At 70.2% G+C, this 112,387-nt stretch carries 107 protein-coding genes and 3 pseudogenes (2 of these 110 cut by a window edge); 50 read left to right on the top strand and 60 right to left on the bottom strand.

The genetic code is table 11. The features are described from left to right. Positions 1-1,274, top strand: partial view of an NAD-binding protein gene (locus N5875_RS03930; RefSeq protein ID WP_338491852.1) — the 3' portion only. It extends 619 nt beyond the left edge of the window; only the last 1,274 of its 1,893 coding nucleotides appear in the window; its start codon lies off the left edge, out of view; its stop codon occupies positions 1,272-1,274. A gap of 81 nt (positions 1,275-1,355) precedes the next feature. Here the strand turns inward: N5875_RS03930 and N5875_RS03925 are convergent, their stop codons facing one another. Beyond that, complete coding sequence (locus N5875_RS03925; protein WP_338491849.1) at positions 1,356-2,234, bottom strand: NAD-dependent epimerase/dehydratase family protein; 879 nt, start codon at positions 2,232-2,234, stop codon at positions 1,356-1,358. 388 nt (positions 2,235-2,622) lie between these two features. Between N5875_RS03925 and N5875_RS03920 the strand changes: the two are divergent. Together N5875_RS03920 and N5875_RS03915 are read left to right on the top strand one after the other, a co-directional pair. Then, positions 2,623-2,997 (top strand): annotated as a pseudogene (locus tag N5875_RS03920) (hypothetical protein); the annotation flags it as partial. 604 nt (positions 2,998-3,601) lie between these two features. Continuing rightward, on the top strand, positions 3,602-3,787 hold the full coding sequence (locus tag N5875_RS03915; protein WP_338499082.1) for a tyrosine-type recombinase/integrase: 186 nt from the start codon (positions 3,602-3,604) through the stop codon (positions 3,785-3,787). A 269-nt stretch (positions 3,788-4,056) separates the two neighbouring features. On the opposite strand, the gene N5875_RS03910 is transcribed toward N5875_RS03915, so the two are convergent. From N5875_RS03910 to N5875_RS03900, 3 genes are all read right to left on the bottom strand, one after another. After that, a complete protein-coding gene (locus N5875_RS03910) occupies positions 4,057-4,539 on the bottom strand; it encodes a transposase family protein (RefSeq protein ID WP_338491839.1) in 483 nt (160 codons plus the stop codon). Between the two features lie 962 nt (positions 4,540-5,501). Then, complete coding sequence (locus tag N5875_RS03905) at positions 5,502-5,705, bottom strand: hypothetical protein (protein ID WP_338491847.1); 204 nt, start codon at positions 5,703-5,705, stop codon at positions 5,502-5,504. Beyond that, positions 5,702-5,992, bottom strand: coding sequence for a DUF4265 domain-containing protein (locus tag N5875_RS03900; RefSeq protein ID WP_338491845.1), 291 nt, complete (start codon positions 5,990-5,992; stop codon positions 5,702-5,704). The genes N5875_RS03905 and N5875_RS03900 overlap by 4 nt, the downstream gene beginning before the upstream one ends. A gap of 210 nt (positions 5,993-6,202) precedes the next feature. Here N5875_RS03900 and N5875_RS03895 point away from each other — a divergent pair, with 210 nt between their 5' ends. From N5875_RS03895 to N5875_RS03875, 5 genes are all read left to right on the top strand, one after another. Beyond that, a complete protein-coding gene (locus N5875_RS03895) occupies positions 6,203-6,325 on the top strand; it encodes a hypothetical protein (RefSeq protein WP_338491843.1) in 123 nt (40 codons plus the stop codon). 210 nt (positions 6,326-6,535) lie between these two features. Beyond that, on the top strand, positions 6,536-7,129 hold the full coding sequence (locus tag N5875_RS03890) for a calcium-binding protein (protein WP_338491841.1): 594 nt from the start codon (positions 6,536-6,538) through the stop codon (positions 7,127-7,129). A 61-nt stretch (positions 7,130-7,190) separates the two neighbouring features. Continuing rightward, the gene (locus tag N5875_RS03885) at positions 7,191-7,961 is read left to right on the top strand and encodes a transposase family protein (RefSeq protein WP_338491840.1); all 771 of its coding nucleotides are present in this window, start codon (positions 7,191-7,193) and stop codon (positions 7,959-7,961) included. Between the two features lie 586 nt (positions 7,962-8,547). Beyond that, positions 8,548-9,030, top strand: coding sequence for a transposase family protein (locus N5875_RS03880; RefSeq protein ID WP_338491839.1), 483 nt, complete (start codon positions 8,548-8,550; stop codon positions 9,028-9,030). Between the two features lie 561 nt (positions 9,031-9,591). Beyond that, on the top strand, positions 9,592-10,386 hold the full coding sequence (locus N5875_RS03875) for a hypothetical protein (protein ID WP_338491838.1): 795 nt from the start codon (positions 9,592-9,594) through the stop codon (positions 10,384-10,386). Between the two features lie 53 nt (positions 10,387-10,439). Here the strand turns inward: N5875_RS03875 and N5875_RS03870 are convergent, their stop codons facing one another. After that, positions 10,440-10,607 (bottom strand): hypothetical protein, encoded by a 168-nt coding sequence (locus tag N5875_RS03870; RefSeq protein WP_338491837.1) that lies wholly within the window; start codon positions 10,605-10,607, stop codon positions 10,440-10,442. Beyond that, entirely contained in the window at positions 10,604-11,794 is a 1,191-nt protein-coding gene (locus N5875_RS03865; RefSeq protein WP_338491834.1) for an IS701 family transposase, read from the bottom strand. Before N5875_RS03865 ends, N5875_RS03870 begins: the two co-directional genes overlap by 4 nt. Before the next feature lie 542 nt (positions 11,795-12,336). Between N5875_RS03865 and N5875_RS03860 the strand changes: the two are divergent. Further along, a pseudogene (locus N5875_RS03860) lies at positions 12,337-12,477 on the top strand (pyridine nucleotide-disulfide oxidoreductase); the annotation flags it as partial. 186 nt (positions 12,478-12,663) lie between these two features. On the opposite strand, the gene N5875_RS03855 reads toward N5875_RS03860, so the two are convergent. Together N5875_RS03855 and N5875_RS03850 are read right to left on the bottom strand one after the other, a co-directional pair. After that, positions 12,664-13,194: a MarR family transcriptional regulator gene (locus tag N5875_RS03855; RefSeq protein WP_338491833.1), complete on the bottom strand. Its 531-nt coding sequence runs from the start codon at positions 13,192-13,194 to the stop codon at positions 12,664-12,666. Between the two features lie 35 nt (positions 13,195-13,229). Further along, the gene (locus N5875_RS03850) at positions 13,230-14,228 is read right to left on the bottom strand and encodes a PP2C family protein-serine/threonine phosphatase (RefSeq protein WP_338491831.1); all 999 of its coding nucleotides are present in this window, start codon (positions 14,226-14,228) and stop codon (positions 13,230-13,232) included. Between the two features lie 442 nt (positions 14,229-14,670). Here N5875_RS03850 and N5875_RS03845 point away from each other — a divergent pair, with 442 nt between their 5' ends. From N5875_RS03845 to N5875_RS03835, 3 genes are all read left to right on the top strand, one after another. Continuing rightward, a complete protein-coding gene (locus tag N5875_RS03845; RefSeq protein ID WP_338491828.1) occupies positions 14,671-15,921 on the top strand; it encodes a molybdopterin-dependent oxidoreductase in 1,251 nt (416 codons plus the stop codon). A gap of 5 nt (positions 15,922-15,926) precedes the next feature. Then, a complete protein-coding gene (locus tag N5875_RS03840; RefSeq protein WP_338499080.1) occupies positions 15,927-16,436 on the top strand; it encodes a hypothetical protein in 510 nt (169 codons plus the stop codon). Positions 16,437-16,551: 115 nt separating this feature from the next. Continuing rightward, a complete protein-coding gene (locus N5875_RS03835) occupies positions 16,552-16,881 on the top strand; it encodes a TfoX/Sxy family protein (protein WP_338491826.1) in 330 nt (109 codons plus the stop codon). A gap of 27 nt (positions 16,882-16,908) precedes the next feature. Here the strand turns inward: N5875_RS03835 and N5875_RS03830 are convergent, their stop codons facing one another. Together N5875_RS03830 and N5875_RS03825 are read right to left on the bottom strand one after the other, a co-directional pair. Continuing rightward, on the bottom strand, positions 16,909-17,358 hold the full coding sequence (locus N5875_RS03830; RefSeq protein ID WP_338491824.1) for an SRPBCC family protein: 450 nt from the start codon (positions 17,356-17,358) through the stop codon (positions 16,909-16,911). A gap of 8 nt (positions 17,359-17,366) precedes the next feature. Beyond that, on the bottom strand, positions 17,367-17,786 hold the full coding sequence (locus N5875_RS03825; RefSeq protein WP_338491823.1) for an SRPBCC domain-containing protein: 420 nt from the start codon (positions 17,784-17,786) through the stop codon (positions 17,367-17,369). Positions 17,787-17,890: 104 nt separating this feature from the next. Here N5875_RS03825 and N5875_RS03820 point away from each other — a divergent pair, with 104 nt between their 5' ends. Together N5875_RS03820 and N5875_RS03815 are read left to right on the top strand one after the other, a co-directional pair. Next, positions 17,891-18,202 carry a metalloregulator ArsR/SmtB family transcription factor gene (locus N5875_RS03820; protein WP_338491821.1) on the top strand — a complete coding sequence of 104 codons (312 nt, stop codon included), beginning with the start codon at positions 17,891-17,893 and terminating at the stop codon, positions 18,200-18,202. Next, positions 18,199-18,666 carry an SRPBCC domain-containing protein gene (locus N5875_RS03815; protein WP_338491819.1) on the top strand — a complete coding sequence of 156 codons (468 nt, stop codon included), beginning with the start codon at positions 18,199-18,201 and terminating at the stop codon, positions 18,664-18,666. The genes N5875_RS03820 and N5875_RS03815 overlap by 4 nt, the downstream gene beginning before the upstream one ends. Here the strand turns inward: N5875_RS03815 and N5875_RS03810 are convergent. After that, positions 18,588-20,036, bottom strand: coding sequence for a glycosyltransferase 87 family protein (locus N5875_RS03810; protein ID WP_338491818.1), 1,449 nt, complete (start codon positions 20,034-20,036; stop codon positions 18,588-18,590). The two genes, N5875_RS03815 and N5875_RS03810, sit on opposite strands and share 79 nt — an antisense overlap. A 113-nt stretch (positions 20,037-20,149) precedes the next feature. Here N5875_RS03810 and N5875_RS03805 point away from each other — a divergent pair, with 113 nt between their 5' ends. Both N5875_RS03805 and N5875_RS03800 read left to right on the top strand, forming a co-directional pair. Then, a complete protein-coding gene (locus N5875_RS03805) occupies positions 20,150-21,292 on the top strand; it encodes a molybdopterin-dependent oxidoreductase (RefSeq protein WP_338491817.1) in 1,143 nt (380 codons plus the stop codon). Further along, positions 21,292-21,696, top strand: a complete 405-nt coding sequence (locus tag N5875_RS03800; RefSeq protein ID WP_338491816.1) for a hypothetical protein — start codon at positions 21,292-21,294, stop codon at positions 21,694-21,696. The genes N5875_RS03805 and N5875_RS03800 overlap by 1 nt, the downstream gene beginning before the upstream one ends. A gap of 63 nt (positions 21,697-21,759) precedes the next feature. Here the strand turns inward: N5875_RS03800 and N5875_RS03795 are convergent, their stop codons facing one another. From N5875_RS03795 to N5875_RS03785, 3 genes are read right to left on the bottom strand one after another with little or no spacing between them, the layout of a single operon-like run. Beyond that, positions 21,760-22,416 carry a methyltransferase domain-containing protein gene (locus tag N5875_RS03795; RefSeq protein ID WP_338491815.1) on the bottom strand — a complete coding sequence of 219 codons (657 nt, stop codon included), beginning with the start codon at positions 22,414-22,416 and terminating at the stop codon, positions 21,760-21,762. Continuing rightward, positions 22,413-23,033, bottom strand: coding sequence for a TIGR04282 family arsenosugar biosynthesis glycosyltransferase (locus N5875_RS03790; RefSeq protein ID WP_338491814.1), 621 nt, complete (start codon positions 23,031-23,033; stop codon positions 22,413-22,415). Before N5875_RS03790 ends, N5875_RS03795 begins: the two co-directional genes overlap by 4 nt. After that, positions 23,030-23,746, bottom strand: coding sequence for a glycosyltransferase family 2 protein (locus N5875_RS03785; RefSeq protein ID WP_338491813.1), 717 nt, complete (start codon positions 23,744-23,746; stop codon positions 23,030-23,032). Before N5875_RS03785 ends, N5875_RS03790 begins: the two co-directional genes overlap by 4 nt. Positions 23,747-23,870: 124 nt before the next feature. On the opposite strand from N5875_RS03785, the gene N5875_RS03780 reads away from it, so the two are divergent. Continuing rightward, positions 23,871-24,680 (top strand): response regulator transcription factor, encoded by an 810-nt coding sequence (locus N5875_RS03780; RefSeq protein WP_338491812.1) that lies wholly within the window; start codon positions 23,871-23,873, stop codon positions 24,678-24,680. After that, the gene (locus N5875_RS03775) at positions 24,673-25,785 is read left to right on the top strand and encodes a HAMP domain-containing sensor histidine kinase (protein ID WP_338491811.1); all 1,113 of its coding nucleotides are present in this window, start codon (positions 24,673-24,675) and stop codon (positions 25,783-25,785) included. The genes N5875_RS03780 and N5875_RS03775 overlap by 8 nt, the downstream gene beginning before the upstream one ends. A gap of 30 nt (positions 25,786-25,815) precedes the next feature. Here the strand turns inward: N5875_RS03775 and N5875_RS03770 are convergent, their stop codons facing one another. Then, positions 25,816-26,844: an NAD-dependent epimerase/dehydratase family protein gene (locus N5875_RS03770; protein ID WP_338491809.1), complete on the bottom strand. Its 1,029-nt coding sequence runs from the start codon at positions 26,842-26,844 to the stop codon at positions 25,816-25,818. A 651-nt stretch (positions 26,845-27,495) separates the two neighbouring features. Between N5875_RS03770 and N5875_RS03765 the strand changes: the two genes are divergently transcribed. Further along, entirely contained in the window at positions 27,496-27,975 is a 480-nt protein-coding gene (locus N5875_RS03765; RefSeq protein WP_338491807.1) for a cation:proton antiporter regulatory subunit, read from the top strand. Positions 27,976-27,979: 4 nt separating this feature from the next. Next, positions 27,980-29,155 (top strand): cation:proton antiporter, encoded by a 1,176-nt coding sequence (locus N5875_RS03760; protein ID WP_338491805.1) that lies wholly within the window; start codon positions 27,980-27,982, stop codon positions 29,153-29,155. A 280-nt stretch (positions 29,156-29,435) separates the two neighbouring features. On the opposite strand, the gene N5875_RS03755 is transcribed toward N5875_RS03760, so the two are convergent. After that, positions 29,436-30,686: a cation:proton antiporter gene (locus tag N5875_RS03755; RefSeq protein WP_338491804.1), complete on the bottom strand. Its 1,251-nt coding sequence runs from the start codon at positions 30,684-30,686 to the stop codon at positions 29,436-29,438. Positions 30,687-30,692: 6 nt separating this feature from the next. Next, on the bottom strand, positions 30,693-31,178 hold the full coding sequence (locus N5875_RS03750; RefSeq protein ID WP_338491803.1) for a TrkA C-terminal domain-containing protein: 486 nt from the start codon (positions 31,176-31,178) through the stop codon (positions 30,693-30,695). 189 nt (positions 31,179-31,367) lie between these two features. On the opposite strand from N5875_RS03750, the gene N5875_RS03745 reads away from it, so the two are divergent. Genes N5875_RS03745 through N5875_RS03735 form a run of 3 tightly spaced genes read left to right on the top strand, consistent with a single transcriptional unit; the run spans position 31,368 to position 33,195 of the window. Beyond that, positions 31,368-31,763 carry a hypothetical protein gene (locus N5875_RS03745; protein WP_338491802.1) on the top strand — a complete coding sequence of 132 codons (396 nt, stop codon included), beginning with the start codon at positions 31,368-31,370 and terminating at the stop codon, positions 31,761-31,763. Positions 31,764-31,775: 12 nt separating this feature from the next. Then, positions 31,776-32,258 (top strand): DHHA1 domain-containing protein, encoded by a 483-nt coding sequence (locus N5875_RS03740; protein ID WP_338499078.1) that lies wholly within the window; start codon positions 31,776-31,778, stop codon positions 32,256-32,258. A 52-nt stretch (positions 32,259-32,310) separates the two neighbouring features. Beyond that, on the top strand, positions 32,311-33,195 hold the full coding sequence (locus N5875_RS03735; RefSeq protein ID WP_338491800.1) for a DUF5655 domain-containing protein: 885 nt from the start codon (positions 32,311-32,313) through the stop codon (positions 33,193-33,195). 73 nt (positions 33,196-33,268) lie between these two features. Here N5875_RS03735 and N5875_RS03730 read toward each other — a convergent pair whose 3' ends face one another. The 9 genes from N5875_RS03730 to N5875_RS03690 form a co-directional block, all read right to left on the bottom strand. Beyond that, positions 33,269-33,685 carry a TIGR03618 family F420-dependent PPOX class oxidoreductase gene (locus N5875_RS03730; protein WP_338491799.1) on the bottom strand — a complete coding sequence of 139 codons (417 nt, stop codon included), beginning with the start codon at positions 33,683-33,685 and terminating at the stop codon, positions 33,269-33,271. A gap of 114 nt (positions 33,686-33,799) precedes the next feature. After that, positions 33,800-34,030 carry a hypothetical protein gene (locus N5875_RS03725; RefSeq protein WP_338491798.1) on the bottom strand — a complete coding sequence of 77 codons (231 nt, stop codon included), beginning with the start codon at positions 34,028-34,030 and terminating at the stop codon, positions 33,800-33,802. Next, on the bottom strand, positions 34,027-34,695 hold the full coding sequence (locus tag N5875_RS03720; RefSeq protein ID WP_338491796.1) for a hypothetical protein: 669 nt from the start codon (positions 34,693-34,695) through the stop codon (positions 34,027-34,029). The genes N5875_RS03725 and N5875_RS03720 overlap by 4 nt, the downstream gene beginning before the upstream one ends. An 89-nt stretch (positions 34,696-34,784) precedes the next feature. Beyond that, on the bottom strand, positions 34,785-34,949 hold the full coding sequence (locus N5875_RS03715; protein WP_338491794.1) for a hypothetical protein: 165 nt from the start codon (positions 34,947-34,949) through the stop codon (positions 34,785-34,787). 39 nt (positions 34,950-34,988) lie between these two features. After that, positions 34,989-35,438 carry a hypothetical protein gene (locus N5875_RS03710; RefSeq protein ID WP_338491793.1) on the bottom strand — a complete coding sequence of 150 codons (450 nt, stop codon included), beginning with the start codon at positions 35,436-35,438 and terminating at the stop codon, positions 34,989-34,991. Next, positions 35,425-36,672, bottom strand: coding sequence for a cation:proton antiporter (locus N5875_RS03705; RefSeq protein WP_338491792.1), 1,248 nt, complete (start codon positions 36,670-36,672; stop codon positions 35,425-35,427). The genes N5875_RS03710 and N5875_RS03705 overlap by 14 nt, the downstream gene beginning before the upstream one ends. A gap of 690 nt (positions 36,673-37,362) precedes the next feature. Then, positions 37,363-37,689, bottom strand: a complete 327-nt coding sequence (locus N5875_RS03700; RefSeq protein WP_338491790.1) for a hypothetical protein — start codon at positions 37,687-37,689, stop codon at positions 37,363-37,365. 267 nt (positions 37,690-37,956) lie between these two features. After that, a complete protein-coding gene (gene nhaA, locus N5875_RS03695) occupies positions 37,957-39,255 on the bottom strand; it encodes a Na+/H+ antiporter NhaA (protein WP_338491789.1) in 1,299 nt (432 codons plus the stop codon). Between the two features lie 229 nt (positions 39,256-39,484). Beyond that, positions 39,485-41,020, bottom strand: coding sequence for an alanine/glycine:cation symporter family protein (locus N5875_RS03690; RefSeq protein ID WP_338491787.1), 1,536 nt, complete (start codon positions 41,018-41,020; stop codon positions 39,485-39,487). A 450-nt stretch (positions 41,021-41,470) separates the two neighbouring features. Between N5875_RS03690 and htpX the strand changes: the two genes are divergently transcribed. After that, positions 41,471-42,382 carry a zinc metalloprotease HtpX gene (htpX, locus tag N5875_RS03685; RefSeq protein ID WP_338491785.1) on the top strand — a complete coding sequence of 304 codons (912 nt, stop codon included), beginning with the start codon at positions 41,471-41,473 and terminating at the stop codon, positions 42,380-42,382. 30 nt (positions 42,383-42,412) lie between these two features. Then, positions 42,413-43,012, top strand: a complete 600-nt coding sequence (locus N5875_RS03680; RefSeq protein WP_338491783.1) for a hypothetical protein — start codon at positions 42,413-42,415, stop codon at positions 43,010-43,012. Between the two features lie 34 nt (positions 43,013-43,046). Here the strand turns inward: N5875_RS03680 and N5875_RS03675 are convergent, their stop codons facing one another. The 4 genes from N5875_RS03675 to N5875_RS03660 form a co-directional block, all read right to left on the bottom strand. Then, positions 43,047-43,271, bottom strand: coding sequence for a hypothetical protein (locus tag N5875_RS03675; protein WP_338491782.1), 225 nt, complete (start codon positions 43,269-43,271; stop codon positions 43,047-43,049). Between the two features lie 13 nt (positions 43,272-43,284). Further along, positions 43,285-48,123, bottom strand: a complete 4,839-nt coding sequence (locus N5875_RS03670; protein ID WP_338491780.1) for a DNA repair ATPase — start codon at positions 48,121-48,123, stop codon at positions 43,285-43,287. Between the two features lie 99 nt (positions 48,124-48,222). Then, positions 48,223-50,226, bottom strand: coding sequence for a flotillin family protein (locus N5875_RS03665; RefSeq protein ID WP_338491779.1), 2,004 nt, complete (start codon positions 50,224-50,226; stop codon positions 48,223-48,225). 150 nt (positions 50,227-50,376) lie between these two features. Beyond that, the gene (locus N5875_RS03660; protein WP_338491777.1) at positions 50,377-50,796 is read right to left on the bottom strand and encodes a hypothetical protein; all 420 of its coding nucleotides are present in this window, start codon (positions 50,794-50,796) and stop codon (positions 50,377-50,379) included. A gap of 225 nt (positions 50,797-51,021) precedes the next feature. Between N5875_RS03660 and N5875_RS03655 the strand changes: the two genes are divergently transcribed. After that, positions 51,022-52,083, top strand: a complete 1,062-nt coding sequence (locus tag N5875_RS03655; protein ID WP_338491776.1) for a helix-turn-helix domain-containing protein — start codon at positions 51,022-51,024, stop codon at positions 52,081-52,083. 86 nt (positions 52,084-52,169) lie between these two features. Further along, positions 52,170-52,496 (top strand): DUF3040 domain-containing protein, encoded by a 327-nt coding sequence (locus N5875_RS03650; protein WP_338491774.1) that lies wholly within the window; start codon positions 52,170-52,172, stop codon positions 52,494-52,496. A gap of 482 nt (positions 52,497-52,978) precedes the next feature. Here N5875_RS03650 and N5875_RS03645 read toward each other — a convergent pair whose 3' ends face one another. The 3 genes from N5875_RS03645 to N5875_RS03635 all read right to left on the bottom strand — a co-directional run bounded on the left by N5875_RS03645 (position 52,979) and on the right by N5875_RS03635 (position 53,807). Then, the gene (locus tag N5875_RS03645) at positions 52,979-53,143 is read right to left on the bottom strand and encodes a hypothetical protein (RefSeq protein WP_338491773.1); all 165 of its coding nucleotides are present in this window, start codon (positions 53,141-53,143) and stop codon (positions 52,979-52,981) included. After that, positions 53,140-53,436: a hypothetical protein gene (locus N5875_RS03640; RefSeq protein WP_338491772.1), complete on the bottom strand. Its 297-nt coding sequence runs from the start codon at positions 53,434-53,436 to the stop codon at positions 53,140-53,142. The genes N5875_RS03645 and N5875_RS03640 overlap by 4 nt, the downstream gene beginning before the upstream one ends. 74 nt (positions 53,437-53,510) lie before the next feature. Further along, a complete protein-coding gene (locus tag N5875_RS03635) occupies positions 53,511-53,807 on the bottom strand; it encodes a TrkA C-terminal domain-containing protein (RefSeq protein ID WP_338491771.1) in 297 nt (98 codons plus the stop codon). A gap of 420 nt (positions 53,808-54,227) precedes the next feature. Between N5875_RS03635 and N5875_RS03630 the strand changes: the two genes are divergently transcribed. From N5875_RS03630 to N5875_RS03610, 5 genes and pseudogenes are all read left to right on the top strand, one after another. After that, on the top strand, positions 54,228-54,734 hold the full coding sequence (locus N5875_RS03630; RefSeq protein WP_338491770.1) for a hypothetical protein: 507 nt from the start codon (positions 54,228-54,230) through the stop codon (positions 54,732-54,734). Positions 54,735-54,793: 59 nt separating this feature from the next. Continuing rightward, positions 54,794-56,224, top strand: coding sequence for an SPFH domain-containing protein (locus N5875_RS03625; protein ID WP_338491768.1), 1,431 nt, complete (start codon positions 54,794-54,796; stop codon positions 56,222-56,224). A 52-nt stretch (positions 56,225-56,276) separates the two neighbouring features. Then, complete coding sequence (locus N5875_RS03620) at positions 56,277-56,792, top strand: hypothetical protein (protein WP_338491766.1); 516 nt, start codon at positions 56,277-56,279, stop codon at positions 56,790-56,792. Continuing rightward, positions 56,789-57,520 (top strand): hypothetical protein, encoded by a 732-nt coding sequence (locus tag N5875_RS03615; RefSeq protein WP_338491764.1) that lies wholly within the window; start codon positions 56,789-56,791, stop codon positions 57,518-57,520. Before N5875_RS03620 ends, N5875_RS03615 begins: the two co-directional genes overlap by 4 nt. A 386-nt stretch (positions 57,521-57,906) precedes the next feature. Next, positions 57,907-59,795: pseudogene (locus tag N5875_RS03610) on the top strand (NAD-binding protein). A 672-nt stretch (positions 59,796-60,467) separates the two neighbouring features. On the opposite strand, the gene N5875_RS03605 reads toward N5875_RS03610, so the two are convergent. Further along, entirely contained in the window at positions 60,468-61,115 is a 648-nt protein-coding gene (locus N5875_RS03605) for a peroxiredoxin-like family protein (RefSeq protein ID WP_338491763.1), read from the bottom strand. Between the two features lie 136 nt (positions 61,116-61,251). Between N5875_RS03605 and N5875_RS03600 the strand changes: the two genes are divergently transcribed. The 4 genes from N5875_RS03600 (at position 61,252) to N5875_RS03585 (ending at position 64,347) form a co-directional block, all read left to right on the top strand. Further along, positions 61,252-61,848 (top strand): TetR/AcrR family transcriptional regulator, encoded by a 597-nt coding sequence (locus N5875_RS03600; protein ID WP_338491762.1) that lies wholly within the window; start codon positions 61,252-61,254, stop codon positions 61,846-61,848. A gap of 92 nt (positions 61,849-61,940) precedes the next feature. After that, the gene (locus N5875_RS03595; RefSeq protein WP_338491761.1) at positions 61,941-62,501 is read left to right on the top strand and encodes a DM13 domain-containing protein; all 561 of its coding nucleotides are present in this window, start codon (positions 61,941-61,943) and stop codon (positions 62,499-62,501) included. 269 nt (positions 62,502-62,770) lie between these two features. Beyond that, positions 62,771-63,208: an NfeD family protein gene (locus N5875_RS03590; RefSeq protein ID WP_338491759.1), complete on the top strand. Its 438-nt coding sequence runs from the start codon at positions 62,771-62,773 to the stop codon at positions 63,206-63,208. Positions 63,209-63,237: 29 nt separating this feature from the next. Further along, a complete protein-coding gene (locus tag N5875_RS03585) occupies positions 63,238-64,347 on the top strand; it encodes an SPFH domain-containing protein (RefSeq protein WP_338491757.1) in 1,110 nt (369 codons plus the stop codon). A gap of 288 nt (positions 64,348-64,635) precedes the next feature. Here N5875_RS03585 and N5875_RS03580 read toward each other — a convergent pair whose 3' ends face one another. The 5 genes from N5875_RS03580 to N5875_RS03560 all read right to left on the bottom strand — a co-directional run bounded on the left by N5875_RS03580 (position 64,636) and on the right by N5875_RS03560 (position 67,463). Then, positions 64,636-64,956 (bottom strand): hypothetical protein, encoded by a 321-nt coding sequence (locus tag N5875_RS03580; RefSeq protein WP_338491756.1) that lies wholly within the window; start codon positions 64,954-64,956, stop codon positions 64,636-64,638. 301 nt (positions 64,957-65,257) lie between these two features. After that, the gene (locus tag N5875_RS03575) at positions 65,258-65,863 is read right to left on the bottom strand and encodes a DNA-3-methyladenine glycosylase I (protein ID WP_338491754.1); all 606 of its coding nucleotides are present in this window, start codon (positions 65,861-65,863) and stop codon (positions 65,258-65,260) included. A 24-nt stretch (positions 65,864-65,887) separates the two neighbouring features. Then, positions 65,888-66,175 (bottom strand): hypothetical protein, encoded by a 288-nt coding sequence (locus N5875_RS03570; protein ID WP_338491753.1) that lies wholly within the window; start codon positions 66,173-66,175, stop codon positions 65,888-65,890. A 64-nt stretch (positions 66,176-66,239) separates the two neighbouring features. Continuing rightward, positions 66,240-66,782: a TetR/AcrR family transcriptional regulator gene (locus N5875_RS03565; protein ID WP_338491752.1), complete on the bottom strand. Its 543-nt coding sequence runs from the start codon at positions 66,780-66,782 to the stop codon at positions 66,240-66,242. Between the two features lie 429 nt (positions 66,783-67,211). Continuing rightward, the gene (locus N5875_RS03560) at positions 67,212-67,463 is read right to left on the bottom strand and encodes a helix-turn-helix domain-containing protein (RefSeq protein ID WP_338499077.1); all 252 of its coding nucleotides are present in this window, start codon (positions 67,461-67,463) and stop codon (positions 67,212-67,214) included. 778 nt (positions 67,464-68,241) lie between these two features. Here N5875_RS03560 and N5875_RS03555 point away from each other — a divergent pair. Together N5875_RS03555 and N5875_RS03550 are read left to right on the top strand one after the other, a co-directional pair. Further along, positions 68,242-69,378, top strand: a complete 1,137-nt coding sequence (locus N5875_RS03555) for a tyrosine-type recombinase/integrase (RefSeq protein WP_338491750.1) — start codon at positions 68,242-68,244, stop codon at positions 69,376-69,378. A 301-nt stretch (positions 69,379-69,679) separates the two neighbouring features. Further along, the gene (locus N5875_RS03550; protein WP_338499076.1) at positions 69,680-70,369 is read left to right on the top strand and encodes a DUF1345 domain-containing protein; all 690 of its coding nucleotides are present in this window, start codon (positions 69,680-69,682) and stop codon (positions 70,367-70,369) included. An 85-nt stretch (positions 70,370-70,454) separates the two neighbouring features. Here the strand turns inward: N5875_RS03550 and N5875_RS03545 are convergent, their stop codons facing one another. Next, positions 70,455-71,516: a zinc-binding dehydrogenase gene (locus N5875_RS03545; RefSeq protein WP_338491748.1), complete on the bottom strand. Its 1,062-nt coding sequence runs from the start codon at positions 71,514-71,516 to the stop codon at positions 70,455-70,457. A gap of 252 nt (positions 71,517-71,768) precedes the next feature. On the opposite strand from N5875_RS03545, the gene N5875_RS03540 reads away from it, so the two are divergent. Further along, entirely contained in the window at positions 71,769-74,984 is a 3,216-nt protein-coding gene (locus N5875_RS03540) for a cytochrome P450 (protein WP_338491746.1), read from the top strand. Positions 74,985-75,055: 71 nt separating this feature from the next. Here the strand turns inward: N5875_RS03540 and N5875_RS03535 are convergent, their stop codons facing one another. The 17 genes from N5875_RS03535 to N5875_RS03455 all read right to left on the bottom strand — a co-directional run bounded on the left by N5875_RS03535 (position 75,056) and on the right by N5875_RS03455 (position 96,161). Further along, positions 75,056-75,682, bottom strand: coding sequence for a TetR/AcrR family transcriptional regulator (locus N5875_RS03535; protein ID WP_338491744.1), 627 nt, complete (start codon positions 75,680-75,682; stop codon positions 75,056-75,058). A gap of 51 nt (positions 75,683-75,733) precedes the next feature. Beyond that, complete coding sequence (locus N5875_RS03530; RefSeq protein WP_338491743.1) at positions 75,734-77,923, bottom strand: SpoIIE family protein phosphatase; 2,190 nt, start codon at positions 77,921-77,923, stop codon at positions 75,734-75,736. Between the two features lie 48 nt (positions 77,924-77,971). Continuing rightward, positions 77,972-78,838: a phytanoyl-CoA dioxygenase family protein gene (locus tag N5875_RS03525; RefSeq protein ID WP_318212018.1), complete on the bottom strand. Its 867-nt coding sequence runs from the start codon at positions 78,836-78,838 to the stop codon at positions 77,972-77,974. A 252-nt stretch (positions 78,839-79,090) separates the two neighbouring features. Then, the gene (locus tag N5875_RS03520; RefSeq protein ID WP_318212017.1) at positions 79,091-80,743 is read right to left on the bottom strand and encodes a transporter; all 1,653 of its coding nucleotides are present in this window, start codon (positions 80,741-80,743) and stop codon (positions 79,091-79,093) included. Continuing rightward, positions 80,740-80,973, bottom strand: a complete 234-nt coding sequence (locus tag N5875_RS03515) for a hypothetical protein (protein ID WP_318212016.1) — start codon at positions 80,971-80,973, stop codon at positions 80,740-80,742. The genes N5875_RS03520 and N5875_RS03515 overlap by 4 nt, the downstream gene beginning before the upstream one ends. A 313-nt stretch (positions 80,974-81,286) precedes the next feature. Beyond that, complete coding sequence (locus N5875_RS03510) at positions 81,287-82,387, bottom strand: phosphotransferase family protein (RefSeq protein ID WP_318212040.1); 1,101 nt, start codon at positions 82,385-82,387, stop codon at positions 81,287-81,289. Then, positions 82,387-83,625: an acyl-CoA dehydrogenase family protein gene (locus tag N5875_RS03505; RefSeq protein WP_338491740.1), complete on the bottom strand. Its 1,239-nt coding sequence runs from the start codon at positions 83,623-83,625 to the stop codon at positions 82,387-82,389. The genes N5875_RS03510 and N5875_RS03505 overlap by 1 nt, the downstream gene beginning before the upstream one ends. A 28-nt stretch (positions 83,626-83,653) precedes the next feature. Beyond that, positions 83,654-84,430, bottom strand: a complete 777-nt coding sequence (locus N5875_RS03500) for an SDR family oxidoreductase (protein ID WP_338491739.1) — start codon at positions 84,428-84,430, stop codon at positions 83,654-83,656. 3 nt (positions 84,431-84,433) lie between these two features. After that, the gene (locus N5875_RS03495; protein WP_338491737.1) at positions 84,434-86,113 is read right to left on the bottom strand and encodes an AMP-binding protein; all 1,680 of its coding nucleotides are present in this window, start codon (positions 86,111-86,113) and stop codon (positions 84,434-84,436) included. Between the two features lie 42 nt (positions 86,114-86,155). Continuing rightward, positions 86,156-87,712 (bottom strand): long-chain fatty acid--CoA ligase, encoded by a 1,557-nt coding sequence (locus tag N5875_RS03490; protein WP_338499074.1) that lies wholly within the window; start codon positions 87,710-87,712, stop codon positions 86,156-86,158. 102 nt (positions 87,713-87,814) lie between these two features. Continuing rightward, the gene (locus N5875_RS03485) at positions 87,815-89,071 is read right to left on the bottom strand and encodes an aminotransferase class III-fold pyridoxal phosphate-dependent enzyme (protein ID WP_318212013.1); all 1,257 of its coding nucleotides are present in this window, start codon (positions 89,069-89,071) and stop codon (positions 87,815-87,817) included. A gap of 17 nt (positions 89,072-89,088) precedes the next feature. Next, positions 89,089-90,204, bottom strand: a complete 1,116-nt coding sequence (locus N5875_RS03480) for a Zn-dependent alcohol dehydrogenase (RefSeq protein WP_338491736.1) — start codon at positions 90,202-90,204, stop codon at positions 89,089-89,091. 29 nt (positions 90,205-90,233) lie between these two features. After that, complete coding sequence (locus N5875_RS03475; protein ID WP_338491734.1) at positions 90,234-91,592, bottom strand: NAD-dependent succinate-semialdehyde dehydrogenase; 1,359 nt, start codon at positions 91,590-91,592, stop codon at positions 90,234-90,236. 26 nt (positions 91,593-91,618) lie between these two features. Continuing rightward, positions 91,619-92,323, bottom strand: coding sequence for a transporter (locus tag N5875_RS03470; protein WP_338491732.1), 705 nt, complete (start codon positions 92,321-92,323; stop codon positions 91,619-91,621). After that, complete coding sequence (locus N5875_RS03465; RefSeq protein WP_338491731.1) at positions 92,320-93,714, bottom strand: flavin monoamine oxidase family protein; 1,395 nt, start codon at positions 93,712-93,714, stop codon at positions 92,320-92,322. The genes N5875_RS03470 and N5875_RS03465 overlap by 4 nt, the downstream gene beginning before the upstream one ends. Beyond that, positions 93,698-94,633: an alpha/beta fold hydrolase gene (locus N5875_RS03460; protein WP_338491730.1), complete on the bottom strand. Its 936-nt coding sequence runs from the start codon at positions 94,631-94,633 to the stop codon at positions 93,698-93,700. Before N5875_RS03460 ends, N5875_RS03465 begins: the two co-directional genes overlap by 17 nt. Further along, the gene (locus N5875_RS03455) at positions 94,626-96,161 is read right to left on the bottom strand and encodes an NAD(P)/FAD-dependent oxidoreductase (protein WP_338491728.1); all 1,536 of its coding nucleotides are present in this window, start codon (positions 96,159-96,161) and stop codon (positions 94,626-94,628) included. The genes N5875_RS03460 and N5875_RS03455 overlap by 8 nt, the downstream gene beginning before the upstream one ends. Before the next feature lie 637 nt (positions 96,162-96,798). Between N5875_RS03455 and N5875_RS03450 the strand changes: the two genes are divergently transcribed. From N5875_RS03450 to N5875_RS03440, 3 genes are all read left to right on the top strand, one after another. Next, positions 96,799-98,247, top strand: a complete 1,449-nt coding sequence (locus tag N5875_RS03450; RefSeq protein WP_338491726.1) for an APC family permease — start codon at positions 96,799-96,801, stop codon at positions 98,245-98,247. 206 nt (positions 98,248-98,453) lie between these two features. Further along, a complete protein-coding gene (locus N5875_RS03445) occupies positions 98,454-99,512 on the top strand; it encodes a Gfo/Idh/MocA family oxidoreductase (protein WP_338491725.1) in 1,059 nt (352 codons plus the stop codon). A 178-nt stretch (positions 99,513-99,690) separates the two neighbouring features. Continuing rightward, a complete protein-coding gene (locus N5875_RS03440; protein ID WP_318212004.1) occupies positions 99,691-101,055 on the top strand; it encodes an FAD-dependent oxidoreductase in 1,365 nt (454 codons plus the stop codon). A gap of 134 nt (positions 101,056-101,189) precedes the next feature. Here N5875_RS03440 and N5875_RS03435 read toward each other — a convergent pair whose 3' ends face one another. Further along, the gene (locus N5875_RS03435) at positions 101,190-101,798 is read right to left on the bottom strand and encodes a helix-turn-helix transcriptional regulator (RefSeq protein ID WP_121827826.1); all 609 of its coding nucleotides are present in this window, start codon (positions 101,796-101,798) and stop codon (positions 101,190-101,192) included. A 329-nt stretch (positions 101,799-102,127) separates the two neighbouring features. Between N5875_RS03435 and N5875_RS03430 the strand changes: the two genes are divergently transcribed. The 5 genes from N5875_RS03430 (at position 102,128) to N5875_RS03410 (ending at position 107,074) form a co-directional block, all read left to right on the top strand. Next, a complete protein-coding gene (locus N5875_RS03430; protein WP_338491721.1) occupies positions 102,128-103,363 on the top strand; it encodes a helix-turn-helix domain-containing protein in 1,236 nt (411 codons plus the stop codon). A gap of 345 nt (positions 103,364-103,708) precedes the next feature. Next, positions 103,709-104,152: an aspartate 1-decarboxylase gene (panD, locus tag N5875_RS03425; RefSeq protein ID WP_318212002.1), complete on the top strand. Its 444-nt coding sequence runs from the start codon at positions 103,709-103,711 to the stop codon at positions 104,150-104,152. Between the two features lie 28 nt (positions 104,153-104,180). After that, positions 104,181-104,525 carry a GNAT family N-acetyltransferase gene (locus tag N5875_RS03420; protein WP_318212001.1) on the top strand — a complete coding sequence of 115 codons (345 nt, stop codon included), beginning with the start codon at positions 104,181-104,183 and terminating at the stop codon, positions 104,523-104,525. Then, positions 104,519-105,244 carry a hypothetical protein gene (locus N5875_RS03415; RefSeq protein ID WP_338491718.1) on the top strand — a complete coding sequence of 242 codons (726 nt, stop codon included), beginning with the start codon at positions 104,519-104,521 and terminating at the stop codon, positions 105,242-105,244. Before N5875_RS03420 ends, N5875_RS03415 begins: the two co-directional genes overlap by 7 nt. A 384-nt stretch (positions 105,245-105,628) precedes the next feature. Continuing rightward, on the top strand, positions 105,629-107,074 hold the full coding sequence (locus N5875_RS03410; RefSeq protein WP_318211999.1) for a transglycosylase family protein: 1,446 nt from the start codon (positions 105,629-105,631) through the stop codon (positions 107,072-107,074). On the opposite strand, the gene N5875_RS03405 is transcribed toward N5875_RS03410, so the two are convergent. Further along, positions 106,955-107,962, bottom strand: coding sequence for a DMT family transporter (locus tag N5875_RS03405; RefSeq protein ID WP_318211998.1), 1,008 nt, complete (start codon positions 107,960-107,962; stop codon positions 106,955-106,957). The two genes, N5875_RS03410 and N5875_RS03405, sit on opposite strands and share 120 nt — an antisense overlap. A gap of 246 nt (positions 107,963-108,208) precedes the next feature. Between N5875_RS03405 and N5875_RS03400 the strand changes: the two genes are divergently transcribed. The 3 genes from N5875_RS03400 (at position 108,209) to N5875_RS03390 (ending at position 110,950) form a co-directional block, all read left to right on the top strand. After that, a complete protein-coding gene (locus N5875_RS03400) occupies positions 108,209-108,922 on the top strand; it encodes a (2Fe-2S)-binding protein (RefSeq protein WP_318211997.1) in 714 nt (237 codons plus the stop codon). Between the two features lie 87 nt (positions 108,923-109,009). Continuing rightward, the gene (locus tag N5875_RS03395) at positions 109,010-110,494 is read left to right on the top strand and encodes an SDR family NAD(P)-dependent oxidoreductase (RefSeq protein WP_318211996.1); all 1,485 of its coding nucleotides are present in this window, start codon (positions 109,010-109,012) and stop codon (positions 110,492-110,494) included. A 282-nt stretch (positions 110,495-110,776) separates the two neighbouring features. Beyond that, the gene (locus tag N5875_RS03390; RefSeq protein WP_167346833.1) at positions 110,777-110,950 is read left to right on the top strand and encodes a hypothetical protein; all 174 of its coding nucleotides are present in this window, start codon (positions 110,777-110,779) and stop codon (positions 110,948-110,950) included. A gap of 56 nt (positions 110,951-111,006) precedes the next feature. On the opposite strand, the gene N5875_RS03385 is transcribed toward N5875_RS03390, so the two are convergent. Further along, positions 111,007-112,387: the 3' portion of a lipase maturation factor family protein gene (locus N5875_RS03385; RefSeq protein WP_338491715.1), read on the bottom strand. The gene runs 47 nt beyond the window's last position; only the last 1,381 of its 1,428 coding nucleotides appear in the window; its start codon lies beyond the right edge, outside the window; the stop codon is at positions 111,007-111,009.

Genomic DNA, 112,387 nt, shown 5'->3' with positions numbered 1-112,387 from the left:
CCCTGTGCACCCTGGCCCTGCTGTCGTCCACCACCACCGACCCGGCGGGCGCCGAGGGCTCGGAGGCCAGCGGCCCGCAGGGCCCCCTCCTCCTGCCCGACGACCGGGCCGTGGCGAGCGCCGCCGGTCGCGGGAGCGTCGTCCTGGAGACCGTGCGATACGCCGGTCCCGCCCTGCCCCCACGGCGTTTGGCCCGCCGGGGGGCGCCGCTGCGCGAGCTCTTCTCCAGCCGCCTGCGGTGGGCGCTCGCCGGCATCGTCGCCTCCGTGCTCGCCCTGACCCTCACCACCACCGTGCTCACCGACGCCGACCCCGTGCACGCCGCATACATCACGCTGCTCGACCTGTTCTCCATCAACGACCCCGCGCTCGACGCATCGGTCACCCACCAGATCCTCCAGCTCCTGACCGGCCTCGTCGGCCTCGCCTTGCTGCCCCTCCTCATCGCGGCCGCGCTGGAGGCTCTCGGTACCTTCCGGAGCGCCGGAGCCATACGCCGGCCTCCCCGCGGTCTGTCCGGCCACGTCGTCCTGCTCGGCCTCGGCAAGATCGGCACCCGTGTCCTCGCCCAGCTGCGGGACCTCGACATCCCGGTCGTGTGCGTCGAAGAGGACCCTGACGCCCGCGGTATCCCTCTCGCCCGCAGCCTCGGCATCCCTGTCGTCCTCGGCGACGTCACCGAGGACGGCGTCCTGGAATCCGCCAAGATCCACCGGGCCCACGCCCTGCTCGCCCTCACCAGCTCCGACACCACCAACCTGGAGGGCACGCTCTACGCCCGTACGGTCACACCCGACCTGCGCGTCGCCCTACGCCTGTACGACGACGACTTCGCCACCGCCGTCTACCGCACCCTGCGCACCGCCCACCCCGACGCCCTCACCCGCAGCCGTAGCGTCACCCACCTCGCCGCACCCGCCTTCGCCGGCGCGATGATGGGCCGCCAGATCCTCGGCGCCATCCCCGTCGAACGCAAAGTCCTCCTCTTCGCCGCCCTCCTCGTCGCCGGCCACCCCCAACTCGACGGCCGTACCGTCGCCGACGCCTTCCGACCCGGCGCCTGGCGCGTCCTCGCCCTGGACACGGCCGCCCCCACCACCCGCCGCCCCGACCTCGCCTCCTCACACCACGACGGCGACCAGCCCCAGCTCCTCTGGGATCTCCACCCCGGATACGTACTCCGTCCGGAAGACCGCGTCGTCATCGCCGCCACCCGCCGCGGCCTCGCAGAACTCCTCGGCACCCACTCGCGAGCGCGCACGCCCGGGCTGTGACCGGCTGCCAGGCCCCGTCCCGGATGGGTAGATCTGCCGATGTGTCGCTCCTGCTTGGGAGGGTGAAGGAGCTCGTGGCGTTCATGGCACGGCACGACGTCTCCGGGCATCGGGCCGACGAGCCTTTCGATGTCCGGGGCTCCGGCGGGACACGGATCGCGGTGTGGGAGAGGGGGAGGGGCCGCCGCTCGTGATGGTGCACGGTTCGCTGCAGGACCACTCCAGCGCCACCGCGTTGGCCGAGGCCACGTCCCGTACGTGGACGAAGTCCCGCCGCTGTCCGCCGTCTTCGAAGACGCGCGGCGGTTCGCCGCGCGCGAGCGCGGAACGGAACAGGGCGGCCACGCCCGCGTACGGGGTGTCGCGGGGCATACCCGGCTCGTAGACGTCGTGGTGGCGCAGCGAGATCACGCGTCCGTCGATCGCCCGAGCCCACGAGTACGCGAGGTGCTCCTGCGCGAGCTTGGTGGTGGCGTACACGTTCCGGGGGTCCGTCGGCGCGTCCTCGGCGACCGGACCGGGTGCCAGGTCGGTACCACAGTCAGGACAGCGCGGCTCGAACCGACCGGCCTTCAGATCTGCCTCGGCACGCGGCCCGGGCCGGATCACGCCGTGCGCGGCACACTCGTACCGCCCCTCGCCGTAGACGACCATCGCCCCGGCGAGCAGCAGCCCTCGCACACCCACCTCCGCCATCCGGGCCAGCAGCACCGCCGTACCGAAGCCGTCGACCGACACGTACCCGGATGCGTCCCCGAAGTCCTTGCCCAGGCCCACCTTGGCCGCCTGGTGACAGACCGCGTCGACCGCGGCCAGGGCATTCCGCACGGCGGCGGCATCCCGTACGTCCCTCCCGTCCTCCGTCATGTCGAAGACCACCGGATCGTGCCCGCGTCCGATCAGCTCGGCGACGACGTGCGAGCCGATGAAGCCCGCTCCTCCAGTCACAAGTACGCGCATGTTCCGAAGCCAGGCCGCCTCGGTCCCGGCGAGGTGTTCGACGGGCGGCGCGTCACGGTTCCGTAAGAGGATCCTCACCCTTCCCGTCCAGCCCCATGCTCCGTCAGCAAGTGGTCAGTGTGAGCCCTGAAACACCCGGGGACAGCTGACCGGACAAGCGAATCGTTGTAGTCTCCGAAGACCGCCCTTGACCTGCAATAAGCAGGCAGGGAGCAGACGAATCGGGAGTTTGTCCGTGCTTCGCACCCTGTTCAAGTCCAAGATCTAGCATTTGGACGTCTGTGCAGGTCAGGGGCATGATAGAGGCCCCTCAGGTCAGCAAAAGGTCAGCATGCGTCGCAGCCTTGGCTCCGCTTGCTGACCTTCCGCCTCTGCGCAGCTCCTGTGCATGGTTCCTCGCTCCCGCTCGGAAGGTTCTACACGTGGCTCGACAGCTCGCCCGCGGCATGGGCTCCTTCTTCAAGGAATGCGACTGCGCCAAGCCCACCCGCACCCGTACACGATTCGCTTCAGGGACGCGCTGGGCAAGCAGCGCGAGGAGTCCGGTTTCGGGACGCAGGATGACGGCATCGAGCGTCTGACCGCGATCTACAAAGAGAAGAAGAGCACGGCGCCGTCCGTCGCCGAGGCCCGCCGCGAGCTCGGTCAGCAGACGGTCGAGGAATACGCGAAGCTATGGCGACCCCGGCAGCGCAAGATGACGGAGTATTCCACGGGCGAGCATGTCGACAGCTCGATCAATGTGCACATCGTTCCTCGGCTCGGATCGCGAAAGTTGAACTCCATCACGCCGATCGTCGTCGAGCGCTTCTTGGACGAATTGGAGGCCGACAAGGTCGGTCGCGGAAACCAGGTGAACATATTCCGCACTCTCAAGGCCATCTTGCGAGACGCCTATGGCAAGGGTGCCATGGCGGACGACCCGGTAAAGGGCGTCCAAGAACCAGAATACGTTCGCGAGAAGGTGGTTATCCCGTCCCTCACCTACGTGAAGAAGGCGCTGACTGTCGCCGACGACGATCTCGCGCTTGAGATCATCATGATGGTCGGATGCGGCCTGCGAAACGGTGAGGCCCGGGCGGTGAACGTCAAAAACATCGTGGCGGACGACGTCTACAGGGTGCACGAGCAGATCCACTCCAACACGCACAAGCCGGCGAAGCTGAAGCACCGCAAGGCTGGTGAGTTCAGGGAGGTCCCGCTGCCACGGTCGGTGCGGGAAGGGCTGGAGCGGTACGAGGAACAGCACGGAACCACAGAGGAGGGCTACCTGCTGCGTGGCCCGAGCGGGTACTACACGGAGCCGATGGAACGCCGTCGTGTGCAGAAGCTCTTCAAGGACCTCCCTGCTGAGGCAGGTGTCGGCAATGTACAGCTTCCGGCACTACTTCGCCTCGAACGCGCTCGGGAACGGCATACCCATCACCGACGTGGCGGAATGGATGGGCCACAAGTCCATCGAGGAGACGTATCGAATCTATCGACACTTGATGCCGGGCAGCATCACCAAGGCGGCTCGCATCCTGGATGCCGGCCTTTGGGAAGCGGCTTGATGCATGTGTGGAGGGCAGTGGGTTCTTCGGTGAGGGAGAAGAGATCTTCTTGAAGTTGTCGCCCTCGGGGCGCTGACCTGCGCGAATCGGTCAATGAGGCACGGTAACCTGCGGTGATGCCTGTTTCCGGTGCTTTCATCATGCTGCCCATTTAGGCAGTCGATTCTCCCCGCGCGCTCCCCAACGGAGCTTCATTCTCCCTAAGGGCTGTCCCGTAAATGATCTCCCGATTGCCTTGGGCAGGGGTGGCCGCCGTACGAGCCGCTGATCTATCCGGCGAGGGCGAGGTTGTGCATCCGGGCGATGCCGAGCATGGCGTGGTGCACACCGTCGCCTTTGAGGCGGCAGTCTCGGAGGATCTTCCAGGTCTTCAGGTAGTTCTTCGACCTCTCGGCGATGGCGTGGTCGCGGGTGGGGACCAGGGTGCCGTCCACAATGAGCACGGTGTCCTTGGCGAACCGCTTGCGCGGTTGAAGCGCGAGCATTGGCCCGAGGTGGTCGATGATGCGGTCCGCCGCCGACTTGGACACCCCGAACAGCGGAGCGAGCTGCCGCATCGTCAGGTTCGTGCGCCAGTAGGCCGCCACCAGCAGTGCCCGGTCCTCCAGCGGAAGGCTCCACGGCCGGCCCTCGCGGTCCGCATCCGCACCCTCGCGCCGCAGGACGGTCACGAGCTTGCCGAAGTTGTGCGGGTTCAGCCCGGCGAACGGGGCTATCCAAGACGGCTCCGACGCCGTGATCACACCAGCCACAGCTGGATCATCTCAGTTGCAGACGTCTCTGGTGCCGACCGATCCTTTGCCTATTCGACGATCTGAGGGAGAACGACGTGGGGCTGACTCTGTTCCCGGGAGACGGAGACACCAGCAGACCCGACGTCGGCTGGTCCTACAGCGGCTTCGCCGTGTTCCGGCGGCAGCTGGCGCGAGCCGAGGGGTTCGATCTCGACGGGATGTGGGGCTTCGGTGGGGAACGCCCCTGGAGTGATGTCTCCACCTCGCTCGAACCACTCCTCGATCGCCCCGACGACGGTGGAGGCGAGCTCTCGCCCACCGAATGCGCTGTGCTCCTGCCCCGGCTCGAGGCGATCGTCGAGCAGTGGCGGAATGAGGTCGGCGTCCCTCGGACACACATCGACGCGGCCCAACAGCTGACGGTCGTTCTGCGGCTCTGCGGCTCTGCGGCTCTGCGTCGCGAAGGACGTCGCGCTTCTCTTCCTCTGATGTCCGCGAAACCGGGGCAGGTCCTCACGCTCCCGCAGTTACGGGCAGCCCTTAGCACGGAGATGTCCGGCTCGATGCAGCGCCGCAGCGTGAAAGGAACGGCTCGGACGCAGGCCCCATCCGCTCCTCATCGCGGTTATGCCATGCGACAGCCGCCCGGTGCGCCCGGCCAGGATCCGCCCACGGGACGGGACTCCTCAACCCCGGCACCTGCGCCCAAGTCGCCGTGGTGGACTTGGTCATTGCCCGACCTCCGGCGACAAGGATGCTCCGAAACCGGTCAGCGGCTTTGCAGGATTCCTCCGTCAGGACCTCGACGCCGATACCGCCGGCCTCACCCTCGACTTGAGCTCAGGCGTCGTCGAAGGCCATGTCAACAGGGTTAAAACGCTCAAGAGGGCCATGTACGGCCGTGCCTCGTTCACGCTTCTTCGAACTCGGATCCTCATAAAGTCATGAGAAAGGGAGTGCCCCAGGTCCAGGGCGACGGCTCAGGGTTGGGTGGAGAATGGCATGGCGTCAGCCAACTCCCAGAAGGCGCGGCTCTCGGACACCGCGCGTTGCATGATGTCGAACAGCATCGAAGGATGCGCCTCCGGTGGAATGTCCACGGCGACGTGGCGGTCACCGCTCCACTCGCTCAGCAGGCCCGTGGCATCGGCTGTGGTCCGGATCCGATTTATCGTTTCTGTCAACTGCTTCGGGTCTGGTCGGGCATGAGGAGCATCCGCAGGACACGATGCGAAGAGCGCCCCACGACCTCGCTGACCTGGTCGTTCGCTGACAGTCGTACACGGTCGCCGAGAGCGAGTCCGTACGTTTGGAACGGGATGCAGGCTATGGAGAAAGTGCCGTCGTTGAGGGGCTTCAGCCACAGCTGTTCCACCTGACCGTCCAGCCCGAACGGCGCCAGGTCGGCTTGGGCGATGTAGTTGTTCTGGGCCCGACCAACCGGTTCGTCACGGACGATGTGCTTGGTCATGGCACCCCTCTCGATCACGCTTCGGCGCCATGATGCCGTGGCCGCATGGCCGCATCGTCAGCGGGGTCGCCACAAGCGACCACGGGCCAATTCACGGAACTCCGGTCAGAGCCCGAATTTTCCCAGGGCCGCTCTTCGTTCCCCAGTCGGTTGCTGCGCCACGAACAACAGCGCTCAGCTACGGCTGCGCGCTGCTGGTTTCCCGGGCCCGTGCGCGTGCCCGTGTGGAGCGCGCTGAGCGAGCGCGCCGAGCCGCTCGGCGACCGCCGCTGGCGCGGCCGCTTCTTCTCGGGCGGCCGTGGTCATGGCTTCGACGATCGCAGTCGGTACTGACAGCGTCGCGTCTACCAGGCCACGGCCTCCGAAGACCGCGTCGGGGTTCGCTCGGGCGGCTGGCATGTTCCAGTTGCGTCAGGATGCAGCGCCGTCTGCGCGGTGAGACGCTTTAAGTACAGAAGACTACGGAATAGCCCTGCGCTCGCCGATGAGTTGGTCACATCTGGCGTCCAGCGTATTTTCCCCTTCCGTCGGTGGTGTCTCTCGATGGGTCGATTCTTCATATACACCCGCACCTTTATTGCTGCGTTGGTGATAGCAGCTGTTCCCGGCCTCGCAGCCCAATCCGCATCGGCCAGTCAGCGTGTTCCCACCGGAACGCACGTCGATTGGGACCTGAACTACTACTTGCAGATCAAGGCAGCTCCGGGTAAAGACAACGTCATCTACATCCACGGCATAATATTCGAGGACGGCCACGGAATCGTCCACATCTACGATGATGGCGATGAAGTGACGGGTCCGCTCGGCAATAGGGACATCAACATCCCAGCGGACGCCGATGTCTTCAGGGTCAATGTTGATGCCGGAGACGGGAACGATCGGGTCTACAACTTCACCGAACTTAAGCCGACTCTGCACGGTGGGCCTGGCAACGACTACCTCTACAGCGGCAGCACCGCCGATAAGATGTGGGGTGACGACGGTGACGACAGGCTCGACAGCAGAAGCCATGCTGATCAGCTTTTCGGTGGAAATGGTAACGACACCCTTGATGGCGGCGACGACAACGATTCAGCCGACGGTGGGGCTGGAAATGACACCTGCATCAACGTCGAGGCACCGCTTTTCTGTGAATGACAGATGTCTACAGCACTAAAAGCGTGTTGCAGAAGGTCGCGGTCTGGGCATTTTCCCCTGTATGGGTGGGGCGTTGAGGGCTGAGTCGTTGTGGGTGGAGACGTTCACGGGTCTGCGGATGCGGCAGTTCGAGCGACTGCTGAGGGCGGTCCGTGAGCGGGGTGGGAACGGGCCTGGTGGTGGTCGGCCGTGGTGCCTTCCGCTGGCGGACCGGGTGCTGCTGGTGGCCGTCTACTACCGCACGAACCTCACCATGCGGCAGCTCGCGCCGCTCTTCGGATGCTCGCCGACGACCGTATGCCGGGTCATCCAGAGGCTGCGGCCTCTCCTCGCGATCGAGCAGGACGCCCGCCCGGACGACGCCGTCGAACGGCTGTGGATCGTGGACGGCACGTTGGTGCCGGTGCGTGACCGGAACGTCGGCGCCTCCTCACGGAACTACCGGTTCTCGGCGAACGTGCAGGTCATCATCGACGCCGACACGAAGCTGGTGATCGCCGCGGCCCAGCCGGCGCCCGGCAACACCGCCGACGCGAAGGCGTGGCGGGACTCCGGCCTGGCCCGGCACTGCGAAGGTGTCACCGTGCTGGGCGACGGCGCCTACATCAACACCGGGCTCGTCGTCCCGCACCGCAAACGGCCCGGCCGGGACCTGCTGCCCGGCGAGGAGGAAGACAACGCCGAGCACCGGCGGGTGCGGGCCCGCGTCGAGCACGCCTTCGCCCGGATGAAGCACTACAAGATCCTCCGCGACTGCCGACAGCGCGGCAGCGGTCTTCACCATGCAGTCCAGGCGGTCGCCCACATGCATAACCTCGCCCTCGCCGCATGACCAGACCGGCCACAACCCCGGCCCTGACCTGCCCAGTCACAACCTTCTGCAACACGCTTTAAGAGGGCTGCCCGTAACTGCGGGAGCGTGAGGACCTGCCCCGGTTTCGCGGACATCAGAGGAAGAGAAGCGCGACGTCCTTCGCGACGCAGAGCCGCAGAGCCGCAGAGCCGCAGAACGACCGTCAGCTGTTGGGCCGCGTCGATGTGTGTCCGAGGGACGCCGACCTCATTCCGCCACTGCTCGACGATCGCCTCGAGCCGGGGCAGGAGCACAGCGCATTCGGTGGGCGAGAGCTCGCCTCCACCGTCGTCGGGGCGATCGAGGAGTGGTTCGAGCGAGGTGGAGACATCACTCCAGGGGCGTTCCCCACCGAAGCCCCACATCCCGTCGAGATCGAACCCCTCGGCTCGCGCCAGCTGCCGCCGGAACACGGCGAAGCCGCTGTAGGACCAGCCGACGTCGGGTCTGCTGGTGTCTCCGTCTCCCGGGAACAGAGTCAGCCCCACGTCGTTCTCCCTCAGATCGTCGAATAGGCAAAGGATCGGTCGGCACCAGAGACGTCTGCAACTGAGATGATCCAGCTGTGGCTGGTGTGATCACGGCGTCGGAGCCGTCTTGGATAGCCCCGTTCGCCGGGCTGAACCCGCACAACTTCGGCAAGCTCGTGACCGTCCTGCGGCGCGAGGGTGCGGATGCGGACCGCGAGGGCCGGCCGTGGAGCCTTCCGCTGGAGGACCGGGCACTGCTGGTGGCGGCCTACTGGCGCACGAACCTGACGATGCGGCAGCTCGCTCCGCTGTTCGGGGTGTCCAAGTCGGCGGCGGACCGCATCATCGACCACCTCGGGCCAATGCTCGCGCTTCAACCGCGCAAGCGGTTCGCCAAGGACACCGTGCTCATTGTGGACGGCACCCTGGTCCCCACCCGCGACCACGCCATCGCCGAGAGGTCGAAGAACTACCTGAAGACCTGGAAGATCCTCCGAGACTGCCGCCTCAAAGGCGACGGTGTGCACCACGCCATGCTCGGCATCGCCCGGATGCACAACCTCGCCCTCGCCGGATAGATCAGCGGCTCGTACGGCGGCCACCCCTGCCCAAGGCAATCGGGAGATCATTTACGGGACAGCCCTTAGATTCTCCCCAGCGAGCGCCGCTTCAGAAGGAGTATCACCCCTGGTGAGACGGGTTGCCGTCTAGTGCTACAGCCGGTGGGTTCACGGTGAGTGAGCGCGGGCTGACCTGTCGCAGCGAAGGCTGAGTGGCCTGGGTCACATCTTGTGGTCCAGGGCCGGTCTCCTTGAAGGTTTTCGGGACTCCATCCTTGGCGGTCCCGGAGTGTTCGTGGGCCTCGCAGTGATAGCTGCCACTGGCAGCGGAACTTGTCCACCTGGGCCCGGTTCGAGTGACTCGGCGATCAGGGCCGTCAGGCCGACGTCCCGAGCCGACGGTGGCGTGCGCGGTCGGGGGCGGGCCAGGGCGATTGCCCAGGTGCGGAAGGGACGAGCGACCTCAGACTGCCTGGAGTGCCCCTTGTCTGCCTGCTTCCGGCTGAGCCAAGCTACGGCGACGGGTCTGGAACGCCACTTGGGCGGAGGGACTTTCGTACCGGCCAGGAGAGGCGAGTGATGACAGTGCCGAGCACAAACACCACCCACGGGATGGACGGGCCGTCGCTGCCTTCGCCGGGTGCTGACCAACCTGCACGGCGGTCTCCGGGCCGGACGCGGCTCGTGGGCGCGGCGTTGATCATGTTGTCCCTGATCCCGGCGCTGGGCTGCTATCTCGTGTTCACCGCGTGGCTTCCCTCCGATACCAGGCGGCACCAGGACTACGTGGCGGCCGAGCCGTGCCACGCCGGCGCGACGGCGAAAAAGTGGGAGGACTGCCTGCGTGAGGTCTCTTTCACCGTCGAGAGCACGCGGAATGAGCTGAGCAAATCCGGCAGTTACAAGGCGACCTTGTCCGGCACGTCCTTCTGGAACGGGGTCGTGGCCTTCGGCGATCCTGGGCCGCTCTTGGAGCGACTCCGGCCTGGAGACCAGGTCACCGCGACCGTCTGGCGCGGCGACGTCATGACGGTCCACAACGGAGGCGTTCGGCAGGGGACCTCCGAAGAACCCCGCTCCGAACCACAGATGACAGTCGCCATCGGCACGTTCCTGGGCCTCCTGGCGGCCACGGGGCTCGGGTTGGGTGCGGTGCGGATGGCCAGGCCCCATGGCCACGAGCACTTTACCTGGCGCTCGTACGGCAAACCGCTGCTCATCACCATGACGATCACCTGTGCTGTCGTGGGGTTGTCGGCGGTGTGGCTCGGCCTCCCGTCATGGGTTGTACCCACCGTTGCCGTAACGGTCGTGGCATGCACGGCCGGGCTGCTCCACCAGCACCGGCGGCCGAGTGCAGCCGGTGGTGCGTGACGACAAGCGTGCCTGGTCCCGCCTGTGCGTCACTCAACCTTCGGTGAGAATGCTCAACCTTCGCTGCGAGAGATCACGGGCTGCTCGGGTGCGGTAGTGGCTGGTTCGGGCTCGGTCTGGTGGCGGGTGCGCCAGCGGTGCCAGTGCATGGCGAGCCAGGTTCGGGCGGTGCGGGCGGGGGCGAGGACGATCCGGTCGTACAGGCGGCGGATCTCGTTCACGGTCGGGGGTCGGGTGTCGTCGGCGGGGCCGGTATGAGCCGGCTCCGGACGATGACCAGGAAGACCATGGCGAGCATGCACACGGTGGTGTGCCGGTACCACGAGCACCACTTGCGTACCTCGTGCTCGTCCAGCCCCACCTGTCCCTTGGCGACCTGGAACGACTCCTCCACCATCCAGCGCTGTCCCGCGGCGACGACCATCTCGGCCAGGGGAGTGTCCGGGTGGGTGTGGCACAGGAAGTAGGCGGTCTCCCGGACGAGTTCGCCGGTCTTCTTGTCCTTCTTGTTGGGCACGGTCGAGCGGCGGATCAGCAGGTGACGCTCCAGCCCGGTGGAAAGGGAGGCGAGTTGGACGGCGGCCCAGTCGTACTCGCGCGGACCCTTGGCGCCGTCAGCACAGGACCGGCGCTCGAAGGCATCCCCGGGTACCAGTGCCCACAGCTCGCGGGCCGGCCGGGTGCGCCCGTCGGGCAGCGGCAGCACCTCGTCCTTCGGGATGGCGAAGACGTAGCGGACCTGGTGTTCCTCCAGCCAGGCGCGCAGCGCACGGCACTGCCCGTAGGCCTCATCGGCCAGGAAATAGGTGAACGGCACCGAGGCCGCCGGCGCGCGCTCCAGTATCCGCCGGGCCAGCTCCGGTTTGGTGGCCACCGCGCTCGCGCGGTCGGGCGGGATGCCCTGCTCGGCGCAGCGGCGTTCGTGCTCCGCGGTGGTGCCGGCCCAGTGCTTGCCGAGGTAGAACTCGCTGTCGATCAGGGTGCGGGCCTTACCGGATCTGTAGGACAGGTGCACGCTGACCTGGGCGTTCTCGACCCTGCCCGCGGTGCCGGTGTACTGACGCTGGACACCGGCGGTCTTGGTGCCCTTCTTGATATCGCCGGTCTCGTCCGCGATCAGTACCGCGTCGTCGGCGGCCAGGGCGGCGACCGCGTGGGCGCGGACTCGGTCGCGCAGTTCGTCCGCATCCCATGCGGCCTTGGCCAGGAGACCCTGCAACCGGTCCGGGTTGGGGTGGCCGGCAGCCTCAGCGAGCTGCCACAGGTTCTTGCGCGGCACCTCGCTGAGCAGCCCGCGCACCATCGCCCGCAGGTTCTCCCGGGAGGCCGGGCGCGCGAACACATCGTCCACCGAGGCGCACAGCGCCTCCAACTCCCCCTCCACCACTCGGACTTCGGCCTCGCTCAACTCATCCGTCCGCATCACACCAAGTGGCAATTTCAGTCCCACGAACGGAGCAACGAGACACCGCCGTCACGTCACGTGAACCACCGGCTGTAGTACTAGATGAAACGGCTACGCATCGTATCGGGGCGGCTGGCCGGGAGGGCGTGCGTGTACGCACCCTCCTCGGCTGCGTCGGGCAATGTGGTCGCGCCGGGCGAGGCCACCGGCCATGTCCACTACGAACCGGCTCGCCCTGGCGCCGGATTGCCCGCCGAGGTGCGTATTCGCAGACGGTCATATGGAGAACCCTCCGCCGGCCGCGGAGCCTGGGATCACCACCGTCCACGTCACGGACGAGGACGCGGCCGTGGACGACGTCGCCAAGTGCTTAGAAGGCACTTGGTGGTTCTGCTGGATTGGGTCGCTGACCTGCACGTTTGTGTGGCGACAGGTCGGTGGCCCAAACTTCCGGCCTTTTCGGGACGCCGCGCCTGTGAATCGGGGTTCGCGCGGCCCGTACGGGTCTCCGGAGTCCACCGGGACGGTGAACTCTTCTGCGTCAAGGCCGACTTCGGGACCTGGCTCAGCCGATGTTCGACCGGATCGCCTCCACCGGCGTGGCCTGGGCGGACGGCACCACCGCCGACGCGGACGCCATCGGCTGGTGCACCGGCTTCCGGCCCGCCCTCGCCCACCTCGCCCCGCGGCCACATCCCCACCCACGGCACCCAGGTCCTCGGTGACCGGGCCCGCCTCCGCCACCCGCATCCGGCGGGGAGAGTCGCTCCGCGCGGGATAGAAGGGCCTGGCGCACTGTTGTGGGAACTCGTCAGGACGGTGATGCTGCTTCTTGCGTTCGCTGTGGTTTGCTTCGTCGCCGTCGTGCGGTCCTACTGTGTGCCGCCGTCCGCCCAGTCGGACCACCCGAGGGGATGCGGGCCCATGTCTGCGTCGCCGAACGCCGGTTCCTGACCGGCCGAGTTGAAGGCGTCGAGAGCCTCCACGAGGGCACTGCGCTGAGCGGAGTCGAGGCGACGGAGAATGGCCGTGATCTCCGTACGCCGTCGGGAGGTCACGTCCTGGACGACGCGGTTCCCCTCCTCGGTGAGGCGCAGGACGGTCTCGCGGCGGTTGGCCGGGTTCGGCCGACGGTCCATCAGGCCGGAGCCGATCAGCCGGTCCACCATCCGCATGGCGGTGGAAGGCTTTACGCCGAGGTGGTCGGCCAGCGCGACGAGTTTCGACGGACCGCGGGTGGACAGCACCACGAGCATCCGGAACTGCGGCAGGGTGATGCTCTCCTCGACCGTCGCCAGCGACCGGGCCGAGACCGCCACCAGCAACCGCGACGCTGTCAGCACGGCACGCGTCACGACTCCGATGTCGTCCTGGGCCGGGTCGGTCTCCTCGTGCTCTCGCATACGAACCTTTGTACCGTGCGATGCGAGGGTGGTCGTCATGCGCGGTAGCGCAAGAGCAGCATGGCGGCATCGTCCCCGAGCGGCCCGCCGGCGTGCACGACGATGTCGCTGTGCAGGGCGTCCAAGGCGAGTTCGGGACTGTCGGCGTTCAACAGGTGGAGCCGGGAGTCGAGGGGATAGAACTCTCCCCGGCCGTCGCGGGCTTCGGTGACGCCGTCCGTGTACAGCAGAAGCTGGTCGCCCGGGTGGAACGCCGTACTCAGCGTCTCGGGGGACTGTGCCCCATGTACGCCGAGCCCGAGCGGCATCGCTCGTGTCCTCGGTGCGAGGAAGCGAGCCGTGCCGTCGGCGTGGACGAGCAGCGGGGACGGGTGACCGTAGTTGAGCAGCGCCACGGTCCGGTCCTCCCGGATCTCGGCGATCACCGCCGTGACGAACCGCTCCCCGCACAGGGCTCGGTTCATCGCCCGCTCCAGCCGGGCGCTGACGCCCATGAGGTCGGGCTCGTCGTGAGCGGCTTCCCGGAAGGCGCCGAGCACATCGGCCGCCGTCTCCACGGCGTCGAGCCCCTTGCCCTGGACATCGCCGACGATCACGCGTACGCCACCGGGCGAGGTGACCACCTCGTACAGATCCCCACCGATGCGGGCCTCGGCCACGGCGGCCGTGTACGAGACGGCGGCACTCAACTCGCCGGCGGTGCGGGGCACAGGGCGGAGCAGAACCCGCTGCGCCACCTCGGCGATCGAGCGGACACTGGCCAGCTCTGCCTCGCGGCGACATCGCATCACGGCGGCGACCAGGCCGGCGGCGGTGACCCCGGCCACTGACACCAACGCCGTCGTCCCGCGCCGCCCGGGAAACAAGCCGTCGTACCAGCCGAGCGCAAGGCACAGGGCCAGAGCCAGCCCCCCGATCAGGGCGGTGCGGCGCGGTCCGCCGGTGAGCCCGGCGAACGCGGGCCCCAACGCCACCAGTGGCAGCAGCCCGACGGTCGGCCCGGCGGCGATGTCGGCTATCGCGGTGACCGCCATGACGACGAATGGGAGGAGGGAGAGGGCAGGTGTTCCGGGCGGCTGCTGGTTGGACAAGGTTCTCCCCGATGGCTCCGGCAGTGGCACCCCGCTGCCTGCCGACACCGTCCCTGCGGCATCCGACGAGGGGGCGTCTGGCTACCTTTAGCCTATGCAACGATCCTGCGGGCGCCGGGACGGCTTCGCGAAGGGGTTACCGAATCGATTCCCGCGTCGGAACCAGATGTGTGCCCGCCCATGGGAGGGCAAGGGGAGCCTCGGGTGGGCGTGTCATGGACCCGGCCCGGCCTCCGGTGCGGGATGTTCGTCCCGGCGACTGTGAGTGTGCGGAGGTGTCCCGGTGGAGGCGAGCGACGGCAAGCGGAATCGGCCCGAGCCTCCGTCCCGGGCGCCGTCGGAGCCTGCGAAGCGGCCGGCTGCGCTGACGCGTCTGCGGGCTGCCGTGTCAGGGCCCCCGCCGGGGCCGACGCGGCCGGAGTTCTGGCGCAGCCCGCTGCGGGGGCTGTGGCTGACCGCTGTGCTCGGGCTCGTCCTGCTGGTCGGCATCACGGTGCTGTTCGTGACGGGCCTGGTGTCGTACGCCGCGTACAACCCGGATCTGTCGCCGGTCAACGACCAGACGCCGGACAAGGGGTGGCTCGGCATCTACCTGTTCTCCTGGCCGACCTCGCCGTACTGGCTCTACCGGGTGAACCAGGGCGTACACGTGGTCCTGGGCGTCGTCCTCGTGCCGGTGCTGCTGGCGAAGCTGTGGTCGGTCATCCCCAAGCTGTTCGAATGGCCGCCCGTGCGGTCGGTCGGCCACGGCATCGAGCGACTCTCCCTGCTCCTGCTGGTGGGCGGCGCGCTCTTCGAGTTCGCCACCGGCATCCTCAACGTACAGCTGCACTACATCTTCCCGGGCTCCTTCTACGTCCTCCACTTCTACGGGGCGTGGGTGTTCATCGGCGCCTTCGTCGTCCACGTGGCCTTCCGGCTGCCGCGTGCCCTGCGCGCGGTGAGGTACGGGCGCGAACTGCCGGAAGCCGGCACGGAGGAGGCGGCGGGACTCAAGTCGCCCCGGCCGGCGCCCCCGACCATCTCGCGCCGGGGCGCCCTGGCCATGGTCGGGCTGGGATCCCTGGCGCTGTTCGTGGTGACGGCCGGGCAGAGCGTGGGCGGCTGGTGGCGCCAGACGGCGCTGCTCGCCCCGCACGGCACGGATCCCGGCTCCGGGCCGAACGGCTTCCAGATCAACAAGACCGCGGCATCCGTGGGGATCCGGCCCAGCGACATCGGCCCCGCCTGGCGGCTGACCGTACGCAGCGCGGGCCGCCAGGTCGTGCTGACCCGAGACGAGCTGCTGGCCATGGAGCAGCACGAGGCGGCTCTGCCCATCGCTTGCGTGGAGGGCTGGTCGACCCCCGACCAGCTGTGGAGCGGCGTTCGGCTCACAGACCTGGCCGCACTGGTCGGGCGGGGCACGGACACCCCACGGGCCCTGGTGGAATCGGTACAGAGGGGAGGGGCGTTCAGCTCCGTCGTGCTGAGGGACAGCCAGGTACGCGACCACCGTTCACTCCTGGCCGTACGCGTCAACGGGGCCGTGCTCTCGCGGGACCACGGCTACCCGGCCCGGGTGATCGTCCCGGGCGCTCCTGGCGTCCACAACACCAAATGGGTCAGCCGGATCACCTTCGGAGAGCCGGCATGAGCCACATGGCCACCTTCCGCCGCCGCTACGGAGCTTCCCCGCTCCACCTCCTCCTCGTGCTGGCCTCCTTCACGCTCGCCGCTTACGCTGGCGTACGGCTGCTCAAGGGGGACACTCTGGGCGTGGCCCTGTGGTTCGTCGGTGCGGCACTCCTCCACGACCTCGTCCTGCTCCCCCTCTACGCGGTGACCGACCGGGCCGCGCAGCGCCTGTTCCGGGAAGGGGCAGGTGCGGGCGAGGGACCGCGGCGAGCGAGCGGCAACCACGTACGTGTTCCCCTCTTCGTCTCGGGGGTTCTGCTGCTTGTCTGGTGGCCACTGATCCTGGGCCGGGTCGATCACTACACCGCGTACACAGGGCTTCCGGCCGACGGGTTCCTGGAGCGCTGGCTGCTCATCACGGCTGCGCTCTTCGTCGCCTCGGCCGCGATCCTCGTCGTCCGCAGATGGCATGAATCGGCGCCTCCACGACGCGCGGCACGACGTCAGCGCCGGGCGCGCCGCGCGGCGGAATGACGGCTCTCGACGGCGGTACCGCCATCGGCGCGGCGGCCCTTCGGACCGCGTACGCCCGGCGGCCCGGCTGCTTCCCGCCCGGCGCGCCGCCGGGACGTGCGGGAGAGTGGGGTCCATGACGTACGACGAAGGGCTGGCTCAGCGGATCAGGGAGGGGCTCGATGAGCGGCCGGACCTCACCGAGAAGCGGATGTTCGGCGGGCTGGCCTTCCTGCTGGGCGGGAACATGACCGTGGGCGTGGTCGGCGACGAGCTGATCGCCCGGGTGGGCCCCGATCAGGCTGAGGAGGCCCTGGACCGCCCGGAGGCCCGCCCGATGGACTTCACCGGCAAGCCGATGCGCGGCTGGGTGACCGTCGGCGGCCCCGCGCTCGCGGAGGACCGGGTCCTCGACCACTGGATCACGACGGCCGTGGATTTCGCGAGCACACTTCCGCCCAAGTGACGGAGGATCGCGGCCGGACGGCCTGGCTCATACCGGGCGCTCCAGGAGCGCCTTGAGGCCTGCCAGGTCCTTGCTCTGGGCGCGCCGCATCGCGGCCGCCATCACGGGGGCGGCGAGTGCGGCGAATCCGCTGGGCTCCCCCCGGTTCCGCAGCGTCATGAGGGTGCGGTCGCCGGCTTCCCCGTGCGGTTCCCACGTGTAGGTGGTCTCCATGGGGAAGGGGCCCTCGCTGGTCCGCATCACCAGCCTCCGGCCCGGCTCGTAGGCGGCGATCTCGTAGGTGTAGGCGAGGCGCCGACCGAGGAAGCGGGCGGTGAACGCGATGCGGGAGCCGATCGCGAGGGGCGGCGGGGTCTGCCAGGCGACGGAGTCGATGTTGGCGTACCACTCCGGGGCGTGCGAGGGGTCGGCCGCATAGGCGGCCACCCGGTCGCACGGGACGGCGAACACCGTCTCGGTCAGGACGTCGACCTTCATCGGGGTCCTCAGACGGTGAAGAAGGGATGGGGCGTGCCCGACTCGGCGTAGTCCTTCAGGCGGGTCATCAGGGTGCCCCAGGTCTCGCTGATCATCGGGAGCTCGGCCTCGCCGTCCGGGAAGCCAGAGTGGGAGAAGGCGACGCGGGTGCCGCCGCCGGTGGCGTCGGAGAGGTCCCAGGTGATGGTGGTGCCGGCCCAGTGGGGCGGGAACGCGCCGATGTTCACCCAGACGACGCGGTCCTCGTCGGCCCGCTCACGGCGGAGCTGGAAAGGCTCGGGGATGCCCGGGAAGTTGAAGAAGAGGACCTCGCCCTTGCGGTTCACGTCGTTCGTCCACCAGCCGGTGAGGCCGTCGTGGGTGTTGAGCGCCTCCAGTACGCGGGTCCGGCCGGTGGCGATGTCGGTCTCGTGGGTGATGGCGGTCATGGAGTGCTCCTGGTGGTGCGGGGTTCCCCTGAGGGGTTATTTGAGTCCAGACTAAAATAAGCCCGTCGGGGCAGCAAGCTGAAGCCTCGACTAAAATTCGATGGATGGACGCGGTACAGGTGATAGCCGAGCCCAGGCGGCGCGAGATCTTGCGGCTGATCTGGGACGACGAGCTGTCGGCGGGGGACATCGCGGCCCGCTTCGAGGTCACCTTCGGGGCGGTCTCCCAGCACCTCAAGGTGCTGCGGGACACCGGCCTGGTGACGCTGCGCAAGGACGGGACCAAGCGGTTCTACCGCGCCGACCGGGAGGCGCTGGGCCCGCTCGCCGACTACCTCCAGGCGATGTGGGGCACGAAGCTCGACACCCTGGCCCGGCTCGCCGAAGAGGCCGAACGGAATGAGACCCCCTCATGACGACACCCCCGCCCGCCACGGACACCGTCACCCTGGAACGGCACATCGCCGCCCGCCCCGAGACCGTCTTCGGCTTCTTCACCGACCGCGAGAAGTGGCTGTCCTGGATGGGCGCCGACGGCACCTTCTCCTTCGAGCCCGACGGCGCGTACCGCGCCCGCGTCACCGGCGAGAACATCGCCTCCGGCCGCTTCCTCGCCGTCGAACCGCCCAAGCGGCTCGTCTTCACCTGGGGCTGGGAGACAGGCCCCATGCCCGTTCCGGCCGGATCAAGCACCGTGGAGATCACCCTGGAGCCCACGACCGAGGGCACCTTGCTGCGTCTGGTCCACAGCGGACTTCCCTCGCCGGAGGCATGCGCCGCGCACGCCGAGGGCTGGCGCCACTACGTCGGCCGGCTCGTGATCCGGGCCGAGGGGGGCGACCCCGGCCCCGATGCCTGGATGGAGACGTCCTCGGGCTGACGCGTTCCGGTGCCGCGGCGTCGCCGCACGGCAGTGGCCGCGAGGACGAGGAGGACCGCAAGGCCGTACGCGATCGCGGCCGTCGGCTGCCGGTGGTCGAAGACCCGGCCGAAGACGTAGACGGCTGGGCCCGCGAGGGCGACGCCGAGCCATTCCCAGCGCCCGTCCAGCGCGACGAGGGCGACCAGGAGCAACGCGTACCAGGAATAGCCGGGCGTGAGGAGGGCGAAGGCCCAGCCGGTGACCAGGAGCGCGCCGCTCCACGGGCGGTGCGGGTCACCGCGCCGCATCACGTACAGGGACACCGCCGCCATGACGGCGAGGACCACCGGAAGCGCCCAACTGTCGGGCAGGACCAGCCGGAGCAGCGCGTACCGGGGTCCGGCGGCGGGGTCGTCGTAGCCTTCCTCCTCCACGTAGCCACCGAGATAGCCGAACACGGAACCGTCCGAGAGGAGGACGTAGGGCGTGTAGGCGAGCGCGGTGAACGCGACGGCGGGCAGCAGCACGGCGGCCGCGTCGCGGACGCGGCGGACTCCAGACAGCGCGCCCGACAGGACGACGGCGGGCATGAGCTTGGTGGCGACGGCGGCGCCGAGGACCAGCCCGCCGGCGGAGCGGCGCTGCGGGAGGAGGGCGAGGAGTCCGAGTCCGGTCACGGCCAAGAGTGCCCCGAGGACGTCCACATGTGCGTTGTTGACCGCCTCGATGGGTACGACGGGGCACCACGCCCAGTACGCGGCCGGGCGGGGGTCCGTGCCCCTGCGGCGCAGGATCAGCAGCACCGCACCGGTCACGCCCAGAGAGGTCAGGCCGGAGCCGATCTGGAGGGGCTTGTGCCGGGCCTCCTCCGGGGAGAGCTGGTCGACGGTCAGGAAGTACGCCTCGGCCACGGGCGGGTAGATGGTGTGTACGGCGGGCCGGTTGAGACGCGTGCAGTGCGGTACCGGTCCGGGATGCGGGATGCGGGCACGGTCGGGGCCGGTGCAGGCCGCCCCCGTGGGAAAGAGCCACGGGTCGCGCAGCCGGACCAGCTCCGGGTCCTGCGGAGCGTGGTCGTACGGGGATACGCCGGCCGACTGGACGCGGCCGTCCCAGGCGTAGCGGTACGAGTCCGTGCTGGTCCGGGGTGGCGCCACAAGTCCGGTCACCGTGACGGCGATCGCGCCGGCCACGAGTAGGGGTACGACATGGGAGGACGGAACCCGGCACAGCGCGAGCAGAGCGCCGGCGAACAGCACCCAGCACGCCGCGTACCGCCAGAACAGCCCGCCGGGGTCGGCGAAGTAGCCGTCGTACCGGATGGTGAGGACGAGGACGGTGGTAAGGGTGGCGAGGGCTGTGGCGGTGAGGGCGGTGCGCGGGTTCACGTCCGCAGCGTTCCAGGAACGGTCCTGGAAGTGGGGCCGGGCGCCCCGCGCGTCCGTGTTTCGTAAGGTGTTCCGACCACCCATACGGGTCCGTCCGGGGGTGTCATGGGCTCATGCGCTTCATTCCGCCTCATGGACCGCCGATCACGTTCAAGGCGCGTCTGCATGATGCCCGTACCGCGACCGCGATCGGCCGCTGGCTCGGTCTCGCCATCTTGGTCTGTTTCGCGACCGGCGTGCTCAGCCACTACCTCCAGCGCCCGCCCATCTGGCTCGCCGACCGGCTGCCGAGCCGCCCGTACTGGGGCTACCGGCTCACCCAGGGTCTGCATGTGACCTCCGGCATCGCCGCGATCCCGCTGCTGGCCGCCAAGTTGTGGGCGGTCTACCCCAGGCTCTTCGCGTCGCCTCCGGTCCGGTCGGTCCGGCACGCGCTGGAACGCCTCTCGGTGGCCGTGCTCGTCGCCGCGGGGATCTTCGAGCTGTTCACCGGTCTGCTGAACACCTTCCAGTGGTACCCATGGCCGTTCTCCTTCGTGCCCGTGCACTACGCCGTCGGCTGGCTGCTGCTAGGAGCGCTGCTGCTCCACCTCGCCGTTCAATGGCCGCAGATCCGGGACCACTTCACCAGCCGATCACCCGGAACCCTGGCCCTTCCCCCCGCCGACGGACCGGACCGTCGCCAGCTGCTGGCGGCCGTCGCGGCCGGGGTCGGCGCCGTCACGCTGACGACCATCGGCCAGTCCGTCACCGCACTCGGTCCGCTGGCGCTGTTCGGCCCGCGCAGTCCTGACCACGGGCCGCAGGGCCTGCCGGTCAACCGCACGGCCGCCGCGGCACGCGTCACCGCGGCGTCGCTGACCGACTGGCGGTTGACCGTCGCCGGGCCGCGCCCGTACAGCCTCACCCTGGAGGAACTGCGCGCGATGGCGCAGTACGAAGTGAGCCTGCCCCTCGCATGCGTCGAGGGTTGGAGCAAGTCCGCCCGCTGGACGGGGGTACGGGTGCGTGACCTGCTGCACAGGGCGGGGGCCGGCCCGGAGGCACGGTGCCGGGTGGTGTCACTGGAAGCGGCGGGCGCGTACCGGGTGATGGAGATGGGCCGCACGTATGTCCAGGACCCGCTCACCCTCCTGGCGTCGGGCCTGAACGGCGAAGTCCTGTCGCTGGACCACGGCTACCCGGCGCGGATCATCGCCCCGAACCGGCCCGGAGTGCTCCAGACCAAGTGGGTCGGCCGGCTGGAGGTGCTGTGATGGGGTTCCGGTACGTGCTGGGCGGCTGTGGGATCGTCCTGATGGCCTTCGGCGGTGCCCTGGTGCTGGAGCAACCCGAGCCGTGGCGGGTCGGCGTGTGGCTCGCGGGTGGTGTCCTCGTGCACGACGGCCTGATAGCACCGCTCGTCTTCGCGATCGCCGCGCTCGCCGCGGCGGCGGGTCTGCGTCTGCGTGGAGCTCCGCGCGCCGCGCTGATCGTCGCGGGCTCACTGACGGTCATCGCCCTGCCGCCCCTCCTGCGCCCCGAAGACGTGGCCAACGCGACGGTTCTGCCGCTGAACTACGCGCGGAACTGGCTTCTCGCGATGGCGGCCGTCGCCGTGATCACGGTCGCGTACGTCGGGGTGCGCGCATGCCTGCGACGGGCGGATCGGCGGCGGTGAGCCGGGGGCTACGGAGAAGGGGGCCGACGCGTGTCCGGCGTCGGCCCCCTCCATGTCGCGTCGTCAGCGGCGTAGGCCCACGAAGCTGCGGCCCCCGGCCTGCCAGGTGAGGGCGCGGGTCCAGCCGGCCTCCGGGGCCTCGGCGCACAGGGCCCGGGTGCCGAGCCGGGCCCACCGGAAGGGCGCTCCGTGGCCGCCGCGGCCGTCGTCGACGTGGACCTCGACGCGTTCGTCGACCTCGGTGGTGGCCACCTCGACCAGCAGGGAGCCGGTCGGTGAGGCGAGTCGGGCGGCGCGGCGCAGCAGGGCGGCCGGATCGCCTCCGATGCCGATGTTGCCGTCGATGAGCAGCACGGTGTCCCAGCGGCCCTCACGAGGCAGGGGATCGAAGACCGATCTGCACAGGGCGCTGCCTCCCGCGCGGACCGTGCGGGCCACTGCCTCCGGGGTGACGTCCACCCCGAGAGCCCGGTGTCCGCGTGCGGCGAGGGCGGTGACGAGGCGGCCGGGTCCGCACCCGATGTCCAGGACGGGGCCGTCGCAGCGGTCGAGGACGGTGGCGTCGGCCGCGTCGGGGTCGGCGCACCATCGCTCGACCTCCAGGGGCAGCAGCCAGCCGTCGCTTCGGCGCAGGTAGAGCGGGCCCCGGCCGCAGCGGAGGGCCTCGGTGTACGGGTCGGCACGCCAGGCGAGGGCGGGCTCGGTCAGCTGGGTGGTCATCGCGTCACCGCGCAGAGGCCACCGTGGAGGGTGGCGAAGCGTGTGCCGGGTATGGCGGCCGCGACCTGTGCCGCGTCGGCCGGGGTGTCCACGTCGCACAGCTCGGGCAGGTCCCTTACCGTGCGCCCGGACGCGGTCAGCCGTCGGCGCTGCTCCCGCCCCGTGTGCGCCACCGACATGGGGACGCCGAGGAGCAGCGCCGGGTCGGGCTCGGCCAGGCCGAGCGCCCAGAACCCGCCGTCGTCGGCCGGGCCGAACCAGGCATCGGTCTCGCTGAAGTCGAGGCCCTGGGCGAGGAGGTCGGGGGTGACCTGAGGGGTGTCCATGCCGATGAGCAGGGCGGGTCCTTCGACGTGGGAGAAGGCCGCGGCCAGTCGGGCGTCGAGGCCGCCGGCGGTCTGCGGAACGACTTCGATGCCCTCGGGCACCCAGGACCCTGGTCGCCCGTCGAGCACCAGGACGCGGTGCCCGGTCGGGGTGGCGAGCACGGCTGCAAGGGTGTCCTCGAGTGCGGCACGTGCCAGATCGGCTGCCTGCTGCGGGGTGAAGTGCGGGGTGAGGCGCGTCTTGACCCGACCCGCCACGGGAGCCTTGGCGATGACGAGGAGGGTGCTCATACGGAGACCTCCCCGGCCGAGGCGGACCGTGTGCCGGGTGGCTCCGCCAGGACCCGGCGCATGTCGTGTACGGCGTTCCAGGTGCCCCGCCAGGTCCCGGTGACCTTGGACTTACCCGAGCGGGGCAGGTACGGGACGTCCGTCTCGGCGACCCGCCAGCCCGCGTCCGCGGCGCGCACCACCATTTGGAGCGGGTAGCCGCTGCGCCGGTCGGTCAGCTCCAGCCCGAGCAGGGACTCCCGGCGCGCCACCCGCATCGGTCCGAGGTCGTACAGCCGCAGGCCGGTGCGGCCACGCACCATCCGCGCGAGGGCCAGGTTCCCGGCGCGGGCGTGCGCGGGCCAGGCCCCGAAGCCCTGCGGGCGGCGGCGGCCGAGCAGCAGATCGACCTCACCCGATGCCACCCGTGCGGCCATCGGGGCGAGCAGCCCCGGGTCCATGGAGGCGTCGCAGTCGCAGAAGCAGACCAAGTCGGCCCGCGCCGCGAGCAGCCCGGCGTGGCAGGCCGCACCGAAACCACGTCGGCTCTCGTGCACGACGGTCGCCCCGAGGCTTCGGGCGATCTCCGCGGAGCCGTCGGTCGACCCGTTGTCGACGACGATGGCCCGCCATCCGGCGGGCACGCGCCCCAACACCCAGGGGAGTGCTTCGGCCTCGTCGAGGCACGGCAGTACGAGGTCCGCGCGGGGCGGTGCGCAAGCAGATGAAGTCACCCTCCACACCGTAGGAACCGAGTAGCGGGAAACGGCCCTTCCAGTCCTTACGAAACGCGGACGCCACCCCGGAGGAGGGGAACCCGCGCCACACCCGGGCCCAGCTGGGTGACAACCTGGAGCCATGGGAGTGAGCGATACGGAGAGTGCGTACGAAGGGCACCGGCCCGACGGCACCGACGAGATCGGTGCGCTGGGCGGTGTTCTCGTCGTGGACGATGATCCGACCGTCTCGGAGGTCGTGGCCGGGTATCTGAAGCGGGCCGGTTTCGCGGTTCGCCGGGCGGCGGACGGGCCGGCCGCATTGCGCGCCGCCGAAGAGCTCCGGCCCGACCTCATCGTGCTCGACCTGATGCTGCCCGGTATGGACGGGCTGGAGGTCTGCCGCCGACTGCGCGCACGGGAGAGCGGCACACGGCCCGTCCCGGTCATCATGCTGACCGCGCGTGGCGACGAGGACGACCGGATCCTGGGCCTGGAGGTGGGCGCGGACGACTACGTGACCAAGCCCTTCAGCCCGCGAGAGCTCGTCCTGCGCGTGCAGTCGGTCCTGCGCCGGGCGACGGCCGCCGCTCCGGCCGGTGAGCCACGTCTCGCCGCGGCGGGTCTTTCCTTGGACCCGGCGGCGCGTCGAGTCACCAAGAAGGGCACGGAACTCGCCCTCACCCTGAGGGAGTTCGATCTCCTCGCCTACTTCCTGCGGCACTCGGGGCAGGTCTGCGACCGGGAGCGGCTGATGCGCGAGGTCTGGGGCTGGGACTTCGGAGACCTGTCCACCGTGACCGTCCACGTGCGCCGGCTCCGCGGAAAGGTCGAGGACGACCCGGCGAGCCCGCGACTGATCCAGACCGTCTGGGGCGTCGGCTACCGCTTCGAGGCGAGCCCGGCCACGGAGGCCGCGACGGCTGCCGAGACGGCGGCCGGCCGTGCGTGACCTGTTGCTGATCGCCCTGTACGCCCTCCTCGGCGCAGGCGCCGCGGGGCTTCTGGGAGTCGTGGCGCTGCGCGTCCTCAGACACCGGAGTCTCGCGGTGTCCCTCGCCGTCGTCGCCGCCGTCGCCGTGTCCGCGATGCTCGCCGGGACGCTCGCGGTGGCGTGGGCGATGTTCCTGTCCTCCCACGACCTGGCCGTGGTGACCATGGTCGTCGCGATGGCGGCCGCCGTGTCGCTGGCCACCGCCCTGCTCCTCGGCCGCCAGGTCGTACGACGATGCCGGGAACTCGTCCGCGCGGCCCGCGGCTTCGGGGAGCAGGGCACGTTCACGCCACCGCTAGTCCCCGCCCCCGCCGAGTTCGAGGCCCTGAGCCGCGAACTCGCCCTCACCAGCGAACGGCTGGCCGCCTCCCGCGAACGCGAGCGCGCCCTGGAGACCTCCCGGCGCGAGCTCGTCGCCTGGATCTCGCACGACCTGCGCACCCCACTGGCCGGGCTGCGCGCCATGTCGGAGGCGCTGGAGGACGGCATGGCGGCCGATCCCGCCCGCTACCACCGCCAGATGCGCACCGAGGTCGACCGCCTCAACTCCATGGTCGGCGACCTCTTCGAGCTCTCCCGTATCCACGCCGGCGCGCTGTCCCTCAGCCCCACCCGGATGTCCCTCTACGACCTGGTCGGAGACGCCCTGGCCGGTGCCGACGCCCTCGCCCGGGAACACGGCGTGCGCCTGGCGGGCGAGAACGTCGCACCGCTCCCCGTGGAGGTGGACGGCAAGGAGATGACCCGCGTTCTCTCCAACCTCCTCGTGAACGCCATCCGCCACACCCCCGCCGACGGCACCGTCGCGATCGCCGCCGAACGCCGCGCGGACGCCGTGGTGCTCTCGGTCACCGACGCCTGCGGAGGCATCCCCGAGGAAGACCTCCCGCGCGTCTTCGACACCGGCTGGCGCGGAACCCCGGCACGTACCCCACCCTCGGGGGCGGGCCTCGGCCTGGCGATCGTCCGCGGCATCGTCGAGGCCCACGCGGGCCGGGCCGACGTCCGCAACGTCTCCGGCGGCTGCCGCTTCGAACTGACCCTGCCGGCACCGGCGGGGTAGCCGTTCCCTCCAGGTCATCCCACTGCTGCCCTACGGCTGCCGGGCGAGCCCAGCCTCCCGCAGGGCCGGGCCTTCCGCGCCGCCCGTGAGCTCGGCCATCCCGTCGGCGAACGGCACCGTCGGGCGCCAGCCCAGCTCGCGGCACAGCCGCGCAGAGTCGGCGGTGATGTGCCGGACGTCGCCCAGCCGGTACTCGCCGGTGACGACCGGGTCCGGGCCTCCGCACGCGCCGGCCAGTGCCTGTGCCATGTCGTTGACGGTTCGTGGATCGCCGCTGCCGACGTTGTACGCGGCGAAGGCCGGTCCCTCCGTCAACGCGTCCAGCGCCACCGCGTTGGCCGAGGCCACGTCCCGTACGTGGACGAAGTCCCGCCGCTGCCCGCCGTCCTCGAAGACGCGCGGCGATTCGCCGCGCGCGAGCGCGGATCGGAACAGGGCGGCCACGCCCGCGTACGGGGTGTCGCGAGGCATCCCCGGCCCGTAGACGTTGTGGTAGCGCAGCGAGATCACGCGTCCGTCGATCGCCCGGGCCCATGATGCCGCGAGGTGTTCCTGCGCGAGCTTGGTGGTGGCGTAGACGTTCCGGGGGTCCATCGGCGCGTCCTCCGCGACCAGACCAGGTGCCAGGTCGGCACCGCACTCCGGGCAGCGCGGCTCGAACCGACCGGCCTTCAGGTCGGCCTCGGCACGCGGACCGGGCCGGACCACGCCGTGCACGGCACACGCGTACCGCCCCTCGCCGTAGACGACCATCGATCCGGCGAGCAGCAGCCGCCTCACCCCTGCCTCCGCCATCCCGGCCAGGAGGACCGCCGTACCGAGGTCATTGGTCGACACATATCGCGGTGCGTCCCCGAAGTCCTTGCCCAGGCCCACCTTGGCCGCCTGGTGACAGACCGCGTCGACCCCGGTCAGGGCGTCCCGTACCGCCTGCGGGTCCCGCACGTCCCGCCCGTCCGCCGCCATGTCGAACACCACCGGGTCGTGCCCGCGTCCGATCAGCTCGGCGACGATGTGCGAGCCGATGAAGCCCGCTCCTCCAGTCACAAGTACGCGCATACCCCGAAGCTATGCCGCCCCGGTACCGGCGAGGTGTCCGACGGGCCGCTCGTCACGGATCTGTAAGAGGATCCGCTCAGTTCAGCAGCACAGGCGGGGAAGCGTTGGATGACGTTGTTGCCGAAGCCCCGCGGTCCCAGGGTTGTTCGAGGGTTGGGTGCGACCAGAGAAGTCGGAGGCCCGGCCGGCCAGGGCGTGGCTGCCTGGGGTGGCCGTCCACTCCGTGCGCCAGGCTTGCCAAGCGCAGGGGCCCGGGAGGTGTGAGGGCGGTGTCGGTCCACGTGTGCCCGCCGTCCTGTGCTGAACCGCACCGAACCCGTTCGACCGGCCCGTACCCTGACACTGGGGACGCATCACGTGGAGTGTGTCGCCATCCTCGAACCGGCTGCAAAGGGCTCCTGACCTGCGGTTTGTGTGTGCGTACTATGTGCGGTGTGGGCGTTACGGGCGATATCTTGACGCTGAAATGACGCTCATCTGACGCTCGTTCTGATGGGTCATCAGGCCACTGAGTCGCTGGTCAGGCGATCTGCTGACTACGTGGCTGTGGTAGGGCGCCGGGAGCTTCGTGTCCCGCGCCGTCCGACGTCCTGCTACCCGCACGGACCCTCCGCGGGTGCCGTGGCCGGGGTGTCGCTCGACGATGGGTGGATGGATGTCACCGAGGTGCTGTTGCCCGGCGTGGGCCTGCGTTACGAGTTCACCAGCCGCCGGGGCGAGCGGGTGGGGGTGGTGGCCCGGCGTACCGGCGAGTTCGAGCTGGTCGTCTACGGGGCGGAGGACCCGGACGAGGGCCGGTCGGTGCTCCAGCTCGACAGCGAGGAGGCCGACGCGGTCGCGGAGATTCTCGGTGCCCCTCGGATCGCGGAGCGGTTCGCGGACCTGACCAAGGAAGTGCCCGGCCTGGTGGCCGGGCAGGTCGAGGTGCTGCCGGGCAGTGCGTACGACGGCCGGCCGCTGGGTGACACGCGGGCGCGCAGCCGTACCGGGGCGTCGGTCGTCGCGGTGGTGCGGGGCGAGGAGGTGATCGCCTCTCCCACTCCCCGGGACGTCCTGGCCGGCGGAGACGTCCTGGTGGTGATCGGGACCCACGAGGGCATCGCGGGCGTGGAACAGATCATCCGGGGCTGAGCGCGTGCGTACGCCGGTCGCGCTGCTGCTGGAGCTGGGCGTCATCCTCGCCGCGCTCAGCGTGCTCGGGACCCTCGCGCGGCGCTTCACCCTCTCGCCCATCGCTCTGTACCTGCTGACCGGACTCGCCGTGGGCGAGGGAGGCATCGCTCCCGTCCCGGCCGCCGGTGAGTTCGTCGAGACCGGCGCCGCCATCGGCGTGATCCTGCTTCTCCTGGTCCTCGGCTTGGAGTTCTCGCTGGCCGAGTTCGCGGTCAGCATGCGGCGACACGTGCCCTCCGCGCTGGTCGACGCGGTACTGAACGCCGCTCCCGGGGCGGTGGCCGGCTGGCTGCTCGGCATGGACGGCATCGGCATCCTGGCCCTGGCCGGAGCCACCTACATCTCCTCGTCCGGAATCGTCGCCCGCCTGCTGTCCGACCTGCACCGCCTGGGCAACCGGGAGACGCCCGCGGTCCTGTCCGTCCTGGTCATGGAGGACTGCGCGATGGCCGCCTATCTGCCCGTGCTCGCGGTCCTGGCGTCCGGGGGTGTGTGGTGGCAGGCGATCCTGGGTGTGCTCGCGGCGGTCGGCGCGGTGCTGGCCGCGTTCACCGTGTCGTACCGGTGGGGGCACCATCTCGGTCGGCTGGTCGCCCATCCCGATGACGAGCAGCTGCTGTTGAGGGTCCTCGGGCTCGCTCTGGTCGTCGCCGCGCTGGCCGAGTTCGTTCACGCCTCGGCCGCCGTGGGGGCCTTCCTCGTCGGTCTCACCCTCACCGGCGAGACCGCGACCCGCACTCGTGCCGTGCTCAGCCCGCTGCGTGACCTGTTCGCTGCGGTGTTCTTCCTGGCCATCGGACTGTCCGTCGACCCTGCCGACCTGCTGCCCGTCCTGCCCGCCGCGCTCGCGCTGGCCGCCGTCACCCTCGTCACCAAGGTCCTCACCGGCCGGTACGCCGCCTCCCGCGACGGGGTCGGGCGACGAGGGAAGTGGCGCGCGGGGACCGCGCTGATCGCCCGGGGCGAGTTCTCCCTCGTCATCGTCGGACTGGTCGGCACCCTGCACGACACCCTCGGCCCGTTGGTGACCTCGTACGTGTTCATCCTCGCCATCGCGGGCCCCGTCCTCACCCGCCTGGCTCCCTCCCGGCCCGGTCCGGGAGCCGACGCTCGAGACGGCGGGCCACCGGCGTCCTGATGGGGCGGACGGCTCCGGCTCCAGGCGGTAGGGCCACGTCGCCGGGCCACGATCCGCCACCACACGTACACCAGGTTTGCCGGCCACAGGACGACCAACAGGGTGAGCGTCAGAGCGCTGGAGGCGGGATCCCGTCCGGTGTCCCGCCTCCATTCCGCGTCTTTGAGCATGAGCCGCGGCAGGCTTGCGGCGAAGCCGACGACCCCGCCGAGGTAGACGGTTAGGGCCGCAAGCAGGACCATGGTGTCCCTGCTGGTGATGGCGGCCCAGGTGTCGTCGCTCATGCCCGTCCGGCGGTGCCGTCCTCCACCGGCTCCAGCGACTCCGCCGCCGGCGCCTCGACCCGTGCCGCCCCGACCGCCGGAGCCTTCTGGCGACGGCCGGTGAGATAGGACGCGATCGGTTCCGTGTAGCGGGCGGTCAACGGGCCGACGATGACCAGGACGAGGACGTACGCGGTGGCCAGCGGGCCCAGGGCGGGCTCGATTCCGGCGGTCACGGCCAGGCCCGCGATGACGACGGAGAACTCGCCGCGGGCGACGAGCGTGCCGCCGGCCCGCCAGCGGCCCTTGACGGAGATCCCGGCGCGGCGCGCGGCCCAGTAGCCGGTGGCGATCTTCGTGCCGGCCGTCACGACCGCCAGCGCCAGCGCCGGAAGAATGACGGGCGGGATGCTGGCCGGGTCGGTGTGCAGGCCGAAGAAGACGAAGAACACCGCCGCGAACAGGTCCCGCAGGGGGCTCAGCAGGTTGTGCGCGCCCTCGGCGACCTCTCCCGAGAGGGCGATGCCGACGAGAAACGCGCCGACGGCGGCGGAGACCTGGAGCTGCTGGGCGATGCCGGCGACCAGCAGGGTCAGGCCGAGGACGACGAGCAGGAGCTTCTCGGGGTCGTCGCTGGAGACGAACCGGGAGATGACCCGTCCGAACCGGACCGCGAGGAACAGGACCAGGCCCGCGACGCCGAGGGCGATGGCCAGGGTGAGGCTTCCGGCGGCCAGGCTCACCCCGGCGAGTAGCGCGGTGATGATCGGCAGGTACACGGCCATGGCCAGGTCTTCGAGGACCAGGACGCTCAGGATCACCGGCGTCTCGCGGTTGCCGAGCCGTCCGAGGTCGCCCATGACCTTGGCGATGACGCCGGAGGAGGAGATCCACGTGACGCCTGCGAGCACCACGGAGGCTACCGGGCCCCATCCCAGCAGCAGGGCCATCCCAGCGCCGGGCAGCGCGTTGAGGACGAAGTCGACCAGGCCGGCCGGGTACTGGGTCTTCAGGTTGGAGACCAGGTCGCTGGCCGTGTACTCCAGCCCCAGCATCAGCAGGAGCAGGATGACGCCGATCTCGGCGCCGATCGCGACGAACTCCTCACTGGCGCCAAGCGGGAGCAGCCCGCCCTCGCCGAAGGCGAGGCCGCCGAGGAGGTAGAGGGGTATCGGGGAGAACTGGAAGCGTCCGGCGAGCCGGCCCAGCAGCCCCAGCGCGAGGATGATCGCGCCGAACTCGATCAGGAAGACCGCAGAGGAGTGCACCCGACCTCACTCCCGGCCGAGGATCGCCGCGGCGGCCTCGACGCCCTCGCGCGTGCCGATCACGATGAGGGTGTCCCCGCCCGCGAGCCGGAAGTCCGGGGTCGGCGAAGGTATCGCCCCGGCCCGCCGAAGCACGGCGACGACGGACGCCCCAGTCTCCGTGCGCATCCGGGTCTCGCCCAGGACACGCCCGTTCCAGTACGCATGCGCGGAGAGTTCGATTCGCTCGGCGACCAGCCCCAGATCCGTGGTCGACAGCAGGCTGGAGCTGTGGTGCGCCGGCATCAGGACGTCGATCAGCGCCTCCGCCTCCCCAGCCGTCAGCTTCGCCGACAGGGCGCACTCGTCGGGATCGTCCCTGCGATAGGCGTTCAGCGTCCGGCTGCCGTCGCGATGCGCGATCACCGACAGACGACGGTGATCGCGCGTGGTCAGGTCGTACCGGACCCCGATCCCCGGAAGCGGAGTGCTGCTTGTACGTGGAACCGGCATGGAAAGCCCCAGAGAGTTCGTCGAAACGGACAGTGGCGGGAACGCGGTCCCTGCTCAGCGCAACCCTTCTGGCGGACGAATGCACCCTATTGCCCATGAACTACGCACCCTGCGTGCCCCGTTACAGTGACGGCGGCATCAATTCGGTTCGACCGCAAGGGAGCGGGGACCGTGCGAAGGAGGCTCTGCATGCTCGAATGGAAGCCGATCAGCTCCGGCGTCCGTCCCGTGCCCACCCCGGCCGCGACGTCCATCGTCTGGACCGTCGCAGCCGTCACCGCCTTCACCCTGGTCACCGCCTTCAACCTCCTCGACGGACAGGGCGACCCCACTCTCGACCTGGCGGCTCTCTCCGTCATCGTCGCCCTGCTCAGCACGGGAGCGCGACTCACCGCAGCGCCCGGAACAGCCTTCCTGTGCTGGCTCGTCCTCAACGCCTTCGCCACGGCCCCCATCGGCGTGATCACCTGGGAGGCTCCCTACGACCTCGGTCGACTCGTCTGCCTCCTGTCCGCGGCCGGCGCGGGAACCGCCCTCGCACAGCTCAACCACGCCCGGGCCGCCTACCGTCGGCTGACGCCATAGTCGGCACCCACGATTTGCTATGGGCTTGGCCTGGACGGGCTATGTGGTCGGCGGCGAGGGCGGCCAGCCAGCCGCCTCCGCGAGGCCGAACTGCGAGCCCGCGCCCAGCAGCTCGCCGCCTCCGCCCGCGCTGTCACCGGCGGCCGGATCGTCACCGAGAGGGTGACCGGACTCGGCCCGGACGAACTCCGCACGCTGGCCCGCAACACCGCCGACCTCCTCGACGCCGGCCACGCCGTCGTCGTCCTCGGCACCGAGCACAACGGCAAGGTCCTCCTCGCCTCTGCGGTCATCAGCCGCCTCCACGAGACAGGCACCCAGGCAAGCCAGATCCTCACCTCCGCTGCCCGCGCCGTCGGAGGCGGAGCCGGCGGCAAGGGCCCCGTGGCCAGCGCCGGCAGGCGCCGCACCGAAGCCCTCGACGAGGCCCTCACCATCGCCGCCCAGGTGGGAGGTGGCCCACGGCCGGCAAGTCCTGCGACTTCCTGGAAGTAAGTTCGATACCTCCGTGGTTGACGTCCGCCCACACTGGGTGCGCGGAAGGTCGGTGCCGGAACTGAGGCTCTACAACACGAATGGCGGCGTGACCGAGGTCATGCCGCGGCTTGCCGGGGCGGAGGCTGAGGTACAGCGCCTCGTCGAGGCGAACATGGAGGCGCTGCTCGGGGTCCGGTTCCTGGCGTCCGAGTACAGCACGGGGTCAATCCACGCGGGCCGGATCAACTCTCTGGGCATCGACGAGAACGGCGCACCCGTCGTCGTCGAGTACGAGCGCGGCACAGATCCCGGCGTGATCCACCAGGGCCTGTTCTACCTGAGCTGGCTCTTGGACCACCGGGCCGAGTTCGCGCACCTGGTACGCGACCGGCTCGGGGCGACGGCCGCGGCCCAGGTGCTCTGGAGCGGGCCCCGTCTGATCTGCGTCGCCGGCGACTTCACCCGCTACGACGTCCACGCCATACGCGAGCACCGGCGCAGCATCGACCTGGTCCGCTACCGCTTCTTCGGCAGGGACCTCATCGGCCTTGAGGCCGTGGCGACGGCCACAGGGCGGACGCCGCAGGGCAGACGGGAGCGGCACACCGGGCTGGCACAGCCGATGCGCGCAGGGCGCGAAGGGATCGCGGCGCTGGCGGCAGCTGCAGACGAGGTCCTGCTCGGCCTCGGCGACGGGATCACCAAGGTGCAGCGCAAGACGTACTGCGCCTACCAGCGGCTGCGGAACTTCGCGACGATCTGCCCGCCCCAGCGGACCAAGGTCCTGGTCTACCTCTCGCTCGACCCGGCCGAGGTCGACCTCGTCCCCGACTTCACCAGGAACGTGAAGGGCCTCGGCCACCACGGAACGGGCGACCTGGAGGTACGGCTGCGCACCGAGCGGGACCTGGAGCGCGCCCAGGAGCTGTTCCGCGCCAGCTACGCAGCAGCGTGAAACGCCAGCGGCCTGCGACTGCGCCAACGGCATTGGAAGTCGCTCGCGCAGGTCGGAAAGCGACCGGGAAAGGTCACCAGCCGGAAGGCTTCGCGGTCCCCATCGCCCGAGTGACGGTGATCTCGATGACGACCCGGTTCGGGTTGACCCGCGGAGGCTTGTAGCGCTCGGTGTACCGACGTTCGGCCTCGGCGACGGATTCAGGGTCGTCCTTCACGACCGCTGTGCCCTCCAAGGTGCACCAGCGCCGCCCGTCGACTTGACCCACCGCGGCAAGAGCCCCAGGGCCGGCCGCGCGGATGTTGCGCACCTTCTTGCTGCCGCCGTCGCTGATCACCCGGGCGATCCCGGTCTCCGGGTCATATGTGACGCCGACCGGCACGAGGTGAGGAGTGCCGTCTGGGCGCTGGGTGGTCAGCAAGCACACCCGGCGCTCCTGCCAGAAGGCGTCACCCTCGGCGAGCGGCAGCCCGATGACAAGAGCCCGCACGACCTTGACCTGGGATGAGCTGCGTCAGCCCTGCCAGCACCGGATCGGGTAAGAGAGCTCGGGGTGCCGCTCCCTCGACCGATCGCTCAAACATCGATGACACACACCTGCTGATCACGGCGTACTTGAGGGGAAGGGCCAAGGGGCCTGAGACGCGGGCGGGCTCCACGTGGGAGACGCGGGTGGTGCGAACGGGCCAGCTCGGTTCTCCATGAGGATGATCATGACGATGGCGAAGACGCTGCTGGCGACGATCAGGGCCAGGCCGATCGGGTTGTTCGGGTTGTAGACGTAGCGGCTGGTGCCCCACTTGCTCTTCTTGAAGACGGGTTCGTCGTCGTTCATCGCAACGGGCTCCTTGTCGTGAGGGGGCGTGCGTGGGCACCCCGGTGACGGCCGGACTGCCATTGCAGGTACCAGCGGACGAGCGGGACCATGGCGCACCAGGCCAACACCTCGGCGGCTGGCCCGAGGTCGAGCAGGTCGACGAGAAAGAGGGCCGGCAGTGCGCATAGCGCGGAGCCGAAGGCCCATTTCGCCCGGACCACGAGAACGGCGGGCAGACCGTCCCTGGCCCACGTGCCGGCGCGAGTGAGCGCGGTGCCTCCGGTGTGGAGGAGGAAGGCACCCGCGGAGATCAGGGCAAGGACGATGGTGGTGATGAACACCGCCCCGCCTTCGGGTGTGTCTGCTGTCCCCTGGACGGTTCCGTCGTGGGCCACGGCGACGGTGTAGTCGCGCCACAGGGTGAGGTTGACCTCGTCACCTGGGTTGAGGTGCTTCAGGAGCGGTCCTTCGCTGCCCATGTCGATCTCCTCGGGCAGCCCGGCATCCTCCAGTAGGCGGAGGGTGAACTCCTCATACTTCGCCTCCTCCCTGATGACGACACCGGCGACGCGCGCCGAGCGGCTGTGGATGCAGTTCTCCGTCGGCGCGGGGGCGGCATTCGGGCAGGCCGTCGCCTGGAGATACAAGTGCTCGTCCTCAAGCGTGTCCGATATGACGGCCACGCCGGATGCCACGATCAGGAGGACGACGAGGCCCAGAAGGGCAGCAAGGGCTCCCCAAGTCCTGTGCCAGAGCGTCCGGCGCCGCAGACTCATGACGTGGTCGCCCGACGCTCGGCAAACCAGCCGAAGGCGCAGCTGAAGATGGCGCTCCAGCAGAGGGGGGCTCCGAAGTCCTTGCTGTCGGTGACGGTGCCGACCGTGCCCTGGAGGAGCCCTGGAAGGACGAGGGTGGTGGCGCGGCGCTTGGTGTTCATGGTCCCCCGGGGCGGCGTCTCGTACGGCTGTCGGGCTGGTCAGAGGTAGTGCTGGAGCAGGGTGGCCGCGTCGACGGTGCCGAACAGGTGTGGCTTGTCGTCGTCGTAGTCGACGACCAGGACGACGGTGCTTCCGGTTTGGTCCATGAGTGAGGCCATCTGGATCGGCGACGCGTCAGGACTGACGACGGCGGGACTGGTCAGACGTGTGGGCAGCACGTCGCCGAGCCGGAGCGAGGCTGCCCGCGCCCGTACGTCGTCATCGAGCGAATCGCCCACAACGGCTGCGAGGAGGGAGTCCTTCCGTACGGCCTCGGGCAGGGCCGCGGCCAGTACCCGTGCTGCGGGCACCGCCGTGAGGGGGTGTCCGTCCTCGCTCACGACGACGAGTACCGGGGAGCGTTCGCGGACCAGGAGCTGGGCCGCTTCACGCAGGGTGACATCCAGGCGGACCGGAGTGCAGGGCCAGGTCAGATCACGTGCGCGCATGGGGAAGTGCCTTGTCCCTCGGGGTGTCGTCGGGGTGTGCGTGGGCCGCGGCCCCGGTGTCGACGAGGTCGTCGACGTGGAAGAGGCGGGCGATGGGGACGTCGGTGCTGCTGTGGGCGATGATCGAGAAGGCGATGCAGACGGCGATGAGGGTGTACGCCTCGTGGCCCTGGGGGATGCCGGCCTGGAGGACGAGGAGGCCGTAGACGACGGAGGCGAAGCCCTTGGGGCCGAACCAGGCGGCGACCAGCTTCTCGCGGCGGTCGATGCGGGTTCCCCACAGGGACAGCAGGAGTGATCCGGGCCGGATGAGCACGATGGCGAGGACCACGGCCACGTAGCCACCGATGGAGAGGTCGCCGAAGAGCTGCGGGGTGAGGAGGGCGCCGAACACCAGCAGGGCGGCGAACTTGGCGAGTTCGGCCAGCGACTCGCCCAGCGGCTCGAACGAGTGCTTCGACTCGGGGGAGTTCGCGGCGAGGACCGCGCCGGCGGAGAAGGCGGCGAGGTAGGGGTTGGCGTGGGTGAGGTGGCATGCGGCGTAGAGGATGATCCCGGTGGCCAGGGGAAGGAGCGGCTGGAGTTTGGGCTCGGCGCCCAGGAGCCGGAAGCGTACGAGGCCGTTGACGAGCAGGGGCAGCAGGACGCCGAGGGCGAGTCCGAGGCCCAGTTCCAGGGCGATCGTCGCGAAGGACGCCTCCGAGCCGGCCGCGGTGGGCCCGGCGGCGGCGATGAGGATGAGGACCACGGGCAGGGCGAGGCCGTCGTTGATGCCGCTCTCGACGTTGAGGAGTTCCCTCAGGCGGGCCGGGACTTCCTTGCGGCCCACGATGGCGGAGGCGAACACCGGGTCGGTCGGCGCGAGGACGGCGCCGACGAGGAACGAGGTCGTCCAGTCCAGGCCGACGAGGTAGTGCGTGATCAGCGCCATCCCGACGCACGCGAGCGGCATGCCCATGCCGAGGGCGCGGGCGGGGTTGCGCCAGTTGGTCCGCAGCTTGGCGAAGGACACGTGCATGCCGTCGGTGAACAGCACGGCGAACAGGGCGAGGTCGGCGGTGACCGCCACGATCTCGCTCTCGGGTGTGATGTGGATCAGTCCGAGGAAGCCGTCGCTGACCAGCGCACCGCCCACGAGGAAGAGCAGCGAGGTCGACAGAACGGTGCGGGCGGCGAGCCCGGACAGCAGGACCGCGACAAGCAGTGCGGCTCCGAAGACGGCAACGAGCACCATGGCGGAAATCCCCCGATCGGCAGAAAAGACATGTGTCCCTTGTTCGCCGACCAGGCTTCCCGGCACTCCGTCACGGACCTTACACGTTCCATACGCGGCATTGACAGGTCCTTGACGCGCAACCAAACCCCGCGCATCTTGCCGGAACTCGGCAGCCCTGGCGTGGCCGCTGGCCCTTGGTCGAGGGGCGGGTGCACGCTCCGGCGCGTATCGTCCGCAGCAGGTGCGCCGGGAAGGCTGGTCGGCAACTGCCGACGCCTGCCCTGGAGCGCTCATGCCACCGATGTCACCGGCCGAACGGCTCCGACGCGGCTCGCGCGCACTGCTGCGTCGGTTCCACCCTCGTCGAGAACTCCTCGTCATCCACCTCAAGGGCGACCTCGGTGCCGACACGGCCAGGGACACCAGTCGTGTCCTGCGCGCGGCTCTGCGTGAAGAGCCGAAGGTCCTTGAGGTGGACGTGTCTCGTGTGACGCATCTCAGTCCGGACGGCGCACTGCCTTTGCTCCTCGCAGCCAGGGGAGCCCGTGGCCAGGGGACCCGGTTCAGGGTTACGCACGCCCAGGGGCAGGTGCGGGTGGTGATGCGCAGGCTGGGCCTGGAGCGCTGCCTGTCGGATGTGGACTCGGCCGGATAGCCGTGGGCGGGTGGGCATCGAGGCGCCGCGTCCGCGTCGGGGAGGGGTCGTCGCTACCCGGGCGGTCGACGCGTTGTCTCCTCGTGGCGCCGCGAGCCGGCCAGGGAGGTCCAGACCACGATTCCGACGGCGACGAGCAGGAGCAGTGGCCCGGCCGTGATCCGCAGCGGGAGCAGTTCGTCAGCCGGCACTCTGGCCAGGCCGAGGAGTGCGGGCGTAAGGCTCGCGCCGTAGATCATGGAGGCCGCCAAGCCCCGGGCCTTCGCGACGCGTGTGCTCATGGCGGGTGCCCAGCGCGGCGTCCATCCCCTCAGCGAGGCCACTGCCAGGGGGACGAACACGAGCGTCGACATCACGATCCACAGGACCTGAAACGTCATGTCACCTGCCTCTACCGAAGATTCGAGCTGTCAGGAGACCGGCGAGCACGGCCCACGGGGCGGCTGGCGGTCCGGCTTGCGCCCAGCCCACGGTGCCGAGGACCAGGGCCGTTGCCGCGCCGGTGGCCAGGACCCGCCGTTGCCGGAGGACGGACCACTCGCGTCGAGCGCTCCCCGGTTCCCTTAATTCGCGAACGGCGGTGCGAATGACCAGGATGGCGACCACGACAGCTGTGCCGAGGAGCGCGTGTCCCGCGTCCCCCAGGGTCACCTGTCGCTGCCCGCTGACTCCGTCCGGTAGATGTCGGGGATGCCGTCTGCGTCCTCGTCGCGTTCCTCCTCTTCCCACAGGCGCCGGTAGATGCGGTTGCGGCGGCGTAGCAGTACGGCCGCGAGGACCGCGGCGATCAGTGAGCCGACGAGGACGGCCGCCTTGACGTGCTCGCCTTCGGCTGGGTCAGGGAAGGCGAGTTCGCCGATCAGGAGGGCGACGGTGAAGCCGATGCCGGCCAGGGTGGCGAGGCCCAATACGTCGGCCCAGGCGAGTTCGGGGTTGAGCTGGGCTCGTGTGAAGCGGGCGGCGAGGTAGGTGCCGAGGAAGATGCCGAGGATCTTGCCGGCGACGAGGCCGATGACGACGCCGAGGGGCTCTGGGTCGGTGAAGACGTGGCCGAGGGCGCTGCCGGAGATGGCGACGCCGGCGGCGAACAGTGCGAACAACGGGACCGCGACACCGGCGGAGAAGGGGTGGACGAGGTGCGAGACCCGGGCTGCCGGGGGCTGCTCCTCGCCCTTGTCGCGGGTTGTGCGCAGGATGAGGCCGATGGCGACGCCGGCGACGGTGGCGTGGACACCGGAGTTGTACATCAGCGCCCAGGTCGCGACGCCGAGCGGCACGTACCACCACCAGCCGCGCACCCGGAAGCGCTGGAGTGCGTAGAAGAGTACGAGCCCGGCGAACGCACCGGCCAGGGCCCAGAAGTTCAGGTCCGAGGTGAAGAAGATCGCGATGATCAGGATGGCGCCGAGGTCGTCGACGACAGCGAGGGTCAGCAGGAACGCCCGCAGGGCGGACGGCAGGTGCGTGCTGATGACAGCAAGTACCGCGAGCGCGAAGGCGATGTCCGTGGCCATCGGTACGGCCCAGCCGTCCAGGCTTCCGCCCCCGGCCGCGGCGGTGAGCGCGTAGAGGGCGGCCGGTACGGCCATGCCGCAAACGGCGGCGATGACCGGCAGGGCGGCCGTGGCAGGGGTGCGCAGTTCACCGACGACGAGCTCGCGTTTCAGCTCGATGCCGGCGACCAGGAAGAACACCGCGAGGAGCCCGTCGGCGGTCCAGTGCGCGACCGACAGGTCCAGGCCGAGGGCGGGGATGCCGAAGTGGAAGTCGCGTACGGACTCGTACGCCGCGCTCCACGGGCTGTTGGCCCAGGCGAGCGCGACGACGGCCGCGGCGAGGAGGACCAGGCCGCCGACCGTCTCCGTGCGCAGGGCTTCGGCGACGGCTTGGCGCTCGGGCCAGGGCAGCAGGCCGAAGATCACTTTGCGGGGACGTGACTGCGTCATGGGGCGGGCCTCCGGGGCACGTCGACAAATGGGCACACGGGCCCTCGGACGCCGACCAGACTTCCCGGCACACCAGCGTCATCCCTTGACGCGTTGTTTACACCCTATCGGGCGCGCGGGAGCCTCACCAGGCGTCTCTCACCTGCTGGAACAAGGGTGAAGGGCCCTGTCCCCACCAAGGCGCGAGGTGAGGTCAGGGCCCTTCGGGAGCCGGGCCGCCGGGGGGCGGTCAGACGGTGGTCTTCACCGGCTCCTGGTCGGTGTCCTCGTCCGTGTCGAGGCCGGCGTCGCGCCTCTTCACGAAGGCGAGGAAGGAGTTCAGCTCCCGCTTGACGACCGGGGCGAGGAGGTAGAGGCCGATGATGTTGATGACGGCGAGCATGAAGAGCACCGCGTCGGCCATGTCGATCAGGGTCTGCAGGGTCAGCAGCGAGCCGGCCACCGCGAACAGGGTGTAGAGAACCTTGAAGGTCAGCTCGCTGGTCCGGGAGCGGCCGAACAGGTGCGTCCACGCCTTCATGCAGTAGTAGCCCCAGGTCAGCACCGTGGAGATGGCGAACAGCATGACCGCGATGGTCAGGATGTACGGGAACCAGGGCAGGACCGTCGCGAAGGCGTCGGAGGTGATCGTCACGCCGCCGATGGACTCGCCGGCGCGGGCCTCGGCCCAGCTGGCGGGGTTGGCGATGACGATGGTCAGGGCGGTCATGGTGCAGATGACGACCGTGTCGATGAACGGCTCGAGCAGGGCGACCAGGCCCTCGCTCGCGGGGTGCTTGGTCTTCACGGCCGAGTGGGCGATCGGGGCGGAGCCGAGGCCGGCCTCGTTGGAGAACGCGGCCCGCTTGAAGCCGATGATCAGCGCGCCGAGGACACCGCCGGCGACGCCCTGGGGGTTGAAGGCACCTTCGATGATCGTGGAGATCGCGGTCGGGACGGCGGAGACGTTGACCAGGATGACGACCAGGCAGGCGGCGATGTAGATGCCGGCCATGGCGGGCACGAGCTTGCTGGTGACGGAGGCGATGGAGCGGATGCCGCCGAGGAGCACGATGCCGACGAGGGCGGCGATGAGGATGCCGAAGAACAGGGCGCCCGCGGAGCCGCCCATCAGACCGCTCTCGCCGCCGGTGACGGAGACGAGCTGGGCGTAGGACTGGTTGACCTGGAAGAGGTTGCCGCCGAAGAGGCCGAAGAACAGGACCATGAAGGAGGCGAGGACGGCGAGGACCTTGCCGAGGGTCTTGCCGTTCTTGCCGAAGCGGTCGGCGAGGCCCTTGGGCAGGTAGTGCATGGGGCCGCCGGAGACGGTGCCGTCGGCGTGCACCTCGCGGTACTTCACGCCGAGGGTGACCTCGACGAACTTGGTGGCCATGCCGAGCAGGCCACACAGGATCATCCAGAACGTGGCGCCGGGGCCGCCGATGGAGACGGCGACGGCCACACCGGCGATGTTGCCGAGGCCCACGGTGCCGGAGACGGCGGCGGTCAGCGCCTGGAAGTGGTTGACCTCACCGGCCGACCCCTTCTCGTCGTACTTGCCCCGCACCACGTTCACGGCGAGCTTGAACTTGCGCAGCTGCACGAAGCCGAACCAGCCGGTGAAGACCAGGCCGGCGACGACGAGCCAGGCCACGATCAGCGGAAGGGCCGTACCCCCGACGGGGACGGAGTAGAAGACGATCTCGCCCAGCCATTTGGCTATGGGCTCGAAGAAGCCGCTGACGGCGTCGTCCACGGACTGGGTGAGGGAATCGAGCGACACGGTGGGAAACCTCGATGGCGCAGGACTGGCGCGCGGGAGGCTGCGCCAGTGGATGTGCGGGCTTTGAGCGAACGCCGTTGTCCGATCGGCGACCGGAGGGTCGACGTACGCGGACGCGGAGCGTGATCACCTTGGTCGTGCTGCCGGTGCGTGCCGGCGCTGCGCAGAATTGGCGAGGGGTGGTGCCACCTGCGAAGTTGCGCATTCCTACCACGGCACCGGCCTCATGGCGTGTGGCGCATGTCACATTACGTACGGTGATCTTCCAAAAGGCCAGCATCCGTGACGCGACCGTTATCCGGACAGCGGTGTCTGTTCACAGTGCATTTATGTCCGCAGGCCAGGGGCGTACGGAGCTACGCACATGTTCACCGCCCCAAGGGGCACACCCAAGGGGGCACACTGGCAGCAAGGCACGTGCAGCGGTTCTCTGCCTGGAGGGTGATACGGATGCCCGTCGCCCGGTCACATTCGCACTATGTCCCGGATCGGGGACTCACCACCCGCATGGTCACGACGATGTTCCTGATCGGGCTGCTCTACGTCGTCTTCGTCGGCGTCCTGCTGGTTCTCCTCCGGGGCTCGTGGCCCATCATCCTGCTGATCGCGGGCGGGCTGTTCATCGCGCAGTTCTGGTTCAGCGACCGGATCGCGGCCCTCGGCATGGGGGCCCGTGAGGTCACCCCCGAGCAGGCGCCCGAGCTGCACGGCGCCGTGGACCGTATCTGCGCACTCGCGGACATGCCCAAGCCGCGGGTCGCGATCGCCGACAGCGATGTCCCGAACGCCTTCGCCACCGGCCGCAGCGAGAAGACCGCCCTGGTCTGCGCCACCACCGGGCTGCTGCGGCGCCTGGAACCGGAGGAGCTGGAGGGAGTCCTCGCGCACGAGCTGTCGCACGTCGCGCACCGCGATGTCGCGGTGATGACCATCGCGTCGTTCCTCGGCGTCCTCTCCGGCGTCATGGTGCGCGTCGCGCTCTACAGCGGACTGGGCCGCAGCCGTGACAGCAACACCGCCATCGCCGTGATCCTGGTGCCGGTGGTCAGCGCCGTCGTGTACGTGATCAGCTTCCTGCTCACCCGGCTGCTGTCCCGCTACCGCGAACTGTCCGCCGACCGCGCCGCCGCGATGCTCACCGGCCGCCCGTCCGCGCTCGCCGCCGCACTCACCAAGGTGACCGGCGAGATGGCGCGGATCCCGACCCGGGACCTGCGGAAGGCCGAGCCGTTCAACGCCTTCTGGTTCGCGCCCGCGTTCTCCTCCCGGGAGAGCCTGAGCCGGCTGTTCTCCTCGCACCCGACGCTCGAACAGCGCCTCGACCAGCTGGGCCGCATCTCGGCGCAGCTCGGTCGCCCCTGAGCCGTACGCAAACGGAGCGGAGGTCTCACGGTGGGACTCCTCGACGCGATCCTCGGCCGCAGCAAACCGGTACGCCCCGACCTCGACCAGCTCTTCGGCCTGCCGTCCGCCGCGATCACCCTCCAGGCGGGCGCCGGGTTCGTCCCGACCGGCCGCGGCTCGGTGTGCTTCGCCGGAGTCGAGGGCGGCACCTTCGCCACGCTGCGGGAGGAGGTACGGGACCTGCTCGACGCGGACACCCAGCGGGGCGGCATACCGGTCGAGTTCAGCCGGGACACGTACGGATACACCTGGCTCCTGGCCCGGCACCCCGCGGATGACACGGCCTCCCTGGTCAACGACCTGCACGCCGTCAACACCCTCCTCCAGGACGGCGGCTTCGGACCTCAGCTTCTCTGCTCCCTGATCGGCTTCCGCGAGGCGGCGGGAGAGCGGGTCCTGGCACTGGTCTACCTCTACAAACGAGGCACGTTCTACCCGTTCGCGCCGCTGCCCGACGGCACCGAGAAGCGAGACAACGCGCTCGAACTCCAGATCAGGGCCCTGCTCACCGACGACCTGCGGATCGAACCCGACCTGGCCCGCTGGTTCCCGGTCTGGGGCTCGCCGGGCCTCGGTGGCGCGCAGTGAGGCGGCGAACCCGAATCTCCCTCTGGCCGACGAATCATTTCCGGAGCCGGTAGAGCTGGAGGTCGCGGTTCACGAACAGGTGGACGTATCCGCACGACCAACAGATCAGGCCGGTCGCAGACTCGTTGGCCCATGCCAGGTTGAAGAGCTCCATCCCGGTGCTGTTGAGCTTCACCTCCCGCTCGCGAAACGTGTCGTTGTCGCACATGAGGCAACGGATCTCGACGCCCCCGATCGCTGCGTGCACGGGTTTGGCCATGGCAGGTCCCCTCCTACTCGGATCCTTCGGTCGGCCGGGCCGCGTGCCGTGCCGACGGGCGGGCGAGCAGGTGTCGCGGATCCGCGGCTCGCGTGATCGCCGTCTCGACGGCCGTGATGCGGTCGGCGAGCAGGCCGAGGGCGGCCACCGCCCGGGCCAGCGGGTCGTCACCGGAGCCGCCGAGCGCCTGGGCACGCGTGTACGCGGCGGTCACCTCGCCCCAGCGGACGGCCTGCGCCGCCGTGAAGGTGCCGCGCAGCGCGGCGAGCTTGAGGAGGTTGGCCTCCGCTTCGGCGGTGAGGGTCTGGGCTTCGGCGGTGTAGTGGTCGTCGATGACGGCGGCGAGTTCGGCGTCGTTCATGGCGGGTGAGATGCGGGCCGCGATCTTGTTCATGTTCCGGTACGAGCCCTGGAGCCGGAAGGGTGGTTCGGTGCGGGCGTCGTCGGACTGGGCGGCGGAGGCGATGTACGCCTCGTTGACCGCGAGGACGGTCGCGCGGGCGGTCAGCAGGTGGCGCAGGACGGCGAGGACGCCGTCGAGTTCGGCGGGGGCGTAGGCGTGGGTGAGCCGGTCGCGTCGTGCGGTCGGGTCGCCTGCCGCGAGCCGGGTCAGGATCTCGAGGTCGGCGCGGTCGCGGCCGGCGAGCGAGGCGAGGACCGGGTGGGAGGTGAGGGCGTTCTCGACGAAGCTCAGCGCGAAGGCGTCCTCCTTGCCGGTCAGCACGTCGCCGAGGTTCCACACGTCGGCCCGGTTGGCGAGCATGTCCGGCACGCGGAAGACCTGCCCTGACTCGGTGTAGGGATTGCCGGCCATGCAGACCGCGAACCGCTTGCCACGCAGGTCGTGGCCGTTCAGGGTGCGGGTCGCGTCGCAGAGCGGGATGAACTTCTGCAGGAACTCCGGAGAGGTGTGCTGGATGTCGTCCAGGTACAGCAGGACGTTGTTGCCCGCCGCAAGGGCGAAGGCGATCTTCTCCAGTTCCCGGCGGGCGGCGGCGTCGGGCGCCTCGGCGGGGTCGAGGGAGGTCGTGTCCTGTCCGAGGGCCGGCCCGTCGACTTTGACGAGCAGCAGGCCGAGTCGGTCGGCGACGTACTCGATCAGTGTGGTCTTGCCGTAGCCGGGCGGGGACAGGAGCAGCAGCAGGCCGTGGGAGTCGGTGCGCTTGGTGTCTCCGGCGGCGCCGAGCTGTTTGGCGAGGTTGTCGCCGATCAAAGGAAGGTAGACCTCGTCGACGAGGCGGTTGCGGACGAAGGAGGACATGACGTGGGGCCGGTACTCGTTTACGCGGAGCCGGGCGCGCTCGGTGGCGACGAGCTCCGCCCGCTGTCGCTGGTAGGCGCGGAAGGCGGGCACGTCCTGGTGGGCGAAGGCCCGTGTCCTGGCCAGGAAGTCGTCGAGGCGGAGCTCCAGCGTCCGTCCCTCCACGCGCCGGTGGGTGCCCAGGAGGCCCGTGACCACTGCCGTGGTCGGGGCGCCCACCTCGTAGCGGTCGAGTCCAGGGCACAGCTCGACGGCGACGGCCTCGGCGAGCACGCCGCCGTCGAGCCGCTCGCCGGACGCCGACGCGTAGGCGGTGAGCCAGGCCTCGACGAGCTGCCGCCGTGCGCCCGGCTCCGTGAGGACGGCGAGGGCGTCGTCGTACGCGGCGGTGCCGACGGTGCGGCGGAACTTGTCCAGCAGGGCCCGCGCCGCGTCCGAGAGGGCGAAGCCCGGCGGACCGGACGCGAGTTCGTCGACGAGGTACTCGGCAGCCGTCGCGTCGCCGATCGCGTCCGCCAGCTCCCGCCGGAGTCCGTCGACGGCCGAGGCGGAGCCGAAGATGTCACGGGCCTGGGCCAGTGCGACCGCGCGGTGGTTCCACTGGGCGCGGGCCTCGGCGGTCGTGGAATGGGCCCAGAAGGTCTGGGCGGCCGCGCGCGCGGTCCCTGGGTAGCCCAGCAGTCCGGCATCTTCGCTCAGCCCCAGTACCGCTTCCAGAATCAGCGCCGCGTCGTGGTCGTGAACGCCGCGCTCGTAGCCCTCGTCGTAGGCGGCCTCGGCCGCCCGCCGTGCGAGTTCGGCGAGGTCCGCGCCGGCCAGGCCGTCCGCGCCGTGCTCGGCCAGGAGGCGTGCGGCCAGGTGCTCGGAGCGGTAGACCTCCGGAGACTCGGACGGCAGCGTCCGCTCCCAGTACGGTCGGGTCGCGGCGAATTCGGGGTCGGTGACGGGGGAGCGGTAGTCGGTTCCCGTCAGCGCGAAGGCGAGGGTGTCCTCGTACGGTACGAGCGTCAGCTCGGGGGCCTGCCGGGTGACGGCGAAGTGGTGCCGGCCGAGGCGGATCGTGTCGCCGCCGTCGGAGAAGAGGTCGGTACGGTCCCGCAGTGCGCGGCCGGCCTCCTGGCGGGCTGCTCCGAGCCGGCCGTCGAGTTCCTCCGCCCGGACCTGGTCGCCGAGTTCCCGCAGCTCCGCCGCGGTCCGCCGGACCCTGGCGACCATCGGGTCGGAGGCGAAGTACGTGTGCACCTCGTCGCGGTCGCCGAGGGTCGAGGCGCGCCGGGCGATCGCCTCCAGTACCCGGCTCGCCGACTCGGCGAGGCGCTCCGCGCGGCGGGCGCGGGTGTCCTGGAGGGACTGCTTGCGTGCCGTGAAGGCGTCGTAGATCTCCGTCCGCTTCTCGGCGATGGTGGCCAGGAAGCCGTCGTGCTCGGAGAAGCGGGACTCCAGGTTCTCCAGTTGGAGCAGCAGGCGGCCGAGCTGGTCGTCGCAGCGCTCCGGGGTGTCCGACGCCGCCAGAGCACCGGCGACGGCCTGGCCCAGCAGGGCGATCTCCGCCGCGAACTCGGCCCGGCCCTCTTGGTCGAGGAGTTCGGCACGGCGGGAGGCGAGGACGGCACGGGCGCGGTTGAGCGCGCCCAGGACATCGGCTATCCGCTCCAGGATGGAGGTGCGGACGGTCGCGTCGCCGATGTCGAGGCCGGCGATGATCTCGCTGAGCGTCCGCAGGCCGAGCGTATACGCGTCGATCGCCTCGCCGACTGAGACTGCCTCAGCCACGGTGGTCAGCGCCCCGGCCTCGGAGGCGAGCCGCTCGGCCTCCGTATGGTGGCCGGTGAAGGCGTCCTCGCGTTGGAGGAAGCCGACGGCCCGCTGCGCGGCCGAGGCGATGTCGGCCTCGACCTCCTCGGCGAGGGCGTCGATGCGGTCCATGTCCGCGTAGCGCATCTCCTTCAGGGTCACCAAGTGGCCTTGTGCCTGGCGGAGTTCGGTGATCCGGGAGATCCATTCCTCCGCCGTGGCCGGTGCTTCGCCGCGGATGCGCCGTACCAGCCGGGTGATCTGCTGGGCGGACTCCGCCAGTGCCTCGGCCGCCTGCCGGGTGAGTGTCGTCACGGTCTCGAACTCGCCGAGGACCTGCGCGGCGGTGCCCCGCAGCTCGGCCAGCGGGCCGTGCAGATCTCCGGTCTCCGGGTCGCCCAGCCAGTGGTGGATGTCGGCCGCACGCTCGCAGGCGGCGACCAGCGACGCGTACACCGCACCGGCGGGCGTCAGCTCGGTGGCGCGGCGGGCGATCGACAGGCAGTCGGAGATGCCGCGGACGAGGTCCGCGTTGCCGATGCGGGCCAGCGGCCCCTCGCCCTGGGGAGCCGTGTGGGTGTCGGCCACGTACGGTGTCCGCCAGATCTGCACCGGGTGCACCCGACCGGGTTCCCCGTCGTCCGCACGCAGGACGACCATCGTGCCGTCGTCGAGGAGCGCGTAGCCGCGGCAGGGGACGGGGGTGGCGATCTCCTTGCGGATCAGGTTGTACGGGAGGAGAAGGCTTCGGCGCCCCTCCTGGGTGTGGAAGACGAAGAGGATGTCCTCGCCGTTGGGTGACCGGACCGCCCGCTCGAACGCCAGCCCGGCCGCGTCCGTGTCGAAGGTCTTCACCGTGCCGGAGGCCAGGCAGTACCCGCCGGGGAACACGATCCCCTCGTCGTCGGGCAGCCGCAGGCATGCCTGCCCGATGCCGTCGAGCCTGACCACGGTCCCCGCCAGGGTGTTGAACACGAGATACCGCCGGGTCTCCTCCTTGTACGGGCGGACCCGCATGAGGAGCAGGGCGCCCACGCTCGCGTACGCGACCTCGGCGTCGGCCAGGGACTGCAGGGGCTCGTCGACCGGCTCGGCGTAGACGCCTTCCGCCTTCTCGGTGTCGTTCTTCGTCTTCACCGTCAGCGCCCCGCCGACCGTGGAGACGAAGACGCGGCCGTCGAGCGAGATGTGCGGGTGCCGGCCCAGTACCTGGTCGTCGCGCGTCGTCTCCACCCAGTCGACGTCGTGCGAGGGAGGGAAGACGTGGTCGCGCTCACCTTGGGCGTCGAGGAACCGAGTCTCGCCCGACGGGCCGACGGACCAGCGCAGGACGCGCAGGTCGTCGGCCTGCTCCCCGGTCCGGAAGACCGCGAGCAGCCGGCCCTCCACACGGCGCAGCCGCAGCAGGCGCGTGCCCCGGAAGTAGCGGTGCAGGGCCGTGAACTCCCGCACGAACTCCGGGTCGTCGAGGAGGCCGGGAACCGCGCCCTCGGGCAGCGGGTTCATCTCGCGGTCGTACAGCGTGAAGACATCGGGGACCGAGGTCTCGGCCTGCCGCAGGGAGGTCGTGTGGCGGCCGAGGAGCAGGGCGTCGGCGCCGATGGCGACGATGTCCCGGGGCAGGCCGTTGCGTTCGGTGCGGATGCGGTCGGTGCCCGTGAGGGTCAGCTCGCCCGAACCGAACTCCGCGATCCGGGCCTGGTTGAGGGTCTCGGTGCGTCGAGCCAGCTCGCCGGCCTGCGCCGTGAGGCGGTCGCGCAGCACCGCGTAGGTGTCCCGGTCGATTCCGGCGCTCATCTCGTTCTGCTCCTTGTACCGTGGTGGATGCGAGTCCGGTGCCGGTAACTCCCCCGTTTTCCGGCACCGGACCCTTTTTGACCGCTCCCCCGTGGGCGGTCAGCCCTTGGCGGCGCCGTTCAGCGCCTCGGTGCCGGCCGGGGCCGCCACGTCCAGGACCCCGGACTTCATGACCTTGGCCAGTAGTGCGGACACGCTGAGGTTCTGCACGTCGGCGGTGGACAGCGAGCCGAGCACCTTGGTCAGGTCCTCGGTGAAGGCGCCCGAGCCGTTCAGCCAAGGGCCGGCGAGCGTCTGCGCGGTCCGGCTGTGGTCCATGAACCCGTCGACGGACTTTCCGAGGGCGATCGACTGGACCAGGCGGTCGAGGAAGACCGACTCCCCGCCGACGATGCTGATGTCGGCGTGCTCCAGACCGGTCGCCAGCACGGTGGCCTGCGCCTCGGCGACCTGGCGCTGCACGTCGAGCCCGGCGAGCCGGATCTCCTTCTCCGCCTCCAGGCGCAGCCGGTACTCCTCGTGAGTACGGGACGCCTCGTCGAACGCGGCCACGGCGATCGCCTTCTGGTTGAGCCCCTCGGCCTCCGCCTTCAGCTTCTCGCCGATCGCGGTGGCCTCGGCGAGCGCCTTGGCCCGCAGGCCCTCGGCCTCGGCACGCAGCCGTGCCTCGGTGGCGTCCGCCTCGGCGCGGCCAGTCTTCTCGATCGCGTCGGCTTCCTTCTCCCGTACCTGCGCGGCGGCGAGTCCTTCGGCCGCCGCCTCCGCCTGGACACCCTCCGCAAGGCGGATCTTGGCACGGGCCTCCATGTCGGCCGCCTTGTTCCGGGCCTCCGCGAGGGTCAGCTCCTCCGCCGCCCGGTGGACGGCGGCCTGCTCGGCCGCCTCGGCGGCCTTGATGTCCTTGACCAGCCTCTCCTGCGCCTCGGCCTCGGCGGCGATGACGACGGCCTGCCGGGTCCGCTCGGCCTCCTCGACCGTACGCAGTCGCTTGATGGACTCCTCCTGCTCGGCGACCGTCCTGTCCACCGCGATCCGCTCGCGGATCACCTCGGCGATGTCCCGGCGCTCCGCCTCGACCTCCTTCTCGGCGGAGATTCGGGTCAGCTCGGTCTCCCGGTCCCGGGCGATGACCTCCAGAAGCCGGTCCTTCTCGATCCGCTCGTTCTCCACCGCGATGACCCGTTCGCGGTTCTTCTGCGCGACCGCGACCTCACGGGCCTGGTTCTCGCGCTGGATCCCGAGCTGTTCCTCCGTCTTGAGGAACGCGCTCTGCGCGCGCAGCCGCTCCTCCTCCATGACGCGGGCGGTCTCGGCCTCCTCCCGGGCCCGTACGGTGTCGATCTCGCGCTTCTGCTTGATCTCGGCGTCGGCCTGGCGCCGCTCCAGCTCCAGGATGGCTTCGCGGGCGTCGACGTTCTGCCGGGTGATCTCCTTCTGCTCGTGCTGCCGCAGCTCGTTGGTGCGGACGTTCTCGACCGCCGTCAGCTCGGTGATCTTGCGGATGCCCTGGGCGTCGAGGATGTTGCCGGCGTCGAGCTGGGCGAGAGGCGTCTGCTCCAGGTAGTCGATCGCCGCGTCCTCCAGGCTGTAGCCGTTGAGGTCGATCCCGATGATCTCGATGATCCGGAACCGCAACTCCTCGCGCTTGGTGTATAGATCGGTGAAGTCCAGCTGCTTTCCGACCGTCTTGAGCGCCTCGGAGAACTTGGCGTTGAACAGCTCCTGCAGTGTCTCCTTGTCGCTGGCGCGGGCGGTGCCGATGGCCTGGGCGACCTTGATGACGTCCTCGACCGTCTTGTTGACCCGGACGAAGAACGAGATCCGGATGTCGGCGCGGATGTTGTCCCGGCAGATCAGGCCGTCCCTGCCTGTCCGGGAGATCTCGATGGTCTTCACCGAGATGTCCATGACCTCGGCCTTGTGCAGCACGGGCAGGACGACCTGCCCGGTGAAGGTGACGTCGACCTTCCGCATCTTGGAGACGATCAGCGCCTTGCCCTGCTCCACCTTGCGGAACAGCCGGCTGACCGCGAACAGCAGCGTGACGGTGATGAGCAGGACAACGGCGACGAGCACGCCGATGCCCAGGGTGATGGCATCCATGAGAAACCCCGTGTCGATGGAAGTAGAAGGGGAGCCGCAGGCTCAAGCGGCGGCGTTGGGGGGCGAGCGCCGCATCGGCGGCCCGCCCCGACCGCGCTACTGGCGTCGTCGTACGCGCACGGTGGCGCCGTGCTGCCCTGGGACGGCGGATCAGTGCCGTTCGAGCGGGCCCGGCAGGCCGCCGAAGTCCTGTCCGGACGGCCCGGGTTCGTCGGGGAAGAGCTTCGTCAGCGGCGGGACGAGGCGCCGGGTCACCCACCAGGAGGCGACGGCGGCGAGCGCCAGGACAGCGAGCGAGAGCAGGGAGGACAAGGAACGGGCCGGATCGGCACGGTCTAGGAGCACGGATCCGGTGAGGCTAAGAAGCCAGCCGACCACGGTGAACACGGTGGCTGCCACCGAGACGGGCACTGGGCCGAGGCGCAGCGCCTGTGTGTCCACGTCGGAGTCGAAACTGCGGGGCGCGGCGGCACCGCACGGCACTAGGAGCCAGAACACCGCCACGACGACCAGGGCCACGCTGAACAGCAGCGTGGGGAAGGCGCAGACGGTATTCAGGAACTCCCACATGACTCTCCCCCTGAACCATTGCAGTTTCCGTCTCCCGGCATCGGGTCCCGCCTACGCTCTGCCGCTGAACCATCCTGAAGCAGGAGTGCAACCCTTGGCATTGCCGTAACCAGGCAGTCTTTGACGGCTTCTTGATGCCGGTCGCGAACGCCCTTGACCGGCGTGTCAGTCTTGGTCTCCACGTGTCAAGAACGCGTCAGAGGTGTCAGGAAGCCGGGAGGGGTAGTGACGGAGAGGCAGTCGACCGAGGAGTACCTGGACGGGTACGCCGAGATCCTGGCGGGCGTGTGCACGACCCGCCGCACACTCACCCGCGAAGAACGCGAAGCCCTGCGCTCCCGGGGGGAGCGGGCCGCCGAGGCCGGCATCGGGCTGCGGGCCGTCGTCCGCGCCCACCTTTCCGCCGCACAACGGGTTCGCCCCGGCCTGCCGCAGGCCGCCGCCGACCACCTCCTCGCCGCCGTCGAGCAGGCCGTCGACGCCTTCGCCGAAGGCCACGAGAGAGCTCAGCGCGTGGCCATGCGACAGGAAGAGGCCGCCAGGCGTGAGTTCATCGACGACCTGCTCTACGGCCGGAGCGATCTCGGCCGCCTGGCGGAGCGAGCCGAACGCTTCGGACTGCTGCTGTCCCACGCCCACGCCGTGGCCGTCGCCCAGGGTCCGGAACCGTACAGCGATGGCTACGAGGTCACGCGTACCGTCGAGTCCTCGCTCGCCGCCCGCTTCGGCAACCGCCGCATCCTGCTCACCACCAAGGACGGCCGCCTGATCTGCGTCGCGCCGGCTGACGAGCCCGACGTGCTCGCCCACTTCGCCAAGCAGGCACACGCCGCCACCGACGGCGGCCAGGTCGCCGTCGAGCGACCGCACCCGGGCGCCGGCGGCGTCGTCCACTCCTACGAGGAAGCCCTCAACGCCCTCGACCTCGCCGCCCGCATGAACCTCGACGACCCCGTCCTCTACGCCGCCGACCTCCTCGTCTACCCCGTCCTCACCCGCGACCGGCAGGCCATGGCCGACCTCGTACGCACCGTCCTCGGGCCGCTCCAGCAGGCACGCGGCGGCCCGAAGCCCCTCCTCGACACCCTCACCGCGTACTTCGACACCGGCTGCGTCACCGCCCAGGCGGCCCGCAGCCTGGCCCTCAGCGTGCGGGCCATGACGTACCGCCTGGACCGTATCCACCGCCTGACCGGCGCAAACCCCGGCGATCCCGTCCAGCGCTACACCCTCCAGACAGCCGTCATCGGCGCCCGCCTCCTGGACTGGCCCGACCAGCCCCTGTGATCACGGGGCCGGGCGGGCACACTGAGAGAAGAAGGGCAGCACCTAGGCGCCTGTTCGCCGTCTCCGTCGGCACCAGGGCGGTCACCATGAGTTATTCCACCGATGACCAGCGGATTCTCGGCGAGATCGAGCGTCGTCTTACCCGCGACGACCCAGCCCTCGCCACCCTGATCGACTCGCTCAACGAGCAGTTCCCCCACGCGGCGGACGTGCCTTCGGACGCCCGAGCCTCGCGCCGCAAACCCCGCGCCGTGGCGGCGGTCATCCTGACCGTCATCGCCCTGCTGGGGCTGATCCTTACCGCCATGCTGGGCAGTCGGTCGGCCCCGCCGGCGGGAGTGGACGGGGGACCGGCCGCGCTCTCGTCCCTCTCGGCGGTCACAGGAGCACACGAAGGCCACACTCTCCCGTAGTCCGGTACGACGGCTCGCCGGGTGGGGAGGCACCCGCGCTGGACCCTGCGCGCGCGAGCCCGGTCCTCTATGCTCGCTGTCGACCGAAGGAGGCCGTCGCGTGCCGTGGCCCCCAGGAAACGGACCGTACGCAGGACCGTCCGTCCCGCTCCTGATCAGCGGATCCGTGCTGACGTCCGCAGGAACGCTCATGTACTTGGTGCCGCGGTTCCAGTCGCCGCTGTTCGGCTTCGGGGCGCTGGTGCTCGCGTTCACCGTCGCCGCTGCCGTCTCGGCCCGAGGAGGGCGGTGAGATCACACGTCGGCGCGGGCTTCTCGGGCTGGCGGTGTGCAGGGGCATCGGCGTCGTGACCGGGACGGTCCCGCCAGGAAGTCGTAAACGATCACGAGGGCGATGGAGCACCCGACGAGGCCGAGTGCGGTGTAGGAGCATGCCTTCAGTGCGCCCCTCGATGCCTCGGCAAGCCGTGCCACCTCGTCGGTCAGCACGGCCCCGTACAGCGGACACCGGCGGCACCGAGCAGGCGGATTGGGGCGTCGGCCCGGGCGAGGCGGGTCGGCCGCCAGCCCAGCAGGACCGCGATGCTCGGCGCCAGGAGCACTGCCGCGCCACCGATCAGCAGTGTCCAGCTTGCCCAGGTGCTCACGTGAGGGCCTCGGAATTGTCCAGGCCGGAGGTACGCGTCCGGTGGCGACGCAGCTCGAACAGGCTGATCCCCGCGGTGGCCAGGTAGAGGGGGAAGGCGAGCGTCTCGGCGATCACGGTGGTTCCGGTGACCCGGCTGAGGCTGGCCACGAGCGCGATGCACAGCAGCAGCCCGGGCAGCGCCCGTCGCCAGCGGGGCAGGGTCTTGATCCGCCAGACGCGGACGCTGACCACGGTGTTGAACGTGAGGAAGGCGAGTGCCCACACGGCGAGCACGACAAGAGTGAGGGGCATGGACGTGAGCTCCAGGGCAGGCGGAAGACTGTGCCGACCAGACTTCCCGGCTCACCTGTGCCCGATCCTATGCGTCAGGGACGATCTGTGAAGTCCTCCGCCACCCCGGTCTTGCCGGTGCCGACGATGGTGTCGCCCTTCTCGACCACCGTGTCGGCGGTGGCATACGTGAAGTCCTCACCTGGGCGTTTGATGCCGGCGATGGTGACGCCGTACTCGCTGCGGACCCTGGACCGACCCAGGGGCTGGTCGGTGGCGGCCTTAGGGGCGACGGTCTTGACGAGGGCGTAGTCGTCGTCGAAGTCGATGAAGTCGAGCATCCTGTCGGTGGCGAGGTGGGCGATGCGCTTGGCCATTTCATGCTCGGGCATGACGACGTGGTGCATACCGAGGCGGTCGTCATCACCGGCCGGCGCCGCACGGACTGATACGGGCGGCTCACCGGGATCCTGATACATGTGACGTCCGAACCGGCCGTGGTCGTGGCCCATTCGCTCGGCGGCGCGTTCGCCCTCGCCTCCCGATCCGACCTGCTGGCCGGTCGCGTGCTCGTGCCGGCCGCCGGGCTGGTGCGGCTCCTACCGCAGCAGCCTCACTTCCGCGCCGTTGCCGTCCGCCGTCCTGGCGCGCACCCGGAGCTTGCCGCTCATGGTGGTGGCGGGATCGCGCGTGCGCGAGGGCGGCATTAAGAACGCGTAAATACTGCCGGATTCCGGCAGTGAACATCTGCACTGGTCCGTGACACCATCCCCGGCAACGGGAGAAGCAAGGCACGGGGCGAGGTGGCGTACATGGGCTGGTTTCTAGGTCTCGGCACCCTAGGTCTCGTGCTGCTCGTCCTGTCCCTGGTCTTCGACGGGGTATTGGAGGGGGTCCTCGACTCGGTCGGCGGGGGGCTGGACGGGTTTCTGTCGTTGCCGGTGATCGCCGGGTTCGTGTCGGCCCTCGGTTTCACGGGGGCGATCGTGCTCGGCACCACCGGTACGGGGGCGGGGGTCGCCACCGGTGCGGGCGTGGCCGCGGGGGGCGTCGTGGGGTGGGTGACCTGGCGGTTCAGCCGGGCGCTGCTCCGGGACGGCGACGCGCCCGCGCCGCAGGGCGAGGACCTTACCGGCACCTCGGGGACGGTGGTCACCCCGATCCCGGTCGGGGGCTATGGCGAGGTCCTGCTGTATCTGGCTGGGCAGCCGGTGAAGTACGCGGCGAAAGCCGAGGCTCCGGTCGCCCGCGGCACGGAGGTCTGGGTCGAGGCGGTGCTCACGTCCACTTCGGTGGCCGTCCGGCCCGTCCAGCGCTGACCGGCCGGTGCGTTCTTCTCTCTTTCTTCTTCTCAGTTCCCATTGAAAGGGGGCGCTTCATGAGCCCTGTCCTGTTCGCCGTCGTGGGCATCGTCGTCCTCGTCGTGCTCCTCGGTCTCGTCGTCATCACGCGCTACAAGGTCGCCGGGCCCAGCGAGGCGTTCATCATCACCGGGCGGCGCGGCAAGCAGGCCACCGATCCGGCCACGGGGCGGGTGTTCACCGACAACAGCGGCCAGAAGGTCGTGGTCGGCGGCGGTGTCTTCGTCGTGCCGTTCGTGCAGCAGAAGTTCACGCTCGACCTGTCCAGCCGGCACATCCCCGTCGCCGTCCGCGGCGCGGTGACCCTGCGCGGCGTGAAGGCCAACCTGGAGGGCGTCGCGATCGTCAAGGTCGGCGGCACCGAGGACTCCATCCGGGCCGCCGCCCAGCGGTTCCTGATGCAGCAGGACGGCATCGTCGGCTTCACCCAGGAAGTACTGTCCGGCGCGCTGCGCTCGATCGTCGGCCGGATGTCGGTGGAGGACATCATCCGTGACCGCGCCGCGTTCGCGGGTCAGGTCGCGGAGGAGGCCGAGGCCAGCCTGTCGGGGCAGGGCCTGGTCCTGGACGCCTTCCAGATCCAGGACATCACCACAGAGGGCTCGTACCTCGAAGACCTCGGCCGTCCCGAGGCCGCCCGCGCCAAGCAGGAGGCCGACATCGCGGAGGCCGTGGCCCGCCGCGCAGCCGAGCAGGCCCGGCTGAAGGCGGAGGAGGAGATCGCCATCGCGCAGCGGACCCTCTACCTGAAGCAGGCCGAGATCAAGGCGCAGACCGACGAGGCCGCCGCACAGGCGAACGCGGCGGGACCGCTCGCCGAGGCCGACCGCCAGCAGCAGATCCTCACCGAGCAGGAGAAGGTCGCCGAGCGGCAGGCCGCGCTGACCGACCGTCAGCTCGACACCCAGGTCCGCAAGCCCGCCGACGCCGCCCGCTACCAGGCCGAGCAGGAGGCCGAGGCCCGCCGCATCGCCCTGGTCAAGCAGGCCGAGGCCGACGCCCAGCGCTCCCGCCTCACCGGTGAGGGCGAGAAGGCCCACCGCGCGGCCCTCGCCGACGCCGTACGCATCGAGGGCGAGGCCCAGGCCGCCGCCATCGCCGCCAAGGGCTCCGCCGAGGCCGAGGCCATGCAGAAGAAGGCCGACGCGTTCGCCCAGTACGGCGACGCCGCCGTCCTCCAGATGGTGGTCGAGGTCCTGCCCCAGGTCGTCGCCAAGGCCGCCGAACCCCTCGCCGCCGTCGACAAGATGACCATCATCTCCACCGACGGCGCGAGCCAGTTGACCCGCACCGTGACCGACAACGTCGCTCAGGGCATGGAACTTCTCAGCTCCACCACCGGAGTCGACCTGGCTTCTCTCCTCCAGGGCATCACCCAGAAGAAGACGATGGCTGAGCCCGCGCCCGCTCCGGCCGCCTCGGGCACGCCGGTCGAGATCACCGAGTAGAACGCGACGGGAGGGGGACGCGGTGAGAGCCAGAGTCAAGCTTCACGCGGGCATGCAACCGGCTCTCTCCGGGGTGGGATTGCTCGCCGCAGTTCTGGCTGCCGTGCCGCTCCTGCCTCCCTTCGCCGACGAGTGGCTGCTGCTCGGCATCGGGCTCGCCCTGCTGGTGCCCCTGCACCTGGCGACGCTCTTCCGCAGCGTCGCGGTCGAACTGCGCAACAGGGGCTTCGCCCGCAACAAGGCGAACCAGTGGCGGGCGCTGCGTGCCCTGCCCCGCCGCGTCCGCGCACTGCTCGTGGGCGCGGGCCTCGCCGGGGTGTTCCTCGTCACCGGGGTGTTGTGGGACGACTCGGGCCTCGAGCGAGTCGAGTCCGTCCGCGGGTACTACTCCGCGATCGACACCGCCGACCCCGACCGCGGGCGGGTCGCGATCAGCAGAAGTCAGTACGAGGAGTTGCGCAAGGACGATCAGCGGGTCGCGTTCGCGGCGTTCGGTCTCTTCGCGGCGGGTGGTGGCGGCCTGACGATCCTCTTCGGGAACCTGGATTCCTGGGCCGGCGGGTCATGACCGCAGGCCGCCGCCACGGCAAGCCCTACGGCACCCGTCGGCGCCGAGCACAGGACGTACTCGTCGGCCTCGCCGGAGTCATCGCCTTCCTCGCTGGTAGCGCCCTGCTGGTGGCCTGGCTCCCGCACGCCGTTGCGGAGGAGCGAGCTTTCTGCTCGGCGTCCGCGTGTCGGGGGGCGCCGGCCGAGGACTGCCTTTACGCGGACTGGTTCACCGTCGATTCCGTCCATTTGCGGCGCGGCAAGCAACCGGGCGGCTGGGTGCGACTCTCCGGGCACGAAGAGGGTGCCAGCCGGGTGGAGTTCAGCGGGCTCGGAGAGTTCCTGGAGGGTGTGCGTCCGGGCGATCGCGTCGCGGGCACGATCTGGCGTGGTGAGGTCGTGGTGCTGTCGGACGGCGCGGCCGCACAGCGCACCCTTTCCCACCCGGTCGGAGACCCGCTGTCCGCAGCCGGGTCCGGCATCCTGCTCATCATGGGGGGAGGGGTCGGCGCCTACGTCTCGTGGGGACGGCTCCGCTGCGACGAGCGTTCCGCCCGCCCGCTCCGGAGGGCCGTCCTCACCGCCGACGCCTGCACGCTGGCCGTTCTGGGCGCCTACACCTTCGTACTGATGGTGGTCCTGGACGACAGGGACGAAGACCTCGGCACCTTCCTCGCGCTCTGGACTCCGGCGGCGGTGGGAGTCGGTGCTTTCGTGAGTCGCCGGTACCTGCGGCAACGCACCTGACGATGAGCCGCCACTCAGCACCGCGCCACGACGACCACGAGAGAGTAGAGCGAGGGGCTGGCATGTCATTGCGGAACGCCGGGCGCGACTTCCTGGAGAGCCCCGCCGGGATGGGTTTGTACCTCCTGTGGTCGGGCTGGACTGCGGCAAGCAGCGGCACCCCGACCTGGGTGCGGATCGGCTCCGGCGTCCTCGCCGCCGTATGCCTCGTCCTGCTGGTACGAACCCTGATCTCCCGTCATCGCACTCGGCGTGCGAGGCACACCGGGGCGGGAACGACCGACACTTGATCCGCCCGCGTGATCAGGCGGGTCCATCTCGGCACTGGGGGAATCATGATCGCGCTACCGCACCAGGACGCCGGAGTTCCACGGGACGGCGGTCACATGGTGGTCTGCGGCGACGACGGGCTCGCGCACCGGCTCGCCGACGAGCTGCTGGACGTCTACCGCCAGCGGGTCGTTCTCGTCGCTCCCGGTGACCAGGTCGAGGAGCGGGTGGGCGAGCAGCCCGCCGTGCTGTCCCGTGCTGCGAGGCTGCTGCGCCGGTCCGGCGGACCTGCCGTCGAGGACACGCTCGGCGGCGCGCCTCCGCCGCTGCGTGACGTCGTGTCATCCGCGCCGACCGAGGAGACGCTGCTGCGGGCCGGTGTGGACCGGGCCGCGGCCCTCGCCCTGCTCTACGAGGACGACGAGACCAACCTCCGCGCCGCCCTCGCCGCCCGCCGCCTCAGCCCCGGACTGCGGCTCGTGGTCCGCATGTACAACCGCAAGCTCGGACAGCACCTGGAGGAACTCCTCGACCAGGCCGCCCTCGTCGCCGCGCCGGGCATCGACCGCGCCGTGCTCGATGCCTCCACCACCGTCCTGTCGGACGCGGACACCGCGGCCCCCGCGCTCGCCGCCACCGCCGTCGCCGGCACGAGCAAGGTCGTCCAGGCCGACGGCGTACTCCTGCGCGCCGCCGAACGCACCCCGCCCGGACGCGGCGAGGTACCCGACCCCGGCCTGTGCACCCTGGCCCTGCTGTCGTCCACCACCACCGACCCGGCGGGGTCGGAGGGCTCGGAGGGCAGCGGCCCGCAGGGCCCCTCCTCCTGCCCGACGACCGGACGGTGGCGGGCGCGGCCGGTCGAGGGAGCGTGGTCCTGGAGACCGTCCGGTACGCCGGTCCCGCCCTGTCCGCGCGGCGCCTGGCCCGCCGCGGTGCGCCGCTGCGCGAGCTCTTCTCCAGCCGCCTGCGGTGGGCACTCGCCGGCATCGTCGCCTCCGTCCTCGCGCTGACACTCACCACGATGCTGCTCACCGACGCCGACCCCGCGCACGCCGCCTACATCACGCTGCTGGACCTGTTCTCGATCAACGACCCCGCAATCGGCGCGCCAGTCACCCACCAGATCCTCCAACTCCTGTCCGGCCTCGTCGGCCTCGCCCTGCTCCCACTCCTCGTTGCCGGGGCACTGGAGGCACTCGGCACGTTCCGCGCCGCCGGAGCTCTGCGTCGGCCGCCCCGCGGCCTGTCCGGCCACGTCGTCCTCCTCGGCCTCGGCAAGATCGGCACCCGGGTCCTCGCCCGGCTTCGCGAACTCGACATCCCCGTCGTCTGCGTCGAAGAGGACCCCGACGCCCGCGGCATCCCACTCGCCCGCAGCCTCGGCATCCCCGTCGTCCTCGGCGACGTCACAGAGGACGGAGTCCTGGAGGCCGCCAAGATCCACCGGGCGCACGCCCTGCTCGCCCTCACCAGCTCCGACACCACCAACCTGGAGGGCACGCTGTACGCCCGTACGGTCAACCCCGACCTGCGCGTCGCCCTTCGCCTGTACGACGACGACTTCGCCACCGCCGTCTACCGCACCCTGCGCACCGCCCACCCCGAGGCCCTCACCCGCAGCCGCAGCGTCACCCACCTCGCCGCACCCGCGTTCGCCGGGGCGATGATGGGCCGCCAGATCCTCGGTGCCATCCCCGTCGAACGCAAGGTCCTGGTCTTCGCCGCACTTGTCGTTGCCGGCCACCCGCAGTTCGAAGGCCGCACCGTCGCCGATGCCTTCTGCGCCGGCGCCTGGCGCGTCCTCGCCCTCGACACGGCCTCCCCGGCCGCGCGCCGCCCCGACCTCGCCTCCTCACACCATGCAGGCGACGAACCTCAGCTCCTGTGGGACCTGCACCCCGGCTATGTCCTGCGTCCCCAGGACCGCGTGGTCATCGCCGCCACCCGCCGCGGCCTCGCCGAACTCCTGGGCACCTTGCCCCAGCCTCGGCCACTCCGATGACCCCTTGCCCACAGTCCGATCGCACAGTTACGTTCCCCCGGCCGTCCAGGCTTTCCCGGACCGGCTCCGTCGCCCAGGAGGTGTGCTGCACCTGCGGGGCAGCGCCCAGCAGTCGATCTCGTGTACTGACCTTCACCACCTCCCATCGACGAGCAGGTTCCTGAGCGCATCGGCGACGGATTGGTCCGGGCTCTGCAGTGTGCGGTGTTCTGCCGGCTACCCCCTCCACACGCCGGACCACGAGAACGGTAGCGGTGGAGGTGTCTTCCGCCGTTCAGCTGCGACCGAGGTCGGCGCGGGGCGTCCTCGGTGTCTACCCGCCCGCAGGCCGGCCGAGGTCGCACCGACGAGTGCCCCACGCCCGGCCGCAGATGTCGCTGACGCGGGACGCTACGACCAGAAGACGTCGAACACATGCCCCCGCCGTGGGCACCGGGACGACGCGAGGAGCCGCACCACATGAGCCACGCCGGAGACGACTCCGAGCGGACCTGGGGCAGATCGCGGGCTGATCCGGCCCGCCCGCGGTCGGATCACCGTTGTTGACGCCGACCGCCTCCGCGACGAAGCCGGATGGATCCCGATTCCGCGCGGAGGGGTCGTGATCGGAACGCGGAGGACGTTTGTCGCTCATCACGAGCGTCCCGTGTTCCCGCCGATGTGGGGGCGGTGTCAGCTGATCGCTTCGAGGGCCGCGAGGATGTCCGCGGGTTCGGCGCGCTGGGTGTAGTCGCTGGTGACGAAGGCCCAGCGGATCGTGGAGTCGCGGTCGATGACGTAGGTGGCGGGCAGCGGCAGGGTGCGGGGGTGGCCGCCGTTGGCGTGCTGGAGGTCGATGCCGAAGCCGTCGTAGACGGCGGCGAGGTCGTCGGGCAGGTCGAAGGCGAGGCCGTACTGCTTGGCGGTGTCGGAGCCGAGGTCGCTGAGGACGTCGAAGGCGAGTTCGTGCTTCTCTGTGAGCGAGAGGGACTCGTCGGGGATCTGCGGTGAGACGGCCACGAGGCGCGCGCCGCGCGCGGTGATTTCGTCGTGGTGCTGCTGGAGCGAGCGCAGGGCGATGTTGCAGTAGGGGCACCAGGAGCCGCGGTAGAAGGTCAGCACCACGGGCCCGGCGGCGAGCAGTTCGTCGAGGGCGAGGGTCGTGCCGGTCGCGGTCGGCAGCCGGAATCCGGGTGCGGTGGCGCCGACGGACAGGGCGCGCTCGGCCTGTCCGGAGTCGGCGAGTTCCTGGGCGGCGCGGTTCATGATGGCGCGGACGTCGGCAGGGATCTGCTCCTGGCGGCTGTCGTAGAAGGCGCGGAGTTCGGCGTCGAGGCTCATGGCGGGAGGTTTCTCCTCATGTCGCTGTCAGGTTCTTGGAACGATCGTTTCAAGATAGTGGTTCGCGTGCGCTCGAAGTCAACGCGTGGCGCGATATCTTGGAACTCTCGTTTCAAGATGACGGACAGGGAGTGGCATGGCCGACGTCAAGCACTTCGATCAGGACGCCGCCCTGGAGACGGTCGTGCGGCTGTTCTGGCGGCAGGGCGTGGCCTCCACCGGCATCCAGGACATCGTGACCGCGACCGGGCTCAACCGCTCCAGCCTGTACGCCACCTTCGGCGGCAAGCAGCAGCTCTACATGGCCGCACTGGAGCGCTACGTCACCGACCGCTCGCGCCCCACGCTGGGCCGCCTCGCGGAGGACGAGCGCGGCCTGCCCGCCATCACCGACTTCTTCGCCGGGCTGATCGAGACGCGCTGCACCGGGGAGTACGCCGGGTGGGGCTGCATGGTCTCCAACGCGCACACGGGCGCTGAGAACACCGACCCCGAGGTGCGCGCCCTCCTCGACCGGCAGCATCAGCGGCTGCGCGACGCCCTGCACGCGGCACTGCGGACCGCCGAGACCCACGGCCAGCTGGCCCCCGGCACCGATCCGGCCGCCGGAGCCGAGGTCCTGGCGCTGGTCGCGTACGGGGTGAACCTGCGTTCCCGTGCCGGCACGAGCGCGGACGAGCTGGCCCGGACCGTGGGCGCCGCCCTCGATGCCGTCACCGGCCGGTCGTCGTAAGGGAATCGTCACCAGACGTTCCGGGACAGGCGCGTGTCGGGGCGCGTTGAATGACCGACGTACAAGAATCGAATGGATCAGGGAGCGGGAACATGGTCACGGTGTCGCGTCGCGGGATCACCATGGGAGTCGTGGCCGTGGTGCTGGTGGGGCTCGGCGTCGGCCTGGTCTGGTTCCAGCCCTGGAAACTCTTCGTGGACGAGACCGTCCGTGAAGACCTGCCCACGGCGGCGGCCCCCACGGCGAGCGCTGCCTCGCCCCAGCGTCCCGCCGCCTCCGTCGCCCCCACCCCGGCCGCGCCCCGGACGGTGGCCTCGGGCGAGCTGATCAGCCACGAGCACACCACCTCCGGCACCGTGAAGCTCGTCCGCCTCCCGGACGGCACACACACGCTCCGTCTGGAGAACCTGGACACCAGCAACGGCCCGGACCTCCGGGTCTGGCTGACCGACGCCCCCGTGAAGCAGGGTGAGGCCGGATGGCACGTCTTCGACGACGGCCGCTACCTGAGCCTCGGAAAGCTCAAGGGGAACAAGGGGGACCAGAACTACGCCCTGCCCGAGGGCACCGACCTCACGAAGTACACCAGCGTCAGCATCTGGTGCGACCGCTTCGACGTCTCCTTCGGCGCCGCCGAACTGACCCGCATCTGATCCTTCTCTGGCTGCAGGAGACCGACGGACCGGCACTGTGCCCGAGTGGCGAGGGCCCACTGCCCTGACGGGACGAACCAGCGGCTGTCGTGGTCCTCGTCAGCCTGCTTCCGGTATCAATGTTCGCCGGGCCGAACCGGCACCGAAAGCGGGTAGGGCCCCCTGTCGCCGTCTGGGCGTCCTGATCGCGGCCCGGGCCGGACGGGACCCTTCTGTCAGGGTTCCGGGTGATTTGTTCGTGGGTAGGTCTCCTGGAGGAGGCTGACTCGATGCCTTGGTTCGTATGGATGCTCGCCGCCGGGGTGCTCGGTGCCGCGGAGTTTTTCACCCTGACGCTGGTTTTCGGGCTGCTGGCGGGCGCTGCCCTGGTCGCTGCTGTGGTTGCTGGTGTGGGCATCGGTCTCCTTGGTCAGCTTGTGGCGTTCGGAGTCACAGCGGCAGCTGGTCTCCTCATCGTCCGTCCTGTCGCGCTGCGGCAAATGGCGAAGGCACCCCTCACGCGTGAGGGAAGCGATGCGCTGATCGGCAAGAGGGCCGAGGTGATGCAGGAGGTCACCGCGACCCGCGGCCTGATCAAGATCTCTGGTGAGGAGTGGTCCGCTCGCGCTCTCGACGAAAGCCTTGTGATCCCGGTGGGCGCGCTGGTGGATGTCATGGAGATCGAAGGCGCTACGGCTGTCGTCTACCCCCGCGAACTGCTTCCGTGAACGGCTGAACACGTCCCAACGGAGGAATTGTGGATCCGGTTGTCATCCCGATTCTTGTGGCGGCGATTGTTGTCGCCTTCCTCGTGGCTGCCACGGTGCGGATCGTTCCGCAGGCGCGCCGGTACAACATCGAGCGGTTCGGCCGGTATCGCCGGACGCTGCAACCCGGCCTGAACTTCGTCCTGCCGGTGGCGGACCGTGTCAACACCAAACTCGACGTGCGCGAACAGGTCTATTCGTCCGAGCCCAAGCCGGTGATCACCGAGGACAACCTCGTGGTGAACATCGACACCGTCCTCTACTACCAGATCACCGACCCACGGGCGGCGGCCTACGAGGTCGCTGACTACCTGCATGCCATCGATCAGCTCACCGTGACCACCCTGCGGAACGTCATCGGCTCCATGGACCTGGAGCAGACGCTCACCTCACGCGAGGAGATCAACACCCGGCTCCGCACCGTCCTCGACGACGCCACCGGCAAGTGGGGCATCCGGGTCAACCGCGTCGAGATCAAGGCCATCGACCCACCGCACACCATCAAAGAGGCCATGGAGAAGCAGATGCGGGCCGAGCGTGACAAGCGCGCCGCCATCCTGCACGCCGAAGGCGAGCGGCAAGCCAAGATTCTCACCGCGGAGGGCACGAAGCAGAAGGACATCCTGGAAGCACAGGGCACACAGCAAGCCATGATCTTGCGGGCGGACGGCGAGGCGAAGGCGGTGGAGCGCGTCTTCCAGGCCGTCCATCGCAACAACGCCGACCCGAAGATCCTGGCCTACAAGTACCTCGAGACGCTCCCGCATCTGGCGAAGAGTGACAACAACACGTTCTGGGTGATCCCGGGGGAGCTGACCGAGGCAGTTCGCGCCGTCACCCACGCGTTCGGCGATCAGTCGACGATGGGTCTTCCCGCATCTACGCAACCGGAGGAAGCAACCACTGCCGATGCCGACGGTGCGGCGGACGAAGACGGGGCTCCGGAGCTCGAGGCAGGCTCGCCGCTTCCGCTCGACGCTGCCGCGGCTGCCGATGAGGTCGCGAAGCAGGCCGCCGCCGTAGTGAGCGACGCGAAGGCCGAGGCCGAGGCCGCGAGGGCGCCCGAGGTGCCGGGCCGAGGGCACACGTCCGGCGATTGAGCGCCGCGACGGCGAGGGCCCCGGTCCACCCATGTGGCGATGTGCCTGGCCGAGATCGCTATCCGCGACATCCTCGGTCGGCCAGGTCCCCGCCCGCCGGACCAGCCCGGCCGGGTCCTCGAGCTCGCCCGCGTGGCCATCGGCGTGTCGGTGCTCCCTGGGCTGCTGCCGTTCAGACAGGCAGTTTCGCCTCTTGGCCATGACCAACTGCCTCCTTCCGGCGCGATGCACGCGTATGGACCGCCCGCACCCCACCTCTAACGGTCGCCGGCGCGGTCCGGCAGCTGGTCAGGGCAGGGCCGTGCGCCGTTCGGCCTCCTGCCGGACCGAGGCCAGGGACGCGGCGACGGTCGCCTCCCACCGTGGGGCGACCAGGCCGCCCCACCACTGCCCGGCCCGCCACAGATCGGTGGCGAGCTCACCCTCGTACACCAGCCGCGTACCGACGCCGTGCTCGGTGAGGTTGAACGACTCGGTAACGGCCGGGACGGGACCGCGCACCAGGCGGAAGTCGATCCGCTCCGGGCGGGTGAACCGCACCGTCTCCACGGTGGTCGCCGTCAGCCGTCCGCCGGCGACCGGGGTGCGATGGGCCGAATCCACGGCCACGGCCTGTAGGCCATCAGCCGTCGGGCTGGAATGAGGAACCGGCTCTCACGCCGCCAGGAGTCGATGCAGGCGCTCGGCTGGGGTATCCCAGTCGAGCGTTTTGCGTGGCCGGCTGTATGTCGGCGCATCTTGATGCCCTGGTCCCAGGTCAGCGAACGCCTCAGGTGCGCTGGGAGCGTCCCCGCGGTATCGATCAACGCGTCACGGACCTGCCGCCGACGGTCCGCGGGGCCGGTGGAAGTCGTAGCGGATGTCCGGTACGCCCAGGGCCTGACAAGGGCGCGTTGTGGTGGGGCGCCGATTACCGGGGTGGTGTGAATGTACGGCGACTGGCGGCGGCCAGGGACCGGACAACGCAGCCGGTGGCGTGGTCGTTGACCAGCCCCATGGCCTGCATGAAGGCGAACACGGTCGTCGGTCCGACGAACTTCCACCCGCGCTTCTTAAGTTCCTTCGACAAGGCGACCGAGGCAGGCGAGGTCGAGACTGTCTGAGGCGGGTCGAGCTCCTCCGGGGCCGGTTCGTAGCGCCAGAAGAAACCGGCCAGTGAGTCGGCCTCGTCTTCGAGCTCGACGGCCTTTCGGGCGTTGTTGATGACGGCCTCGATCTTTCCCCGGTGCCGGACGATCCCGCTGTCGCCGAGCAGCCGCTCGACGTCGGCCTCGTCGAAACCAGCCACGGCGTGGAAGTCGAATCCGGTGAACGCGCGTCGGAAGTTCTCCCGCTTGGTCAGGATCGTGCGCCAGCTCAGGCCGGACTGGAATCCTTCCAGGCTGATCTTCTCGAACAGCCGCCGGTCATCTGCTACGGGGAAGCCCCACTCGGTGTCGTGATAGGTGAGGAACTCCGGTGCGGCGCCAGCCCAGCCACAGCGGGGCCGGCCATCGGTGGCGAGGAAGAGGTCCATGTGCCTTCGTGCTTCCCGGTCCGGTCAGTTGGTGAGGAAGGACAGCCGCGGGTCGGTCAGGTTCGGGTCGACTTCGATGACCTCCGCGGTCACGACGTCGTGGGCGACGAACGGATCCTCGGCAACCCGAGCCTGGAGCGCCTCGGGCGTGAGACCCGTGGCGAGCACGGCGCCGCCCTGCCCGGGCCGGATGCTCCCGACCAGGAGGAACACGCCGTCGTCCATGCCGCGGCGGATCCAGTCTTGATGCCCGGCCATGTGCTGGGGCGCCTCGGCCTTGTTGGCAGAGAAGCGAAGCAGGACGACGTACACGTCGGTCTCCTTACGGAAGGTCGAAAAGTGGACGGGCAGGGTTCAGTGCGGAGGGGCAGACCGGTCAGGGGGTGACGAACTGTTCGGTCAACCAGGTGTTGAGTCGATCGACCTCGCGGTGAACGAAGTCGCGGTCGTGGAAGGCGTTCGACAGCGTCGCGACGCCCTGGCTGAAGGTCAGGACATGCAGGGCGAGGTCGTCGGCGTCCGCCGTCCTGCCGAGTTCTTCGAACTGCGTACGCAGCCAGGTGCGGAACACCTCGAACACGCCGACCGCGTGTGCGCGCGAGGGGTGGTCGAGCTTGGCCAGCTCGTTGGTCAGCGTGCCGACCGGACATCCGTAGTTCTCGATGTCGCCCTGGTTGGTGATGACGATCTCGACGAACCGCCGTACCCGCTCCAGTGGGGCAGATGCTCCCTCGCCCCACTCGGCCAGCATCTCTCGTGTGCTTGCCAGGCGAGCCTCGATCACCGCTTCGAGGATCTCGTCCTTGGTCTTGAAGTGGTAGTAGAAGTTCCCTCGGGAGATCCCGACCGTTTCAGCGATCGCGGCGAACGAGGTCCGCTCGAACCCCTGCTCATAGAACAAGCGGTTCGCCGCGTCCACGATCTGCTCCCGCGTACCCACCAGCATCCACCTCGCGGCACTCACCCACGCCTAGGACGGATGTCCTAGACGGATGCCGGAACTCTAGGACATCCGCCCTAGAGAGGTAAAGCCGCCGCCGGCAACGTCACGGCAAGCGCCGCGCGCGTCATGTCCGACAGGTCAGAGCAGCACCCAGCGGGAGATAGATCCCAATGACGGCAGGCGGCCCGAACAGCCGGGTCTTGACAAGCGGTCGGCGGGCGGGAAGGGGTGCCCCGGGATCGACGGTCGTCGGGTGTCGGCGAGTCCGGGGTCGGTCAGGGGGCGCGCTGATCGGGATGCCGGCGAAGTGCCCAGAAGGTCTTCCAGAGATTCGGGGGATCCCCCTTTGGGGAATCACAGGCCGCATGCCGGAAGGGGTGTGTCGGTGAGCATGGCGGCACGCCTCTAATGGATTTTCTGCTGCTCCAGCCACTTGAAGATCTCGGCCTTCTTGTACAGCACCTTGGCGTTCCTGCCTCGGCCGAGCTTGTAGCCCTTCGAGCCCAGTTTCGATGCCTCCTTATAGACCCGGCTCGTGGACATGTTGAGCATCGTGGCGACCTCGGAAGTGTCCATAAGGACGGGCTCGACGCTGCGGCGCCTGTCCGACGAGTTGATGTCGGTGCGGGTCTCGTCGGAGTGCGACTGCGGTTCCACGGTGGGCAAGATGGCTCCTTGAGGCTGGCCTGAGCCTGGTCGCGGCATCGACTCGCGCTCAGCTCTGGCCGAATTCCAAACGTCCTTGACGCCCGCCCTGTGTCACCGTCAGGAGTCACCGGACGAGCTAGAGCCATGGTCATGAGAATGGCCGGTTTGGCTAACCGGCGATTCGCGGCTATGCGGCCCCGCCGCCTCGGCCTCTCGGATTGCTCTTGAACCATTGGGGGCCTCCTTCTTTGAGGGGGATGCGGAGGGGCCCGGGCCGATCGACCCATGTCGGTATGCAGCCCGGATCCCTCGCGACCGCCCTCGCTCCTGGCCTCCCGGACCACCAGAGTGACGGTGATCACGGGCACCCTTCGGAGGCTGCTGCGTAGGCTTGTGCAGTCGTCGCGGTGGGGTTCAGGGGGGGTTGGCGAAGCCCTCCTGCAGTCACCTGACGGTCCGTCAGAAGAGTCGGCAATTGGTCAGCATCAGTCCTCAAAAACCTGGTGAAAGCTGACCGAACATGCGACTCGTTGTAAGGTAGGGAAACCGCCCTTGACCTGCAAAAACGCAGGCAGGGAGCCTAGCTCCAGGAGTACCTCGATGATGCGCACTCTGTTCAAGTCCAAGATCTGACTATTTGGCGTCGCCGCAGGTCAGGGGCATCATGTGCCCCCCTCAGGTCAGCAAACGGTCAGCATGCGTCCGCATGGTGTCCCCGCTTGCTGACCTCCGACCTGCGATGCGGTGCCTGAGCATGATTCTTGGGCTGGAACGGATGGTGCGTGACATGGCCCGACAGCTCGCCCGCGGCATGGGGTCCTTCTTCAAGGACTGCGGCTGCGCGAAGCCCACCCGCTGCCCTCACCCGTACATGATCCGTTTCCGGGACGCGCTGGGTAAGCAGCGTGAGGAGTCCGGTTACGGCACGCAGGACGACGCGATCGAACGTCTCACGCAGCTCTACGCGGAGAAGAAGACCACGGCGCCGTCCGTGGCGGCGGCCCGCCGCGAACTGGGTCAGCAGACGATCGAGGAATACGCGAAGCAGTGGCGGCCGCGGCAGCGCAAGATGACCGACTACTCCACTGGCTGGCACGTCGACAGCTCGATCAACGTGCACATCGTCCCGCGCCTGGGATCGCGGAAGCTGAACTCGGTCACGCCGATGGTGGTCGAGCGGTTCCTGGACGAGATGGAGAGCGACGGAGTCGGCCGGGGAAACCAGGTGAACATATTCCGGGTCCTCAAGACCATCCTGCGGGACGCCTACGCCAAGGGGGCCATGGCGGACGACCCGGTGAAGGGGGTGCAGGAGCCGGAATACGTGCGTGAGCAGGTCGCCATTCCCTCGCTCACCTACGTGAAGCGGGCGTTGGCGGTTGCCGATGCGGACCTTGCGCTGGAGATCGTCATGATGGCGGGATGCGGGCTCCGGAATGGCGAGGCGCGGGCGGTGAACGTCAACAACGTCGTGGCCAAGGACGTGTACCGGGTCGACGAGCAGATCCATTCCAATACGCACAAGCCGGCGAAGCTGAAGCACCGGAAGACGGGGGAGTTCCGCGAGGTGCCTCTGCCCCGATCGGTCCATGAGGCGATCGAGCGCTACGCGGAGAAGTACGGCACAACAGGGGACGGGTATCTGCTGCGGGGTCCCAGTGGCTGCTACACGGAGCCGATGGAGCGGCGGCGTGTGAAGCGCCTCTTCGAGAACCTCCCGCCAGAGCAAGGCGTGGGGATGTACGGCTTCCGGCACTACTTCGCCTCGAACGCCCTCGGCAACGGCATCCCCATCACCGACGTGGCGGAGTGGATGGGCCACAAGTCCATCGAGGAGACGTACCGCACCTACCGTCACCTGATGCCGGGCAGCATCACCAAGGCCGCCCGGATCCTCGACGCCGGGCTCTGGGAGGCGGCCTGATTCCCGGTTTCTTACGAGTCTTAGGGTCGGTCTTTCGTGACCGGAGTGTGGAACCTGCGTTGGCGATGGCCAGCACCCGGTTGTTCCCGGCACCAGCTTACGCAGATGGACGGCGAACGCGTCCGGAGGAGGGGGAAGTACGGCGGGGCGGGAAGCGAGTGCACACCACCAGCGCGTCGTTCGGTGGACGGCGGCCTTGGATGGCCGCCCTTTCGTACGATCACGTTCTGTTCCACATTCCTTTGCGGGGCCGGGCGGTTGTCGTCGCATGCGCGGGGACGTTCGAGAGGAGGCGCGGCCGGTGCATTCATGGCTCTCCGAGCGTCGCCGGTCCGCGGTGAGTACGGTCGTCGGGGCGTGCGTCGCCGCGCTCCTCGGCCTGCTGGGGGTTCTCGCGCCGGGGTCCGTGTCCGCCTCCAGTGCCGATCTGGGCGTGGTGGCACTGTTCGCCTACCTGATCTGCTACCTGGTGGTCACGCTGAGAGCCTTTTCGGCCGCGCCGCCGGAACGGATCCGCTTCTGGGCCAGGAGGGAGGAGCGTGGGACGGTGCTGCAGCGTTACCTTCTGGGGACCGCGCCGGGCCCCGGCGTGTCGGTCCTCATCGCGTCGGCGGCGCTCGTGGTGTCGGCGGTGTGGCGTCCCGGGCATCTGGGTTCCGCCTTCCCGGCGGGCGCGCGGGTTCTGATGGCGCTCGGTCTCGTCGTCGTCGCCTGGATCTGCGTTCTGGTCGCCTTCGCGGTCGCGTTCCATGCCGACAACCTCGTGGAGGACGAGGCGGCGCTGGACTTCCCGGGTGGGGAGACGGCGGCTTGGGCTGACTACGTGTACTTCGCCCTGTCGGTCATGACGACATTCGGGACGACGGACGTCACGGTGATGTCGAGGGAGATGCGCCGGACGGTGGCGGCCAACGCGACCATCGCGTTCGTCTTCAACACGGTGATCGTGGCCGGCATGGTCGCAGCACTGGACAGTGGGCAGGGCGTCTGACAGGTGCCGGCGGTCCTCGGGCGATGGTGGGGCGGTAGCCGGTTCGTCCGCGCGTGCGGAGTGAGCCGGCCACCGCCCTTCGTGCTCAGGGGGTGAGCACGAGGCGGATCGGGTCCCCGTTCTTCTTCTCCAGGCGGGCGACGGCCTCCGCGGCTTCCGCCAGCGGGACGTGGGCGCTGACGGAGGGGCCGAGGTCGATCCGTCCGGCGGCCGCCAGGCCGACGAGCTGTTCCACGTGCTCCGGCTCGGAGCCGTAGTGGCCGCGGACCTGGTTGACGTTGAAGCAGAATCCGATGCTGTCGGCGATCGTGACCGGCTCCGGGGTGAGTCCGGCGAGGACGAGCGAACCGAAGGGACCGAGGACGGACGCGGCCTGGGCGCGGGCGGCGCCCACGCCGGCGAAGTCGAAGGCGACGTCGAGGCCGCGCCCGGCCGTCGCCTCCCGCACCGCCTCCGCGAAGTCCGGGGCGAGGGGGTCGAGGGCGACGTCCGCGCCGAAGAGGAGGGCCCGCTCGCGGGCCGAGGGCAGCGGGTCGATCGCGAGGATCGGGGCCGCGCCGACCATCCGGGCGAGCCGCACGGCGTGGGCGCCGAGGCCGCCCGCGCCCCAGATGCCGACCGACTGGGCGGGGCGGACCGCGCCGGTGCCCACGATCGCGGCGTACGGGGTGGAGACCGCGTCGGGGATGATCGCGGCCTGGTCGAAGGGCAGGTCGTCCGGGATGGGCAGCAACGTGCCCTCGCGGGCGATCGCGTACTGCGCCCAGCCGCCGTCGTAGTCGAGGCCGCGGGTGATCGGCCGGTGGCACGTCATCCGTCGCAGGCAGCCGCCGCAGTCGCCGCAGGCCTCGCCGGCCTGGAGGACCACGCGCTGTCCGGGCGTCCAGTCGCCCTTCACGTCCGGGCCGAGGGTGTGGACGACTCCGGCGACCTCGTGGCCGAGGGTGACGGCGCCCGCCTTCGTGACGGCGTCGGTGGGGAAGAAGGGGCTCAGGCTGCCGTCGATCAGATGGATGTCGGACAGGCAGACGCCGGCGGCCCGCACCTCCACGAGGACCTCGCCCGGGCCGGGGACCGGGATCGGGACCTCTTCGACGGCGAAGGTACGGGTGTCCAGGCGCAGCCGCCCGGCCAGCATGGTGTTCATGCGGAGACCTCGATGTGCTCGATGAAGGAAGCGCGTGCGTAGCTCAGGCGCTCGACATGGTCGACTGACCATGTCGATTAACCGTGTCTACTGACGGTGTCATCTGTCAAGCCGCTCCCGCCAGACGTTTGCGGAGTGCTCCGAGTTCCGTCCTGCGACTGTGTCGTTCAGTACAGTCATCCGACATGTTCACTCGACAAAGTCGCATGTATGTTGGCTGGTGACTGCTGGAGTGCAACGAAAGGCACGCTCATGACTCAGGTGTCCGTAGGCGCGGCGCGGGCGATCCCCGAGCGCCCCCCGCTGCCCCTCGTAGGCCACGCGTTCAACGTTCCGGCGGGCGCGGACTTCCTGGCCTACCTGCTGAAGGAGTTCAGGGAATTCGGGCCCGTGTACCGGCTGCGGCTCTTCGGGAGGGACACCGTCATGGTCGGCGGTCTGGACCTCGTGACCGAGCTGTCGGACGAGACCCGCTTCCGCAAGCACGTGCACGCCGACCTGGTCGAGGTCCGGGCTCTGGCCGGGGACGGTCTGTTCACCGCCTACAACCACGAGCCGAACTGGCGCAAGGCCCACGACATCCTGATGCCCGCGTTCTCACTCGGCTCGATGCGCAGCTACCACGCCCCCATGCTCCAGGTCGCCCGGTCGCTGATCGGCAAGTGGGACCGGCTGGCCGGGGTGCAGTCGGTGGACGTGCCCGACGAGATGACCCGGCTGACCTTCGACACGATCGGCCTGTGCGGCTTCGGCTACGACTTCGAGTCCTTCCGCCGCGACGACCTGCACCCGTTCGTCGAGGCGATGTCCCGGGCTCTCGTCTTCGCCCAGGAGAAGGGCGAGTCCATCCCGGGCTCCGAGCTGTTCAAGAGGAAGAAGGTCGAGCAGTTCCGCGCGGACATCGACCTGATGACGGAGCTCGTCGACGACGTGATCAGGGAGCGCCGCGCCTCCGGCGACACCAGCACGGACGACCTGATGGGGCTGATGCTGCACACGAAGGACCCCGTCACCGGCGAGCCGCTGGACGACGTCAACATCCGGCACCAGGTGATCACCTTCCTGATCGCCGGCCACGAGACCACCAGCAGCGCGCTCTCCTTCGCCCTGTACTACCTGACCAAGCACCCGGAGGTCCTCGCCCGGGCCCAGGCCGAGGTGGACGCCCTGTGGGGCGACACCGAATCCCCGGACCCCCAGTACGGCGACATCGGCAAGCTCACCTACATCCGCCAGGTGCTCAACGAGAGCCTGCGACTGTGGCCGACGGCGCCCGCGTACGCCGTCGAGCCGATCGAGGACACCGTCATCGGCGGCAAGTACCCCGTACGCAAGGGCGAGTCGCTGATGGTGATCGCCTCGGCCCTGCACCGCGACGCGGCCTGGGGGGAGAACGTCGAGCTGTTCGATCCCGAGCGCTTCACGCCCGAGCGGGAGGCGGCCCGTTCGGTGCACGCCTTCAAGCCGTTCGGCAGCGGCGAACGGGCCTGCATCGGGCGGCAGTTCGCGCTGCACGAGGCTACCCTGCTGCTCGGCCTGCTGGTGCACCGCTACCGCCTGATCGACCACACCGACTACCAGATGAAGATCAAGTCGACCCTGACCATCAAGCCTGACGGGTTCAGCCTGAGGCTCGCCCGCCGCACCAGTGACGAACGGCGCCTGCCCGCCGCCGCGGCGGCGGCCCCCACCGCGGGCCGGACCGCGGCCGTGACGCGCCGGGCGAGCGGGACCGCGCTGACGCTGCTCCACGGCTCCAACCTCGGCACCTGCGCCGGCATCGCACGCGACCTCGGCACGGACGGCGAGGAGCACGGCTTCGCCCCGACCGTCACCTCCCTCGACCAGTACACCGAGCGGTTGGCCGGCTCCAAGGGACCCGTCGTCATCGTCGCCGCCTCCTACAACGGCCGCCCGACGGACGACGCCGCCGAGTTCGTCGCCTCCCTGGAGAACCTCGCCCCCGGCTCGCTCACCGGCCTGCGCTACGCCGTCCTCGGTGTCGGCGACCGCAACTGGGCCGCCACCTACCAGCGGATCCCCACCCTGATCGACGAGCGCCTGACCGCCGCCGGCGCCGTCCCGCTCCTGGAGCGCGGCAGCGCCGACGCCTCCGGCGACTTCGGCGGAGCGGTCGACCAGTGGACGGAAGACCTGTGGAAGGCGCTCCTGGAGGAGTACGGCGAGGCGGTCGCCGGTGAAGCGGCCGCCCCCGCACATGAGGTGGAGGGGGAAGGGCTGTACGAGCTGGAGGACACCTCGGAGTCGGTCCTCGGAGGTCTCGCCGAGCGCCACGGCGTCCAGCCGATGGAGGTCCTCGAAGCGTACGAACTCGTCGACACCGACCACGAACTGGGCCGCTCCAAGCGGTTCCTGCGGCTCCGGCTGCCCGAGGGCGTCACCTACCGCACCGCCGACCACCTGGCCGTCCTGCCCAGCAATCCCGAGGATCTCGTCCGGCGCGTCGCCGACCGCTTCGGCCTCGACCTGGACCGCACCGTCCGGCTGCGCGCCCGCCGCCGGAGCCGGGGCGCCCTGCCCGTGGACCGGCCGCTGACCCTGCGCCGCCTGCTCACCGACTTCGTCGAGCTCCAGGACGCGGCCGCCCAGGAGCAGGTCGCCGTGCTCGCCGAGCACACCGACTGCCCGCCCGAGAAGCAGCCGCTCACCGCCCTCGCCACCGCCGATCCCGAGACCTTCCGGGAGCAGGTGACCGTCGCGGGGCTCAGCGTCCTGGACCTCCTGGAGCGCTACCGCGCGTGCGAGCTGCCCTTCGAGCGCTTCCTGGAGCTGCTGCCGGTACTGCGCCCCCGGCACTACTCGATCTCGTCGTCGGCCGCGGCCCGGCCCGGCGAGGCCGACCTGATGGTGTCGCTGCTCGCAGCGCCCCACAGGGCGGGCGAGGGCACCTTCCGGGGCATCGCCTCGCACTTCCTGCAGACCGTGAACGCGGGCGACGTGATCCAGGCCCGGGTCCTGCCGTGCAGCGTGTCCTTCCGCCTCCCCGAGGACACCTCCGTGCCGGTGATCCTGGTCAGCGCGGGCACCGGACTCGCGCCCTTCCGCGGAGCCGTCCTGGACCGCCACCACACGGGCTCGACCGGCACCCTGCTCTGCTACTTCGGCTGCGACCACCCCGACGTGGACTTCCTGCACCGGGAGGAGTTCGAGGCGGCCGAGGCGGACGGCGCCGTCAGCATGCGTCCCACCTTCATGCACGCGCCCGAGAACGGCGCCCGTTTCGTCCAGGAGCGCATCGCCCGCGAGAGCGAGGAGGTGTGGTCGGTCCTGGAAGCCGGTGGCCGCGTCTACATCTGCGGCGACGGCCGTCGCATGGCCCCCGCCGTACGGGAGGCGTTCATGGCGATCTACCGCGAACGGACCGGTGAGAGTGACGAGCGGGCCGTGGCCTGGCTCGCCGCGCTCGTAGGATCCGGCCGCTACGTCGAGGACGTCTGGGCCGGCTGATCCTCGCAGGAAGGAAGAAACGGTTGTGGGCGCGCCTGGAAAGGTGCGCCCACAACCGTTCTCGCGTCGCGTCAGGCCATCGGTACGTCAGGCAGGCCGAGGTCCCCCTTGGCCAGCGCCACGCTCGCGCCCACGAGCGCCCTGAGCCCCGTCCGCTCGGTGTCCTCGTCCGGCAGGCACTGGAGGACCTGCATGGTGAGTCCGTCGAAGCCGGAGAGGAAGAACCGGGCCACCGTCTCCGGAGATTCGGCCAGTTCCTGCCCCGTCCTCTCGGCCGTCTCCGCGATCACCTGCGCGGTCACCTCTATGACCCGCCGGTAGTGGCTCTGCCTGGCCTCGTTGAGGCCGGGCACGCGCAGGGCGAACATGGTCAGCTCGCTGAGCAGCTGGTGGTGCGACGACGGCTCGCGCACCGTGCCCCACAGGGCCTCCGCCAGCGCGCTGAAGGTCTCCTCGAAGCCCGCGTCCTCCGGCGCCGCCCGCCGCACCTGCGTCACCAGCTCGTCGGTGATCTGGTCCATGACGGCTCGGTACAGGTCCTCCTTCGTGCCGAAGGTGTAGTGGACGGTGGCCTGCGCGACACCGAGCTCCGCGGCGATGGCGCGGGTACTCCCCGCGGCGACGCCCTCCCGGGTCATGAGGTCGATGGCCGCCTTGATCAACTGAGGGCGGCGCTCCGCCGCGGAAACATGAGCCATACGCCCACTATATCGACTTAGTCGATCGATCAAGTCGGCCCGGATCAGGCGTTACGTCACCTCGGCAGTCGACGCGCTGTCCGCGGGAAGGGCCTGCTCGGCCCAGATGACCTTGCCCTCGCGACCGTGTCGTGTCCCCCAGCGCTCCGCGCACTGCGCCACGAGGAGCAGGCCGCGGCCGCCTTCGTCGTAGATGCGGGCGCGGCGCAGATGCGGGGCGGTGCTGCTGGCGTCGGAGACCTCGCAGGTGAGCGTCGACTGGAGGATCAGTCGCAGCTGGATGGGGCTCTTGCCGTAGCGGATCGCGTTCGTGACCAGTTCGCTGACGACCAGCTCCGTGGTGAAGGAAAGTTCCTCCACCCCCCAGGCCGTCAGGACGTCGGATGCGAAGCGTCGGGCCCCGGACACGGCCGCCGGATCGGGAGGGAGGTCCATCGTGGCCACGTGGTCCGGGTCGAGGGCATGGGTCCGGGCGACGAGCAGGGCGACGTCGTCGGCGGGGCGGCCGGGCAGCAGTGCGGCCAGGAGTCGGTCGCAGATCTCCTCCAGCGAGTCCGGCGCCGAGGTGAGGACGTCGTGCAGTGTGGCGAGTCCTTGGTCCACGTTACGCGTGCGGCCGGCGATCAGCCCGTCGGTGTGCAGGACCAGCAGGCTGTTCTCCGGCAGCTCGAACTCCGCGGTTTCGAAGGGGAGTCCACCCAGGCCGAGAGGCGGTCCGATCGGTACCTCCGGCAAGGCCTCGCTGATCTTCGAGGGGGTCACCACGGTCGGCGGGACATGGCCTGCACTGGCCAGCGAGCACCTGCGCGAGACGGGGTCGTAGATCGCGTACAGGCAGGTGGCGCTGGTCTCGCCCTCGTCCGGCGACTCCTCGCGCTGCATGCGGATGACCACGTCGTCCAGATGAGTGAGGAGTTCGTCGGGCATGAGGTCGATGTCGGCGAAGGCGCGGACGGCCGTGCGGAGCCGGCCCATGGTGGCGGCGGCGCGCAGGCCGTGACCGACCACGTCGCCGACGACGAGCGCGACGCGGGCCCCCGACAGGGGAATGACGTCGTACCAGTCGCCGCCCACACCGGCTCGGGACCCGGCGGGCAGGTAACGCGCGGCCGTTTCGACGGCCGCGTGCTGCACCGTGTTCCGCGGCAGCAGGGTCCGCTGGAGGGCGAGCGCGGTGGAACGCTCATGGGTGTACCGGCGGGCGTTGTCGATGGACACCGCCGCCCTGGAGACGATCTCCTGCGCCAGCAGGAGGTCGTCGTCGTCGAAGGGGGCCGAGGTGCGATGCCGTACGAACTGCACCAGGCCGAGGATCTCCCCGCGGGCGTGCAGAGGCACGAGGAGTACGGAGTGAAGCCCGAGGTCGCGCAGTACTCGGCCGTGGGACTCCGACGGCGCCACCCACGTGGGCATCTCGGTCCCCGCGATGTGGTGCAGGACGGATCGTCCGGTCATCAGTGCGCGAACCGGTTCCGAGTCGTCGGGATAGGCGTGGGTCTCACCGACGCGGAGCAGGGACTCCGGACAGCCGTCGAGGACGGCGCGCTGGGCGACGCGGCGCTGCGTCATGGCCTCCGGCGGACCGGCGCCGGTTTCGTCGAGTGCGGAGTCGAAGAGGTCGACGGTGACGAGGTCGGCGAAGTCCTCGGTGCAGACCTCCGTCAGCTCCTCCGCGGTGCGGAAGATGTCGAGCGTGGTCCCGATGCGCTTGCTCGCCCTGTCGGTGAGGGCGAGCCGACGCTGCAGCAGGCGGTCGCGTTCCTCCTGGTAGGCGGCGACGACCTCTTCCGATGAACGGTCCACGTAGTCGAAACCGATCGCGACCAGCCTCACCGTGGCCAGGTTGATCATGTGCCAGTCGTCGGTGAGGCGGGGAGCTTCGGCCTGCAGCTGTTCGAGCAGGCTGAGATGGCCGAGCCGGTAGGCACGGAGGAGCCGGCTCACGGGGATCCCCCGCCGGGCGTAGAGGCGGGCGATGTCCAAGGCTGCCGGAGGAGCTTCCGGCGCGCCCGCGCCAGGGCGGGCCTCCAGGACGTCCAGCAGGGCTGTGACGTGCTGGGCCGTCTCCTCCAAGGTCAGGGCCTCGATGTCCTCGTTCTCCCACAGTTCGGGGAACTCGCCGTTCAGACGCTGGAGCAGCAGGCCGGCCAGCTTCTTCACCTCGGGTCTGAGGTGGCGGGCCAGCTGACCAAGGAACGCATCGACCTCGGTTCCCATAGTGCGAATGTACGGGAAAGCCATGGCGTGCGCTCCTCGGACGGCTGTGGCGGCCTCTGATCGACCCGGATCTCAGAGGCCGAGGTGGTCGCCCAGGTCGGCGTAGTCGACCTGCCACAGGCCGGGAGAGCCCGTGGGGTACTGGGAGCGGAAGCCGAGCATGCGCTGGACGCGCGGCGAGAGCGTCTTGGCGAGCTCCCTGTCGACCAGGAAGGGGTACGCCTCCTCACCCGTGAGGAAGCCCGCGTTGAACGTGAAGGCGAGGCCACGCCGGTACTCGTCGCCGGTCCGGTTCGCCCCGCCGCCGTGCGCGGTCTTGCCGCTGATGAGAAGGACGTCTCCGGCGTTCATGACGGCGGGGATCGTCTGCTCGGGGGTCCCGCGGTCCTCGAAGTCGCTCCAGTGGTTGCTTCCGGGGATGACGCGGGTGGCGCCGTTCTCCTCCGTGAAGTCGGTCAGGGCGACCAGGAAGTTGATGGTGACTTCCGGCCCGCCGGGCCCCATGCCGATGAACGGGAACCAGTTCTCCAGGTCACGGTGGAGCATCTGCGCCTTGTTGCCGGGGCCGATCTCGATCACCTGGGCGGTGGTCATCCAGTACGTGCCCGACTCCTGGAGGAAGACCAGGTCGCTGATCTCGTGGACCAGGGGGTGGTCGATGACCTCGCTGCGGAACGTGGCGCTGTGCGTCACCAGGTTCGTGAGGCGCTTGGTGTTGCTGCCGTGGAACGCGGCCACGATCTCGTCCTCGTGGAGGGACCCCGGGGCGAGCGACCGCAGCGGCTGCTCGATCTCGGCGTTGAAGCGGACGATCTGCTCCTGCGTCAGGAAGCCCTTGATGATGACGCCGCCGTCACGGGTCACGACCTTGAGGATCTCCTCCGCCGGCGTGTCGTTCGCCACGGACGTCAGCGCCTGGGCCTTCTTGTGTGTCGTCATGTGCGTTCTCTTCCTCGATCTGAATCGCGGTTGATCGAGCGTTCGATCAGCCGCGGGCGTTCCGTCTTCCGGGGACTCCCGCGCGGCGTCCTCGCGACGATCAGGTGGGTCCGGTGGTCAGGCGTTTCCGCGTTGTTCCTGTGGTGGTCGTCTCACTGTCGCCAGCCGGTACCGCAGGCGAGAACGACAGCGGGCACCTGCTTCGCCCGGGCCCGGTGCACGATGCACAGTCCGGTCGCGGGCACGGCGGAGCTATCCGCTCACGGCGTCCTCGCCTGAGTCGATGCGAGCTGCGGGGGCGCTACGGGCAGAAGCGGATCCCGACACCGCGTGCCGGCGGTGTGTGGTCCGCTCCCAGGGACGCGTGCTGCCGAGCCATCCGAGGAGGAAGGCCGCCGGTACGGAGATCAGGCCGGGGGTGTGGAGCGGGAACAGGTTGAAGTCCTGCTCCGGCAGCAGCGCGTATCTCGTCCCGGACACAGCGGGAGAGGCGAGGGTCAGGAGGGTGCACAGGGACAGCCCTCCGTAGACGAGCCACAGCAGCCCGTGGCGGTTGAAGCCGGTCCAGAAGAAGGAGTAGACGACCGCGGGGAACACACATGTGGCCGCGAGGCTCAGCGAGAAGGCGAGAAGGAACTCGATGGGATAGCGGTGTACGGCGGTGGTGAGGAGAAGGCTCACGACGCAGAGCACGACGACGGACAGCCGCAGGACCGCCGGCTCTCCGATCCCGATCCGGGTACGGCCCTTCCGCCCGAGCAGGTCGCGGGTCACGGAGACGGCGGCGGCGAAGGTCACGCTCGCCACGGCCGTGAGCACGGCGAGGAAGGCGACACAGGCCACGAGGGTGATGAGCACGACCCGGCCGGTGGAGTGGTGGGGGAGGACCTCCGACGCCAGGAGGATCGGGGCTCCCTGCCCCTTCGCGTCGACCGCTCCGATCCGTCCGCTGCCCACCACCGCGGCCGCGGCGAAGCCGGTCGTGATCAGCAGCAGGTAGAAGAGGCCGGTCAGCCCGACGGCGACGCTCAGTGAGCGCCGGGCGGCGGGCACGTCCCGGCTGGCGCTGACGCGCAGGAGCAGGTGGGGCATCATCGCGGTTCCGAGGATGACGACGATGTGGTCACTGAGCGTGCCGAGCGGTCCGCCTCCGGCGGAGTGCTCCCACAGTCCGGGGCTGAGGTATCCGCCCGGTGACACGCTCGTGTCCATGGCCGCCGACAGCAGGGATCCGGGACTCCAGTCGAAAAAGCGGAGCGCCAGCAGGGTCACCGTGGCGAGCGTCACCAGGGCCACGGGCACTTTGGCGACCTGCACGAAACTGGTGCCGCGCAGATCGGCCACCCCTGCGAAGCACGTGACCAGGAAACCCATCAGCACCGTGCACACCACCTGGGCCCGCTCGCTCGGCATGCCGATCAGCAGGGCGGTGGTGATGCCGCCGGCCCGTAGTTGCACCATGAGCAGGGGCACGGCGATGCACAGTGTCACCACGGCGCCGGCGATCCGTACTCCCGGCCCCTCGGCGCGCAGGGAGAACAGCTCGCCCAGGGTGTAGCGGCGGGTCGCGCGAATCCTGGAGGCGAGGAGCAGGAAGACGCCGAGTGCGAGGGCGCTGTCGACGGCGGTCGAGACTCCGTCGTAGCCGAAGAGGGCGATCGCTCCCGGCAGCGAGACCAGGATGATGACCGTGATCTGTTCCCCCGCCATCGCGACGCCGTTGAAGACGGGCGGGAGGGACCGGCCGGCGACGTAGAGGCGTTCCGGGTCGTCGTCCTGCGTGGCGAGCGTGAAGACCCACAGGAGGCAGAGGCCGATGAAGACGAGGAAGGCGCTGATGACCGCGCCCCTCGCGGCGGTGCCGATGAGATCGGGCGAGCCGACGCTCAGGAGGTGCGTCGTCACCACGCGCCCCCGGCCGAACGGGAGGCGGCAGTCGTCGCCGAGGCCGGTTCGAAGGAGGACACGGCCCGGTTCTCGTACCACCAGGTCCCGCCGACGAGGACGACCAGCTGGGTGAATGCCCACGTGATGGCGAGGGTGAGACGGCCGTACACGGAGATCTCTCCGAGAGTCGTGGAGCAGGAGAGCAGGACGCCGACGGCGAGCGGCAGCGCGTTGACGGTGACCAGCATCCGTGTGTCACGGGGGGAATGCCGGGAGGAATCGGAGGGCACGGGACCTCTCTCTGGAAGGACAGGGAAGACGGACTCGGTGCGAGGGGGCGGGGGACGGTCGCAGCCGTCGAGGACGGGCGAGGGAGCCGGGCAGCCGTGTTCCGTACCGGTCGGAAGCCATGCCGGCGACCGCCGAGGTAGACGGTGGCGCGACGTCCGCGGAGGAGGTCGCGCCGGCTCTACGGCGAACGGCGGCCTCGGCGTGACGTCAGAGCACGACGGCCCGGCCGCGGTGAGGCTGGTGAAGCGCCTCGCACCGCGGCCTCGGGCGTCAGCGGCGGCTGGTCGCGGTCAGGCCGGCGTAGTGCCCGGCCCGCTCCAGGAGCCGGGGGACGCCTGTTTCGAGCGACGGTCCGAAGACCGTGTCATGAGGACGTTCGCCCCGCAGCCAGCGGGTGTGGATGGCCTCGCAGAAGATCGCCGCCTTCCAGAGGGCGAGGGCCTGGTACCAGGGGAGCGGGGTGAGATCGAAGTCTGTGCGGCGCTGGTAACGCTCTGCCAGTTGGCGCTGGGTGAGGTAGCCGGGTGAACGGGTCACCTTGGTGAGTTCGAGCGGGGTGGCAGGGCTGCCGGCCTCGGACCAGGTGGCGGTGAGGTACCCCAGGTCCGCGAGCGGGTCGCCGAGCGTGGCCATCTCCCAGTCGAGGATCGCGAGGACCTCGGCCGGGGCCCGCGGGGCGAACATGAGGTTGCCCATGCGGTAGTCGCCGTGCACCACCGACGCCGCCTGGCTCGTCGGCAGGTTCTGGGCGAGCCAGTCCGCGATGCGCTCCACCGAGGGCAGGCTGCGGGTGGTGTTGACCTCCCAGAGGCCGCGGAACCGCTCGACCTGCCGCCGGAGGTACCCCTCGGGCCGGCCCAGGGAGGCGAGCTCCCCCCGGGTGACGTCGATGCCGTGCAGAGTGACAAGGGTGTCGACGACCGCCTCGCTGGTCAGCCGGCGCTGTTCGGCGGGGGAGAGGTGGGGCGGGATCGTGTCGGTGACGATCGTGCCGTCGAGCCGGGACATGAGGTAGAACGGCACGCCCAGAACGTCCTCGTCCTCGCAGACGGCGAGGATCTCCGGCACCGGCACCCCGTGCCCGTGGAGGATCTTCTGGATGCGTGCCTCGCGCACCATGTCGTGCGTCGACTTCGGCAGCGGCGGGCGCGGGCCGCGGCGCAGGACCACGGACTCGCCGCCGCGTTCGATCAGGTAGGTGACGTTGGAGTGGCCGTCGCCGATGCGTTGCCACGCGATCGGCCCGCTGCCGATGCCGTGTGTGTCGAGGAAGCCGGTGACGGCGTCGAGGACCAGGAGGGGAGGGCTGTCGAGATGACGGGCCCGCTCGCGGCTCGCGACGACTTCCACGCCGTCGGGGACGGTGTGCATCACGCGCCCCCGTCCCGGCCGACGACGGCGTCGCCCAGGTATCGCTCACCGGCCTGGACAGTGACCCGCCGACCGGCCGAGGCACGGCGTGCGATGGCCCACCGGTGGGTCTCGTTCGAGCCGTCGTAGATGCGGAACGGACGCACCTCGTTGAGGTACTGGGCGAGGGGGAGCCCGTCGGAGACCCCGTCTCCGCCGCAGATCTGGACGGCGCGGTCGATCACCCGGAAGATCGCCTCCGAGCAGTGGACCTTGGCGACCGAGGACATCGCCGAGCCCGCCTTCGGGTCGCTCTGCAGCAGGGCCGCGGTCTTGGTGATGATGGCGTCGGAGGTCTCGATGTCGATCACGGACTCGGCGATCAGGTGCTGGGCCAGACCGAGGGAGTCGAGCGGACCGCCGAACAGCTCTCTCTTCGCGGCCCGGTCCAACGCGATGTCGTGCGCCCGGCGCGCCAGTCCCAGCCAGCGCATGCAGTGCGTGAGCCGCGCGGGGCCGAGCCGTACCTGCGCGTACCGGAAGCCGAGTCCGACCTCGCCGAGGACCGCGTCGTCGGAGACGAAGCAGTCCTCCAGGTACAGGTGCGGGTGGCCGCCGTCGATGGCGCGGTCGACGGTGTGGATCGCCTCGCCGACCCGGATGCCGGGGTTCGTCAGGTCGACGAGGAACATGGTGGCCCCCTCGGGGGAGCCGTCGACGGCCGGGGTGCGGGCCATGACGATGCAGAACCCGGCACCGACGGCTCCGCTGGTGAACCGCTTGTGACCGTCGATGATCCAACCGCCGTCGGCGCGCACGGCCGTGGTCCGCAGAGCGGCCGGGTCGGACCCCGCTCCGGGGTGGGGCTCGGTCATGCCGAAGCAGGACCGGACGTCCCCCGCCGCCAGAGGCGCGAGATACAGCTTCTTCTGCTCCTCGGTCGCGATGACGTTGAGCATGTGCATGTTTCCCTCGTCGGGGGCCATGCAGTTGAGCGCGCTGGGGCCGATCGGTGAGTACCCGGCCTCCTGGAGGACCGGCGACCAGTGCTCGATGGGCAGTCCCTGCCCGCCGTACTCCTTCGGCACGAGCGGCGCGAAGACACTGGCCTCCTTCGCGGCGGCCTGCAGCCGGTCGCGGGTGGCCCGGTCGAGACGTCCGCCGGGGGCGGGTTCGGCGTCGATGACGATCTCGCGGATGAACCGGCGCGTGCGCTCCGCGAGTTCCGCCACCTCGGGCGGCAGAGGTGTGAACGTCATGGCAATCCTTTCGGGGGTGACGCGGTCGTTACGCGGTGCCGCCGGCGACCGCGAGGCCGCCGTCGACGGTGAGAACGCGCCCGGTGACCCAGGAGGCGTCCTGCGAGGCCAGGAAGGCCACGGCGGAGGCGACGTCCGACGGCTCGCCCAGGCGGCGCAGCGGGTAGTCGGCGGCGACCTCGGCCTCCTTGCCCTCGTACAGGGCTTCGGCGAACCGGGTCTTCACCACGGCGGGGGCAACCGCGTTGACGCGGATCTCCGGGCCGAGTTCGGCGGCCAGGGTCCGCGTCAGATGGGACACCGCCGCCTTGCTCACGCCGTAGAGGCCGATGCCGGGTGACGGGGTGTCACCGGTGACGGAGGAGAGGTTCACGACGGCGCCCCGACGTTCGGTGAAACCGAGCTTCGGGTGGGCCACGGCGTCCTGCACCCAGGCGAGGGTGGCGAGGACGTTGACCTCCAGGACCTTGCGGGCGACATCGAGGTCCAGACCGATGACGGGGCCGTAGGCAGGGTTGATGCCCGCGTTGTTCACGAGGACGTCGAGCCCGCCGAACTCGCGCGCGACGGTGTCCAGGACCTCGCGGCGGTGGTCGGGATCGTCCGCCCTGCCGGCGACGGTGACGACACTGCCCGGAGGGAGGGAGGCCGCCGCCTCTTCGAGGGGACCGGCCTTGCGCGCGGTCAGACACACGCGCGCCCCTTCGGCGACGAGCCGTTCGGCGACGGCGAGACCGATGCCCCGGCTCGCTCCCGTCACGACGGCGGTGCGGCCCGAGAATCGGCCGGTGTGGTTCTTGCTCATGGATCAGTCCTTCGGGAGGCGCACCGTGCCGGTGTCGTCCGTGTCGCGGAGTTCGGCGCGCCGGATCTTGCCGCTCTGGGTCTTGGGCAGGTCGGCGAGGAAATGGATCGTGCGGGGACACTTGTAGGCCGCCAGGCGGTCTCGGGAGAAGGCGATCAGCTCCTCCGCGGATGCGGTCAGACCCGCTTTCAGCGAGACGTAGGCGACGACGGTCTCGCCGCGGTACTCGTCCGGTCGGCCGACGACCGCGGCTTCGAGGACCGAGGGGTGTTCGTACAGGGCGTCCTCGACCTCGCGCGGCCAGACCTTGTACCCGGACACGTTGATCTGGTCCTTGAGCCGGTCCACCAGGTAGACCCAGCCCTCCTCGTCGATCACCGCGACGTCACCGGTACGCAGCCGGCCCTCCGGCATCGTCCGACGAGTGGCCTCGGGCTTGCCCCAGTACCCGGGCACCACCTGCGGCCCGCTCAACTCCAGCTCACCCTGCTCACCGGGGGGTATCGGGTCGCCGTGCAGTCCCACGACGCGGGCGGTGATACGCGGCAGCGGCTTGCCGACGGACAGCGTCCCGCTCGGCAGGTGCACCGGTGCCCGCTCACCCGGCGGTACGGCGATGACGGCGGACGTCGTCTCGGTCATCCCGTAGCCGTTATGGAGGTAGACGCCGAACCGCTCCCGGAACCGCTCGACGGTCGCCGGCGGGATCGGCGCGCCCCCGGAGTACAGGGCCTTCACCGACGCGAAGTGCTCCGGTCCGGCCTGCGGCAGCTGGAAGATCGCGTTGTACGCGGTGATCGAGCCGATCGTGTAGGTCACCCCGTACTCGGCGAAGGCGTCCAGAGCGACCTCGGGGTGGAACCGGCCCGCCAGGACGAGCGTGCTGTCGGTGAGCAGGGAGATCGTCGCGTTGACCACCGCCCCGGTGATGTGGAACAGCGGGGCCATGGCGAACACGACGTCCCCGTCGCCCACACCCATCCACGACGCGCAGGTCCCCACCACGCTCAGGACGTTGCCGTGGGTGTTCATGGCACCCTTCGGCGGGCCCGTCGTCCCCGAGGTGTACGTCAGGAACGCGACGTCGTCGCGGGTCGGCTCCACGGGCGAGGGGCCGCGGCCCGCGAACTCGCCGATCAGGGCCACCAGGTCGCCGTCCGGCGCGGGTGCCAGACGTTCCGTCGTCGCGAAGACCCGCGGATCGTTCCGCGACTGGTAGTCCAGCGCCGACGTGCTGATCAGCCACCGCACCGAACTCCCCGCCAGCGTGCCGAGCGTCTCGTGGACGTCCTCGTCCGCGCAGACGACCCCGACCGCCCCGGAGTCGTCGATGATCCGGCGGAGCTCCTGGCGCCGGTACATCGGATTGAGTCCCAGTGCCGTGGCCCCCAGCTTCCACAGGGCCAGCAGCACCAGCGCGTGCTGCGGAACGTTCTGCAGGTACACCCCGACGCGGTCGCCCCGGCCGGTCCCGCGGGCCTCGAACGCGGCGGCCAGGGCGTCCGACGCCGCGTCCACCTCCCGCGCCGACAGAGCACCGTCGAAGAAGCGGAGCGCGGTGCCCTCCGGGTTCTTCGCCACGCGTGCCCTCCAGGCGGCCACGAGCGAGCCGGGTGTCGTGTCCGGCCCCGTACCGGACCCGTCGGGGGACGTGTCCCGCCGCCCGCCGTCATCCACTGTCATCTGCCGTCCTTCCCATCCGTGCCCACGCGCTCGGCGCGCCGGTCACGTGAGTTCGCGCTTGAGGATCTTTCCGGTGGAGGTCATCGGCAGCGTCCGCACGACCTCGACGATGCGCGGGTACTTGTAGGCGGCCATCTGCTCCTTGCCCCAGGCGACCAGCTCGTCGGGGCGGGCCTCGGCGCCGCGCTCGAGGATGACGAACGCCTTGATCTCCTCGCCGTGACTCTCGTGCGGCACGCCGACGACCGCGGCCAGGCTGATCGCCGGGTGCGTCATCAGGACCTCCTCGATCTCGCGCGGGTACACGTTGAAGCCACCGCGGATGATCAGGTCCTTCGCCCGGTCGACGATGTAGTAGAAGCCGTCCTTGTCCCTGCGGGCCAGGTCGCCGGTGCGGAACCAGCCGCCCCTGACGGCTTCGGCGGTGGCCTCGGGGCGGCCGTGGTAGCCCTTCATCACGTTGTGGCCCTTGACCGCGATCTCGCCGACGGCGCTGCCCGTGCCGTCGTCCTCGACCTCCGACCAGTCCGCGTTGACGAGCTTGACCTCGACGCCCCAGATCGGCACGCCGATCGACCCGGGACGGGGCTCCCGCGCCGGATCGCTGAAGGTCACCACCGGCGAGGTCTCGGAGAGGCCGTAGCCCTCCAGGACCTGGACGCCCAGTCGCTCCCTGACCTGCTTGATGAGTTCCGCGGGGAGCGCGGCGCCGCCGGAGACGCCGACGCGCAGGTTCCTCGCGATCCTCTCGACGTCGACGTCCTCGGTGAGCGCCTGCAACAGGCCCCACCACATGGTGGGGACACCCGCGAAGACGGTGATGTCCTCCCGCTGCATCAGGGACACCGCCTGCCGGGCGTCGAACCGCGGCAGCAGCACCAGCGTGCTCGCCGTCGAGAAGCCGGCGTTCAACTGCACGGTCGCGCCGAAGGAGTGGAACAGTGGCAGCACGATCAGATGGGTGTCCAGGGCCGACCGGTTCTCCAACAGCTGGTTGACCGCGAGGGCGTTGAGCACCAGGTTGGCGTGGCTGAGTTCGGCGCCCTTCGCCTGCCCCGTCGTACCGCTCGTGTAGAGCAGCACGGCCGGGTCGTCCCCCGACGTCCCGATGCTGTCGAACGTCGCCGCGGTGCCCCGCAGCGCGGCGCCCATGGTCTCGACGCCCTCGATCGGGCTCCCCGCCGCGGGATCGGCGGTGATGAGGAAGAAGTGCTCGCAGCCCGGGGTCTCGGTGAACCCGGCGTGCCCCTCCGCCCCCATCGGCAGGCCCTCGCCGCCCTCGAAGCAGAAGTACGCCTTCGCCTCGGAGTCGGCGAGGTGGTAGGCGACCTCCCGGCCCTTGAGCAGGATGTTGAGCGGTACGACGACGGCGCCGGCCTTGAGGATCCCGTAGTAGACGATCGGGAACCAGGGCACGTTCGGACAACTGAGCGCGACCTTGTCGCCGGGCCAGACGCCGCGGTCGACCAGGAGGTTGGCGACCTGATTGGCGGCGGCGTCGATCTGGGCGTAGGTGAGACGCGTCGTGCCGAGGACGACCGCGTCCCGGTCCGGGTGCGTGCGGGCGGAGTCCTCGAGCAGGACCGAGAGGTTCAGCATTGGTGCCATTTCCGGAAAGGTGGACCGGGCCGGGCCGCGGAGGAACAGAACACGCGGCCTGGCTCGGGGCGGGTGGGGGTAACGCGTGACTCGATGCGGGTGTCACAACCTCCGCAGGAGCCGGTCGAGGGCCTCGGCCGTCGCCTCGACGTCGGCGGTGGTGTGCGCCGTGCTGAGGAAGACCTTGCCCGACGGCATGAACAGGAAGCCCTGACGCAGCATCCCTTCGAGGATCACCGCCCAGAGCCCGCTCGTTCCGTGAAGCCCCGTGGCGCCCCCGGCGGGGACGTACTGGAGGAGCGAGCCGACCCGGTTGAAGCTGCCGAAATCGGGCGATGAACCGAGAACGGTGCCGACGAGGGCTTCGAACTCGGACGAGGTCCGTTCGAGTTGCTCGTAGACCGCGGGATCGGCCAGGACGCGCATCGTCGCCGCGACGGCCGCCAGTGCGATCGGGTTGGCGTTGAAGGTTCCGGCGTGAACGACCCCGGACGTCACCTGATCTATCAGATCGGACCGGCCTACGACGGCGCTCTGGGTGAAGCCGCCGGCCATCGCCTTCCCGAAGACGGACAGGTCGGGAAGGACGCCGTACTTCTCGGCCGCCCCGCCCCGGGCGATCCGGAACCCGGCGATCACCTCGTCGAAGACGAGGACGACGCCGTGCCGGTCGCAGAGGATCCGCAGCGTCGACAGGAACTGCGGTGAGGGTGCTTCGACGCCCGCGTTGCTCATCACCGGGTCGACGAGCACGGCCGCGATGTCGCGCTCGACGGCCTCGCTCAGCAAGCGCTCGGCCAGCCGCACGTCGTTGAAGCGCGCCACGACCAGGTCGTCGAGGACGCTGGCCGATTGCCCCGCCCCGCCGGGGGCGGCGGGGCGATCGCAGTCGTCCTCGGACATCCCGGCGTACACGGTGTCGTGCCAGCCGTGGTAGCTCTTGGCGAACTTGAGGACGCGGCGCCGCCCGGTGGCGGCGCGCGCGAGGCGCAGCGCCACCTGCACCGCCTCGGTCCCCGTGTTGCTCCACAGCAGCCGCTCGCCGTGCGGCACGGCCTCGAGGACCGCTTCCGCCGCGAGGTACTCCAGCGGGTGGCCGGTGCCGACGACTTGCATCTTCTCCGCGACCTCGGACACCGCTGACAGCACGCGCGGGTCGCTGTGACCGAGGACGAGCGGACCCCAGGCCATCACGTAGTCGACGTACCGGTCGCCGTCCAAATCCCAGACATGTGCGCCCCGCGCCTCGCGCACGAAGAGCGGATGGGGTGGCATCGCGGCGCGCAGGCCCGACCCCACGCCCCCGCCGACGCTGCGGCGGGCTCGCTCGAAGGCCGAGCGGGATGATTCCAGGGCCATGAGATCGCCCCTGCCTTTCAGTACGTGATCACCGAGCGGATGCCGATGCCGCGCTTCATCTGGTCGAACGCCTCGTTGACGTCCTGCAGACCGATCACGCTCGTCACAAGGGAGTCGAGATCGATGCGGTCGTTCATGTAGTGGTCGATCAGCAGCGGGAAGTCGGAAGCAGGCTTGCTGGAGCCGTAGTTCGAGCCGATGAGCGAGAGCTCCTGATCGGACATGACGAAGGGGTCGATGGAGACCTTCAGGCCGTCCGCCACCTGCCCGGCGACCACCGCCGTGCCGCCCCGGGCCAGGACCTCGTAGGCCGCCTCGATGGTGCGGGGCAGTCCTATGGCCTCGATGGCGATCTCCACACCGCGTCCGTCGGTGAGCTGCCGCACCCGGTCCGCGAAGTCCTCGCGACCGTTGTTGATCAGGTCGGTCGCGCCGAAGACGCGTGCCTGCTCCAGCTTCTCGTCGGAGATGTCCGCGGCGATGATCTTCCGCGCGCCGGCGAGCCGGGCACCCTGGATCGCGTTCAGGCCGACGCCGCCGCAGCCGAGGACCAGTACGGTGTCGCTCGGCCGCACGTTGGCGGTGTTGACGGCCGCGCCGACACCGGTCGTGACGGCGCATCCGACCAGAGCCGCCTGCGGGAACGGGGCGTCGTCCCGGACGGCGATCGCGCCCGACTCGGGCACGAGGGCGTACTCGCCGAACGTTCCGAGGCCCGCGAAGCTGAGGACGTCGTCCCCGCCGGCGGACGTGATCCGGGACCGGCCGTCGAACGACAGGTGGTTCGCCGAGTGCTGGCTGACCATGTCACAGAGGACGGGCCTGCCGCTGATGCAGTAGCGGCAGCGGCGACACGAGGGCGTCCAGGACAGCACGACGTGGTCGCCCTTCTTGAGCGTCGTGACGCCCTCGCCGACGCTCTCGACGATCCCGGCTCCCTCATGGCCGAGGATCATCGGCGTAGGAACCTCCCATTCGCCCAGGAGGACGTGGAGGTCGCTGTGGCACACCCCGCTCGCCCGGAGCCGCACGAGCACCTCGCCGGGCGGAGGCGTTGAGGGGATCGTCACTCGCTCGATGGTCAGTGGTTCGTTCGGCGTCCTGAAGACGGCGGCGTCGAACTCGATCGTCATGAAGGTCTTCCTTCCGTGTGGTGGGGCGGTCACGTCCGAGCGGTTCGGATGAGCTTCTTGTTGGCGAACTCGTCGATTCCCGCCCGTCCGAGCTCGCGGCCGAAGCCGGACAACTTGACCCCACCGAAAGGCAGTTCCGCGCCGTCGAGGCCGACGCCGTTGATGAAGACCATGCCGGCCTCGATCCTGTCGGCGACGCGCAGCGCCTGCTCGGCGTCCGTGGTGAACACGTAGGAGCCCAGCCCGTACGGGGTGTCGTTCGCCAGCTCGACGGCCTCCTCCTCGGAGGCGACCCGGTAGACGGTCGCGACGGGGCCGAAGAGCTCCTCGGCGGCCGACGGCGACGCCGGGGAGAGGCCCGTCAGCACGCCGGGCGGGAAGTACGCCCCCTCGCGCTGCCGTGCGGAGACGAAGGTCGCCCCCTCGGCGACGGCTCGCCCGACCTGCTCCTCGACGTACTCGGCGGCGGCGACCGAGGAGAGCGGCGCCAGGCCGTCGGTCAGCGCGAGCACCTTTTCGGTGAACCTGTCGAGGAAGGCGTCGTAGAGGTCCTCGGCGACGATGAAGCGCTTCCCGGCGTTGCACGCCTGCCCGGCGTTCTCGAACCGCGCCTCGACCGCCGCCTGGACCGTGGCGTCGAGGTCGTCGGTCGACAGCACGATGAACGGGTCCGAGCCGCCCAGTTCGAGCACCACCTTCTTGAGGCTGCGTCCGGCCTTCTCGGCGACCTCCGCGCCGGCCCGTTCCGAACCGGTGAAGGACACGCCCTGCACGCGGGGGTCCGCGATGGCGCGGCCGATCTGCTCCCCGGTGGCGTGGACGTTGACATAGCAGCCCTGGGGGAAGCCGGCGTCCGTGAACAGCTGCTGGAGAGCCGCGGACGACTCCGGACACTGCGACGCGTGCTTGAGCACGATGGCGTTGCCCAGCGCGAGGTTGGGCGCGGCGAACCGGGCCACCTGGTAGTACGGGTAGTTCCAGGGCATGATCCCCAGCAGCACGCCGACCGGCTGGCGACGGACGAAGGCGGTGCCCTCGCCCTCCAGGAGCTCGATCGGCTCGTCGGTGAGGAACTTCTCCGCGTTCTCGGCGTAGTACCGGTAGATGGAGGCGCTGAACTCGACCTCCCCGACGGCCTCGTCCACCGGCTTGCCCATCTCCCGGTGGATGATCTCGGCGAGCTGCCGGCTGCGCTCGTCGTGCAGGGTGGCGACGGCGTGCAGCAGCTGGGCGCGCTGTTCCACGGAGGTCTGCCTCGACCATTGCGCGTAGGCCTCCGCCGCCGCGTCGAGCGCCGCGTCGACGGTCTCGTCCGTCGCGGTGGGGTACTCCTTGACCAGCTTGCCGGTGGCCGGGTCCACCACCGCGTACACGTGCCTTTTCGTCATGCTGACTCCTTGTGGATGTGACGGGTTCATGCGAGGGCCCCGGTCGCGGGGGCCGGGTTCGCGTCCGAGGCCGCGTCGCGGTCGTGCAGGGCGCGGTAGGCGTGGAAGTAGACGAATCCCTGGGTGCCCCAGGTCGCCAGCGCGGCGGTGTAGAAGATCGTGCGGTTCGCGTCGTCGAACGGCAGGGGGAAGAAGTCGTACGTGATCGCGATGGTGGTCCCGGCGGCCGTGACCAGTCCGGTCCATACCGCCGGCCACCTCGCGCCCGCGCTCCAGAGCCGTTTGACGAAGAAGCAGAGGAACGCGGCCGTGAGCAGGTTGACGACGACGTAGAACACGGAGACCCAGAACGCACCACGGTCGGTGTCGAGATCCGCGCCGTGGAAGGGGCGGAGGAACAGGGCGGCCACGATCGCGACCCCGAACACGGCGACGTCGACGCCGCGGCTCGGCTTGTAGCGATGGGTGACCTTCATCAGGCCCAGGACCAGGATGAGCGTGATGCCGACCGACCTGGAGAACGCGTCGAAGAAGTACGCCAGGTCGTACAGCACGCTGTTGCTCTTGGCCCCGAGCAGCGACCAGAGCAGGAAGTTGGTGCCCGACGTCGCGACGACCATCCACTCGAGCCCCAGGAGGTAGTTGCCGTAGCGGCGGATGAATCTCCAGCCGTAGAAGTAGCCGGCGAAGATCATCCACAGGTCGGCCAGCAGGAACAGCGTCTCCTTCATCGGGACGCCCCCTCTCGGACGTCGCGAGTCAGCAGGGTGATGACGCTCTCCGCGGTGCGCTGGCCCGTCAGGACCGCGCCGTTCATGGTTCCGGCCCATTCGCCGGCGGTTTCGGAGCCCGCCCAGTGAACGCGCCCGTGGGACTCGCTCAGCGCCTTGCCGAAGCTAGTGGTCGCGTAGGGGGCGACGGCGGGGTTGGGGCCGCCCGGGGCGAAGGGCTCCGCTCCCCAGCAGTGGTCCACGTAGTCGATCGGGGCGAGCGCCTGCGGACCGTAGAGGTCGGCGAGCTGCCGGACCACCCGGTCGCGCCGGGCCCCGGGGCTGAAGCCGTCGAAGACGCGCGGATCGCAGAAGGCCATCAGGACGCCCGGTCCGCCGGGGGCGGGGGACACGTCGAAGGTGATGAACACGGTTCCGGTGTCGGTCACCGCCTCGCCGGAGAATCCTTCGGTTCGCCAGAACGGCCTCTCGTACGCCACGAGCGCCTTGCTGAGCACGCCCATGCGCCAGGTCCGCGTGAGCCCTTCGCCCCGTTCGGACAGAGCGGGCTCGAATGCGATGGCGGCGCGGTGCGCCGGCGAGGCCGTGACGATCGCGTACCGGGCCCGGATCTCGCCGGAGTCGGTGCGGACGGTGACGCTGTCGTCGTCCTGTGCGACGCGGCGCACCGGTGTCTCCAGGCGCACGCGGTCACCGAGCCGCTCCGCCACCCGCTTGGCGATCTCCTGGGTGGTCTCGACGATCCGGTCCTGCTGCTGACCGCCCTCGACGTCCAGCATGTGGTCGAGCCCGCCCGCCGAACGGATGTAGCGCAGTGCGTGCAGCAGGGAGACGTCTCCCGGGGTGCAGCCCCACTGCACCTTGCTGATGACGGTCATCAGCGCCCGGGTGCCGGGCAGCGCGTTCTTCCGGTCGAGCCACTCGCCGAACGAGACGGCGTCGAGCCGGCCGGCCCCCGGCGTCTCCCACGCCGCGTCCACGTCGACGGTCGCGACCAGCTTGTTCACCGCCGCCTGCATGCGCGCCATGTCCACCAGGGCCGCGGGGGAGACCTTGGGAATGGTGCCGCTGTAGGTGCGGCGCCGGCCCGCCATCCACAGCACGTTGCGGCCCTGGGCGAACTGGTCGGTGGTGGTACACCCCACCCGGCTCGCGAGGTCCCGGACGGCGGTGTGGCGCCGGGCCACCCACGTCGCTCCGAGGTCGACCTTCACGCCTGCCACCTCGCCGGAGAGCGAACGGCCTCCGACCCGGTCGCGGCCTTCCACGAGCAGGACGGATCGCCCAGTGCTCACCAGTCGCTCCGCCGCGCTCAGACCGGCGAAACCGGCGCCGACGACCACGACGTCCACCGTGGTGCTCCCGGAGCGGGGCTCACGAGATCCGGACATGGCTGCCTCCTTCGCCCACGCGGTTCGCGTGCTGCGCGATGTAGGTGGTGACGGGGGCGACGAGGGACTCGGGGAGGTGATGGCCCATGCCGGGAATGACCACGTGCTGTGCCGAGCGGATCGCCTGGACTGTCGCGGCGCCGCCGCTCGGGCTCACCAGTGGGTCTCGGTCGCCGTGGATGACCAGCGTCGGGGCGGTGATCCGGCTCAGCTGGGCCGTCCGGTCCCCGGAGCGCTGGATGGCCTGGATCTGGCGCGCCGTGCCGGCCGCCGGGTCGCCGGCGCTGCGGTCCCAGCCGCGCGCCGCGATGGCCGCCTCGGCTGCGTCGTCGATGGGGTGCCCCGTTCCCGCGATGTGATGGGTGAGCCGCAGGTGGGCACGGACCGCCGCGGTTCTGTTCCTCGCCGGCGGGGCGGCGAGGAGCCGGATCGTCGACAGGGCCGGCTGACCGACCTTGCGCGCCCCGGTCGTGGAGTAGAGGGAGGCCAGCGACAGGACCCGCTCGGGTGCTGTGGCCGCGATCGTCTGCGCGATCATCCCTCCCATCGACCGCCCGACCAGATGCACCCGCGCGATCCCGAGATGGTCGAGTACGCCGACGGCGTCCTGGGCCATGTCGGCCAGCGTGTACGCGTCGCCGCGCGGACGCGCGGCGATCTGACGCCAGATCCCGGGCGGGGGCGCGGCGACGAACGTCGACTGGCCGGCGTCGCGGTTGTCGATCGCGACGACCCTGAAACCGTGGACGGTGAGGGAGCCGACGAACGGGTCGGTCCAGAAGGTGAGGTCTTCGCCCAGTCCCGCGATGAGCAGCATCGCGGGGTCGTCCTTGTCGCCGTGGTCCCGGAAGCAGATCGTCATTCCGGACGGCAGGGTCGCGTACTGGTCGGCGCTCTCGACGGCGCTCGTCTCAGGCACGGGTGGCTCGCCTCCCGCCGGGTGCCGGCGCGGCCGCCCGGCGGGCGCCGAACCGGAGGTTCTCGTCGGCCACCGGGCCGCGCAGCGCCCTGGCGTCCTCGGGGTAGGACATCGCCATCCGCCAGGGCTTCTCGGGGCCCTGCTTGGGCAGGAGCTTCTCGCCGCGCTTGGCGTACCCGGCCTGGAGGTCCATGACGGGCCTGCGGTTCGTTCCCGGCGGCGCGACCGGAACCACCGTGTCGTATCCGCGGGCGTCCATGTGCCTGACCAGGTCGATGAAGTAACGGCACATCAGGCTCACCTTGAGCGTCCAGGACGAGGTGGTGTAGCCGATCGCCATCGCCCAGTTCGGCATCCCGCTCAGCAGCATGCCGCGGTAACAGAGCGCGTCCGCGATGTCGACCTGATGCCCGTCGACCACGATGGGCATGCCGTCGAAGAGCCGAAGGTTCAGCCCCGTCGCCGTGACGATGATGTCGGCTTCCAGTTCCTCACCCGACGCCAGGACGATGCCGCGCTTGCTGAACCTCGCCACGGCGTCGGTGACGACGGAGGCCCTTCCGTCCTTGATCGCGTCGAAGAAGTCGCCGTTCGGTGCCACACACACCCGCTGGTCCCACGGGTCGTACGGTGGGTTGAAGTGCTTGTCGACGTCGAACCCCTTGGGAAGGCGCTTGACGTTCTCGCGCCGGATGAAGGCCCGTCCTGCCTTGGGGAAGGTCCGCAGGCCCTTCACGACGGCGTGTTCGGTCCAGATGTTCTTGAACCGCGTCACGGCGTACCCGCGTTCTTCCCCGAGCAGCTTCGTGAGCGCCAGGGCGACCTTGTCGACGCGGGGGAGCGCCATGACGTAGGTGGGGGTGCGCTGCAGCATCGTCACGTGCCGGGCGGCTCCCGGCCCGGTGGTCATGGCCGGCACCAGAGTGATCGCGGTCGCGCCGCTGCCGATGACGACGACCTTCTTGTCGCTGTAGTCGAGTCCCTCGGGCCAGTGCTGCGGATGGACGATCCGGCCCTCGAACTCGTCCCGTCCCTGGAACTCCGGGGAGAACCCCTCGTCGTACCGGTAGTAGCCGGTGGCGGCGAAGACCCATCCCGCGTGGATCGTCCTGGTCCGGGTCGCTCCCGTGGCGGGGTCCGACGTCTGGACGGTGAGGGTCCACTGTGAGTCCGCCGTGGACCACTCCGCGCGGACGACCCGGTGGCCGAGCCTGAGGACGCGCTCCAGGCCGTTCTCCTCGACGGTCTCGTGGAGGTACTCCTTGATGAGGGGAGCGTCGGCGATCGCGGCTTCGTGGCGCCAGGGCTTGAACGCGTATCCGAACGTGTGAAGGTCGGAGTCCGAACGGATGCCGGGATAGCGGAACAGGTCCCACGTGCCTCCGATGTCGTCGCGCGCTTCCAGTACGGCGAGCGACTTGTCGGGCAGCTCCCGGCTGAAATAGGTGGCCGCGCCGATCCCGGAGATTCCGGCTCCGACGATCACCACGTCGAATTCCTCGACGGCGTCCAACACCTCAGCTGTCATGGCGTTTCCTCGCTGTTCCTGTGGCGGTTGCCTCACTGTCGCCAGCCAGGACCGCCTGCGAGAACGACAGCGGGCACCTCCTTCGCCGGGGCTCGGTGCACGATGCACAGGCGGGCCGGGCCGCTGCGCCCATACGGTGTCCGACGTTCGGGCAGAGGCCCCGGCCGAGCCCGCAGCCCGGCCCTTCCGGGAGGGCGGTCGGAGACGACCGTCCAGCGGCGTCTTGCTGCCGCGGCCATTGCGGGAGCAAGACCGGGGTGGTAGAGGTTTCCCCCTGCTGTTTAGTGGCACTAAACAGCAGGGTCGTGGTCATCCGGGGAGACCGAACCCGCTGTCGTCACGACCTCGCCGCGTGCCGGGACCCACAGGTGTATCGAGCTGCGGGGGATCGCCGCCGTCGCTGCCACGATCGCGGCCGTCACTCCCGCGATCGCGGCCGAGCGGAAGCGGCCGACGACCCGGAACCCGCACGTGGCCGCGTCTTCTCGGGCGGCAGGAGCCGCCTCCTGCCGCTCCGGCTCAGCCACCGCGAGGGAGCCGCACCTGTTCGTTCGCGCAGGCGTACCGCTCCACGCACGCACTCCTTCACCCACCCATGACGAGCCGGTACCGGCCCGTGAGCCGAAAGGTGATCGCGATGACCGACCTCTCCAAGACAGGGCACGCCGAAGCACCCGGCGGTGAAGCGGGATCGGGCAACCCGCTCCACCGTGGGCTCGGCGTGTCGCAGATCGTGTTCATGGTCGTCGCCGCGGCGGCACCGCTCGGCCTCGTGGCCGGCGGGGTGCCGCTCGCCTTCGCCGTGAGCGGCAGCCCGGGGATGCCGCTGTACTTCGTGCTGTCCACCGTGCTGCTGCTGGTCTTCGCGGTCGGCTTCACGCTGATGGCCGGACGGGTACGCGACGCGGGGGCCTTCTACGCCTACGTCCAGGCGGGGCTGGGCCGGATCCCCGGTCTCTCGGCAGCGACCCTCGCGCTCTTCTCCTACACGCTGCTTCTCGTCGGGGTGAACGCCTACGTCGGGGTCGCGACGAGCAACGTCATCGAGCGGTACGCCGACGTCGGCTCCCCGTGGTGGGCCTGGGCGCTCGTCTCGCTGGGCGTCATCGCCTTCCTCGGCTACCGCGACATCGAGCTGAGCGCCAAGGTGCTCGGTGCCGTGCTGGTACTGGAATTCCTGCTGCTCCTGGTCATGGACGTCGGCATCGTGGGCCACGGCGGCGCCCACGGCCTGACGGCCGAGCCGGTGTCGCCCTCGATCGTGGGCACCGGCTCCCTGGGCCTCGGCGTCATGTTCGCCCTCTTCGGCTTCATCGGCTTCGAGGCGACGGCCGTGTTCCGCCACGAGGCGAAGGACCCCGACGTCACGGTCCCGCGGGCGACGTACGTCGCGATCCTGGTGATCGGAGCCTTCTACTCGTTCACCGTGTGGGCGATCGTGGTGGGTTCCGGCATCGACGCCGTGGTCGGAGCCGCGCAGGCCGACCCCGAAGGTCTGGTCCTCACGCTGACGCGGAGCTACGTGGGGTCCGTCTGGGCCGACGCCATGCAACTCCTGCTGATCACAAGCCAGTTCGCTTGCGTACTGGCCTTCCACAACGTCGTGACGCGCTATCAGTTCGCGCTGTCCCGGGCCGGCGCGCTTCCGGCGTCGCTGAGCGTCGTCCACCCCCGGCATCGCGCACCGTCGGCGTCCTCGGCCGTCGCCTCGGCGGTCGCGTTCGTCACCACGCTCGTCGTCGCCTCGCTCGGCCTCGACCCGATCGGGGACCTCTACGCCTGGTTCTCCGGCGCCGCCACGCTCGGCATCGTCCTGCTGATGGCGGCCACCAGCCTCGCCGTCATCGGCTTCTTCCGGCGCGCCGACGGGCGGCCTTCGGTGTGGCGGACGGTCGTGGCCCCGGCCGTCGCCTTCCTCGGCCTGGCCTGCGTGGTCTGCATGATGGTCGCCAACTTCCCGCTTCTTGTCGGCACCACCACGGGTGCCTGGGTGATCGGTGGCCTCGTCGCCCTCTCGGCCGTGGCCGGCGCGGTGCAGGCCCTCGTCCTGCGCGCGCGCCGACCGGCTGTCTACGAGCGCCTCTGAGCGACGTGCCGGTCAGCTCGTGAGCGCAAGGGCGCGGCCGGTCTGTGCACCGTGCACCGCCCCCGGAGGAAGCCGGTGCCCAGTGTCGTTCTCACCACGGCCGTGGCCTGTGACAGTGGGGTACCAGGCAACCGCCACCGGCGAAGTCCCGTCTCGCCGAGCACCGTGTCGTGGGCGGGCCGACCGAGGCGCCCGAGGGAGTGACGTTGAAGAATCGGACTGTCGTGGTGGGGCTCGGTGCCACTGGCCGGGCCATCGCCTCCTCCATGCTGCGACGCGCGGACGTGGAGATCGTGGGAGCGGCGGACCGGGACCCCCGCGTGGTCGGTCAGGACCTCGGAGTGCTCCTCGGCGGCGTCGCGAACGGTGTCGTCGTCGTGAGCGACCCGGCCGAGCTGCCCGCCGCCGACCTCGCGATCGTGGCGACCGTCTCGGATCTGCACAAGGCGGCCGATGTCCTGCTGCCGCTGCTGGAACGTTCGTACAACGTCCTGAGCATCTGCGAAGAGCTGGCCCATCCATGGCGGAGCCACCCCGATCTGGCCCGGCGGCTCGACGACACGGCGAAGGCGCACGGCGTGACCGTCCTGGGCAGCGGGGCGAACCCGGGCGTCCTGATGGACACCCTTCCTCTCCTCCTGACCGCACTGACCCAGCGTGTGGAGAGCGTGCGGATCCGCCGGCGGACGAACATGTCACGCTACGGCGCGATCCTGTCGAAGTTCGGCCTCGGTCTGACCATGCGCGAGTTCGCGACGGCTCGCAGCCGGGGCGAGGTCGTCGGGCACCACGGCTTCGAGCAGGCCATCGGGGCGCTCGCGGCAGGGCTCGGATGGGATCTCGACTTGGTGGACGTGGGAGAGGTCGAACCCGCTGTCGTGACGACTTCGCCGCGGGTCGGGGACCACATGCGTATCGAACCGGGGCAGATCGCGGCGGTCACTCACGCCGCCCGGGGCGTGCTCAAGGGCGAGGTGGTGATCGATCTGGAGATCACGTTCGGGTTCTTCGAGCCGGCCGATGAGGTGGCCGCGGGCGACGACTACCGGATCGTCGGAGAGGAGCAGGTCGTCGACCTCCGTTCCTCCGTGGGCTTCGATTCCTTCCTCAGCACCGTCGCGGCGGCGGTCAACGCATCCACCGCGGTCGTCGAGGCGCGTCCCGGTCTCCTGTCGATGGGGGACCTGCCCGCCCGTTCGGTCGCGGCCAAGGGAGAGCGGCGAGCGGGCCGGGCCTCACTCGGGGCCACGACTTCTCAGGACTGAGACGAGACGCCGAGGACGGAGAACCTCCTGTTCGCCGTCTTCAAGCGTCTCGCCGAAGAGCCGCCCGTCACCGTCGATCCGCCGGCCGGGAACGGGGGCTCGGGCGCGCTGCCGAGCACGCCACGACGCGGAGTACGAAGTGGGGCGGACGCCCCACCTGGAAGGAGATCGGGACAGCATGAGGACCGACAGCACGAAGTACACCAGCTTCACCGGCTGGATCGACCCGCCGGACGACGTGCGGCCCGCGCTGGACGGTGATCTCACCTGCGACATCGCCGTCATCGGCGGCGGGATGGGTGGCATGGCGGCCGCCCTGCGCCTCGCGGAGCGCGACCAGGACGTGGTCCTGCTGGAGGCCGAGTTCTGCGGCTACGGCTCGGCCTCGCGCAACGGCGGTCAGATCGCCGGGGCGCCGGGTGGCGACCTGCGGATGCTCAGCCTCCAGTCCCCGAAGAAGATGCCGGTCATGGCCAAACTGGCGGAGCACGCGGGCCGCTATGTGGAAGACCTCATCACGAGGCACGACATCGACTGCGACTACGTGGCGAACGGCCTGGTGTGGGGTGCGGTCTCACCCCTCATGATGCTCAGGGTGCGTACCCAGGCTGCGATCCTGCGCGCCTTCGGTGGGGGCGGGACCGTCGGCAGCAGAGAGGAGCTCGGCCTCCCCGCCGGCTTCGTGGGCGGGATGCGGGAATCCATCGGCGGGATGCTGAACCCGGGCAAGCTCGCCCGTGGTGTGCGCCGCGCACTGCTCGCGTCCTCGGCCAAGGTCTTCGAGCGGACGCGGGTGAGCGATGTCCGGCGCACGGGCGGCATCGTCGAGATCACGACACCGCACGGCACCGTGCGGGCCAACAAGGTGCTGCTCGCGACCAGCGTCTACGGCGGCGAGTGGGACATCACGCCCAAGAACCTCGCGACGCCGCTGTACGTCATCGAGATCGAGTCGGAACCCATCGCGCCGGAGCGGCTCGCCGCGCTGGACTGGACCAGCCGGTCCGGCATCATCACCCAGCACCAGTTGATGACCCACTACCGGCTCACCGAGCGCAACACCCTCGTCTGCGGGGTCCGCAAAGCGCAGCGAGGCCAGACCTACCCGCTCCCGGACCGGCTCCCGGACCCCGCTGTCGTGCGGGACATGGGGAAGGATCTGGCCAACCGGTTCCCGTCGCTGTCCGACGTGGCCATCGAGCGGGCCTGGGGCGGTTGGATCGGCATCAGCCCGGACTGGCTGTCGGTCGCCGGGCAGGTGGGTGACAACGTCTTCTACGCGATGGCCTGCAACGGCCACGGCCTCTGCCAGGTGCCGTACGTGACCCACCAGCTCGCCGACTACATCGTCGACGGTCAGATGTCGGACGACCTCGCCGGCATCTGGTCGGACGCCCCGAAGTACTCGCCGTCGATGTCGCTGCTGATGCAGCCGTTCGTCCTCCGGGCCATCTGGGGGCTGGACCGGTTCAACGACTTCTTCAACGGCAGCAGGACGCGGGCCCGGCGGGCGCTCGGTCGTGCCAGGCGCGGGGGTTCCTGAGGGTTCGGGCGACGCCTGCTCCGTGACGGCGCGGTGTGAGATCGCCATCCGCTACGACAACACCGCCGGGTCCTGCGAAGTAGCCGTCGCCCTCGCACCACTCCTCATGCGGGCCCGGCATTCGACGCCGGGATCTAGGCGGGTTCTCGCGCGGCGCGCGGCAGGGGAGGCGACAGGACCCAGAGGACCTCGCTCACCGTCGTACCCGGATTGTCGAACTCGTGAAGCGTCTGGCCGGAGAACGAGGTGGACACCCCGGCCGACAGCATCCGGGTCTCGCCTCCGACGATCAGACGGGTGGAGCCGCTCAGCCCCATCGCGAAAATCGTGGCGGTGTCGAGCCGGTAGGGGCCTCCGGTGCCCCCGCCCGGCTCGATCACGGAGCGGAAGACCTGGAACGCCGTGGTGCCGGCGGGCGTGAGCAGGTATTCGGCCACGCCCTCACCGCCCATGTCGATCCGGCTTCCGCCGTCCACGACGTGTTCGTCGGGGCACGCGAACAGCTCCCCGACCCCGATCCGCAGCACCTCGCAGACGCGCAGCAACGTCGGGACGGACACGCTGGTGAGACCACGCTCCAACTGGCTCAGAAAGCCCTTGGTGACCTCAGCCCGGTGCGCGACCTCCGTCAACGACAAGCCGCGGTCGAGCCTGATCTTCCGCAGCTGCGCGCCGGTGGACGCTTCGAGGGCGGCGGCGCCCCGTTCCGCTCCGTCTGCTGTTCCGCCGTCACCGATGGACATGGTGTGCTCACCGCCCGTCCCGAGGCCGAGGTCGTGTGCCTGTCAGGTGACGGGCCGACCCGGACGAGTCCTCTCCGTGGCACGAGGCTAAGGCATGGGTGCCAGGGGCGGTCGGTGCGCCCCTGCGGAGGGGGAGGGGGCGATGGTGTCGAACCCCTTGTGGTGCCGACGAGAGCATGGTAAATCTGCCGCCGTTTAGTGAGAGTAAACAGCGGCCGGGGGCTGGTGACGCCTTCGCCGTCGGACAGGCCGCCGACAAGCCCTTCATCGGTCTGGGACACAGCATGTCGGGAGCCTCGGCTCCCCGGGAGCAGAGGGACACTGAGAACATGGAAGAGCTGTGGCCCCCGCCCTCGCGTGAGGTCGCCGATGCGATCAGGTCCCTGTGTCAGCGCCTGCTGACGGAAACGGACGCCCTGATCGACGCCTTCGCAAGGCCCTCTCTCGTCGCCCAGAACGACCCCGCTCTCCTCGCGGACGCATCGCTGGTCGAGGAGGATCGCGCGCTCAACCGCTCTGAGGTGGTCCAGTGGTTGACCGCAAACGTTCAGCAACCGGGGCGGAGGGTAGAACCCTACGTCAGTCCGAGGACCACGGCGTACATCAACGATCTCGTCTCCCGGGGCATCGCGCCCGACTTCGCCGGTGCCTGGCGTGTGGCCCTGGGGATCGGCTGGCGGCGATGGCTGGAGGAATGCGTGGCGGACTGCGCGGACCCCGATCTTCTCGTGGGGGTCCTGGACGTGACGGCGCAGTCGCTGGTGCAGTACGCCCTCGACTCCGTCGCTGCCCTGCGGCAAGCCGGCCTCGCTGCGGCGATGGGGAACACGGATGCCGAGGGGATCGCGCTGATCCAGCTGATCGCCAGTGGGGCACCGATGGCGGAGGACCTCGCCGAAGGGCGCCTGCGCTACCGGATGGCGCGGTGGCACGTGGGTCTCGTCCTCTGGGTCGATGATCCCCAGCAGGCCGATGCCCTGGACGAGGCGATCGCCGCCGTGCGCTCCTCCGCCGGCGGCCGGAGCGCCCTGGTGGCGCGCGCCAGCGCCACGTCGCGGTGGATCTGGCTCTCGGGGGAAGCCGTCCCGGACCCTTACCACGTGGAGAAGGACCTCGCGGCGGCCGATGAGGTCCGCGCGGCACTGGGAAGGCCGGGACGCGGTCTCGAAGGATTCCGCTCCAGTCACCAGGACGCCCTCGCGGCGCAGGCGTTGGTGATCCGGCTGGAGTCCGGCAGGCGGTTCACCGCCTACGCCGACGTCGAGCTGATCGACGCGCTCACGAAGGACCGGCCCGGCGCACGTCGGTTCGTCATCAACACCCTCGGGCCATTGGCCGAAGCCGACACAGCCCTGCGGCAAGCACTGCTCACCTATGTGCAGTGCGGCTTCAGCACCACCCGGGCGGCCGCCGACCTCTACGCGCACCGCAACACCGTCGAACGGCGCGTCTCACGCGCCAACGAGCTTGCGGCCGTCAAGGTGGAGGACAACCCGACCCACGTGGCGGCGGCGCTCCTGGTGCTGGACATCGCGCCTGACATCGTGACGGTCGTTCCGAGCTGAACTCACGAGGCACGGGCTGCGGTCGGCATCTGCCGCGCAGTGTCAGTACGCGCGCGTAGGTTCCGACTCTGGACGTTTGACAGGTCTGCGCTATGTGGACGCGGTCAGGGGCTCGCTTTTGATGGTTCATCAGGTAAGTCAGCATTCGGTCAGCATGGGCCGCAGAGCGCTCCTGGAGAATTGCCCGAACTGCCGCCGGTGACGGCGTGAAAGCCCAGGTGAGGGCCGTCTAGCCCGACCAGAGCGATGTTTCTCACAAACATCGTTCGGCGTGTGCCGATGTAAAGTCGAGGATGCCCTTGACCTGCAGAAAGCAGGCAGGGAGCCGTCTTCGAGGAGTCCACAGTGCTGCGCACTCTGTTCAAGTCCAAGATCCACCGGGCCACCGTGACCCAGGCCGACCTGCACTACGTCGGTTCCGTCACCGTCGACGCCGACCTGATGGAGGCGGCCGATCTTCTGCCCGGCGAGCTCGTGCACATCGTCGACATCGACAACGGCGCCCGACTCGAGACCTACGTCATCGAGGGCGAGCGGGGTTCCGGCGTCATCGGGATCAACGGCGCCGCCGCCCACCTCGTGCACCCCGGCGACCTCGTGATCCTGATCAGCTACGCGCAGGTCGAGGACGCGGAGGCCCGGACGTTCGTGCCGACCGTCGTGCATGTCGACGGCGACAACCGCATCGTGGAGCTGGGGACCGACGCCTCCGCGCCCGTCCCCGGGAGCGACACGGTGCGCGGCCCGCACGCCGTGCCCGCGTCCGTGTCCGTGCCTGTGCAGATCTGACCGATCCACGTCGAGGGAGCGTCGCCGCATGGCCGAGCTGAGGATTCGTGACGACCGGGCGAAGGGGCGCCTGGAAGCCTTCGAGGGCGACACCTATGTGGGTGTCATCGTCTACTTCGTGCTCACCGCCGAGCCTCACGCCCTCGTCGCCGTGCACACCGTCGTCGAGGACGGCCACGAGGGGAAGGGCATCGCCGGAGCACTCGTGCGCGAGTTCTACGCGATCGCCGCCGGTGAGGGCGTACCCGTCGTGCCGCTCTGCCCGTACGCCGCCGCCTGGGCCGAGCGGCACCCGGACGAGGCCCCGGTCGCCCCGTCCGAGGTGGTCCGCGCGGCGGGGCTCCAGCTGAGGGCCACCCCGGACCTGTGGTGACCTCGACGCGCACCACCTCGACGGGCCCCCTGGCCCTGCTGCACACCTCACCGGTCCACGTCCCCGTCTTCGACGGGCTCCGCGACCGGTACCACCCCGGGCTCGTCCTGCGCCACCTCGTCGACGAGAAGCTGCTGGTACGGGCCCGGGAGGCGGGGCCGGAGGCGGTCGCCGGGGCGGTGGCGGCGGCGCTCGCGGCGGCCGTCGCGGACGGCGCCGAGGCCGTGCTCTGCACCTGTTCCACGATCGGCGGCATCGCCGAGCGGCAGGCGGGCGCCCTCGGCGTGCCCGTGCTCCGGGTGGACCGGCCGATGGCCGCCGAAGCCGCCCGGTACCGCCGGATCGTCGTCGTGGCCGCGCTGCGCTCCACCCTCGAGCCCACCGTCGCCCTCATCGCCGAGGAGTCGGGACCGGAGACCTCGCTCATCGGCACCGTCGTGGTGGAGGGGGCCTGGGAGCTGTTCGAGGCGGGGGACCGGGACGGCTACCTCGACGCCGTGGCGGCGGCCGTGGACGGCGCGCCCCCGGCGGAGGGCGGCGTCGTCGTTCTCGCGCAGGCGTCCATGGCCGACGCCGTCGACCGGATGACCACCTCGCGCCCGGTCCTGGCGAGTCCACGCCTCGGGCTCGCCGCCGCGGCCCGGGTGGTGGCCGCGACGCGGGCCGCCCCGACCGGTGGCCGGGCGGGCGACCGGGCGGGCGACCGGGTGGCGGACTGACCCGAAGGACGGGATCCGACGGGCGCCGTGGCGTCCGCCGGGCCACCCTGGGGAGGGAGGAACCCGTCGACCGAGAGGTCCGTGATGACCCACCCGTACCCCGATCCGCTGCCCCCCTCGCCCATTCCGCCGCCGGTGCCCTCGCCGCCGCCGGTGCCGCCGCCGAACCCGGTCCCGGCCCCTCCGGACCCCGATCCGAGCCCGGCTCCGCAGCCCGGTGGACCGGTGCCGGACCCCGAGCCCCAGCCCCAGCCGGGGCCCGCCGGACGTCGTCCGGCGTCAACGGGAAGGTGACATAGGGGCCTTGGGCTTTGGCGTATCCCTTGTCACGGAGCGTGCGCCACCCCTAACTTGGACGGCTGTCGCTGTGTTCAAGGGGGGCCCATGGCCGTACGCGGACGTCACCGCCGCCACCAGCCGAGCCGGATCAACCGTGCCTCGCTCACCGTCACCGCGGGAGGCGCCGGAATGGCCCTGCCGTTCATCGGCGCGGGCACCGTCCAGGCCGCGTCGCTCGACGTCTGGGAGAAGGTCGCGGCCTGCGAGTCGACCTCCAACTGGCGTATCAACACGGGCAACGGCTACTTCGGCGGTCTGCAGTTCAGCCAGTCCACCTGGGAGGCCTACGGCGGCACGCACTACGCGCCGCGCGCCGACCTCGCCTCCAAGGACCAGCAGATCGCGATCGCCGAGCGGGTCCTGAAGGGCCAGGGGCCCGGCGCCTGGCCGTCCTGCGGCCCCGGCGCGGGCCTCGCCCGGGGCGGAGACGGCCCGGACACCACCCCCGGTACGGCGACCACGAAGGCGTCCGGCGGCGGGAACGCGCCCAGCACCGCCTCCCTGCCCGGGCAGCGCGCCTTATCCGAGCGGCCTGCCAGGAACGTCGGTCCGACCGCCGTCCCCACCGTCCGTGAGATGTACACGGTGACGCCCGGCGACTCCCTGTCGAAGATCGCTCGCGACGAGCGGGTCCAGGGCGGCTGGAAGCGCCTCTACGACGCGAACCGGCCCGTCGTCGGCGACGACCCCGACCTCATCCACCCCGGCCAGCGCCTGACCCTGCGCATCGCCGCCCCGAAGAAGCCCCCGGCGAAGGCCCCCTCGGCCACGACGCCCCCGCCGAAGCTCTCGGGACCGGGCACCGTACCCCGGCCCCGGGCCGTCACACCGCCGACCACGAAGCCCGTCGCGAAGCCGAGCACGAAGCCGGTCGCGCAGCAGCCCGTGGCGAAGCCGACGACCAAGCCCGTCAGCAAGGCTGCCGCCAAGCCCGCCGCCAAGCCGGCCGCGCAGCAGACGTCCAGGCCGGCCACGAAACCCGTGGCGAAGCAGACGGCCAAGCCCGCCGCCAAGCCCGCGTCCAGGCCCAAGCCGAAGCCCGCTTCCCGGCCCGCCTCCAAGCCGCGGCCGCCCGCCGCGGAGGAGAGCCGCTACTCCGCCCCCGTCTCCGCCGGCATCGGCACCCGCTACGGCAAGCCCGGATCCTCCTGGTCCAGCGGCTACCACACCGGAGTCGACTTCCCCGTGCCCACCGGCACCTCCGTCAAGGCCGTGGCCGGGGGACGGATCGTCTCCGCCGGGTGGGGCGGCGCGTACGGCTACCAGATCGTGCTCCGCCACGACGACGGCCGCTACAGCCAGTACGCCCACCTCTCCGCGCTCGCCGTCCGCGAGGGCCAGCGGGTCACCGCCGGCCAGCGCATCGGCCGCTCAGGATCGACCGGCAACAGCTCGGGGCCGCACCTGCACTTCGAGGTACGGACGGGCCCCGGGTACGGCTCCGACATCGACCCCCTGGCCTACCTCAGGGCGCGCGGGGTCTCCCTCTGACCCCGCCGCTGGTCCGGAGTCCGGCGCACGCCCCTGACCCGACGCCGGGAGTGACTCGGCCGGCACCGTCATCCGGTCCAGGGTGAGCTGGATCAGGCCGCCCGCGGCCACCGCGCCGCTGATCAGCGCGGCGACGGTGCCCGCCGCGCCGTAGCGGAAGCTCTCCCCGAACAGGGTCAGGCCCACCGCGGCGGCGACCACCGGGTTGACCACCGTGACGGTGGCCAGCGGGGCCGCGAGCCCCGCGCCCCGGTACGAGGCCTGGGACAGGAGCAGACCGGTCACGGCGAGCGCCGAGAGGACCAGCAGCGCGGTCCACTCGGCGAGCGGGGCGCCGGACGTCCACTCCTCCGCCACCGACTTCGTGAAGACCGAGGCGATGCCGAAGGAGACACCCGCGGCGGCGGCCAGGACGACGCTGCGCAGCACGGACCTGCCCACCAGGTGCGCGACCGCGAACAGCGCGGCCACCACCCCGAACGTGCAGCCCGCCAGCAGCCACCGGTCACCGTCGGCCAGGGACCGCGCCTCGGCACCGGTCGTCAGGCTGAGCAGCCCGGCCAGACCCACCGTGGCCATCACCGCGCCGCGCCAGGCCCGCGATCCGGCCCTGCGGCCGACGAAGAGCGCCGCCATGGGCAGCGCGAACACGATCGTCAGCGCACCCAGCGGCTGGACCAGGCTGAGCGGTCCGTACGCGAGGGCCGCGACGTGCAGGGTCGCGCCGACGCCGTTGAGCACGACGGACCCCCACCAGGCCGGGCTGCGCAGCGGCGCGTAGCGCGGACCCGTGGCGGAGGCCGCGACCCGCTCCTGCACGATCGCCGCGGCCGCGTAGGCGACCGCCGAGACCAGGGCCAGGATGACGGACAGCAGGAGGGGACTCATACCTTCCACGATCTCTCTTCCCGGCCGATCGCGTCGTCGTACCAGGGGACGTCTTCGCGGGTACACCCGTCGCAGTACATCGGCCCCGCGTACGCCCGTAGATGTACACCCGCGCAGGTCAGAAGGGTGCAAAGGGGCCTTTTCGAGCTGCCCGCGGGTGCTCGCGCAGAGGCGCTACGGTGTTCGGAATTCGCCGGAGCCGGACCCACGGGACCGACCGGCCGGCAGAACCGGGGGGAGCTCGGAGTGGATCTCGACGAGAGCGGTTCGGTGGGTGGATTCTTCGCCCTGCGCACCACCGCGCCGGAGGCCGGCGGAGCACACCGTCCGCTCGCGCGCCTGTACGCGGGCGACGACGGCCCCCTCCACGCGCGCGTGGACCGGGTCGCCGCCCGGCTCGGCGCCCCCGAGCGGCGCGTCGGGGCCTCCGTCGCCCACCTCGGGCTCGCCGCCCGGCTCTGGTCGACCGCCCTCGGGCCCGCCGCCCTGCACGGCCGCTTCCCCGCCCTCGACCCCGCCGAGCTGTACTGGGACGGGGCCCTCGTCTCCCCCGACGACCTGTGGTGGGCCGGTTCCGGGACCCGCCCCGCGACCGTCGACGAGATCCGCGCCGCCGTCCAGGAGGCCCACCTCGTGCCGCTCCACGCGGCCCTGCGCCGCGACGGGCACATCTCCCCGCGCCTGCTCTGGGGCAACGCCGGCTCCGCGCTGGCCGGCGCCCTGCGCGAGCTGACCCGCTGGGCGCACGCCCACGGCCGCCCGGAGGCCGCCGCACGGGCCGCCGACCTGGTCTCCGGACTGCTCGACCACCCCGACCTCGCCGGTACGGTCCGGGGCCCCCGGCTGCGCCGCGCCAGCTGCTGCCTCTACTACCGCTGCCCCGGCGGGGGACTGTGCGGCGACTGTGTCTTCGACCACGCCCCCCGAACGGGTTTGGAGGGGCGGCCCCCCGCTCCGTAAAGTTGCCAAGGTTGCCGTCTCACGAGCCCATCGACGGCGACACCCCACGAACGGCGACGTTACGAGCGAACGAGGAACCCGAAGGCCATGACGGTGACCGAAGAAAACCAGGACTACGGGCCGGGAATCGACCCCGATCGCCTGGCCGTCTGCCTCGCCGTCCTCGACGAGCTCGACAAGCTGGACGTCGACCACCCGGACGCCATCCGCGTCCGCCGTGCCACGGCCGGGATCTACCGGACCGTGAAGCAGCGCCGCCGCCAGGAGCGCCGGGCGTTCAAGACCGCCAACGACAAGGCGGTCACGGAGGCCACGGCCACCGGCTCCGCGCAGCGCATCGACGACGAGACCGAGGGCATCCTGCCCTCCTCCGTCACCGAGGAAGGCCGGATCGCCGGGATACTCCAGCGTCCGCGCTCCTGCTACGTCTGCAAGACGCGGTTCGTCGAGGTCGACTACTTCTACCACCAGCTCTGCCAGAAGTGCGCCGCGGAGAACCGGGCCAAGCGCGAGGCCCGCGCCGACCTCACCGGCAAGCGCGCCCTGCTCACCGGCGGCCGGGCGAAGATCGGCATGTACATCGCGCTGCGGCTGCTGCGCGACGGCGCCCACACCACCATCACCACCCGCTTCCCCAAGGACGCCATCCGCCGCTTCAAGGCGATGGACGACTCGGCGGACTGGATGCACCGCCTGGAGGTCGTCGGCATCGACCTGCGCGACCCGGCGCAGGCCGTGGCGCTCGCCGATCAGATGACCGAGGCCGGGCCGCTGGACATCCTCATCAACAACGCGACGCAGACCGTGCGCCGACTGCCGTCCGCGTACGCCGCGCTGGTCGAGGGCGAGAGCGCCGCGCTGCCGGCCGGCGAGCTGCCCGCCCACCATGTCATCGGCGCCTTCAACTCCGGCGCGGTCGGCGAGCTCGTCGGATCGTCCGAGCTTCCCGCCGGCGTGCGCGACCTGGAGGCCCAGCAGGTCGCCGACCTCGCGCTCGTCGCGGGCAACGCCACCATCGCCAAGCACCTCGACGGCACCGCCATCGACGCGGGCGGCCTGGTGCCGGACGTCGTCGACTCCAACACCTGGGTGCAGAGCATCGAGCAGATCTCCCCGGTGGAGCTCCTCGAGACCCAGCTCTGCAACTACACGGCGCCGTTCATCCTGATCAGCAAGCTGCGCCCGGTGATGGCCGAGGCGGCGAAGAAGGCCGCCAGCGGGCGTTCGTACGTCGTGAACGTCTCCGCCATGGAGGGCGTCTTCAGCCGCGGCTACAAGGGTGCGGGGCACCCGAACACCAACGCCGCCAAGGCCGCGATGAACATGGTGACGCGGACCAGCGGCGAGGAGATGTTCAAGACCGACGGCATCCTCATGACCTCGGTCGACACCGGCTGGATCACCGACGAGCGTCCGCACTTCGACAAGCTGCGCCTCGCCGAGGCCGGCTTCCACGCCCCGCTCGACCTGGTCGACGGCGCGGCCCGGGTCTACGACCCGATCGTGCGCGGCGAGGACGGCGTGGACCTCTACGGCTGCTTCCTCAAGGACTACGCCCCCGCGAACTGGTAGAAGCCGGTTCCCACCGTTCCGGCAAGAGCGCCTCACCGGCCAGGTGGGGCGCTCTTTCGGCTCGGTTCACCCGATCGCGTCACACTTCGGAGCCCGGTAGAGCGCGGATGCGCTCATTTGGTTACTCTGATGTTCACGGTCGGCCACCGAGGAGACACACCGTCCTCACGGCCTACCAGGGACAACAGGCCTTCCACCAAGGCCGCGGTCCCGCCCGACGAACGGCGCCACCGCGACCGACCGGCACTTGTCCTACAGGTACGTGACACGAAGGAGTGCGCGGTGACACCAGAACTGACGAAGCAGGAACCGCGACCGGCCGAACCCAAGAAGGACCGGCCGCGCCGGAACGGCGAGCTGGGGAGCCTCGAAGTGTGGGCCCACGCGGCCCCGATCCGGCTCGCGGGCTACGAGGACGACCTCGCCGAGCCCCACATCCTGCCCGGCATCGACTGATCCCCTGCCTCACCCCTGGTGCCCCCGGCCGTTCGCGGCCGGGGGCACCAGCACGTTCAGCGAGGCCCGCGCGCCGGTTCCCGCAGCCGGATGGGCGGCAGGTATTCGCGTACGAGCGTCCGGTGCCACCAGGCCCCGGTCGCCCGGAGCTCGCGCCAGGTCGTGTACCGGTAGCGGTAGAGCCGGGCGCGGACGAAGACCGGCGGCGCGTCGGGGAACGGGTTGTGGGCGAGCAGCCGCAGGGTGTCCCGGTCGCCGTCGAGGAGTCGTTCGACGAACGGACCGAACCAGTCGCGCGCGTACCCCGGGCTGAGCGCCGCGAACCACATCAGCCAGTCGAGCCGCAGATGGTACGGGGCGAACTGCCGGGGCAGCCGGCGTGGATCGCCGGGCTTGCCCTTGAAGCCGTACTCCCGCCACACCGTCCCCGCGTGCGGCGCCGGGTCGTCGGTGCCCTCGACCACGATCTCGTCCCTGATCCGGCCGACCGTGCCGAACGCTCCATAGGTGTTGACCAGGTGGTACGGGTCGTACGAGCGGTTCATCGCCTGGTTCCGGGACAGCAGATTGCGCACCGGGCGGTAGCTCCGTACCAGGACGAACACGCTGACCGCCACGACCAGGACCACGTACCAGAGCGGCGGCTCCGGCTGGGGGTGTGCGCCGGTGACGGGGGAGGCGTCCACGACGGAGAGGGCGAGCACGATGGTGATCCAGTTCAGCCAGGCGAAGTTGCCGGACAGCACCAGCCACAGCTGGGTCGCGATCATCAGACCGGCCGCGATCGTGGCCACCGGCTGCGGAGCGAAGAGCAGGAACGGTACGAGCAGCTGGACGACGTGGTTGGCCGCCACCTCCACCCGGTGCAGGGGGCGCGGCAGATGGTGGAAGAACCAGCTCAGCGGGCCGGGCATCGGCTGGGTCTCGTGGTGGTGGTAGAGGCAGGTCAGATCGCGCCAGCACGGGTCGCCGCGGATCTTGATGAGCCCGGCGCCGAACTCGACCCGGAAGAGCAGCCAGCGCAGCAGGAACAGCACGAGGATCGGTGGCCCCGTGTCGTCGTTGCCGAGGAAGACCGCCAGGAACCCGGTCTCCAGGAGCAGCGACTCCCAGCCGAAGGAGTACCAGGTCTGGCCCACGTTCACGATCGACAGGTACAGCGCCCAGAGGATCAGCCAGAGCAGCATCGACACCGGCAGCGGCACCGCGTCCCCGGCGCCCGCGAGCAGCGCGAGGGCGAGCGCGGCGCCGGACCAGGCGACGGTCGCGAAGAGGCGGTCGGAGTAGCGCCAGTGGAAGAGCGACGGAGTGTGCCGCGGCCGGGTCCTGCGCACGTACTCCGGTACGGGGAGCATGCCGCGCTCCCCGATCAGCGCCCGGAACTGCAGGGCCGCCGACAGGAACGCCACGCAGTACAACCCGGCGAGGCCCCGCTGG

Origin of the sequence: Streptomyces sp. SJL17-4, assembly GCF_036826855.1 — a bacterium.
GTDB lineage: Bacteria > Actinomycetota > Actinomycetes > Streptomycetales > Streptomycetaceae > Streptomyces.
Note: the sequence above shows the minus strand (reverse complement) of the source record. Positions and strands in the feature narration are given on the sequence as shown.

Bases quoted from the DNA above. Each gene is read 5' to 3' on its own strand.
- N5875_RS03525 (WP_318212018.1), bottom strand. From the start codon at position 78,838: ATGACGACACACAAGAAGGCCCAGGCGCTGACGTCCGTGGCGAACGAC.
- N5875_RS03795 (WP_338491815.1), bottom strand. From the start codon at position 22,416: ATGACCACCCAGCTGACCGAGCCCGCCCTCGCCTGGCGTGCCGACCCG.
- N5875_RS03630 (WP_338491770.1), top strand. From the start codon at position 54,228: ATGGGCTGGTTTCTAGGTCTCGGCACCCTAGGTCTCGTGCTGCTCGTC.
- N5875_RS03620 (WP_338491766.1), top strand. From the start codon at position 56,277: ATGCAACCGGCTCTCTCCGGGGTGGGATTGCTCGCCGCAGTTCTGGCT.
- N5875_RS03650 (WP_338491774.1), top strand. From the start codon at position 52,170: ATGAGTTATTCCACCGATGACCAGCGGATTCTCGGCGAGATCGAGCGT.
- N5875_RS03805 (WP_338491817.1), top strand. From the start codon at position 20,150: ATGCGCTTCATTCCGCCTCATGGACCGCCGATCACGTTCAAGGCGCGT.
- N5875_RS03670 (WP_338491780.1), bottom strand. From the start codon at position 48,123: ATGAGCGCCGGAATCGACCGGGACACCTACGCGGTGCTGCGCGACCGC.
- N5875_RS03450 (WP_338491726.1), top strand. From the start codon at position 96,799: ATGACCGACCTCTCCAAGACAGGGCACGCCGAAGCACCCGGCGGTGAA.
- N5875_RS03430 (WP_338491721.1), top strand. From the start codon at position 102,128: ATGGAAGAGCTGTGGCCCCCGCCCTCGCGTGAGGTCGCCGATGCGATC.
- N5875_RS03660 (WP_338491777.1), bottom strand. From the start codon at position 50,796: ATGTGGGAGTTCCTGAATACCGTCTGCGCCTTCCCCACGCTGCTGTTC.
- N5875_RS03590 (WP_338491759.1), top strand. From the start codon at position 62,771: ATGCCTTGGTTCGTATGGATGCTCGCCGCCGGGGTGCTCGGTGCCGCG.
- N5875_RS03480 (WP_338491736.1), bottom strand. From the start codon at position 90,204: ATGACGATCGAGTTCGACGCCGCCGTCTTCAGGACGCCGAACGAACCA.
- N5875_RS03495 (WP_338491737.1), bottom strand. From the start codon at position 86,113: ATGACAGTGGATGACGGCGGGCGGCGGGACACGTCCCCCGACGGGTCC.
- N5875_RS03395 (WP_318211996.1), top strand. From the start codon at position 109,010: ATGACGGTGACCGAAGAAAACCAGGACTACGGGCCGGGAATCGACCCC.
- N5875_RS03420 (WP_318212001.1), top strand. From the start codon at position 104,181: ATGGCCGAGCTGAGGATTCGTGACGACCGGGCGAAGGGGCGCCTGGAA.
- N5875_RS03875 (WP_338491838.1), top strand. From the start codon at position 9,592: ATGACAGTGCCGAGCACAAACACCACCCACGGGATGGACGGGCCGTCG.
- N5875_RS03535 (WP_338491744.1), bottom strand. From the start codon at position 75,682: ATGGCTCATGTTTCCGCGGCGGAGCGCCGCCCTCAGTTGATCAAGGCG.
- N5875_RS03750 (WP_338491803.1), bottom strand. From the start codon at position 31,178: ATGCCGGTTCCACGTACAAGCAGCACTCCGCTTCCGGGGATCGGGGTC.
- N5875_RS03840 (WP_338499080.1), top strand. From the start codon at position 15,927: ATGGCCACCTTCCGCCGCCGCTACGGAGCTTCCCCGCTCCACCTCCTC.
- N5875_RS03470 (WP_338491732.1), bottom strand. From the start codon at position 92,323: ATGAAGGAGACGCTGTTCCTGCTGGCCGACCTGTGGATGATCTTCGCC.
- N5875_RS03765 (WP_338491807.1), top strand. From the start codon at position 27,496: ATGGATGTCACCGAGGTGCTGTTGCCCGGCGTGGGCCTGCGTTACGAG.
- N5875_RS03595 (WP_338491761.1), top strand. From the start codon at position 61,941: ATGGTCACGGTGTCGCGTCGCGGGATCACCATGGGAGTCGTGGCCGTG.
- N5875_RS03885 (WP_338491840.1), top strand. From the start codon at position 7,191: ATGGGTGGGGCGTTGAGGGCTGAGTCGTTGTGGGTGGAGACGTTCACG.
- N5875_RS03465 (WP_338491731.1), bottom strand. From the start codon at position 93,714: ATGTCCGGATCTCGTGAGCCCCGCTCCGGGAGCACCACGGTGGACGTC.
- N5875_RS03710 (WP_338491793.1), bottom strand. From the start codon at position 35,438: ATGCGCGCACGTGATCTGACCTGGCCCTGCACTCCGGTCCGCCTGGAT.
- N5875_RS03820 (WP_338491821.1), top strand. From the start codon at position 17,891: ATGGACGCGGTACAGGTGATAGCCGAGCCCAGGCGGCGCGAGATCTTG.
- N5875_RS03405 (WP_318211998.1), bottom strand. From the start codon at position 107,962: ATGAGTCCCCTCCTGCTGTCCGTCATCCTGGCCCTGGTCTCGGCGGTC.
- N5875_RS03410 (WP_318211999.1), top strand. From the start codon at position 105,629: ATGGCCGTACGCGGACGTCACCGCCGCCACCAGCCGAGCCGGATCAAC.
- N5875_RS03575 (WP_338491754.1), bottom strand. From the start codon at position 65,863: ATGGACCTCTTCCTCGCCACCGATGGCCGGCCCCGCTGTGGCTGGGCT.
- N5875_RS03665 (WP_338491779.1), bottom strand. From the start codon at position 50,226: ATGGATGCCATCACCCTGGGCATCGGCGTGCTCGTCGCCGTTGTCCTG.
- N5875_RS03850 (WP_338491831.1), bottom strand. From the start codon at position 14,228: ATGGCGGTCACCGCGATAGCCGACATCGCCGCCGGGCCGACCGTCGGG.
- N5875_RS03745 (WP_338491802.1), top strand. From the start codon at position 31,368: ATGCTCGAATGGAAGCCGATCAGCTCCGGCGTCCGTCCCGTGCCCACC.
- N5875_RS03475 (WP_338491734.1), bottom strand. From the start codon at position 91,592: ATGACGAAAAGGCACGTGTACGCGGTGGTGGACCCGGCCACCGGCAAG.
- N5875_RS03890 (WP_338491841.1), top strand. From the start codon at position 6,536: ATGGGTCGATTCTTCATATACACCCGCACCTTTATTGCTGCGTTGGTG.
- htpX (WP_338491785.1), top strand. From the start codon at position 41,471: ATGCCCGTCGCCCGGTCACATTCGCACTATGTCCCGGATCGGGGACTC.
- N5875_RS03640 (WP_338491772.1), bottom strand. From the start codon at position 53,436: ATGCCCCTCACTCTTGTCGTGCTCGCCGTGTGGGCACTCGCCTTCCTC.
- N5875_RS03675 (WP_338491782.1), bottom strand. From the start codon at position 43,271: ATGGCCAAACCCGTGCACGCAGCGATCGGGGGCGTCGAGATCCGTTGC.
- N5875_RS03600 (WP_338491762.1), top strand. From the start codon at position 61,252: ATGGCCGACGTCAAGCACTTCGATCAGGACGCCGCCCTGGAGACGGTC.
- N5875_RS03815 (WP_338491819.1), top strand. From the start codon at position 18,199: ATGACGACACCCCCGCCCGCCACGGACACCGTCACCCTGGAACGGCAC.
- N5875_RS03700 (WP_338491790.1), bottom strand. From the start codon at position 37,689: ATGACGTTTCAGGTCCTGTGGATCGTGATGTCGACGCTCGTGTTCGTC.
- N5875_RS03705 (WP_338491792.1), bottom strand. From the start codon at position 36,672: ATGGTGCTCGTTGCCGTCTTCGGAGCCGCACTGCTTGTCGCGGTCCTG.
- N5875_RS03800 (WP_338491816.1), top strand. From the start codon at position 21,292: ATGGGGTTCCGGTACGTGCTGGGCGGCTGTGGGATCGTCCTGATGGCC.
- N5875_RS03490 (WP_338499074.1), bottom strand. From the start codon at position 87,712: ATGCTGAACCTCTCGGTCCTGCTCGAGGACTCCGCCCGCACGCACCCG.
- N5875_RS03555 (WP_338491750.1), top strand. From the start codon at position 68,242: ATGGCCCGACAGCTCGCCCGCGGCATGGGGTCCTTCTTCAAGGACTGC.
- N5875_RS03900 (WP_338491845.1), bottom strand. From the start codon at position 5,992: ATGACCAAGCACATCGTCCGTGACGAACCGGTTGGTCGGGCCCAGAAC.
- N5875_RS03770 (WP_338491809.1), bottom strand. From the start codon at position 26,844: ATGCGCGTACTTGTGACTGGAGGAGCGGGCTTCATCGGCTCGCACATC.
- N5875_RS03455 (WP_338491728.1), bottom strand. From the start codon at position 96,161: ATGACAGCTGAGGTGTTGGACGCCGTCGAGGAATTCGACGTGGTGATC.
- N5875_RS03830 (WP_338491824.1), bottom strand. From the start codon at position 17,358: ATGAAGGTCGACGTCCTGACCGAGACGGTGTTCGCCGTCCCGTGCGAC.
- N5875_RS03435 (WP_121827826.1), bottom strand. From the start codon at position 101,798: ATGTCCATCGGTGACGGCGGAACAGCAGACGGAGCGGAACGGGGCGCC.
- N5875_RS03925 (WP_338491849.1), bottom strand. From the start codon at position 2,234: ATGCGCGTACTTGTGACTGGAGGAGCGGGCTTCATCGGCTCGCACGTC.
- N5875_RS03635 (WP_338491771.1), bottom strand. From the start codon at position 53,807: ATGCCCGAGCATGAAATGGCCAAGCGCATCGCCCACCTCGCCACCGAC.
- N5875_RS03780 (WP_338491812.1), top strand. From the start codon at position 23,871: ATGGGAGTGAGCGATACGGAGAGTGCGTACGAAGGGCACCGGCCCGAC.
- N5875_RS03790 (WP_338491814.1), bottom strand. From the start codon at position 23,033: ATGAGCACCCTCCTCGTCATCGCCAAGGCTCCCGTGGCGGGTCGGGTC.
- N5875_RS03530 (WP_338491743.1), bottom strand. From the start codon at position 77,923: ATGGCTTTCCCGTACATTCGCACTATGGGAACCGAGGTCGATGCGTTC.
- N5875_RS03485 (WP_318212013.1), bottom strand. From the start codon at position 89,071: ATGGCCCTGGAATCATCCCGCTCGGCCTTCGAGCGAGCCCGCCGCAGC.
- N5875_RS03605 (WP_338491763.1), bottom strand. From the start codon at position 61,115: ATGAGCCTCGACGCCGAACTCCGCGCCTTCTACGACAGCCGCCAGGAG.
- N5875_RS03915 (WP_338499082.1), top strand. From the start codon at position 3,602: ATGTACAGCTTCCGGCACTACTTCGCCTCGAACGCGCTCGGGAACGGC.
- N5875_RS03515 (WP_318212016.1), bottom strand. From the start codon at position 80,973: ATGCTGGTCACCGTCAACGCGCTGCCGCTCGCCGTCGGCGTCCTGCTC.
- N5875_RS03715 (WP_338491794.1), bottom strand. From the start codon at position 34,949: ATGAACACCAAGCGCCGCGCCACCACCCTCGTCCTTCCAGGGCTCCTC.
- N5875_RS03545 (WP_338491748.1), bottom strand. From the start codon at position 71,516: ATGAACACCATGCTGGCCGGGCGGCTGCGCCTGGACACCCGTACCTTC.
- N5875_RS03505 (WP_338491740.1), bottom strand. From the start codon at position 83,625: ATGACGTTCACACCTCTGCCGCCCGAGGTGGCGGAACTCGCGGAGCGC.
- N5875_RS03440 (WP_318212004.1), top strand. From the start codon at position 99,691: ATGAGGACCGACAGCACGAAGTACACCAGCTTCACCGGCTGGATCGAC.
- N5875_RS03540 (WP_338491746.1), top strand. From the start codon at position 71,769: ATGACTCAGGTGTCCGTAGGCGCGGCGCGGGCGATCCCCGAGCGCCCC.
- N5875_RS03825 (WP_338491823.1), bottom strand. From the start codon at position 17,786: ATGACCGCCATCACCCACGAGACCGACATCGCCACCGGCCGGACCCGC.
- N5875_RS03615 (WP_338491764.1), top strand. From the start codon at position 56,789: ATGACCGCAGGCCGCCGCCACGGCAAGCCCTACGGCACCCGTCGGCGC.
- N5875_RS03500 (WP_338491739.1), bottom strand. From the start codon at position 84,430: ATGAGCAAGAACCACACCGGCCGATTCTCGGGCCGCACCGCCGTCGTG.
- N5875_RS03855 (WP_338491833.1), bottom strand. From the start codon at position 13,194: ATGCGAGAGCACGAGGAGACCGACCCGGCCCAGGACGACATCGGAGTC.
- nhaA (WP_338491789.1), bottom strand. From the start codon at position 39,255: ATGACGCAGTCACGTCCCCGCAAAGTGATCTTCGGCCTGCTGCCCTGG.
- N5875_RS03725 (WP_338491798.1), bottom strand. From the start codon at position 34,030: ATGAACGACGACGAACCCGTCTTCAAGAAGAGCAAGTGGGGCACCAGC.
- N5875_RS03835 (WP_338491826.1), top strand. From the start codon at position 16,552: ATGACGTACGACGAAGGGCTGGCTCAGCGGATCAGGGAGGGGCTCGAT.
- N5875_RS03625 (WP_338491768.1), top strand. From the start codon at position 54,794: ATGAGCCCTGTCCTGTTCGCCGTCGTGGGCATCGTCGTCCTCGTCGTG.
- N5875_RS03510 (WP_318212040.1), bottom strand. From the start codon at position 82,387: ATGCACACCGTCCCCGACGGCGTGGAAGTCGTCGCGAGCCGCGAGCGG.